At 39.9% G+C, this 114,426-nt stretch carries 111 protein-coding genes, 2 pseudogenes and 1 riboswitch; of the genes and pseudogenes, 86 read left to right on the top strand and 27 right to left on the bottom strand.

What is annotated here, in order from left to right:
* Positions 1-359: 359 nt before the first annotated feature.
* The 9 genes from yycF (at position 360) to BMX26_RS00520 (ending at position 9,493) form a co-directional block, all read left to right on the top strand.
* Positions 360-1,067, top strand: a complete 708-nt coding sequence (yycF, locus tag BMX26_RS00560) for a response regulator YycF (RefSeq protein ID WP_075529533.1) — start codon at positions 360-362, stop codon at positions 1,065-1,067.
* A gap of 19 nt (positions 1,068-1,086) precedes the next feature.
* Entirely contained in the window at positions 1,087-2,967 is a 1,881-nt protein-coding gene (gene walK / locus BMX26_RS00555; RefSeq protein WP_075529633.1) for a cell wall metabolism sensor histidine kinase WalK, read from the top strand.
* Positions 2,957-4,291, top strand: coding sequence for a YycH family regulatory protein (locus BMX26_RS00550; protein ID WP_075529532.1), 1,335 nt, complete (start codon positions 2,957-2,959; stop codon positions 4,289-4,291). The genes walK and BMX26_RS00550 overlap by 11 nt, the downstream gene beginning before the upstream one ends.
* Position 4,292: 1 nt before the next feature.
* The gene (locus tag BMX26_RS00545) at positions 4,293-5,102 is read left to right on the top strand and encodes a two-component system regulatory protein YycI (protein ID WP_075529531.1); all 810 of its coding nucleotides are present in this window, start codon (positions 4,293-4,295) and stop codon (positions 5,100-5,102) included.
* Between the two features lie 11 nt (positions 5,103-5,113).
* The gene (locus tag BMX26_RS00540; protein ID WP_075529530.1) at positions 5,114-5,902 is read left to right on the top strand and encodes an MBL fold metallo-hydrolase; all 789 of its coding nucleotides are present in this window, start codon (positions 5,114-5,116) and stop codon (positions 5,900-5,902) included.
* Positions 5,903-6,012: 110 nt separating this feature from the next.
* Positions 6,013-7,326, top strand: a complete 1,314-nt coding sequence (locus BMX26_RS00535; RefSeq protein WP_180366042.1) for a trypsin-like peptidase domain-containing protein — start codon at positions 6,013-6,015, stop codon at positions 7,324-7,326.
* A gap of 339 nt (positions 7,327-7,665) precedes the next feature.
* On the top strand, positions 7,666-8,145 hold the full coding sequence (rlmH, locus tag BMX26_RS00530) for a 23S rRNA (pseudouridine(1915)-N(3))-methyltransferase RlmH (RefSeq protein ID WP_075529528.1): 480 nt from the start codon (positions 7,666-7,668) through the stop codon (positions 8,143-8,145).
* 5 nt (positions 8,146-8,150) lie between these two features.
* The gene (pepI, locus tag BMX26_RS00525) at positions 8,151-9,041 is read left to right on the top strand and encodes a proline iminopeptidase (protein ID WP_412771382.1); all 891 of its coding nucleotides are present in this window, start codon (positions 8,151-8,153) and stop codon (positions 9,039-9,041) included.
* Positions 9,042-9,103: 62 nt separating this feature from the next.
* The gene (locus BMX26_RS00520) at positions 9,104-9,493 is read left to right on the top strand and encodes a VOC family protein (RefSeq protein WP_075529526.1); all 390 of its coding nucleotides are present in this window, start codon (positions 9,104-9,106) and stop codon (positions 9,491-9,493) included.
* Positions 9,494-9,681: 188 nt separating this feature from the next.
* Here BMX26_RS00520 and BMX26_RS00515 read toward each other — a convergent pair whose 3' ends face one another.
* Entirely contained in the window at positions 9,682-10,158 is a 477-nt protein-coding gene (locus BMX26_RS00515; protein ID WP_075529525.1) for a nucleoside 2-deoxyribosyltransferase, read from the bottom strand.
* A gap of 201 nt (positions 10,159-10,359) precedes the next feature.
* On the opposite strand from BMX26_RS00515, the gene BMX26_RS00510 reads away from it, so the two are divergent.
* Together BMX26_RS00510 and BMX26_RS00505 are read left to right on the top strand one after the other, a co-directional pair.
* A complete protein-coding gene (locus tag BMX26_RS00510; RefSeq protein ID WP_075529524.1) occupies positions 10,360-11,097 on the top strand; it encodes a deoxynucleoside kinase in 738 nt (245 codons plus the stop codon).
* 118 nt (positions 11,098-11,215) lie between these two features.
* Positions 11,216-11,683: a universal stress protein gene (locus tag BMX26_RS00505; protein WP_075529523.1), complete on the top strand. Its 468-nt coding sequence runs from the start codon at positions 11,216-11,218 to the stop codon at positions 11,681-11,683.
* A 61-nt stretch (positions 11,684-11,744) separates the two neighbouring features.
* On the opposite strand, the gene BMX26_RS00500 is transcribed toward BMX26_RS00505, so the two are convergent.
* Complete coding sequence (locus BMX26_RS00500; protein WP_075529522.1) at positions 11,745-12,785, bottom strand: branched-chain amino acid aminotransferase; 1,041 nt, start codon at positions 12,783-12,785, stop codon at positions 11,745-11,747.
* A 661-nt stretch (positions 12,786-13,446) separates the two neighbouring features.
* Here BMX26_RS00500 and BMX26_RS00490 point away from each other — a divergent pair.
* The 6 genes from BMX26_RS00490 (at position 13,447) to BMX26_RS00470 (ending at position 21,213) form a co-directional block, all read left to right on the top strand.
* Positions 13,447-16,449, top strand: a complete 3,003-nt coding sequence (locus tag BMX26_RS00490) for a collagen binding domain-containing protein (protein WP_082272407.1) — start codon at positions 13,447-13,449, stop codon at positions 16,447-16,449.
* The gene (locus tag BMX26_RS09380) at positions 16,415-16,921 is read left to right on the top strand and encodes a prealbumin-like fold domain-containing protein (RefSeq protein WP_082272406.1); all 507 of its coding nucleotides are present in this window, start codon (positions 16,415-16,417) and stop codon (positions 16,919-16,921) included. Before BMX26_RS00490 ends, BMX26_RS09380 begins: the two co-directional genes overlap by 35 nt.
* Before the next feature lie 2 nt (positions 16,922-16,923).
* Complete coding sequence (locus tag BMX26_RS00485; RefSeq protein ID WP_075529520.1) at positions 16,924-18,102, top strand: SpaA isopeptide-forming pilin-related protein; 1,179 nt, start codon at positions 16,924-16,926, stop codon at positions 18,100-18,102.
* A 5-nt stretch (positions 18,103-18,107) separates the two neighbouring features.
* Positions 18,108-19,601: a SpaH/EbpB family LPXTG-anchored major pilin gene (locus BMX26_RS00480; protein ID WP_075529519.1), complete on the top strand. Its 1,494-nt coding sequence runs from the start codon at positions 18,108-18,110 to the stop codon at positions 19,599-19,601.
* 66 nt (positions 19,602-19,667) lie between these two features.
* On the top strand, positions 19,668-20,783 hold the full coding sequence (locus BMX26_RS00475; RefSeq protein WP_075529518.1) for a class C sortase: 1,116 nt from the start codon (positions 19,668-19,670) through the stop codon (positions 20,781-20,783).
* A gap of 247 nt (positions 20,784-21,030) precedes the next feature.
* Positions 21,031-21,213, top strand: a complete 183-nt coding sequence (locus BMX26_RS00470; RefSeq protein ID WP_075529517.1) for a hypothetical protein — start codon at positions 21,031-21,033, stop codon at positions 21,211-21,213.
* A gap of 170 nt (positions 21,214-21,383) precedes the next feature.
* Here BMX26_RS00470 and BMX26_RS00465 read toward each other — a convergent pair whose 3' ends face one another.
* Positions 21,384-22,277, bottom strand: coding sequence for a LysR family transcriptional regulator (locus BMX26_RS00465; protein ID WP_075529516.1), 894 nt, complete (start codon positions 22,275-22,277; stop codon positions 21,384-21,386).
* Positions 22,278-22,395: 118 nt separating this feature from the next.
* Here BMX26_RS00465 and BMX26_RS00460 point away from each other — a divergent pair.
* Positions 22,396-22,805: pseudogene (locus BMX26_RS00460) on the top strand (cupin domain-containing protein).
* Between the two features lie 24 nt (positions 22,806-22,829).
* Here the strand turns inward: BMX26_RS00460 and BMX26_RS00455 are convergent.
* Positions 22,830-23,051, bottom strand: a complete 222-nt coding sequence (locus BMX26_RS00455) for a hypothetical protein (RefSeq protein WP_075529515.1) — start codon at positions 23,049-23,051, stop codon at positions 22,830-22,832.
* Positions 23,052-23,182: 131 nt separating this feature from the next.
* On the opposite strand from BMX26_RS00455, the gene BMX26_RS00450 reads away from it, so the two are divergent.
* On the top strand, positions 23,183-23,950 hold the full coding sequence (locus BMX26_RS00450; protein ID WP_075529514.1) for an epoxyqueuosine reductase QueH: 768 nt from the start codon (positions 23,183-23,185) through the stop codon (positions 23,948-23,950).
* A 32-nt stretch (positions 23,951-23,982) separates the two neighbouring features.
* On the opposite strand, the gene BMX26_RS00445 is transcribed toward BMX26_RS00450, so the two are convergent.
* Positions 23,983-24,819 (bottom strand): helix-turn-helix domain-containing protein, encoded by an 837-nt coding sequence (locus BMX26_RS00445; RefSeq protein ID WP_075529513.1) that lies wholly within the window; start codon positions 24,817-24,819, stop codon positions 23,983-23,985.
* Positions 24,820-25,141: 322 nt separating this feature from the next.
* Here BMX26_RS00445 and BMX26_RS00440 point away from each other — a divergent pair, with 322 nt between their 5' ends.
* The 3 genes from BMX26_RS00440 (at position 25,142) to BMX26_RS00430 (ending at position 28,459) form a co-directional block, all read left to right on the top strand.
* Positions 25,142-26,047, top strand: coding sequence for a ThiF family adenylyltransferase (locus tag BMX26_RS00440; RefSeq protein WP_082272403.1), 906 nt, complete (start codon positions 25,142-25,144; stop codon positions 26,045-26,047).
* Positions 26,048-26,163: 116 nt separating this feature from the next.
* Positions 26,164-27,312 carry a hypothetical protein gene (locus BMX26_RS00435; RefSeq protein WP_143454829.1) on the top strand — a complete coding sequence of 383 codons (1,149 nt, stop codon included), beginning with the start codon at positions 26,164-26,166 and terminating at the stop codon, positions 27,310-27,312.
* Position 27,313: 1 nt separating this feature from the next.
* On the top strand, positions 27,314-28,459 hold the full coding sequence (locus BMX26_RS00430; protein ID WP_075529511.1) for an MFS transporter: 1,146 nt from the start codon (positions 27,314-27,316) through the stop codon (positions 28,457-28,459).
* Between the two features lie 30 nt (positions 28,460-28,489).
* Here BMX26_RS00430 and BMX26_RS09460 read toward each other — a convergent pair whose 3' ends face one another.
* On the bottom strand, positions 28,490-28,660 hold the full coding sequence (locus BMX26_RS09460) for a nucleoside-diphosphate kinase (protein ID WP_143454828.1): 171 nt from the start codon (positions 28,658-28,660) through the stop codon (positions 28,490-28,492).
* Positions 28,661-28,796: 136 nt separating this feature from the next.
* Entirely contained in the window at positions 28,797-29,138 is a 342-nt protein-coding gene (locus BMX26_RS00425; protein ID WP_075529510.1) for a hypothetical protein, read from the bottom strand.
* Positions 29,139-29,253: 115 nt separating this feature from the next.
* Between BMX26_RS00425 and BMX26_RS00420 the strand changes: the two genes are divergently transcribed.
* On the top strand, positions 29,254-30,057 hold the full coding sequence (locus BMX26_RS00420) for an NUDIX hydrolase (protein ID WP_075529509.1): 804 nt from the start codon (positions 29,254-29,256) through the stop codon (positions 30,055-30,057).
* A gap of 88 nt (positions 30,058-30,145) precedes the next feature.
* Positions 30,146-31,585: a nicotinate phosphoribosyltransferase gene (locus tag BMX26_RS00415; RefSeq protein ID WP_075529508.1), complete on the top strand. Its 1,440-nt coding sequence runs from the start codon at positions 30,146-30,148 to the stop codon at positions 31,583-31,585.
* Between the two features lie 128 nt (positions 31,586-31,713).
* Here BMX26_RS00415 and BMX26_RS00410 read toward each other — a convergent pair whose 3' ends face one another.
* The 4 genes from BMX26_RS00410 to BMX26_RS00395 all read right to left on the bottom strand — a co-directional run bounded on the left by BMX26_RS00410 (position 31,714) and on the right by BMX26_RS00395 (position 35,675).
* Positions 31,714-32,910, bottom strand: a complete 1,197-nt coding sequence (locus BMX26_RS00410) for an MFS transporter (protein WP_075529507.1) — start codon at positions 32,908-32,910, stop codon at positions 31,714-31,716.
* Between the two features lie 18 nt (positions 32,911-32,928).
* The gene (locus tag BMX26_RS00405; RefSeq protein ID WP_075529506.1) at positions 32,929-33,816 is read right to left on the bottom strand and encodes an alpha/beta hydrolase; all 888 of its coding nucleotides are present in this window, start codon (positions 33,814-33,816) and stop codon (positions 32,929-32,931) included.
* A 121-nt stretch (positions 33,817-33,937) separates the two neighbouring features.
* Positions 33,938-34,816 (bottom strand): ROK family protein, encoded by an 879-nt coding sequence (locus tag BMX26_RS00400; RefSeq protein WP_075529505.1) that lies wholly within the window; start codon positions 34,814-34,816, stop codon positions 33,938-33,940.
* A 1-nt stretch (position 34,817) separates the two neighbouring features.
* Positions 34,818-35,675, bottom strand: a complete 858-nt coding sequence (locus tag BMX26_RS00395) for an AraC family transcriptional regulator (protein WP_075529504.1) — start codon at positions 35,673-35,675, stop codon at positions 34,818-34,820.
* Positions 35,676-35,917: 242 nt separating this feature from the next.
* On the opposite strand from BMX26_RS00395, the gene BMX26_RS00390 reads away from it, so the two are divergent.
* Together BMX26_RS00390 and BMX26_RS00385 are read left to right on the top strand one after the other, a co-directional pair.
* Entirely contained in the window at positions 35,918-36,187 is a 270-nt protein-coding gene (locus tag BMX26_RS00390) for an ACT domain-containing protein (protein ID WP_075529503.1), read from the top strand.
* 9 nt (positions 36,188-36,196) lie between these two features.
* Positions 36,197-37,540, top strand: a complete 1,344-nt coding sequence (locus tag BMX26_RS00385; RefSeq protein ID WP_075529502.1) for a PFL family protein — start codon at positions 36,197-36,199, stop codon at positions 37,538-37,540.
* Between the two features lie 27 nt (positions 37,541-37,567).
* Here BMX26_RS00385 and budA read toward each other — a convergent pair whose 3' ends face one another.
* From budA to BMX26_RS00365, 4 genes are all read right to left on the bottom strand, one after another.
* Positions 37,568-38,284 carry an acetolactate decarboxylase gene (gene budA / locus BMX26_RS00380; protein WP_075529501.1) on the bottom strand — a complete coding sequence of 239 codons (717 nt, stop codon included), beginning with the start codon at positions 38,282-38,284 and terminating at the stop codon, positions 37,568-37,570.
* 14 nt (positions 38,285-38,298) lie between these two features.
* Positions 38,299-39,981, bottom strand: coding sequence for an acetolactate synthase AlsS (gene alsS / locus BMX26_RS00375; protein WP_075529500.1), 1,683 nt, complete (start codon positions 39,979-39,981; stop codon positions 38,299-38,301).
* A 153-nt stretch (positions 39,982-40,134) separates the two neighbouring features.
* The gene (locus BMX26_RS00370) at positions 40,135-41,547 is read right to left on the bottom strand and encodes an aspartate ammonia-lyase (protein ID WP_075529499.1); all 1,413 of its coding nucleotides are present in this window, start codon (positions 41,545-41,547) and stop codon (positions 40,135-40,137) included.
* Between the two features lie 162 nt (positions 41,548-41,709).
* Positions 41,710-42,156: an Lrp/AsnC family transcriptional regulator gene (locus BMX26_RS00365; protein WP_075529498.1), complete on the bottom strand. Its 447-nt coding sequence runs from the start codon at positions 42,154-42,156 to the stop codon at positions 41,710-41,712.
* 347 nt (positions 42,157-42,503) lie between these two features.
* On the opposite strand from BMX26_RS00365, the gene BMX26_RS00360 reads away from it, so the two are divergent.
* Genes BMX26_RS00360 through BMX26_RS00350 form a run of 3 tightly spaced genes read left to right on the top strand, consistent with a single transcriptional unit; the run spans position 42,504 to position 46,142 of the window.
* A complete protein-coding gene (locus BMX26_RS00360) occupies positions 42,504-43,259 on the top strand; it encodes a DeoR/GlpR family DNA-binding transcription regulator (protein WP_412771377.1) in 756 nt (251 codons plus the stop codon).
* Positions 43,256-44,170: a 1-phosphofructokinase gene (gene pfkB, locus BMX26_RS00355; RefSeq protein WP_075529496.1), complete on the top strand. Its 915-nt coding sequence runs from the start codon at positions 43,256-43,258 to the stop codon at positions 44,168-44,170. The genes BMX26_RS00360 and pfkB overlap by 4 nt, the downstream gene beginning before the upstream one ends.
* 19 nt (positions 44,171-44,189) lie before the next feature.
* Positions 44,190-46,142, top strand: a complete 1,953-nt coding sequence (locus tag BMX26_RS00350; protein WP_075529495.1) for a PTS fructose transporter subunit IIABC — start codon at positions 44,190-44,192, stop codon at positions 46,140-46,142.
* Between the two features lie 127 nt (positions 46,143-46,269).
* On the opposite strand, the gene BMX26_RS00345 is transcribed toward BMX26_RS00350, so the two are convergent.
* A complete protein-coding gene (locus tag BMX26_RS00345) occupies positions 46,270-47,142 on the bottom strand; it encodes a hypothetical protein (protein WP_075529494.1) in 873 nt (290 codons plus the stop codon).
* A 293-nt stretch (positions 47,143-47,435) separates the two neighbouring features.
* Between BMX26_RS00345 and BMX26_RS00340 the strand changes: the two genes are divergently transcribed.
* From BMX26_RS00340 to BMX26_RS00245, 20 genes are all read left to right on the top strand, one after another.
* A complete protein-coding gene (locus BMX26_RS00340) occupies positions 47,436-48,212 on the top strand; it encodes a YveK family protein (RefSeq protein ID WP_075529493.1) in 777 nt (258 codons plus the stop codon).
* A 15-nt stretch (positions 48,213-48,227) separates the two neighbouring features.
* On the top strand, positions 48,228-48,986 hold the full coding sequence (locus BMX26_RS00335) for a CpsD/CapB family tyrosine-protein kinase (protein ID WP_075529492.1): 759 nt from the start codon (positions 48,228-48,230) through the stop codon (positions 48,984-48,986).
* Positions 48,986-49,768, top strand: a complete 783-nt coding sequence (locus BMX26_RS00330; RefSeq protein WP_075529491.1) for a tyrosine-protein phosphatase — start codon at positions 48,986-48,988, stop codon at positions 49,766-49,768. The genes BMX26_RS00335 and BMX26_RS00330 overlap by 1 nt, the downstream gene beginning before the upstream one ends.
* Positions 49,769-49,818: 50 nt before the next feature.
* Positions 49,819-51,690: a polysaccharide biosynthesis protein gene (locus BMX26_RS00325; protein WP_075529490.1), complete on the top strand. Its 1,872-nt coding sequence runs from the start codon at positions 49,819-49,821 to the stop codon at positions 51,688-51,690.
* 12 nt (positions 51,691-51,702) lie between these two features.
* Positions 51,703-52,197 (top strand): hypothetical protein, encoded by a 495-nt coding sequence (locus BMX26_RS00320; RefSeq protein WP_075529489.1) that lies wholly within the window; start codon positions 51,703-51,705, stop codon positions 52,195-52,197.
* A gap of 257 nt (positions 52,198-52,454) precedes the next feature.
* Positions 52,455-53,051: a sugar transferase gene (locus BMX26_RS00315; RefSeq protein ID WP_412771381.1), complete on the top strand. Its 597-nt coding sequence runs from the start codon at positions 52,455-52,457 to the stop codon at positions 53,049-53,051.
* Position 53,052: 1 nt separating this feature from the next.
* Entirely contained in the window at positions 53,053-53,898 is an 846-nt protein-coding gene (locus BMX26_RS00310) for an NAD-dependent epimerase/dehydratase family protein (RefSeq protein ID WP_075529488.1), read from the top strand.
* Positions 53,888-54,853, top strand: coding sequence for a glycosyltransferase (locus tag BMX26_RS00305; protein WP_075529487.1), 966 nt, complete (start codon positions 53,888-53,890; stop codon positions 54,851-54,853). The genes BMX26_RS00310 and BMX26_RS00305 overlap by 11 nt, the downstream gene beginning before the upstream one ends.
* A gap of 264 nt (positions 54,854-55,117) precedes the next feature.
* The gene (locus BMX26_RS00300) at positions 55,118-56,179 is read left to right on the top strand and encodes a glycosyltransferase (RefSeq protein WP_075529486.1); all 1,062 of its coding nucleotides are present in this window, start codon (positions 55,118-55,120) and stop codon (positions 56,177-56,179) included.
* 294 nt (positions 56,180-56,473) lie between these two features.
* Complete coding sequence (locus BMX26_RS00295; RefSeq protein WP_075529485.1) at positions 56,474-57,559, top strand: glycoside hydrolase family 99-like domain-containing protein; 1,086 nt, start codon at positions 56,474-56,476, stop codon at positions 57,557-57,559.
* A 498-nt stretch (positions 57,560-58,057) separates the two neighbouring features.
* A complete protein-coding gene (locus BMX26_RS00290; protein ID WP_075529484.1) occupies positions 58,058-58,612 on the top strand; it encodes a hypothetical protein in 555 nt (184 codons plus the stop codon).
* A 28-nt stretch (positions 58,613-58,640) separates the two neighbouring features.
* The gene (locus tag BMX26_RS00285) at positions 58,641-59,528 is read left to right on the top strand and encodes a glycosyltransferase (protein WP_075529483.1); all 888 of its coding nucleotides are present in this window, start codon (positions 58,641-58,643) and stop codon (positions 59,526-59,528) included.
* A 91-nt stretch (positions 59,529-59,619) separates the two neighbouring features.
* Positions 59,620-60,501 (top strand): glycosyltransferase family 2 protein, encoded by an 882-nt coding sequence (locus BMX26_RS00280; RefSeq protein WP_075529482.1) that lies wholly within the window; start codon positions 59,620-59,622, stop codon positions 60,499-60,501.
* Between the two features lie 57 nt (positions 60,502-60,558).
* A complete protein-coding gene (locus BMX26_RS00275; protein ID WP_075529481.1) occupies positions 60,559-61,770 on the top strand; it encodes a hypothetical protein in 1,212 nt (403 codons plus the stop codon).
* Positions 61,771-61,915: 145 nt separating this feature from the next.
* On the top strand, positions 61,916-62,140 hold the full coding sequence (locus BMX26_RS09375; RefSeq protein ID WP_082272399.1) for a hypothetical protein: 225 nt from the start codon (positions 61,916-61,918) through the stop codon (positions 62,138-62,140).
* Between the two features lie 40 nt (positions 62,141-62,180).
* Positions 62,181-62,531 (top strand): hypothetical protein, encoded by a 351-nt coding sequence (locus BMX26_RS09840; RefSeq protein WP_180366040.1) that lies wholly within the window; start codon positions 62,181-62,183, stop codon positions 62,529-62,531.
* A 242-nt stretch (positions 62,532-62,773) separates the two neighbouring features.
* Positions 62,774-63,328, top strand: coding sequence for a uracil-DNA glycosylase (locus tag BMX26_RS00265; RefSeq protein WP_180366039.1), 555 nt, complete (start codon positions 62,774-62,776; stop codon positions 63,326-63,328).
* Between the two features lie 522 nt (positions 63,329-63,850).
* Positions 63,851-64,195 (top strand): hypothetical protein, encoded by a 345-nt coding sequence (locus BMX26_RS00255; protein WP_143454827.1) that lies wholly within the window; start codon positions 63,851-63,853, stop codon positions 64,193-64,195.
* A 15-nt stretch (positions 64,196-64,210) separates the two neighbouring features.
* Complete coding sequence (locus BMX26_RS00250; RefSeq protein ID WP_075529477.1) at positions 64,211-65,671, top strand: flippase; 1,461 nt, start codon at positions 64,211-64,213, stop codon at positions 65,669-65,671.
* A gap of 57 nt (positions 65,672-65,728) precedes the next feature.
* Positions 65,729-66,790, top strand: coding sequence for an acyltransferase family protein (locus tag BMX26_RS00245; protein ID WP_143454826.1), 1,062 nt, complete (start codon positions 65,729-65,731; stop codon positions 66,788-66,790).
* A 62-nt stretch (positions 66,791-66,852) separates the two neighbouring features.
* On the opposite strand, the gene BMX26_RS00240 is transcribed toward BMX26_RS00245, so the two are convergent.
* A complete protein-coding gene (locus BMX26_RS00240) occupies positions 66,853-68,337 on the bottom strand; it encodes a nucleotide sugar dehydrogenase (RefSeq protein WP_075529475.1) in 1,485 nt (494 codons plus the stop codon).
* A 348-nt stretch (positions 68,338-68,685) separates the two neighbouring features.
* On the opposite strand from BMX26_RS00240, the gene rfbD reads away from it, so the two are divergent.
* The 10 genes from rfbD (at position 68,686) to BMX26_RS00190 (ending at position 77,745) form a co-directional block, all read left to right on the top strand.
* Positions 68,686-69,615 (top strand): dTDP-4-dehydrorhamnose reductase, encoded by a 930-nt coding sequence (gene rfbD / locus BMX26_RS00235; RefSeq protein WP_075529474.1) that lies wholly within the window; start codon positions 68,686-68,688, stop codon positions 69,613-69,615.
* A 19-nt stretch (positions 69,616-69,634) separates the two neighbouring features.
* Positions 69,635-70,507: a glucose-1-phosphate thymidylyltransferase RfbA gene (gene rfbA, locus BMX26_RS00230; RefSeq protein WP_075529473.1), complete on the top strand. Its 873-nt coding sequence runs from the start codon at positions 69,635-69,637 to the stop codon at positions 70,505-70,507.
* Between the two features lie 2 nt (positions 70,508-70,509).
* On the top strand, positions 70,510-71,091 hold the full coding sequence (rfbC, locus tag BMX26_RS00225; RefSeq protein WP_075529472.1) for a dTDP-4-dehydrorhamnose 3,5-epimerase: 582 nt from the start codon (positions 70,510-70,512) through the stop codon (positions 71,089-71,091).
* A gap of 9 nt (positions 71,092-71,100) precedes the next feature.
* On the top strand, positions 71,101-72,138 hold the full coding sequence (gene rfbB / locus BMX26_RS00220) for a dTDP-glucose 4,6-dehydratase (RefSeq protein ID WP_075529471.1): 1,038 nt from the start codon (positions 71,101-71,103) through the stop codon (positions 72,136-72,138).
* A 199-nt stretch (positions 72,139-72,337) separates the two neighbouring features.
* On the top strand, positions 72,338-72,652 hold the full coding sequence (locus tag BMX26_RS09455) for an acyltransferase family protein (RefSeq protein WP_075529470.1): 315 nt from the start codon (positions 72,338-72,340) through the stop codon (positions 72,650-72,652).
* Positions 72,550-73,155, top strand: coding sequence for a hypothetical protein (locus tag BMX26_RS00210; RefSeq protein ID WP_180366038.1), 606 nt, complete (start codon positions 72,550-72,552; stop codon positions 73,153-73,155). The genes BMX26_RS09455 and BMX26_RS00210 overlap by 103 nt, the downstream gene beginning before the upstream one ends.
* Positions 73,156-73,185: 30 nt before the next feature.
* Positions 73,186-73,986: a DUF4422 domain-containing protein gene (locus BMX26_RS00205; RefSeq protein ID WP_075529468.1), complete on the top strand. Its 801-nt coding sequence runs from the start codon at positions 73,186-73,188 to the stop codon at positions 73,984-73,986.
* Positions 73,987-74,108: 122 nt separating this feature from the next.
* On the top strand, positions 74,109-75,257 hold the full coding sequence (locus BMX26_RS00200; RefSeq protein ID WP_075529467.1) for a glycosyltransferase family 4 protein: 1,149 nt from the start codon (positions 74,109-74,111) through the stop codon (positions 75,255-75,257).
* A gap of 20 nt (positions 75,258-75,277) precedes the next feature.
* The gene (locus tag BMX26_RS00195; protein ID WP_075529466.1) at positions 75,278-76,279 is read left to right on the top strand and encodes a Stealth CR1 domain-containing protein; all 1,002 of its coding nucleotides are present in this window, start codon (positions 75,278-75,280) and stop codon (positions 76,277-76,279) included.
* An 86-nt stretch (positions 76,280-76,365) separates the two neighbouring features.
* The gene (locus BMX26_RS00190) at positions 76,366-77,745 is read left to right on the top strand and encodes an amino acid permease (RefSeq protein WP_075529465.1); all 1,380 of its coding nucleotides are present in this window, start codon (positions 76,366-76,368) and stop codon (positions 77,743-77,745) included.
* 25 nt (positions 77,746-77,770) lie between these two features.
* Here BMX26_RS00190 and thrC read toward each other — a convergent pair whose 3' ends face one another.
* Positions 77,771-79,252 carry a threonine synthase gene (thrC, locus tag BMX26_RS00185; RefSeq protein ID WP_075529630.1) on the bottom strand — a complete coding sequence of 494 codons (1,482 nt, stop codon included), beginning with the start codon at positions 79,250-79,252 and terminating at the stop codon, positions 77,771-77,773.
* A 104-nt stretch (positions 79,253-79,356) separates the two neighbouring features.
* Here thrC and BMX26_RS00180 point away from each other — a divergent pair, with 104 nt between their 5' ends.
* Genes BMX26_RS00180 through BMX26_RS00170 form a run of 3 tightly spaced genes read left to right on the top strand, consistent with a single transcriptional unit; the run spans position 79,357 to position 82,114 of the window.
* A complete protein-coding gene (locus tag BMX26_RS00180; RefSeq protein ID WP_075529464.1) occupies positions 79,357-80,586 on the top strand; it encodes a homoserine dehydrogenase in 1,230 nt (409 codons plus the stop codon).
* Positions 80,587-81,453: a homoserine kinase gene (gene thrB, locus BMX26_RS00175; RefSeq protein WP_075529463.1), complete on the top strand. Its 867-nt coding sequence runs from the start codon at positions 80,587-80,589 to the stop codon at positions 81,451-81,453.
* A 10-nt stretch (positions 81,454-81,463) separates the two neighbouring features.
* Complete coding sequence (locus BMX26_RS00170; RefSeq protein ID WP_075529462.1) at positions 81,464-82,114, top strand: DUF1361 domain-containing protein; 651 nt, start codon at positions 81,464-81,466, stop codon at positions 82,112-82,114.
* A gap of 25 nt (positions 82,115-82,139) precedes the next feature.
* Here BMX26_RS00170 and BMX26_RS00165 read toward each other — a convergent pair.
* Positions 82,140-82,373: pseudogene (locus BMX26_RS00165) on the bottom strand (ornithine decarboxylase); the annotation flags it as partial.
* Here BMX26_RS00165 and BMX26_RS00160 point away from each other — a divergent pair.
* The 7 genes from BMX26_RS00160 to BMX26_RS00130 all read left to right on the top strand — a co-directional run bounded on the left by BMX26_RS00160 (position 82,365) and on the right by BMX26_RS00130 (position 90,253).
* Entirely contained in the window at positions 82,365-82,832 is a 468-nt protein-coding gene (locus tag BMX26_RS00160) for an amino acid permease (RefSeq protein ID WP_075529460.1), read from the top strand. The pseudogene BMX26_RS00165 and the gene BMX26_RS00160 overlap by 9 nt on opposite strands.
* 288 nt (positions 82,833-83,120) lie before the next feature.
* Complete coding sequence (locus BMX26_RS00155; protein ID WP_075529459.1) at positions 83,121-84,173, top strand: hypothetical protein; 1,053 nt, start codon at positions 83,121-83,123, stop codon at positions 84,171-84,173.
* A gap of 1 nt (position 84,174) precedes the next feature.
* Entirely contained in the window at positions 84,175-85,692 is a 1,518-nt protein-coding gene (locus tag BMX26_RS00150) for a hypothetical protein (protein WP_075529458.1), read from the top strand.
* On the top strand, positions 85,685-86,647 hold the full coding sequence (locus tag BMX26_RS00145) for a glycosyltransferase family 2 protein (RefSeq protein WP_075529457.1): 963 nt from the start codon (positions 85,685-85,687) through the stop codon (positions 86,645-86,647). The genes BMX26_RS00150 and BMX26_RS00145 overlap by 8 nt, the downstream gene beginning before the upstream one ends.
* A complete protein-coding gene (locus tag BMX26_RS00140; RefSeq protein ID WP_075529456.1) occupies positions 86,647-88,158 on the top strand; it encodes a hypothetical protein in 1,512 nt (503 codons plus the stop codon). The genes BMX26_RS00145 and BMX26_RS00140 overlap by 1 nt, the downstream gene beginning before the upstream one ends.
* 15 nt (positions 88,159-88,173) lie before the next feature.
* Positions 88,174-89,187, top strand: coding sequence for a glycosyltransferase (locus BMX26_RS00135; protein WP_075529455.1), 1,014 nt, complete (start codon positions 88,174-88,176; stop codon positions 89,185-89,187).
* 13 nt (positions 89,188-89,200) lie between these two features.
* A complete protein-coding gene (locus BMX26_RS00130; RefSeq protein WP_075529454.1) occupies positions 89,201-90,253 on the top strand; it encodes an acyltransferase family protein in 1,053 nt (350 codons plus the stop codon).
* A 35-nt stretch (positions 90,254-90,288) separates the two neighbouring features.
* On the opposite strand, the gene BMX26_RS00125 is transcribed toward BMX26_RS00130, so the two are convergent.
* From BMX26_RS00125 to BMX26_RS00110, 4 genes are all read right to left on the bottom strand, one after another.
* The gene (locus BMX26_RS00125; protein WP_075529453.1) at positions 90,289-91,221 is read right to left on the bottom strand and encodes a glycosyltransferase family 2 protein; all 933 of its coding nucleotides are present in this window, start codon (positions 91,219-91,221) and stop codon (positions 90,289-90,291) included.
* A gap of 28 nt (positions 91,222-91,249) precedes the next feature.
* Positions 91,250-92,461 carry a beta 1-4 rhamnosyltransferase Cps2T gene (cps2T, locus tag BMX26_RS00120; RefSeq protein WP_412771376.1) on the bottom strand — a complete coding sequence of 404 codons (1,212 nt, stop codon included), beginning with the start codon at positions 92,459-92,461 and terminating at the stop codon, positions 91,250-91,252.
* A 117-nt stretch (positions 92,462-92,578) separates the two neighbouring features.
* The gene (locus BMX26_RS00115) at positions 92,579-93,763 is read right to left on the bottom strand and encodes a hypothetical protein (protein ID WP_075529451.1); all 1,185 of its coding nucleotides are present in this window, start codon (positions 93,761-93,763) and stop codon (positions 92,579-92,581) included.
* A gap of 2 nt (positions 93,764-93,765) precedes the next feature.
* Positions 93,766-95,208, bottom strand: a complete 1,443-nt coding sequence (locus BMX26_RS00110; protein WP_075529450.1) for a flippase — start codon at positions 95,206-95,208, stop codon at positions 93,766-93,768.
* Between the two features lie 201 nt (positions 95,209-95,409).
* Between BMX26_RS00110 and glf the strand changes: the two genes are divergently transcribed.
* From glf to BMX26_RS00090, 4 genes are all read left to right on the top strand, one after another.
* Positions 95,410-96,525: a UDP-galactopyranose mutase gene (gene glf / locus BMX26_RS00105; protein ID WP_075529449.1), complete on the top strand. Its 1,116-nt coding sequence runs from the start codon at positions 95,410-95,412 to the stop codon at positions 96,523-96,525.
* A 129-nt stretch (positions 96,526-96,654) separates the two neighbouring features.
* Entirely contained in the window at positions 96,655-98,079 is a 1,425-nt protein-coding gene (locus BMX26_RS00100; RefSeq protein WP_075529448.1) for a sugar transferase, read from the top strand.
* A gap of 23 nt (positions 98,080-98,102) precedes the next feature.
* Positions 98,103-98,516 carry a GtrA family protein gene (locus tag BMX26_RS00095; RefSeq protein WP_075529447.1) on the top strand — a complete coding sequence of 138 codons (414 nt, stop codon included), beginning with the start codon at positions 98,103-98,105 and terminating at the stop codon, positions 98,514-98,516.
* A gap of 129 nt (positions 98,517-98,645) precedes the next feature.
* Positions 98,646-99,512, top strand: coding sequence for a DegV family protein (locus tag BMX26_RS00090; RefSeq protein ID WP_075529446.1), 867 nt, complete (start codon positions 98,646-98,648; stop codon positions 99,510-99,512).
* A gap of 89 nt (positions 99,513-99,601) precedes the next feature.
* Here BMX26_RS00090 and BMX26_RS00085 read toward each other — a convergent pair whose 3' ends face one another.
* Positions 99,602-101,407: a heavy metal translocating P-type ATPase gene (locus tag BMX26_RS00085; protein ID WP_075529445.1), complete on the bottom strand. Its 1,806-nt coding sequence runs from the start codon at positions 101,405-101,407 to the stop codon at positions 99,602-99,604.
* 224 nt (positions 101,408-101,631) lie between these two features.
* Between BMX26_RS00085 and BMX26_RS00080 the strand changes: the two genes are divergently transcribed.
* The 12 genes from BMX26_RS00080 to BMX26_RS00025 all read left to right on the top strand — a co-directional run bounded on the left by BMX26_RS00080 (position 101,632) and on the right by BMX26_RS00025 (position 110,965).
* A complete protein-coding gene (locus BMX26_RS00080; RefSeq protein WP_075529444.1) occupies positions 101,632-102,357 on the top strand; it encodes an IspD/TarI family cytidylyltransferase in 726 nt (241 codons plus the stop codon).
* Positions 102,332-103,405, top strand: coding sequence for an NAD-dependent epimerase/dehydratase family protein (locus BMX26_RS00075; RefSeq protein ID WP_225355170.1), 1,074 nt, complete (start codon positions 102,332-102,334; stop codon positions 103,403-103,405). Before BMX26_RS00080 ends, BMX26_RS00075 begins: the two co-directional genes overlap by 26 nt.
* Positions 103,406-103,456: 51 nt before the next feature.
* Complete coding sequence (locus tag BMX26_RS00070; protein WP_075529442.1) at positions 103,457-103,867, top strand: helix-turn-helix domain-containing protein; 411 nt, start codon at positions 103,457-103,459, stop codon at positions 103,865-103,867.
* Positions 103,860-104,696: a YitT family protein gene (locus tag BMX26_RS00065; protein WP_075529441.1), complete on the top strand. Its 837-nt coding sequence runs from the start codon at positions 103,860-103,862 to the stop codon at positions 104,694-104,696. Before BMX26_RS00070 ends, BMX26_RS00065 begins: the two co-directional genes overlap by 8 nt.
* A gap of 85 nt (positions 104,697-104,781) precedes the next feature.
* The gene (locus tag BMX26_RS00060) at positions 104,782-105,510 is read left to right on the top strand and encodes a TerC family protein (RefSeq protein ID WP_075529440.1); all 729 of its coding nucleotides are present in this window, start codon (positions 104,782-104,784) and stop codon (positions 105,508-105,510) included.
* Positions 105,511-105,627: 117 nt separating this feature from the next.
* Complete coding sequence (locus tag BMX26_RS00055) at positions 105,628-107,073, top strand: APC family permease (protein WP_075529439.1); 1,446 nt, start codon at positions 105,628-105,630, stop codon at positions 107,071-107,073.
* 49 nt (positions 107,074-107,122) lie between these two features.
* Positions 107,123-107,650, top strand: a complete 528-nt coding sequence (locus BMX26_RS00050) for a GNAT family N-acetyltransferase (RefSeq protein ID WP_075529438.1) — start codon at positions 107,123-107,125, stop codon at positions 107,648-107,650.
* A gap of 59 nt (positions 107,651-107,709) precedes the next feature.
* Positions 107,710-108,525: a Cof-type HAD-IIB family hydrolase gene (locus tag BMX26_RS00045; RefSeq protein WP_075529437.1), complete on the top strand. Its 816-nt coding sequence runs from the start codon at positions 107,710-107,712 to the stop codon at positions 108,523-108,525.
* Between the two features lie 447 nt (positions 108,526-108,972).
* Positions 108,973-109,311, top strand: a complete 339-nt coding sequence (locus tag BMX26_RS00040) for a thioredoxin family protein (RefSeq protein WP_075529436.1) — start codon at positions 108,973-108,975, stop codon at positions 109,309-109,311.
* 67 nt (positions 109,312-109,378) lie between these two features.
* The gene (locus tag BMX26_RS00035; protein ID WP_075529435.1) at positions 109,379-109,744 is read left to right on the top strand and encodes a fluoride efflux transporter FluC; all 366 of its coding nucleotides are present in this window, start codon (positions 109,379-109,381) and stop codon (positions 109,742-109,744) included.
* Positions 109,741-110,082 (top strand): fluoride efflux transporter FluC, encoded by a 342-nt coding sequence (locus tag BMX26_RS00030; RefSeq protein WP_075529434.1) that lies wholly within the window; start codon positions 109,741-109,743, stop codon positions 110,080-110,082. The genes BMX26_RS00035 and BMX26_RS00030 overlap by 4 nt, the downstream gene beginning before the upstream one ends.
* 28 nt (positions 110,083-110,110) lie before the next feature.
* Complete coding sequence (locus tag BMX26_RS00025; RefSeq protein WP_075529433.1) at positions 110,111-110,965, top strand: DegV family protein; 855 nt, start codon at positions 110,111-110,113, stop codon at positions 110,963-110,965.
* A 34-nt stretch (positions 110,966-110,999) separates the two neighbouring features.
* Here the strand turns inward: BMX26_RS00025 and BMX26_RS00020 are convergent, their stop codons facing one another.
* The 3 genes from BMX26_RS00020 to BMX26_RS00010 are packed head-to-tail and all read right to left on the bottom strand — an operon-like array spanning position 111,000 to position 112,507.
* Complete coding sequence (locus tag BMX26_RS00020; protein ID WP_075529432.1) at positions 111,000-111,761, bottom strand: 3-oxoacyl-ACP reductase; 762 nt, start codon at positions 111,759-111,761, stop codon at positions 111,000-111,002.
* Positions 111,761-111,988, bottom strand: coding sequence for a DUF2829 domain-containing protein (locus BMX26_RS00015; RefSeq protein WP_075529431.1), 228 nt, complete (start codon positions 111,986-111,988; stop codon positions 111,761-111,763). The genes BMX26_RS00020 and BMX26_RS00015 overlap by 1 nt, the downstream gene beginning before the upstream one ends.
* A 33-nt stretch (positions 111,989-112,021) precedes the next feature.
* Entirely contained in the window at positions 112,022-112,507 is a 486-nt protein-coding gene (locus BMX26_RS00010) for a QueT transporter family protein (RefSeq protein ID WP_075529430.1), read from the bottom strand.
* Between the two features lie 11 nt (positions 112,508-112,518).
* Positions 112,519-112,566: riboswitch (PreQ1 riboswitch) on the bottom strand.
* A gap of 172 nt (positions 112,567-112,738) precedes the next feature.
* Here BMX26_RS00010 and BMX26_RS00005 point away from each other — a divergent pair.
* Positions 112,739-114,426, top strand: a 1,688-nt coding sequence (locus BMX26_RS00005; protein WP_075529429.1) for a GH25 family lysozyme, incomplete at its 3' end; no start/stop codon positions are given.

The raw sequence follows: 114,426 nt of genomic DNA, 5'->3' as shown, positions 1-114,426 counted from the left end.
TGGGAGCGGTTATGGGCTGTATGACAAGCTGGACTGCGACGAAGCGGGGCTGTAAGCCCCCGAGGAGTAGTTCCTTGTCACTAAGCCCATGCGATTAAAAGCCCGACTAAAACCAGGGTGCAAAATTGAGCGCTTATGAGCCGTACGCTAAGCTTGGCCTGATGGCGACGCGAGGGGCTTGACCCCTCCTAGCCTTCAGGTCCTTAGCGCTAGGCTCATGCGAAGTTTTGCCGTACTAAACCAGGGTGCAAAACAGAGCGCTTAGGCTTCGTATGACCAGTGGTACACCTGCGAATATCACAGCAGACATCCTGCTATACACGTTATTTATTTGAATTGGAATTGAAAGAGGAAGTATTATGAAGAAGATTTTAGTTGTTGATGATGAAAAGCCAATTTCAGATATCATTAAGTTTAATTTGACCAAGGAAGGCTACGATGTTTATACTGCTTATGACGGTGAAGAAGCCTTAAAACAGGTTGAAGAGATTTCGCCTGATTTGATTATTTTAGACTTGATGCTGCCTAAAATCGACGGCTTAGAGGTAGCCCGTGAAGTTCGTAAAACGCATGATATGCCGATTATCATGGTTACAGCCAAGGATGCTGAAATTGATAAGGTTTTAGGCCTGGAGATGGGGGCAGATGATTATGTCACTAAGCCTTTTTCCAACCGCGAATTAGTTGCCCGTGTAAAAGCCAACCTGCGCCGGCAGGCAACAGTGGCCAATAATCAGGCCGAAACGGAAGAAAATGCTGATATTGAAATTGGTAATTTAACGATTCATCCTGAGGCCTATATGGTTTCTAAAAATGGTGAAAAAATTGAATTGACGCACCGGGAGTTTGAATTATTATACTACTTGGCGCAGCATTTAGGCCAAGTTATGACCCGTGAACACCTGTTGCAGACGGTTTGGGGTTATGACTACTTTGGCGATGTTCGGACGGTCGATGTTACTGTAAGACGCTTAAGAGAAAAGATTGAAGATACGCCGAGCCGGCCGACATGGCTCGTTACCCGCCGTGGTGTCGGTTACTATTTGAGAAATCCAGACGCTGAATAATAGGAATGTAATGGAAAAAATGGAAATCAAAGTAAATAAAAAAATTCGTTTTTTTCAATCAATCCACTTTAAAATAGCCCTCGTATTTGCTTTGTTACTTTTGATAACATTTCAAATTGTCGGGGCTGTTTTTGTGCAGAGGTTGAAAACTGAAAATATCAAAGAATTTAAGCAACGGGTTGAACTATCGACGTATGTGGATAATTATTTAATCAACCGGCTGTCTTCAACAAATACAACGAAAGCTAATAATGAGATCAAGTCCATCTTGGAAGATGCCAATAATGAAAATATTTCCTCGATTCAAGTTGTTGACTCAAAGGGGACTATCCGCGGGGAAGCTAACGTCAATGATGGTTCTACCGTGGGGCAAAAAACAACTAATACAAAAATTAAGCGCGTTTTGTATTCCGGACGATCTTTAACTGAAACTGACTACAATCGAAATGACGGCAACCGCTATTATACCTCGATAACCCCGCTGTTTAGTTCCACGGGGAATACTAATACTATCGTCGGCGTAGTTTATTTAAGAGCTAACATGGAAAGTGTTTATCAGTCAGTTAACAGTGTCACATTGATGTTTGTGACAGCTTCTTTGATGGCGACCGCAATTGGGATGGTGCTTGCCGTGGTAGTTTCCAGTGCGATTACGCGCCCAATTGATGAAATGAAACGGCAAACGGAACGGATTGCTGCTGGAGATTATTCAGGTAAAGTACATGTATATGGCAACGATGAATTAGGTCAGCTGGCCATGGAAGTTAATAATTTGGCAGTGCGGATTGAAGATGCCCAGGAAAGTTCCGATTCGGAAAGACGCCGGTTGGATTCGGTGCTTTCACATATGTCAGACGGAGTTGCTGCTACGGATCGCCGGGGAAATATTACCATCATTAATGAAATGGCCTGTGAATATTTAGATGTCGACAGTGAGGATGTGCTTGGCAAGTCGATTTTAGACGTTTTAAAGATTAGAGATCAGCACACCTTGCGTGATTTATTGGAAAATCAAGAAGATATCCTGGTTGATATGTCAGATGCCGGCCATGATTTGATTTTGAATGCTTACTTCTCCTTGATTCAGCGGGAATCAGGCTTTATTTCAGGTTTGGTCTGCGTTTTGCATGATGTAACCGAACAGCAAAAGGTTGACCGGGAACGCCGGCAATTTGTATCTAATGTATCGCATGAATTGCGGACACCTTTAACCAGTATGAAGAGTTATTTGGAAGCTTTAAATGATGGTGCTTGGCAAAATCCTGAGATTGCGCCGACTTTTTTAAAGGTAACGCAAGATGAAACGGACCGGATGATTCGGATGGTTAACGACCTTTTGAGCTTATCGCGCATGGATTCAGGGACGGTCAAATTGGAATTTGAATTGGTCAATTTAAATGAATTGTTCAATTATATCTTGGACCGTTTTGATATGATGCTTAAAAAAGATAGCAATGATACCAAGGAAACCAAAGGAAAAAATTACACCATTAAGCGTGATTTTACCAAACGGGATTTGTGGGTTGAAATTGATACAGATAAATTCATTCAAGTAGTCGATAATATTATGAATAACGCCATCAAATATTCACCGGATGGCGGTGTCATTACCTGTCGGTTGCTCGAAACACATAATCACGTTATTATGAGCATTACCGATCAAGGCTTAGGGATTCCCCGCAAAGATTTGGGACATATTTTTGACCGCTTCTTTAGAGTTGATAAGGCACGTTCCCGGGCGCAAGGCGGGACAGGGCTTGGTTTAGCTATTTCAAAGGAAGTCATCGAAATGCACCATGGTAAGATTTGGGTTGATAGTATTGAAGGCAAAGGGTCAACCTTCTATATTTCCTTGCCTTATGAAGAATATGAAGGGGAGGATTTGTGGGATGAAGAATAGGCTAAAAGAACTCATATTGCCGCTATGCCTTTTTTTGGCCGTGGCGATTAGCATCGTTTTTACAATTTTAATTTGGACAACCCCTTCGAGTTTTCAACGGTTTACCCAAAATATTAATAAGACTAGTCAAAGCACCAGTAGTGATACGGATGGCGAAGTGACTGAAAAGCAGAAACTGACGGATGTGTATTTGCCCATCAACGCTTCTTATTACGGCCTTGATACGCGTTACCAGCTGATGAGTACAAAGGTGGATATAGTCTCTTTGTTGCGCAAACGGTTAAGCAAAGTTAAAATTCAAAAAATTACGGTTAAAAAATATAAAAATGCGGCTGACTACCTTAACTTTATGAATTATCATCAGTCTTATACTTTAAATTATGCTTCACCGGTAGCTTTTGGTTTATATAAAAGCAAGTTGGGAAAACAGCCGCAAAAATATAATGCTAATACTTTCTCACGGATTTTGATTCCGGTTAAAAAAACAGGCTATGTATACTTTTTGTCTGATCATAATTTCAAGGTTTATCGCGCAAAAGTTAAGTCTTTAGGCGTTGTTGACAAAATTATTGATAACAGTGATATTGAAAAACTGGCGATTGATTATAAGCTGGTGAACAACCATCTTTTTAAAGATTTTACCCAGCCAATCAAAATTGCTTGTGGCAGCTATTTACTGAACCAGGAAAATACCGGTTTATTTGTGACCCGTCTGATGGGCTCAAATACAACGCTGACTACGCGGGAGCAAAAAAAGCAGACGGTTTATAATGATAATGCTGGACAAAGAATGGTCGTAAAAAAAGCTAACGGCTATGTTTCTTATACCAATTACGACCAAACGCGCAGTGATAAAAATGTAACCATATATAATCATTTGAAGCAGTCATTTTACAAGCTGGCCTCGCTAGAAGTATCGCTGGATGATGTACGTTATGCAGAGTATAATTATCAAACCAAGCAGGTTACTTACCGTAGTTATATTAACGGTTTTCCGTTGATTTCCGCAGATGAATATGGGACTTATCATATTATTGCCGGATATCAGGGCAATCAGCGCGTCGACTTTTCCTTGTATATCCTGCAGTTGCCGGTACCGGCAGCTGAAACGGCCGTTACTTTGCCGGCAACAGCTGATGTAATGGCAGCCTTAAAAGCAACTGGTCTAGATATGGGCAAGCTAGAAGATATGCAGGTTGGCTATGCCGTTTCGCAAAATAAGTCTAATACAGATGTTATTGACCTGACCCCGACTTATTTTGTGAAATATAATAACGTCTGGATTAATTATCAAGATTTGCTTAATACTAACAAGGAGGGATAGCATGAATTTTAGACGCATTGAATGGATTTTTTTGCTGGCTTTTATCTTGCTAGACCTTTTTTTGATAATGACTTATTTTAAGCAGGATACAATCGTTGAATCAACGACGAATAATTATGGACAGAGTACGATTTCTTCGGTAATGAAGAGTATGAAAAATGATCAAATTACCTATCCAACATTATCTAATACGGAGCAAACAGGTTATTATCTAGCATCTCCTAAAAATAACATTTTGCGGACGAAGGCTAATCAGCTGGAATATGTGACATGGATTTATGCCAACCATAAGCTGACAGCGACCTTTATCACGGCTATTAAGCTTAATACCCAAAATCCGCGTGCTACATTAGATACGGTGGTTAAAGATCCTAAAGAAGTGATTTATGGCAAAGCGTACACATATTCTAAAGAACTTTCCAACAAAAATACCATCGTATATACGCAAAATCTGTATGGCAAACCGCTTTATTCCAGTGAGGGGCAAATTAAAATCACCGTTAAGGATGGGTATGCGGTTGGTTATACCCAGACATATGCCAGCCGCATTCAGACGCTGCGCGAAAAGAAGAACACCATCAGCCAAAAGAAAGCTTTGATGTGGCTGTACCAATACAATAAATTGCCGCAAAATACGACAGTTGTGTGGTGTAAATTAGGCTATACCAAGCTGTTAGATGTTAATAACAGCACAGTTTATATCCCCAGCTGGATTTTTTACCTTAAGTCAAAAACCACGGATGCCACACAATACCGACGGATTAATGCCTTTACCGGGTCGGTCATGGATGAAAAAACAAGTCTTAATTAAGGAAGGATTTTATGAAAATCAGTGTGCTCGCCAGCGGAAGTTCTGGTAATGCAACGTATGTTGAAACAAATAAGCGCCATATTTTAATTGATGCGGGACTTTCTGGCAAAAAAATCGAGGCTTTGATGAATTCCATCGGTAAAAGCCTAAAAGACGTTGATAGTCTCTTGATTACCCATGAACACACCGATCACTGCAAAGGGGCTGGGGTGTTAGCCCGCCGGTATGGGATGGATTTATATGCCAACGAAGGCACTTGGAAAGCCATGGAAAACAAATTAGGCAAGATTCCCTTGGAACAAAAGCATGTTTTTAAGGAAGGTCAGGTCTTAACCCTGGATGACTTGGATATTGAGAGTTTTGGTGTTTCACATGATGCGAGACAGCCGCAATTTTATGAAATGCATCATGATGGCAAATCTTTTGCGATTGTCACGGATACCGGTTACGTTTCACCGCGGGTTGAGGGAATTATTAAAGATGCCGATGCTTATTTATTCGAATGCAATCATGATGTGGAAATGCTTAGGATGGGGATGTATCCATGGCCGCTAAAGCAAAGAATTTTGAGCGATACCGGCCACTTGTCTAATGAAGATGGTGCCAACGCCTTGATGGATGTCATCGGCAACCATACTAAAAAGATTTATTTGGGTCATTTAAGCCGTGAAAATAACGTCAAAGAATTAGCACATCTGACGGTCGACCATATTATGCGCGCCCATGATTTGGCCGTAGATCACGATTTTTATCTATATGATACTGACCCTGAACAGGCCACATCCTTAGCCGAATTATAAAAGATTGGTAAATTTCTTTGGTTTAACGTTAAGTTTTAGCAAAATAAGCGACAACCAGGGCATTTTATAATATATTAAAGGTATAGAAAAAGATGGAAGGGGTCGAGCGTATGTTTGACGGTGAATTTGATGAAATTGAACCAAATCAAAATCCCAATGATAATGGTCCCAAGAAAAATAATTGGGTGAAAATCTTCTTGATTGCTTTAGCTGCCGGTATTTTAGGCGGCGGTATTGTAATAGGGGGCTATGTCTTCTATCAAAACCATAGTTCTTCAGCTCAAGAAACCACTGAAAATGCTAAGGGAACGACATCAACTTCTAATGTGAAAGTAAATGTCAGCACTCAAGCCAGCAAGGCTTTTAAGAAGATTAAAGGTGCAGTGGTATCAGTTGAAGCTTACAGCGAATCAACTTCAAGTAGTTCGACGCTAGAAGATTTGTTTGGCGATTTTGACAGCGATAGCGATACAACGTCGTCAACGTCCACCAGCGAAGGCTCTGGGGTTATCTATAAGAAGAGCGGCAATGTGGCCTTTATTGTAACCAACAACCACGTTATTTCAGGTGCCAGCAAGGTTGAAGTTTTGCTGAGCAGCGGTAAAAAGGTTAAGGCCAGCGTTGTTGGCCACGACTCCGTGTCTGACTTGGCTGTTTTGAAGATTGACGCGACAAATGTGACTCAAGTTGCTACCTTTGGTGACTCTGATAATATCGAAGTTGGGGAAACGGCCTTGGCTATTGGTTCTCCGCTCGGTTCGGAATATGCAACTTCTTTGACACAAGGCATTATTTCAGCTAAGAAGCGGACAATTGATGTTACTGACTCCAACGGTACCGCAACCGGCCAAGCCACGGTTATCCAAACCGATGCAGCAATTAACCCTGGTAATTCGGGCGGCCCTTTGATTAATTTAGCCGGTCAAGTTATCGGGATTAACTCCATGAAGCTTTCCAGTACAGGGACCAGCTCCAGCTCATCATCGACTTCAGTTGAAGGGATGGGCTTTGCCATTCCATCAAATGAAGTGGTCAACATCATTAATCAATTGGTGAAGAATGGTAAAGTTGTGCGTCCTGCTTTAGGGATTTCCCTGGTCAATGTCAGTGATGTTACTACTACTGCACAAAGTCAAACCTTGAAGTTGCCAAGCAGTGTAACTAGCGGGATTGTAGTCTTGAAGATTAATTCTGGTTCGCCATTGAAGAATTCCGGCATTTCCAAATACGATGTCATCGTTTCTTTAGGCGGCAAGAAGGTTTCAGACATTTCTTCATTACGGACAGCTTTGTATAAGCATAGTTTGAATGACAGTGTTCAAATTAAGTACTACCATGACGGCAAGCTGAAGACGACAACGGTTAAGTTGACGTTAGAAGCTAACGATAGCAATACAACTACAGCTTCAAACAGCGCTGAATAGTGCTTTTAGGCAGGAAAATAATTAATCTTTTAACAGTTATAGGGGCTAAGATTAGCCTCTATTTTTTTGGGGTTAATTTGGTATAATGGAGTTGTAAATGTTCGTGTTTAGTTGTCCACATTTTGCTCAATCCTGTGGATAACTCGAAAATATACATTTTAAAAAATAGCTATAAATGCTGATATAACGGTGTTTTGAGCCTGTTAGAAAATGTGTTCGCTAAAAAATGTGTATAGTGGATAACTAGGCGGATAAACCATAAATATAGGGGGTCTTGCTGAGAACCTAACAAGATATTGTGGTTTAACCGGTATTCAGCGTCAAAGATAGGAGTAAAAAATGAATATTAAGATTGTTTGTGTCGGCAAATTAAAAGAAAAATACTGGAAGCAGGGGATTGCCGAGTATGCCAAAAGATTAAGCAAATTTTGCAAATTTGAAATTGTAGAAGTGCCTGATGAAAGAGCACCGGAAAAATTAAGCGCCGCCCAGATGGAAAATGTCAAAGAAGTTGAAGGCCAGCGGATTTTGGCTAAAATCAAAGACCGCGAATATGTTTATGCGTTGGCGATTTTAGGGCAAGAGAGGACCTCAGAGGCTTTTGCTAAGGAAATCAATGATTTAACAACATATGGCCACAGTGACTTGACCTTTGTTATCGGCGGATCGCTGGGCTTAGCACCGGCAGTGCTTAAAAGAGCTGATACGCAAATCTCGTTTGGAAAGTTTACGATGCCGCATCAGTTGATGCGCTTGGTGTTAACGGAACAAATTTACCGTGCCTTCATGATTAATGCAGGCAGTCCTTATCATAAATAGAGGTGATTTTAATGCTTAAAAGCGGTTATGTGCCTTTTGGTCCTTATCAAACCTATTACCGAATTGCCGGGGCAGAATATTTAGCACAAAAAGTGCCGTTGGTTTTATTACACGGCGGGCCAGGTTCCACCCATAATTATTTTGAAGTTTTAGATGATTTAGCTCAGGCAGATCAAAGGGCTTTGGTTATGTATGATCAATTGGGCTGTGGTCAGTCCAGCATGCCCGATAAAACGCCTGATGTTTATAATCAGCAAAATTGGCTGGCTGAGTTGGTGAACCTTAGGCAGGCATTGGGTTTAAAGGAAATCCATCTTTTAGGTCAATCTTTTGGCGGGATGCTTACTTTGATGTATATGCTAACCAAACCAAAAGGTGTCAAAAGTATTATTTTGGCCAGTACCTTATCGTCGGCTAAATTATGGGCTGATGAATTGCACCGACTGATTAAGTTTATGCCGGAAGCGGAGCAAGAAGCTATTTTAACGGCTGAAAAACAGCATGATTTTCAAAATCCGGCGTATGTGGCAGCTAATGAGCATTTTATGCGGCTGCACAGTGCTGACATGACCAGGCCGTCTTTGCCAAAGGCGGTGACTAGACCTAAAAAAACAGGTACGGTAGCTTATCTGACGGGTTGGGGGCCAAATGAATATAATCCTGAAGGCAATTTGAGCGGATATGAAGTAACTTCGCGTTTAGCTGAAATTACGACACCGGCCTTGATTACGAGCGGGACTGATGATTTATGCACGCCGTTAGTAGCTAAGACCATGTATGATCATTTGCCAAAGGCACGGTGGGAGTTATTTGCCGGCTGTCGGCATATGTCCTTTGTACAGGAGCATGATGCATATGTTACCCTGCTTAAGGAATGGTTAAACCAAAATGATTAAGGGGATAAATTTTCGCTAAATGGATGTTTTTGCGGTAAAATAGGCCTAAAGAGGTGGTATCGATGCAAATTGAACGCATGGTTTTACTAGTGGCGGAGTTGAATAAGACCAAATCTTTTTATCAAAAGTATTTTAGAGCACAAGTAGCGCAAGAATTTTATGATGAAGAAGCCGGCTCGCAAGGCTGCCTGCTTAAATTCAGTAATCAAATCAACCTAGAATTATTGCAGGTATCCGGCCGGCATTTTACGCCAGGCGATACGAATCGGCACAGTGGTTATATTAGGCTGGCAATTAGCGTTGGCAGCGGAGAAATGGTTGAAAGCTTAACCAAGGCGATGGTTAACGATGGTTTTGAATGTGTGCTTGACCCCAAACCTGATTTTGCAGATAAAACGCATGCAATTGTGTTAGATCCCGATGGAAACGAGGTAGAGCTTTTAGCTGAATAAAATCAGGGTGCTTTGGCGAGCGGTCATACGTCGGTAGACTAAGCTCGTGGTAGCGCGGGAATCGGTACGATTCCAAGCGGACACAGCTTAGACGTAGGCGTATGCGAGTCAAAGCCCAACTACACAGGGTGCAATCGTGATGCATCCTTTGAAGAAAGAAAAAAAGTCTGGTTTTAAAACCAGACTTTTTAAATAACCGGCCGGTGGGCATATTGCGGCATCAATGTTTGGAAATCATAGTCAGCCAAGTCTTTGAGGCCGTCTTTTGAAGCATCAAAATAAGCTGTCAACGCTTGGGCCACCATCATATTGAGTTCTTTTTTGGGATCGAATTGGACGACAGCAATCGGTTTATTTAAGCCGTAAGCAAAGCCGATTTCAAAGGCAGTGCCGGAATCAGCTTCATTTTCCTTGGTTTCCTCCATTTTGTAATCGATAATGGCAACGACCAAGTCGCTATTTTGGATTTGACTGGTATCCAGTTGAAATGTGGCTTTTTGCCATTCAAACGAGCCCATGGGCTGAGCTTCATACATATATTCATGCGGAATAAAAATTCGAGTTGAATCGATAGTTTTATTTTGTTCTAAAGCAGCTTTTACTTGAGCAATACGGTCTTTTTGCTGAGGACTAAAAAAAGGTGCAGCTAAATAAACTGATTTCATAATGACCTCCAATAATTTTTAGCCCTAGTGTAACAGGCAAAAATGCTGATTGCAAGGCTTAAATAAAGACTTTGCAAGATGTAGTATGTTAATTTTTTTAAGCCACAAGATATGCCTTTATTTTTAAACTAAATCAGTGTATTATTGAATATGCACGTTACGATACAATGAACCATTTAGAGAAAGGATGCTTCAATCATTTTGATTACATTATCAGGGATTATCGGTTCAGGCAAATCTAGTTTAACCAAGATTTTAGCTGATGAACTCGGTACAAAAGCATATTATGAACCAGTTAAAGACAATCCAGTTTTGCCTATCTTCTACAAAGGTAATGAAATTGCAGCTAAGAAAAGAGCTCAAGGAGATAAGGAAGCAACAAATCCTTACGCCTACTTGTTGCAAACTTATTTTTTAAACCGCCGTTTTGCAATGATTAAAAAGGCGATGCAAGAAGACAACAATATCTTGGACCGGTCGATTTATGAAGACGAAATTTTCATGAAGATGAACACTGAAATGGGTAACGCAACTGAGGTTGAGTATGATATTTACCGGAGTCTGCTCCATAATATGATGGAAGAATTACCTTATGCTGCTCATAAAAAATCACCTGATTTGATGGTAACCATCAAAGTTTCATATGATACCATGATTGAGCGCATTATCAAGCGGGGACGAGAATATGAACAAGTCGATCAAGATCCGTCTTTGGTTGATTATTACCACCGCTTGCTTAAACAATATGATGTTTGGATGCAAAAATACGATGCTTCACCGTTATTGATTATTGATGGCGACAAATATGATTTTGTGGCCAATAAAGAAGATCGGGTGTCTGTTTTAGAAACAATTGAATCCAAATTATTAGAGCTTGGCAACTTAACTAAAGCACAATATGAGCAGTTGCAACAGGCACATTTAGATTTATTAAAATAAATATGAAAGAATCAAGATATCTTGGTTCTTTTTTTGTGGTGATAAATGTAAAGGCTTGCAAAAAATCACAAAAAAGGCTATTATAAATATAAAGTTATATGAAAGGCTGGGTGGTTTTATGTCATTCGAATATAAAAAGATTTTGGTTGCAATTGATGGCTCCAAAGGCGGTGAAAAAGCTTTAGATGAAGCAATTGAAATTGCCAAGCAAAGCGAAGCACACCTCGATATTTTGCAAGTGATCGATTTAAATTCATTAGAATATGGCGGCGCCGGCATCTCACTTGATGGTGAACAAATCTACGAAATTGAACATCAAAATGAAGATTACCTCCTTGACTTGCGCAAAGATTTAATCGAACATGATGACTTCAAAGAAGATCAAGTTCGGGTGCACTTGCGCTTTGGCAATCCTAAATTGGTTATTGTCGAAGACTTCCAGCCTGAATATCACAATGATTTAATCATTGTGGGGGCAACTGGTAAAAACTTTATCCAACGGATGATGGTCGGTTCAGTTGCTTCATACGTAACCAGAGCAGCTAAGTGTGATGTCTTAATTGCCAAAACACCAGCTAAAAAATAAACCGTCTTGTGTGGGTGACGGGTTTAAAAAAAGCGTACTTTTAAAAGTACGCTTTTTTTTGTTAGTCGTCTAAATCGACTTTTAAAATCCAGCCTTTAGGTGCTGGTTTATCACCAAATTGAATACCGGTTAATTCGTCATACAATTTGCGGGTTACAGGGCCGACTTCGGTTTCGCTGTAGAAGACATGGAAATCATCACCCACTTGGAAGCCGCCAATTGGGGAGATGACTGCCGCCGTTCCGCAAGCGCCGGCTTCGACTAAGTTATCTAATTGATCAATATAGATATCGGTTTCCGCTGTTTCCATTCCTAAGTTGTGCTTAGCCAAATAGAGGAGGGAGTACTTCGTGACACTTGGCAAAATAGAAGGTGATTTAGGGGTGACAAATTTACCGTCGCGGGTAATCCCAAAGAAGTTGGCAGAACCGACTTCTTCGATCTTGCGGTGTTCAATAGGATCAAGGTAGATACAATCGGAAAAGCCGCGTTCATGCGCCAAATTACCTGGCAAGAGGCTGGAAGCGTAGTTGCCGCCAACCTTGCTTTGGCCGGTACCCTTGTGGGCTGCCCGGTCATAATCGGCTGCCAGGAAGTTTGTAGGTGTCAAGCCGCCTTTGAAGTAGTTTCCTACTGGAGTAGCGAAGACGGAGAAGATATATTCTTTAGCAGGCTTGACCCCGACATTTTCGCCAATACCGATAATAAAAGGCCGCAAGTAAAGGGTTGCTCCTGTACCATAAGGAGGGATATAAGCTTGGTTGGCCTTGACGACTTCTTGTAAGGCGCTAATAAACATTTCAGTCGGCACTTCGGGCATCAATAGGCGTTTGCAGCTGTTTTGCATCCGCTTAGCATTTTGATCAGGTCGAAACAAGTTGACGGAACCATCCTTGCAGCGATAAGCCTTTAAACCTTCAAAGGCTCCCTGACCGTAATGAAAAATCGGTGATCCTTCATTAATGGTGATATTGGCATCTTCAGTTAAGCCTTGTTGGCACCACTGGCCGTCTTTAAAGTAGGCCCGGTAACGGTAAGGCAGTTTATGGTAGGAAAAACCGAGGTTTTCCCAGTCAAGATTGACTTGTTCAGTGTTAGGCATAGCAAATTCCTCCTTATATGTAATTCAATTGTATTTTATAACAAGCTTTAGGTTAAATACAATATAACCACTGCAATCATGTTATATTTTAAGTGGAAACAGGCAAAATGTTTGTAAAATAAAGTCTTTTTAATTGATAAAGAAAAGCCTGTAGGAAAAATTGAGTTAATTTCGAACGATACCAATAAAAAGTACATTAAAATTAAGCTATTGCTGATAATGTTTCCGCATTTTAGCTGAAAATATGGCAAAAAAGACAACTTTTCTATGTAATCCTTTTAAATTGGTATAGTTGAATTAATAAGATAAAAATCATTTTAGCTTAATCTAAAAATATTCAAAAATATAGTCTTGGATAAAACGATTCGCTTTGAACAATAGTGTGAAAAAAGGCCTAATTGGTTAACATAAGGCCGGAAAACGGATTGACAAAAAAACAGTTTCCTTTTTGTCATTTTTGACAAAAATATTCAAAATATTAGAAATAAATAGAGCTGAAATTAAACAATTAATGTGTTTTTTGGGCAAAAATGACTAAAATGTGAAGAAAAAATTGAAAAACAATAAAGGCTATACTATAATTAAATACGAACAATAGTTATTAGGATAAAATATACGTGATTGGTATATGTGACAATTAAAAAGGGATTTGAAAGTTATTATGACCAGGTTTAAATTGCAAAAAACATTTTGGTTACTGCTAGGTGCATTGGCACTTTTAGTAGTCATTTTTTTACAGTTGAGACCGATTGCTGCTGCCAGCGAATTGAATAGTCAGGGAAATTTTATTTCAAAAGCAACAATTACTGTCTCCAATTCAAAAAAGAATACTGAACAAACCTTGGCAAACGATAGTGATTATGTCGTGCAAAACGGCGATAAGATGTCTTTAGTTTACACCTTATCTTTCCCGGATGATTTGAAGATTGCTAAGGGGGACACCTATACGATTTACGTGTCGCAGGTTTTCAAAGTTTACAACGATTGCAACGGAACCTTGAAAACAAGTGATGGCCGCACAATGGGAACATGGACTTTAGCGCAGGATTACAATGACGCTAAGGGAGGTTATCCATTAAAAATCACTTTTAGTGATGGCTTAAATGATTTGCAGGGGCGTCGTGGCACCATTACCTTAAATTCATCTTTTGATATGACTGTTTTAGAAAAAGAAAATGTGCATAAATTGACCATTCCTTTTAAAGATGGCCAAAAATATACGGTCACAATTAAGCAGCATACTAATGAAGAATATGGTGATATTGCTAAATCAGGTGAATTAGATAAAGACTTTAAGCCGACTAAAATTCACTACACTTTAGACTTTAATAAGAGCTTAAGTGAAATTAGTAATCCTGTGATTAAAGATACCAGCGAAGTTGACCAATATAATCCTGTCAGCCAAAAATTAGATCAAAGCTCCATTAAAGTGTACCAAGTTTCGCTGGATAGCGATGGTAAAGTCAATAAAAAAAGCCGTGTTGAGGTTAACGCTTCAGAATACACAATCAAAGAAGTTACTTCAGATCAAGTCACCACAGCTAATGGCAAAAAAGCTGATACATTTGGTTTTACTGTCCAATTTAACCACAAAATTGACCATGCTTATCAAATTGAATATGATGCCAGCCTGGCTTTGCCTGATTCCAGCCAAAACGGGGGCAATATTGAAAATAAGGCCAGCTTCTATGATGGCTATAATCAATTGAGCCAAGCCAGTTTTAAACAATGGGGCAATTGGTATGATAATCAGCCTTTAGTCAAGGAAGGCAAGCAATCAAGCAGCGATGCTTCTAAAATTGATTGGACAATTTATTATAATTTGGCAAATAAAAATTTCGGAAACGCTGATTTGACAGATGCTGTTTCCACCGGTGACATTGATTTAAGTACACTTAAAGTCTACCAAGTCAAGGTTAAGGATGGTAATTCCTACAATCGGTCGGAATCAAACCTTGAACTAACCGCTTTGGACAAAAATGACTATACGGTCACTAAGTCCACAAATGCTAATGGACAAAGCACCTTTGAATTGAAAATTAAAAATTCTAGTAAGAAAGGCTATAAGATTACCTATCAAACATCGATTCCAAGCGGAACCAAGGATGGAGCACAGATTACCAATAATGTTATTGATAATAACCATGATAGTAATCACGGCCAAGCCAGCGTCACTAAGGACGGTGTCAAACCGCAAGTGCAAAAAGACGCCAGCCAAATTTTAGATAATAAGATTACTTGGCAAGTTTATTTTGATATGGCTACGGATAGTGCACCGGATAAATTCCAAACCATCACCGGCCAAACTTTAACCGACCATTTCAGTACGAAAAATGGTGATGAATTGACTTTAGATAAAGATTCTATTGCCTTATATCAAAGTTCCGGTGCCGGTGATTGGAATGCACAAACCAAGGTTGATCCAAGCAGTTATACCATCACAACTGACAATAAGTCCGGCTCTTATAAGGGTTTCAAATTGACCTTTAAGAAAAAAGCGGCTGCTTGCCGGTACCGTTTGGTTTATACGACCACGAGAAATAAAGATGTCGACGCTGTTAATGAAGCTCAATTTGGCGACAATAGCTTGACTGAGAAGACGTCTTACACAGTGCCGGCCCAAGGCCAAGTCAACCAAGCTAAAGTTAACTTGACCAAGGGTAGTCAAGGCCTTGATAAGACAACCGGCCTGCTAACATGGGTAGTCAATGTTGACAATACCAGCCGGCAGGATTTGACGAACTATACCATTAAAGACACCATCCCCGGTGATCAAACGATTGATATGGATACGGTCAAAGTTAAAGATACCACCACCAATCAAGATGTCACCAAGAATTGCCAAATCGGTTTAGTTGATACGACATCGACTTACAAGGAAAATTATTATCCTGGCACTACGAAGACGGCCAAGGCTAAGAAATTGATTATCGCTTTACCTAATAACCAGCCTGACAGTTACCAGGTAACTTACCAGGTCGCTTTAGGCCCGGTAGGTTACAATCCAAACGAAAATGACTATAGCAACTACGTCAACTTGTATCAAAATGATGTCCAAATTTTCAGCGAAGACGTCAAAGCTGACTATTGGCGTGACAGCTCTAATTTGAAGAAAGATGGCGCTGTTGATGAAAATGACAATAGTTTAGTCAACTGGAAGCTATGGGTCAACCCAAGTTTGATTTCTTATGATGATGCTAAGATTACGGACGTCTTGGATGGCAAACAGGTCTTTAACGAAGATTCAATCAAGGTTTACCGGATTAAAGCCAAGGATCAATATAATTTTGATGACGATCATCCCGTATTATTAGATAAGTCAGCTTACAATGTGGCTGTTGAACCATATACGGTTGACGGAGTGACGACGCAAAGAATGGTCATTACTTTCAACAAGGATGCATCTAATCCGCGTGAAACGACGGGTGGTATTCACAATTACTACTATGTCACTTACCAAACTAAACTTTTGACAGCTGGGAAAGACCGCGTGGCTAATGATGCTGCTATCGAAGGTGAAATTGAACAAACCATTTTTGATAAAACGACGAAAGATAAAGAAGTTGAGCATACATCAGGTGATGCTACCATCACAGGCTATAATGTTGACTTTGATGTCTTAAAACGTGATGGGGGCGCTTTCCAGTCAGCCGGTCTTAAGTGATGTACATTTTGACTTATATCGTTTAGTTGATGGTAAATGGATTGCTTATGCCAAGAATTTGGCTACCGGTTCTAATGGACGGATTTCTTATCGGGGAATGTTTACCGGCCGATATAAATTAGTCGAAACCAAGGCTAAAGAAGGCTATGATACTGCCAAACCAATCTACTTTACTTTAGGGAAAAAAGATATCAATGATGACAGCAGTAAAGAAGCTACGATTACTTTGACTGATGAAGACGGTATTGCGGTAACAAAACTGCAAAATGTTTCAGTCAAAGAGGCTGTGGCTAAAAAGAATAAGCCTGTCACCCTCCAAGTGCTGGATTATCCGCATGCCGGCATTTTACCGCATACTGGTGGCAGCGGGACGCTTATTTTCAAAGTTATCGGGACTGTGGTTATTTTAGCTGCTTGTATCGGGCTTGAAATCGAAATTTTCTTGCGCCTGAAGCATTCAAAGGAGGTGTAAGGATGAAAAAGATTTTAAAGTTTATCTTACTAACCTTTGCTTCTTTGATGTTTGTGCTGCATTGTAACAATTTAGCACGGGCTTCAACGAGTGATGAAGTTCATCTCACAATGGGCTTTTCCAATCTGGACAGTACGAGTCAGCTTGCTGACCAAAAGCTTACCTTGCCGCGATACCAAATCTATGGACTGAATCAGGCTTCGTTGAAGCGTTTTGACCAGGCTGACAGCGATGAAAAGCTCTGTCAAACGGCTTTGAAGGCAATTAAAGAAGATAAGATAACCGTGCTGGCCAGTTTAAAACCGCAATCCTTATCGGAAACGATGGATTTGATTGTGCCTAAATATGCCGGTTATCTAGTGATTGCAGCCGATAATGACGGCAATCCAACGACCAGCACTGATGCCAATACCACCAGCGTGCCTTCGGTTATTAGTACTGATGACAGTTCCGAGACCGACAGTAGCGGGTTAACTCACTATCAGGTTTATGCAAAATACAGCGTAACAACTAGGAAACCGTATTTTTTCAAGTATGGGAAAAATGCAGCCGGAACCTTGCCTTTAGAAGGAGCTAAATTTGTTATTTATCGGTTGAATAATGCTGGTGAAGAACTTTATTTGAACAAGGAAGGCGAGTTTGTCAAAAGTATTTCGGCGCTGGAAAATTCGGATATTGTGAAATTCACGTCCAATTCCGCCGGATTGGTGTTGTATGATGGAGCAACGCTGGCCAATGGAACTTATTATTTCAAAGAAGTTCAAGCTCCAAGCGGATATACGATTTCAAAAGCCGCTCAAAAAATTAAGATTGAAATCACTGATAGTCAAATCAAGGTTAATGATACAGTTTTAGATCAGCTGTATGATGGTAGCCTAACGGATGCGACCGTCAAAAAGGCGTTGCCGCGTGTCTACAATGAAAAAAAGCCGACAACGCCTAAGACACCGAGCAAGGTGATTAGGACCATCTTGGGTATGCTGCCGCATACAGGATCGAGTGTGGAGAAAAAGATTGCGGATGCTTCACCTGATGAAGATATAGGGAATCTTTGGGGTATGCTTCCGCAAACAGGTGAAGCCAAAAGCTTTGCATTTTGGCTTGGCCTGGGAATTGTTATTATTTGTTTAATTAGGTTATTTATAATATTTAAAAAGAAAAGAAAACACGAGGAGAGATAAAAAAGATGTTTACGTTCAAGAAAGTCAAAACGGGCTTGTTAGCTTTAATGTTAGCTTTGCCATTAGGGGTGTCAGGATTGGCCAACCAAAGTGTGAAGGCTGATTCAGCTAAGGTTGATACAGTTAATGTTACCCTGCACAAATATGTTTTCAGTGATAAATTGCCATCAACTACAGTTCAAAACACTGATTCAACCAATGATGAAGATTTCACCAAGCTTGGTGGTAAGACTTTAGATGGTGTTACTTTCACTGCTTACGATGTTACAAGCGAATATCAAAAAGCATACAAGAATAGCCAAGATGCTCAAGAAGCCAGTGAAACAGTCGCTAAAAAAGACACTGATTTGCAAAAAACAGCTACTAAAGTCGCTGAAGCAACAACAGCTAACGGCGGTTTGGCTAACTTCAAAGATTTAGCTTTGCGTGATAGCGACGGCAACTATAAGGCATACCTTTTTGTTGAAACAAACTCACCAGCCAATGTAACACAAAAGTCAGCTTCTTTTGTTTTGGCAATGCCTATCTACAAGGGTGATGGCTCAAGCAAGGAAATTCAAACTAATGTTAACGTTTGGCCAAAGTCTGTGAAGATGGAAGATTCTAAGCACATGACTGCTTCCCACAATGATTTCACAGCCGGTGAAAGCATTCCTTATGTCATCAATACTGTTATTCCTTGGAATATTGCCCAAAAGACAACTTATACAATCACTGATACACCTGACAAAGGTTTAGTGATGGATACAGATTCAATTGCTATCGAAGGTTTGAACAAGTCTGATTACACTGTAACTAAGAACAGCGATAATGGCTTTACCATTGAAATTGCTGCTAACAAATTAGCTTCTTTTGCAGGTCAAACATTAAAGACAACTGTTAACGGTCATTTAAGTATCAATGATTTGACTTTGATTGACACTAACATCTACAACGGTGCTCAAGCTAAAGTTGATAATGAATTCCACACACAAGTTAAGTCAGAAGAAGTTTATACTGGCGGCAAGAAGTTCGTGAAGGTTGACAGTGCCAACTCCGACAAAAAGCTTTCTGGTGCTCATTTCCAATTAGTAATTGTTGATTCTAACAACAATATTGTTTCTTATGCGCATGGCGATGAAAAGTCAGGCTATACTTTTGACAGCAAGAACGAAAACGTGGCTGAAAAGACCAGTGATGATAAGGGTGCCTTTGAATTTGCCGGCTTGAAGTACTCAACTGAACTTGCAAGTGGCCAATCTTATGCCGTTGTTGAAACTAAAGCTCCAGAAGGCTACGAATTGCCAACTGGTACGAAAGCTATCACAACATTCAAGGTTGCAAAAGACAGCTACAAGACAACTTCACAAATTCAAACAATCACTAACGTTAAGGGTGGCGGCTTCTTGCCACACACGGGTGGTATGGGTATTGTAGCCTTTATCGCTTGTGGTTTAGTTGTGATGGGCTTAGCTTTGGCAGTTATGTTTGCTCGCAAGAACCGTCAAGATAACATCTAATTTTATTTAAAAAGAAAAGAGACTGGGTGTTGGCTCAGCCTCTTTATCTTTATTTATGGTGGTAACATGAAAAAACAAGGCGCAAACAGCTTTATCATTCAAGTAGCGCTGGTAGTGGTCTTTTTTATCGGATTGATGATTATGCTTTATCCTTTTTATGTGGAAGCAGTCAATAATTTTATTGATGAAGTGCGCATTAATCAGGCTAAGCAATTTGACCAAAAAAAGAACCGCGCCCAACTGGCCAAACTCAAAAAAGAAAATGAAGCAGCAGCTCAAAAAGCCGCTAAAGACCCCTTTAAGGGTACGGGCAAGATGACGGCCAAAAAGCTCAAAAAACACCTTTTGGGTCGGGTAGTGATTCCTAAAATCAAGGTGAATGTGCCTTTGTTCAACCTCACAACGTCTGATACGCTGGAATACGGCGCGGCGGTCTTACAGGGGAGCTCTTTTCCTGAAGGGGGCAAGGGCAAAAGAACGATTATCGCAGCCCATCGCGGGCTTCCTGAAAGAAAATTATTTACGGATTTGAACCGGATAAAAAAAGGTGATATTTTTGTCATCAATGTCTTTGGCAAAAATCTAGCTTATCGTGTCATCAATATCAAGGTGGTTAAGCCAAAAGAAATCAACGCCATCAGACCGGTCGCGGAGATGGATTTAGCAACCTTGATGACCTGTACGCCGTATATGATTAATACCCACCGCATGCTGGTAACGGGTTACCGGGTACCTTATACGAAAAAAATTGCCCAAGAAGTCAACCAAGCGGCCCTAATGAATCGTTTAATACAAGCAGCTGTGATTTTAGGCTGTGTTTTAGCGGTCGTAGGCTTTGTGAGCCTGGTTTACCGGATTATTCATCAAGGCCTGCTCAAGCAAAAGCGGATTGATATTGTCTTTAATGTGCCCAAAGCTGGAAGTTATCAGCTTTTGGGCAAAAATGGGCGGCATAAGCTCTACCGTCAGGGGGAGCTCTTTGTGGTCCAGGCCAAAGATCATCAGGTGACATTCGCGGATATTCCTGGGTGCATTTATACAGTCAAAGCCTTGGATGGCAGCTTTAAAGTCCGCTTTGGCATCAAAAAGTTAAAGCAGCAAAAGGCCCGACCATATCTGACAAGAAAACAGCAAAAGGCCCAACTGTTCCGCAAAGAAGCAGGTCAGTGGCTGTTAAAATAAGGCTGAACCTTTTTACAAAAAAAGTTGTAAAAAGGCTTGCTTTTAACAAAGAAAGCGTTTACAATAATGATGTAGGGAATGATAGCTTTGAAAAGATAGTTGCGACACTATCAATGTTATTTCCACAAAAATGAGAAAAGAGGTCAGAGCTGATTGTATTCCTTATCGAAAACGGCTAGACTCAAAGCAAGATATTAACTTGACGTATCGAGGGTAGGGTATCTTTGATGCAACACGTCAAAATATCATGATTGCCGTTAGCAGTCTAGCTGTTTATTTTGTCAGATCTCTTTTTTCGACTCCCGTTAAATCACAAAGTTCACTGGCTGGTGAACTGAAGCGCCAGCCAGATGAATTTGTTGAATTTGTTAGCTATCAGGGAGAAGTTGCCTATAATGGGGATTATAAAGCAGCGCTAATCAGTGGTTAGCGCTGTTTTTTTGTAAGCTGAATATGGTATAGTTTTAGTATCTTACACAGAAAAGGTAATTAGATGACGATTAAAGATTTTTATGGGATTAAAGCAGATGGAACGGTCGTGCCTGTATTCCGCAATGGTGATTGGGCCTAAAATAAAAGCGTCCTCAATTGAGGACGCTTTTATTTAGGATAAAGCATGGTCTTAGCTTGGACAAATTCAATAAAACGTTTGGCAGCAGGAGTTAAAGCAACATTTTTGCGCCAGACCATCACATGCTTGGAATATAGGGCCGGTTCTAATGGGATGAATTTAATGCCTGTCTGCAAATGTAATTTATAGGACCCTTCGACAGCGATTACGCCTAAGTTAGAATTTGGAATTAAATTAGTCAGGTTAGAGCTTAAATTGTGAGTGCCGATAATATTTAAGCTGGCTGGATTTAAATTAAGCTGTTCCATTAAGTCATCTTGGACAATGCTGCGTGTAGGAATGATGAGATCTAAAGTTTGCAATTGATCAGCTTGGGTAATGGCCGAACAATCTTTAAGTTTGCCGTTTTTATCGACCAAAACCCCCCAGCGGTCTTTGGTATCTAACGTATAATAATGATATTTGGCAGCTTCAACCGGTTTTAACAAAAAACCCAGGTCGATGAGATTTTTATCCAAATGCTCTTTAATGTCATCGCCATAAGCGTCATACATAGAAAATTTAAGATCAGGGTGCAATTGGCGAAATTCTAGCAGCCAGCGGGAAACCAAAGGCGAAAGGGATGTTTCGACACAGCCGACAGCTAGTGTTCCGGCTAAATCATTATGATTTTCCTTGAGGGTGGCTTTGGCATCATCGATAATTTTGAGGGTTTCACGGGCGTATTGTTCAAAAAGCACACCGGAACTGGTCAAAGTGACCTGCCTTTTGCCCCGTTCAAAGAGTTTGGTGTTAAATTCTTCTTCTAAATCTTTCATTTGACGGGATAAAGTTGGCTGAGTGATATGTAATTTATTAGCAGCCTTGGTAATATTTCCAGCTTGGACGATGGCTAAAAAATAGCGCATTAAACGGGTTTCCATAAAAATCACCTCTCAACTTATTATACATTTTAAACATAATAAGTTACAAAAAATAGGTGTTTTACATTATGAACGAGGCTTCGTAAAATATAGATAAAAGCAAGATGGAGTCATTTTTATGAGTAAATACGAAAATGAAGTAAAAAATGGCTTATTTGGTTTTGGCGAAGAAAATACTGCTTTTGCCAAATATTTCATTAATAAAAGCTATCTCAACGGTCTTATTCCGGCCGATGACAACATTGACGTAATGTGGCTAATGTTAATTTTGAACCGGGATGCCGCAATAACTGGCATATTCACCATCAAGGCTACCAATTATTGCTGGTAACTGCCGGTGAAGGCTGGTATCAAGAAGAAGGCAAGCCGGCCCAAAGTTTGAAGGCTGGGGATGTCGTAGCTATCCATGAAGGTGTTAAGCATTGGCATGGTGCTAAAAAAGACAGCTGATTCTCGCATGTTGCAATTACTAAAGGAACCAGCAAATGGTTAGAACCTGTCACTGATCAGGCTTACAACCAATTATAGAAAATAGGATGCTTAAAAGGCATCCTATTTTTTCTTTTGTTTGATTCTTTTAAATAAGGCAATGGCAACGATGGTCAAAATGGTAATCATGGTGCTGACGGCAAAAAAGAGGCCTAACAGCAGAATTAATTGAAGACTTTTGGCGTAAGGCGTTATGAAGGCTTGCCAAGTTAAGATTGCTAAAAATAGGGATAAAGCCAAGGAAAGCAAAAAAATGCCGCCTAAAATTAAGGTATATTTGCGCATCAAAAATCCTCCTTTTTTCTAAATTATAAAAGGAAAAGCAGTCCCTGACAAGTTGTGTTTCACATGAAACATTGGCAAAAAAAGCCGGATAAGCTATAATAAGATAAAAAATGAGAAGGGCGGATGCAGCAGTGATTGATGTAGATGAAATTTTAGCTAAAATGAATTTGAACCAAAAAATCAACTACGACAAAGTTATGATGAAAATGGTTCAAAAATGGCAGGCGGAGGGTATCCGTCCCAAAATTTTGCTGCATGCCTGCTGCGCTCCTTGCAGTACAACTACGTTAGAGCGGATGACAGAGTTTGCCGACGTGACGATTTATTATGCTAATTCCAATATTCATCCGCGTGCTGAATATCAACGACGGGAATATGTACAGCAAAAATTTATCCATGATTTCAATGAAAAAACGCACAACCAGGTACAATTTATCACAGCTCCTTACCGGCCGCAAGAATATTTTGAAGCTGTCCGCGGGTTGGAAAAAGAACCTGAAGGCGGTAAAAGATGTGAAGCATGCTTTGATTACCGGTTGGATACAGTGGCAAAAAAAGCTGTTGAACTTGGTTTTGATTATTTCGGCAGTACGCTGACCATCAGCCCCCACAAAAATTCTCAACTGATTAATACTGTGGGCATTGAAGTCCAACACTTTTATGATGTACACTACCTGCCCAGCGATTTTAAGAAAAATAATGGCTATTTAAGATCAGTTCAGATGTGCAAAGAATATGATGTCTATCGGCAATGTTATTGCGGTTGTATGTTTGCGGCCAAAGCGCAAGGGGTGGACTTGTCCAAAATCAGACGCGAAGCTTTAGCTTTCATGGAAGGAAAAGACGGGCAAAAAGAATTTCCGGAAATCCGCTTTTCAATTAATGGTGAAACAGTTTAAAAAAAGCAGGGCTCAACTGAGTCCTGCTTTTTTTAAGCATGATGTTGTAAGTGCGATAGTATCTCTAGATTCATATGTTTAGCTAATTTGGAATTATCAATCAAGTCAAGAGTGTTAACATCGGCAAAGGCCTTAGTATATTGTTTATTTAAGATTGACAATCTAATTCGATTTACTAATAAGTAATCATAGCATGATAACATGCGGCAAAGCTTTAAACATAGTTGAAGTTCCTTTTGAGCTGCCTTTGACTGAGATTGCCTTAAAAGTAATTTAGCTTGCTTCATATGCAAAAGTAATGCTAATTTTTTTAGGTGGGCATATTTTTTATTTAAAATGTAAATGGAGGAATCAAGGATAATTTTTTGCTGATCATCATTCAGATAGTCTACGATTCCGTTTATAAGATATAAATCTAATTTAGTCCAAAAATCTTTTTTAGAGATATATTTCCAAATAGTTAACGCTTTAATGCTTTTTTCTGTTTTTGAATATTTAAAAATATTTAGTTTCATGTTGATTATAGCGAAAATAAAGTTAATATTTTGATCATATTGTGTATTTAGAAATTTAGCTGAGTTTTGATATATATTTTCAAACAGTTTCATATTGTGAGTTTCTGTTGCAGTTATAAAGGTAGTTGCAATTCTACTTTTAGGAGATAGCGACCAATTATTATCTATATATTTGAATTCATCTGGAGATATGTCTAGTTTATCCATAATAAAAAAGGCCATATCAACAGAGGGATGTTGTTTTTCATTCTCAATTTTAGAAATAGATGTACGTGAAATACTATTTGTACATAATGTATTTTGTGATATATGTTGTGATCTTCTTAGTAATTTAGCTGTTTTACCGAATGACATAATAAATCTCCCCTTATAACTTAAAAACATTAATGTTGAAAATACATTAAATTTTCCAGACTAAAAAAGGTAATAGGCATATATAGTAGGCCCATTAGAATATTTTAGTGAATATTGTTAACATAAATGAATTTAAATTAACACTAGTATTAAAATATACTTGTTAAAATTTTAACGCAATTGACATTTTTAGTCAAAGGAGGTTTTAATCATGGATGTTGATGAAAAAGATGTACGCGAAATTCACCATCGTTGTCTTAGAATGAATTAATTGCGGGACAGGTGCTCTAATTGAACGCCTGTCTTTTGTTATGGGGGAAATATGAAATTAAAAGAAAATACAACGTATCATTACGATGATGATAGCGAATGTCTCACTATTATCAATGGAACTAAAATGTACAGCATAAAAGATACTAATCAAAAATATCATTGGATGTTGCAGCACAATTTGTTTTCTGACGAAATGAAGGCTTTTTTATTGAAAAACAATCTTATTGATAATCTTAGTGATGATATGACGGTGAATTCGAGATCGTGGTTTTATTTTAGAGATCGATTGTTATCTACGGTTAAGAGCGCTAGGCCTATTAAAAACATTTTAAAGAATCAATGCTTTATTATTATTGGTTGTGGTGGTATAGGAACTGTCGTATTAGATAATTTGATAAGAATGGGATTTGAAAATTTTACTATAGTTGATGGTGATATAGTTGAAAAAAGTAACCTTAATCGACAACTATTTTATACATGTTATGATGTTGGACAAAGTAAGGTTAAAATTTTAAAGGACCGATTGCAACAGTATAGCTTTAATGATATTAAAATTCATTCTTGCAAAAAATATATCAAAAATAGTACTGATTTAGCTTCGATAGCTTATGATGAGTCAGAAAAGAAAGTTTTAGTCGTTAACTGTGCAGATACACCTTTTGATTTAGTTAATGTTATTGGCAATTTTTGTATGCAAAAGAAATATACTTTTGTTTATGCCGGCGTTGGTATTGAAACTGGAACAATTAGTCCAATATATGATGGTAAAAATCCATATAAAGTTATTGATGTTTCAAAAGAGCGGACATTAACGGGATCTATTTCTTCTAATAATATGATTACTGGTGCTATGTTAAGTCAAAAAATTATGGATTACTTATTTAAACAGTATTTTGTGTTAAATAAAGAAATATATAAAGAAAATATCATTACGTTCGATAAATTTGGTAATTAAAATGAAAAATACAATTTTTTATTTAGATGATATGCCGGATTTCTTTATGCCAATAGACGGATATGATCACAACTTAATTTTTATATATAGTTATGATACATAAAACAATTTTTAATATGAAACAAAACCAATTTGTATCAGATGTTGTTGATGATTTATCGCTAAATGGTCAACTAAAGTTAAAATTTAAAAATAATAAGTACGGAATTGAAGCAAAAGATGTTTATGCAACTCTAATTTATATTATAGAGCATAATAGCCTCTATGCCTCTTATTTATCTTTTATAGTAGGTGTTAAAGCGTTTTTGCGTGGAAATGCCCCTTTATCAAGGGTTCAATTATGTTATCAAGATAACGTATTGGAGGCAAAAATGTATGATGATTATGAATATAAATATGTATTATCTTCGATACATTTTGCACCATTAAAATTTCAAAAAAAACAACCTCTATTTGGTAAAGGATTTGGGCAATACGTATTGGTACAATATAACGCTGACCAACTAACATTAGTTAATAAAATAAATGGAAATAAGATTTATTTCTTGAAAGAAAGAGATGTAACTAAACAGTTAGCGGCGTTAAACCAAAGCCGCTGTTTAATTTACACCGGTTGTACATCGTTATCCCAGAAAATGATTATAGATAAAAAGGCTACTAAAATTAAGTCTAACATGGAAATGCGGTTAAATATTAGTAGTGAAATTATGATGCAATATCCACAGATAAAGCCGTTGTTATCTCAATGGATTAATAAATATATAAAATTATATCCGTTAGTTAATGTTAAGTCATGCAAGCAACAAAAAATAATAGTCAAAAAAATTAATTTTCAAGAGATAACAATATTGTATGCTTGCTATTATCCAAATAATATTATTATTGAGCAAATAAAAGCATTTTTTGAAGCATACGATGTGAAAGTTAAGGTAGTTAGTTGCAATTTTAAAAATTTTTTAAGAGCAGACAAAGAAAAATATGATTTAGTTTTTGACATTGTAGAGCCAATTACGTTAAGTAAATTTGATTTTTATCTTCAAGAAATGAATTATTTAGTGCGTCAAAAGAAGCAATATATTACGACCTTAAATAGATGGATACAATCAAATCACGATGTAAAATATGAAACCAAATTACAAGAATTATTGAATGAATATTCAAGTAGTTTATGTATAGGTAGATATAATATGTTCTATTTAAAATCGGATAATGCTCCGTATTTACAAGTAGACGATTATGGACAATTATTAAATTTAGGGGGATAAAATGAAACGTATTTTGCTATATAACAGTCTATCCAATATCATGCTTGAAGTGGTAGTTTGGATGATTTATTTAAAAGCTCAAGGGTGGAGTGTTGCCCAAATTGCTTTTTTAGAGGGGACTTTTACCATTTGCCAAGCACTATTTGAAGTGCCGTCGGGAATTATTTCTGATTGGATTGGGCATAAAAGAGCGTTAGTTTTAGGGGAGGTATTATGTGCTCTTTATTTGCTAACCTATTTTATGCCTAAGCAGCATCTTGTTTTATTTGCTGGGTTTGTAATTTTTGCCGTGGGGCTTGCACTAATTTCCGGAACAGATGTTTCTCTTTTATATGAAAACATTCCGGAAACTCAAAAAAAGGCGTATTTAAAATATGCAGGCTTATTTAACGGGTGTATTACCCTGGCTGTAGCTTTGGGAAATTTTTCTGGTGGCTGGCTCGCCAAAATTTCGTGGAATGTTTTATTCATAAGTGCTATTATTGTACGGTTAGCTGCTTTACTTACCTGCCTTAGTATTAGTGAGCAAAAGATGACAGATGAAGATGACCCCATTACTTTTAAGTTATTATTTTCTGAATTAAAAGATTTCACCTTGCATGAGCGGGCTTTTTGGCCGGTAACTTTTGCCACCTGTTTTGCTTCCGGTGCGATTACCATTAGCTACCAATATGGGACTTTACTTTTAGAGCAGCTTAAAATGCCTACAGAAATGATTTCGACGGTTTTTGGAATCATTTCTCTTTTGGGCGCGGTGAGTGTGTTATCGTATAAATTTATTCAATATTGGTCAGATAAAAGCTTAATTATTTTTTTACAGGCTTTAGCGGTGGTCTGCTCAATTTTGTTGGCGTTTAGAAATGTTTTTTGGCTCTTGCTTGGTTTAATTGTGATGAATGCTGTGTTTGAGATATGGAATGTTCTGCTAGAAAATCGCATTCAAACTATTTCATATGGGCATATTAGGGCCACAGTATTTTCGGTAGTAAATATTTTTGAGTCGGGCTTAATGACCTTGGGCTCGATACTAATTGGTTTATTGACTAAGCAGTTATCATTAAATACGACTGTCGCTTTGCTGTGTGTGACTCTTTTAGGAGTGGCTGTTTTATGTAGTTTGAAATTGGAAAAAACAAAATTAGTTTAAAAAAAGCAGGGCTCAACTGAGTCCTGCTTTTTAGTCGTCTAAATCAACGACAGATTGGTTATGAGATCTGACACTGGTGTAGATGCGTTCGAAAATGGGCGCATCAACTTGATAGGCCAAGGAATCGGTCGTTTGTTCAGCCACCGTGACAGGGACGTTCTTAAAGCTGATACCTGCTAATTTCAGGTTTACTTTGAGCATGAGTAAATCTTTTTGCTCAAACGCCGGCGAGCGTTTAAGAGTTACCTTTCTAATAAGCTATTCTTCTTTCTTCTCTAAAAATATCTTACATTTTAGCACGTTTTTGACAGAATGCAAGTCAAGTTAAATTAATATATTAATCGTGACCGACGACTTTTTGAACTTGGGTAGCTAAATTACGCCAAAAAAGGATGTCATTATTTTCCAGGTCGGCGTAAAAATCAGCATATTCCGGACGGGGGGTGATAACTTCGATTACATCACCCATGGGTCCAAAAACATTAAGTTTTTTGCCTTCCTCGAGCCAGCGCATGGTATAATAAGGACCTTCCAAAGCCGTATCAAACATGTCTTGAGTGCCATCTTTGACCATGTCGTTAATTACATCATTTTTCGTTTTGTCAGGATAGCCGTTGGCATTGAGCCAAGCTAATTTTTCCATGACTTGGGTTAAATTATCAGGAATCATATTAAACATAATTTGTGCTCCTTTAGTTAATTTAGTGAATACATTTGTTTTAGTACACAGTACTGTTTTTTTAAGCTATAATTCTAGTATAAACAAAAAAACAAAATAAGAAAGGGTGGACATTTTGAGCGACCAAACGAATCTTTTAGAACGGCCATATATCAATATCGTCAACATTATTTGGAGCTATGATCGGTTGGCTGATGAGGTTAATATGCTTTTGGTCAGACGGGCAAACGACCCTGAAAAAGGTGCTTGGGCGATGCCTGAAACTTACTTAAGAGCCGAAGAAAGTGCCGATGCAGCAGCTTTGCGGCTGGTTAGAGAAAAGATTGGTTTAGAGTTGGAAGAGATAAATACCGAACAGCTGGCGACTTTTACTAATCCAGGCCGCATTGGTCGTGGCAATGACCGGATTTTGTCATTGACATATATGACCTTCTTACCTGAAATGCCGCCTTTAAAACCCGGCTACGGTGCTTCAGATGCCCGCTGGTTTTCTTTTGGTTTTAAAAATAAAAATTATTGTCTTAGCAATGGCGACTTGTATTTTGAAGCCAGCAAGGCTAAAAACCAAAAAGATTACTACAAGCACGCCAAATATGACCCCGAAAGGCACTTAGCTTTTGACTATGACTGGATTTTTAAAGTTGCTTGCGAACGGATTCGCAATAAGTTAAACTATCAGCCCAATATTTTACTGGTGCTAGGCGACAAATTCACAATCAGAGAAGCCCGTTGCGTATATGCGCCTTTTTTGAAGACTAAAGTCAATTTGATCGATAATTCGAATTTTAGAAAAACGCATATGCCGCTCTTAAAAGAATTAGGTACGGAAATCACGCAGCGTCGCCCGGGACGTCCTGCTAAACTATATGCTTTGCGCAAGGATGTCTTAAGCCGAGGCTTGCAAAAAATTTTAAAGTAGTGTAAGATAAGTTCGATTAAATAGGTTGAACTTACCTTTTTTTAGCACTTATAAAAGTATTTTAGACTTAAATCAGGAGGAATCCTTTATGGATGCAGATAATTGGGCATTAGTTACCGATTTGTATGAATTGACAATGGCAAACGGCTTTCAAAAGAAGCTGGGTGAAGAAGTAGGTATCTTTGATATCTTCTTTAGAAAAATGCCCGATGATGGCAGTTTTGTCGTTTTAGCTGGGATGGAACAAGCTTTAAACGAGTTGAAGAACTTCCATTTTGAACCAGAAGACATTGAATATTTGAAGGGGCTTAAGTTATTTACCCCTGACTTTATTGATTATTTAGCCGATTTTAAATTTGCCTGCAAGGTGTGGGCTGTTAGAGAAGGAACACCGATTTTTCCGCGGGAACCAGTGATGACCATTGAGGGCCCCCTCATCCAGGCACAATTATTTGAAACCTTGCTGCTCAGTATTATTAACCATGAAACTTTAATTGCCACCAAGGCGCGCAGAATTACTGCTGCTGCCAAGGGTAGAGGCGTCATGGAATTTGGGGCACGGCGGGCACAAGGCCCATCCAGTGCGACTTATGGGGCTAGAGCTGCCGTAATTGGCGGGGCTACCTCAACCTCCAATCTCTTGGCAGCTAAGAAATTTAACATTCCGGCTGCCGGTACCATGGCGCATAGCTGGATTGAAGCCTTTGATAGTGAATATGATGCCTTTAGAGCTTGGGCTGATATTTATCCTGACAACTGCGCACTTTTAGCTGATACTTATGATGTCTTAGAATCAGGGGTGCCGAATGCGATTCGGATTTTTAAAGAATTAAAAGCCCAAGGGCACAGTCACTTTGGCATTCGGATTGATTCTGGCGATGTGACTGAATTAGCTAAGGCAGCACGGGAAATGTTGGATGAAGCCGGCTTTAGCGATGCCAAGATAACCATCTCCAACGCCTTGGATGAATATATTATTACTTCTTTACTTGAACAAGAAGCGCCTATCGATAACTTTGGGGTAGGCGAAAAGATGATTACCAGCTCTTCTTCGCCTGTTTTGAGTGGGGTTTACAAGTTAGCCGGAGTAATCAAAGATGGACAATTGATTCCTAAGATTAAGGTTTCCGAAAGTAAAGGAAAGTTGACTTTGCCTGGCATCAAGCAAACCTACCGTTTGATTGACAAGAAGACCAACAAGGCTTTTGCCGACTTGATTGCTTTAAGAGATGAAGACATTCCAAGCGAATTGGTTGCTTTAAAAGCCGATCCTTTGGCAACGAAGCAAAAGCGGCGGCTGCACGACTTTATGGCAGTACCTTTGCAAAAATTAGCGATGGATCAAGGTGAAATCACCATGGAACAGCCCGATGTCTTTGCGATTCAAAAATTCAGTCAAGCCCAATTGGCTCTGCTTCCTTTGGCAACGAAGCGTTTACTCAATGCCGATGAATATCCGGTCTTTATCACACCGAAATTGTATCAGGTCCAACAAGAGCTGGTGGAAAAATACACTGAGAAAGAATAGGGTGCAAAACTGAGCGCTTAGGCTTCGTATGACAAGACTGACTACTCCAGGCTGCAAGAGCCGTACTAACCATTTGAAAATAGCTTTAATAGCAAAAAATAGCGGTGAAATCTTTCACCGCTATTTTTTTAATTTTTAGCAGTTGAAGTCTTGTGAACTCCAAGGTAGTGCACGATTGCATAAACGGCAATAATTACAAAAGCAATGGTACTTAAAAGCATAATGCCGCGTGGGGTGGTCATGCCTAAAACAGAACCGATAGCATTGACGATGGTTGGTGAAAGGGCACAGCCGACATTGACTAAAACCAAAACGATTGTGGTAGCCAAGTTGACAGATCCTTCAGGGCAGGCCCAATCAAGCCAGTTGTACATGTATGGTACCCCAAGACCGAAGCCAAACCCTAAGACAATGACCCCGATAAATAAGACAACAATGTTTGGTGCTAAAGCAACCATGAGCAAGCCTAAAGCAACCAGACAAAAGCCGGCAGGGAAGATTAAATCATGCAGACGCTTAAAGAAGAAGCCGAATGAAGCGCCAATTGGAATCCCAAACAAGGTGGAAACCCCGGCAATTAAGGCAGAGGTGCTGGCTGTTCCCATCTTTTCAGCCACGATCAAAGAAGGCAATTCATAAGACATTGGCATGTAAAAAGCAAAGATGGCAAAAATCAAGCAGGCAATTAAGATGACTTTGCCGTTGATATGTTGAGCGGGTTGTTTAGCTTGAGTATCGTTGGCCTTAACCGAAGCATTTTTCTTTGGCAGCGGCACAAAGATTGTAAAAGCAATCAAAGATGGAATAATCAAGAAATAAATAGCAAAAGCTGCATGCCAGCTGATAGTAACCAGGTAGCTAACCAAGAAGGAGGAAATAGCGCCCCCAACAGAACCCATCACATTTTGATAGCCAATCATTGAAGCCAATTCTTCTTCATCGCCGCTGTAAAATTGCGGAATCAAGCTGACCGCCATGGAGTTGAATAAGCCAATCCCAAAACCAATTAAAAAGCGGGAAATAAGAATCGGGGTATAAGCGGTAGCGTACATTGGGAAGGTTCCTGACAATAAGGCCACAATCAAACCGGTTAGAATCACAGGTTTTTGGCCCCATAAACGGACTAAAATAGGACTAATCATTAAGCCTAACACAATCCCGAAGTTGGGTACGGTCGACAGCATTTGCACCCCGGCAGCATTGACACCTGGAAACGCTTTGTACATCAGCGGCAAGGCTGATGAAATTTGCGGCGCCATCATTAAAAAGATTGAAATTGAAAGCAGCGATGCTTTAAAAGAAAGTTTATCTTTGGTTTCATGCATAATAAAATACCTCCTAATTTAAATCATGTGTGCTCTAAAGAAGGCCATTTCTTCATCATTAGCCTGCTTAGCTAAAGTATCTTTTTGATTCATCAAGAAAACGTGTGGTTCGGGATGATCTGCATCACCGAATGACTTGCAAATATGTTCCACGCCTAAAGCCGTCAAGAAGCCGTCAAATTTAATGGTCTGGTCGTGGATGAAGTCTTCATTGGCGGTAGTTAAGTAGCAAGGCAGGAAATCTTTGGTAATATATTTTTCCGTTTGCAGCATATCCTGCTTTTGGGCTCTAACTTCAGGTGTGAAATAGCCTTCAACAGCGCCGGAAATCATGCCGAGATCGCCGATAAAGAAGGCGGCGCTGTTTAAAGCTGCTGCTCTAAAATGCAGATCAGTTAAGTCATAACCGAAAAGTTCACGATACTTAGGGTTGGTTAAAATAGTGATATATTGTTCGGCCATTTGACCACCAGCGCTATCACCGGTTAAAAAGACATTGTTTTTGTCGAGGTTGTATTCGTCGGCGTAGTCAGCCACCCAGTGAATGTAAGTATTGACTTCATCTAATTCGCCCGGAAAGACGTTGTCCGGTGCTAAGGTGTAATTAGGGTTGACAAAGGCAAAGCCGCCTTTGGCGAGGTTCAAACCATAAAATTGGTAGGTTTCTTTAGTGCCATAACACCAACCGCCGCCATGAATATTAATAATAACCGGGATTTTGCCTGACACATTTTTAGGCAGATATAAATCTAAAAGATTCCATTTTGGATCAGGCCCGTAAGCTAAATCATTAATTCTTAAAACTTCAGGCGGGTTAGCATCTAAACCGGCGTCACGAGCATCATCGCCTTTTTTAAAAGCGGTGCGCATGGCCATAATTGCTTCTTTAATTTCATCTGTGGTCACAAAGTTCATTCCCTTCGTTTTTTTGTTTACGCTTACATCTTAAATAAAAACGCCCCCTTTTGGTAATAATATTTTTAACCAAAAAGTGGCGTCGATTGACTATTTTTCAAAAATTTTTGCTTTATTTACTCAGTATCAGTAAATGGTATAAAGCACCATAAAGGTTGGCATCAGCTTGGAATTTGGCTTGAACCAGTTTAGGTTTGGTAAAGGTTAATTTAATGAGCGGATTGTTTGCATAAATATCTTCGTAGGCCTGCTTTAGTCCGCTTAAAACGAGAGGTTGAGCGGAAATGCCGCCGCCAATAGCAAAAGCGTCTAAATCAGCGACAGACTGGATATTCATGATTAAGCAGGCTAACCGGTGGCAGTAAGCGGCAAAGATGGCTTTTGCCTGTTGATTACCGGCTTTTAAAGCGTCAAAGGCTTTAAATCCGTCTTTTTCATCAGGATTGCCGACGGCGTTGTTGATGTGAATAATCATTTGCACGGCGGATAGGGAAGAGCCGGCATAGCCGCCAAAGTCTTCAGCCTTGGTATCAAGGCACATAAAGCTCAGTTCGCCGGCTTGGAAGTGGGCACCGTTTAAGAGCGTATTATTTAGAATAATACCGCCGCCAACACCAGTACCTAAGATGATGGCGGCACAATTTTGTGAATCCTTTAAAGCACCCAGCCAGTGTTCAGCCAGCACAGCAGCCTTGCCGTCGTTAATCACAGCGACGCGGTCAGCACGATAAATAGCAGCGAAATCAATACCATCTAAGAAAGGCAAAGCCCCGCCGAAATGGATGGTGGTGTCGGCAATTTTACCAGGAGCGCAGATAGCAATCCCTTGCCGGTCAGGGTGCTTTTTAACAATAGTATCAATGGCTGTTAAAAAATCATTTTTGTTTTGCGGTGTGTGAACCTTATCTTTTGTTAAAATGGTTCCTTTTTCATCAATGGTAGCGAATTTGATATCGGTCCCGCCGATATCGATAACTAAGTAATTTTGCATGTTATTTTTTCCTTTCTTTGATTAAAGCTGAAGCAGTTTTACCATAAAGGTTGGCAACGGCGCGGTTTAAAGCGCGAATACCGGAAAAACCGTTGTCCAAGGCTGTTTGGGTAAGATTTTTGCCCTTTAACAGATCACTGTGAGCATGCTGGGCGCGGACATTATTAAGATATTGGCCCACGGTAATTTCCATATATTTTTTGAAGAATCGTGCTAGATATTCCTTGGAAACATTCACATGCTGAGCGATTTCGTCCAGCGTTAAGGATCTTTGGTAGTTGTCACTGATAAATTTGATAACATCCTGCAGGCGGCCGATAGCGTAGACTTTTTGCGGTGAATTTTCCTTAGTTGCTTTGGGTACGGCAAAATAGCGCAAGATCATTTCTAAACTTTGCGTGATTAAAGTCATTAGTTTTAAAAGACGAAAATCAGAATCAACTTGGGTCAGCAGGGTAATTTGCAGCATCATGCCCTGTAAAGCAGCATAGGCTTCTTTTTGCTGCGGCGAAAAAGTCTCCGGATGATTTAAGTCAAGAAAGACAGTACTTATTTTAGGGTAGAGTCCTTTGATATAGCTATACGGAAAAATCAACGATAAAGCTAAAGAAGCCTGATTCGTGGCTAAGGTTTTAATGCTGTGGATTTCACGCGTATTGACGATTAAAAGCTGGCGGGGTACGGTTTTAAAATGTTCGCCGGAAATGGTGAAATCATCAATTGAACCGTCAAGCGTAAAAGAAACTTCAATACCTTGATGCCAGTGTGGGGCAATAAAGGCTACCGGATTATTATGATGTACATAAAGCCATACGGGTAAAGGATCGGTCGGCAAGACGATTTCGTGGGTGGTATCCATTTTCTCCCTCCTTTTTTGCAATCGTTTTCCCTTATACCATAACATGCCTATTTACGGCCGACAAGACATAAATTGACCATAAATTGGCGGATATTGACCTGAAAAAAGAGCCTGCCGGAGCTGTTTATGAAAATTAAATAGGCTTTTTTTTAAGCCGGCAGAAAAATTTCACTTGGACTGAACCTTTTCAGGATAAATACTGGTATACTTTGAAGTAAGATAAAATTAAAGAGGTGCATAAAATGAAAGCTGTTTTAACGACTGTTGGTCAAGACCAGGTTGGGATTATTGCAGGTGTCAGCCAATATTTAGCCGAAAATAAGGTGAATATTTTAGACTTGTCGCAAACGATTATGGATGGGTATTTCACCATGATGATGATGGTTGAAGTGCCAGATGAAGGCAAAGAATTCAGCCAAATTGCCCAAGACTTAACGGCTCTAGGCACTAAATTAGGGGTTGAAATAAGAATCCGCAATGCGGAAATTTATCAAGCAATGCATCAATTATAGAGGTGGCTTATGGAAAGTGAAAAAATTTTAGAAACGGTGCGGATGATTGCCGATGAAAATTTGGATGTTCGCACCATTACCATGGGGATTTCTTTACTGGACTGCATTGATTCAGACAGCACCCGTGCCTGTCAAAAGATTTATGAAAAAATCACCACAAAAGCCAAAAATTTGGTGAAGGTCGGAGAACAGATTCAAGAAGAATACGGGATTCCGATTATCAATAAACGGGTAACGGTCACGCCTATTTCTTTGATTGCGGCAGCTTCCAGCGACCAAGATTACCTTAAATATGCCAAAACTTTGGATAAGGCTGCCAAAGCTTGCGGCATCAACTTTATTGGCGGTTTTTCAGCTTTAGTACAAAACGGCTACCAAAAAGGCGACCGTATTTTAATCAAATCACTGCCGCAGGCCTTAGCGCAAACCAATCTTGTTTGTGCCTCAGTTAACGTTGGTTCTACCAAGAGTGGGATTAACATGGACGCTGTTAAGGAAATGGGACAGGTTGTCAAAGATGCCTCCAAGCTTGATGTGATGACGAATGCCAAAATGGTTATTTTCTGCAATGCGGTGGAAGATAATCCCTTTATGGCCGGTGGTTTTTGCGGAGTTTCTGAACCGGATACGGTCATTAATGTAGGTGTTTCCGGACCTGGTGTGGTTAAAGCGGCTTTGGAAAAAGTTAAGGGCCAATCCATGGATGTGGTGGCTGAAACCATCAAAAAGACGGCCTTTAAAGTGACCCGAATGGGCCAAATGGTCGGAAGTATTGCTTCAAAACGGTTGGGAGTTCCTTTTGGGATTGTCGACCTTTCTTTGGCGCCAACACCGGCGGTTGGAGATTCGGTAGCCCAAATCTTAGAGGAGATCGGCTTGGAACAAGTCGGCACCCATGGAACAACAGCTGCTTTAGCTATGTTAAATGATGCGGTCAAAAAGGGCGGCATCATGGCTTGCAGCCACGTGGGCGGCTTGTCGGGTGCTTTTATTCCTGTGTCGGAAGATGCCGGAATGATTGATGCCGTAGAAGCTGGAACGCTTAATTTGTCAAAACTCGAAGCCATGACAGCGGTCTGCTCCGTCGGGTTAGATATGATTGCCATTCCAGGCGATACGCCCGCTGCAACCATCAGTGCGATGATTGCAGACGAAGCTGCTATTGGGATGATTAACAATAAGACGACGGCTGTGCGGGTTATTCCAGTCCCTGGCAAAGATGTCGGCGACCATGTTGAATTTGGCGGTTTATTAGGACATGCTCCGATAATGCCCGTTAACCAAGCTAGTTCAGCGGCTATGATTCAAAGAGGCGGGATAATTCCAGCACCAATTCATTCATTTAAGAACTAAAAAAAGCCAGCTTTAAGCTGGCTTTTTTTATTCTTCTGCCTGGTGAATTTGCGCTGACATTGAATCAAGATCGAGGTTTTCGTGTAAGAAAGTTGCATTTTCAAGCGGAAAGTGCTGGTTGACATTGGTAAAAGGCTGGATGGATACTTCAGCTTTTTTAATGGTAAAGCCCAGCAAATGTCCGCCCATGGTGCGGTCGTCATTTAGATAATGCAGGTGAAAACCAGCGGCGGCCATGCCTTGGAATAATTTAGGCGCAAAATAGCCCACAATCGTTCCTTGACTATCAGCTTCAGCAAAAACGGCCTGTTTTTCGGCCACTTCCACCAGGGTCGGGTAAGGCTTTTTTTGACCTTGGACAGCTCTTGTTTTGACGTGGGCAAAAGTGCCCTTGATGTTGACGGCAAAGAAGATATTTTGATAAGGATACTTTTGTAAAATGGTCTCTTTGACTTGGGCATCGGTCTTATTTTCCAAAGTAAAACCGGCAAGCTTTGGGTCATGGTAGTGAACGGTCGCAAAAGGAACCTTAACGTCACCGGCCAGGTGGATAATTTGACCGGAACTTTTAACCAGGTAGGAAACCCCGTCTAAAACGACCATTTCGCCGTCTAAGCCTGTGGCTGTGCCAATACCTGTGTTACCATGTTTTAAGAGGTCTGAAACGGGGAGCGTTCCTTCAAAAAGGCCGGGCACCAGCATCCCTAAAGTACCGTGCTGATACAGTGTTTGATAATCTTTCATGAAAATCCTTCCTTTTAGCGCATTTGATCATCCAGCATTTGCTTAGCTAATTCTTTGTTGAAGCTGTAATCGACCGGAATATCGACGACAACGGGATCGTCTTGGTTGAAGGCTTCATCTAAGACTTGTTCTAATTCGCTGGCTTGTTCTACTCTAAGTCCTTTAGCTCCGAAACTTTCGGCGTATTTGACAAAATCAACGGCACCAAAATTAGTGGCAGCTGAAGCACCATATTTAACTTCTTCTTGGAACTTAACCATGTCATAAGCACCATCATTCCAAATGATGTGCACGATTGGCAAATGCAAGCGGACAGCTGTTTCCAAGTCTTGGGAAGAAAAGAGGAAGCCGCCATCTCCTGACATAGAAACAATCTTTGTATTGGGCCGTACTAAAGCAGCCGCAATTGCCCATGGCAAGGCAACACCTAATGTTTGCATCCCGTTTGAGAAGAGCAGGTGGCGTGGCTGGTAGCTTCTGAAGTGACGAGCCATCCAAATGTAAAAGCTGCCCACGTCCACTGTGACGGTCATCTCATCTGTGACCCGTTTTTGAACAGCTTTGATGATGCTTAAGGGATGGTTTAAAATTTGGCCTTCTTTTAAAGCAGGCGGTTCATCTCTTAAAGCGACTTTTTGGCGGACCTTATCTAAGAAAGACAAGGATTCAGCCGGCAGCTTATAGCCCTTCATGTATGGCAATAAGAAGTCCAAAGTTTGTGAAATATCGCCGACAAGTTCGCAGCTGGGTTGGAAGTGTTTGTCGATTTCCGATGGCATGGAGTCGATGACGACAATATCGGCATTTTTTTCATTATTCCAGTTACGGGGTTCATATTCGATTGGATCATAGCCGATGGCGATAACCAGGTCAGCCTGCTTCAATAATTTGTCTCCTGGCTGGTTGCGGAATAAGCCTACGCGGCCAAAGAAGTCACTTTCCAGTTCATGCGACAAAATCCCGGCCCCTTGGAAGGTTTCAACGACGGGCAGGTGGGTGGTGGAAACCAGGTTTCTGATGGAAGCCGTTGTTTCAGGGTCAGACGCCCGCATGCCAAGCAGCAGGACCGGCAATTTAGCTGCTTTGATTCTTTGTGCCAGTAAGGTGGATTCGATTGGGCTGGCAGGGCCTAATTTAGCCGGAATCAAAGGATTGATGACATCAGTTGTCAATTCGCCGTCTGTGACATCTTGCGGTACGGAGACAAAACTTGCGCCCTGCTTGGATGAAACAGCGCTGCGGTAAGCGTTGGCAATAACTTCAGAGATGTTGTCCGGATCCTGCACTTCGGCACTGTATTTTGTGATCGGTGAAAACAAGGCCGCATTATCCATACTTTGGTGGGTTAAGCGCAACAAATCGGTTCGCTGCACCTGACCAGAGATTGCTAAAACAGGATCACCTTCGGCTGTGGCTGTGACCAATCCGGTGGCGAGGTTGGAAGCCCCAGGACCGGATGTGGTGATGACCACCCCTGGCTGTCCGGTAATCCGGCCGATGCCGGCGGCCATAAAAGCAGCATTTTGTTCATGACGGGTGACGATAAGTTGAGGTAAATTCTCCTTGTCAGAGTGTTCTAACAGTTCAAAGACGCGGTCAATTTTTGCGCCGGGAATACCAAAAACATATTTAACATCATGATTAATGAGACTTTCGACGATAGCGTCGGCGCCGTAGCGTTTATTTGTTTCTCCCATAATATATGTAACCTTTCTTAAGTTGCTATAGGTATCTTAGCATACTTTTACCGCTTACAAAAATGAAAGGCTTGTAAATTACTTCACTAAAAAAGACCGCCCTTAAGGCGGCCTTATTTCTTTTAAGACCCACACAACTTAAAAGAATTAGGATTAGCGCAAGTTTACCTTTTGTGCTTTATCATAGGCTCCTGGATTAATCAGCTTTTCAGGTTTTAGGATGTCTTGTAAAATATCAGCTGAAATCTGACCTGAAAGCAGCTTTTCAATGGTTTTTCCCGTTGCCACGGCTTCCTTAGCCAAAACAGCTGCTTTTTGGTAGCCGATGTAGGGTGCAAGGGCTGTAGCTAAACCAGCCGAATGGGCGGCCATTTGCTGGCAGCGTTCTTCATTAACTTTGAGACCTTCTAAGCAGTTAACTCTAAGTGTCGCTAAAGCTTCGGTCATCATCAAAGCACCATTGAAAAGATCATCAAACATCACCGGCTCAAAGGCATTGAGTTCCAGCTGGCCTGAAGCGCTGGCCAGAGAAATCGCCGCGTCATGACCGATAACTTGAAAGGATACTTGAGCAACAACTTCAGGAATGACCGGATTGACCTTGCCGGGCATGATGGAGGAACCGGCTTGAACCTTGGGCAAATCCAGTTCGTGCAGGCCAGCTTGCGGGCCGCTTCCCAGTAAGCGCAAATCATTTGTAATTTTGATTAAATCACAGGCTAAAGTTTTATAAGCAGCGGATAAATTGACGTAACTATCAGTATTTTGAACCGCATCGCTCAAATCATCCGCTTGAATGAGCGGCATACCGCTGAGATGGCGCAATTCTTTGACGACCAAAGCACAGTATTCAGGGGTCGCACAGATGCTGGTCCCGATGGCTGTCCCCCCTAAAGGTACAGTCAAAAGGGCATTGGCAGCCTGCTCAATCCGGCGGTAATCACGCATTAATAGATGGTAATAGGCGCCAAATTCCTTGCCGAAAGTCGTTGGGACAGCGTCTTCAAGCTGGGTGCGGCCCATTTTAATGGTGTAACGGTGTTTGTCAGCCAATTTAAGGAAACTCGCAGCTGTTTTGGCCACAGCTGCCAGCAAATCAGAGGTACGGTTAATCAAAGTCATATGACCTGCTGTCGGATACACATCATTAGTTGATTGAGCCATATTGACATCATCATTAGGATGAATCAGCTGATACGAGCCTTTTTTAGCACCGCCGATTTCTAAAGCCAGGTTAGCGATAACTTCATTGACATTCATGTTAGTGCTGGTTCCTGCGCCCCCTTGGATGGCTGGGGTTGACAGGTCTGAAGCAAAATTGTCAAATTCATTAAGCAATCTTTCGCAGGCCTGCTTAATCAGAGCGTGTTTTTTAGCTGATAAGCGACCGGTTTTGGCATTGGCATTCGCGCAAGCCTGCTTGACTAAAATTAGATTTTGAACCAGTAAAAAATCCACGTGACGGTCGGTAACCGGGAAATTTTCCCGCGCCCTTTGAGTATGGATGCCATAGTAGGCGCTACTTTCAACCGCCTTAGTCCCTAATGAGTCGCTTTCAATCCGCATGCATAAAACCTGCCTTTCAAATGTTTAAAATCAATTTACGTGTTATATCTTATAACATAAAATTCGAAAATGCGATAGTTTAAGTCCTGTTACGTGTTAAATAAGGTTGAAAGCATTTTTAACTTAAGAAAAGAAAATAAACAGGGAGGTTAACTTTCTTTTTTAAAGCTGAGTTAAATTAGGGTCAAGCGGGCGTGGTTCGACACTGGTTGAAAAGACAATTTGAGTGTATGTTTCCCCAAAGCGCTGCAGATCATTGATGAATTCATCAAGCTCAGTCGTGGTTTTAAAGCGGCATGTCAGGATTTGCGAGAATTTACCGGTGACACAATCACACCCAAGGACGTTGGGGCAGGATTTAACAAAAGGATAAAAGCTTTGCTTGTCTTTAGGCTCTAAACAAAGGCTGATAAAAGCTTTGATAGGATAGCCGAGTTTTGCGGCGTCAAGTTGAGCTTGAAAACCTGTAAGATAGCCGGCTTCTTTGAGGTGGGAAATCCGCGTGCTGACAGCCGGAGCGGAGATGAAGCAGTGGTTACTGATGTCTTTAAGGGACATGCGGGCGTCTTTTGCCAGGCAGGCTAAGATAACAGAATCGATTTTATCCATAATAATCCTCCAAAAAGTGTAGTATATGTAATTAAATATAACATCAACAGCTGAATGAAACAACTTGGCAGAATGTGACTGTTTTTGAACGATTGTGCTAAACGTTTTCAGAAATCGGTCACAAAATTGATAAGGCCTAGCTTAAAAGCATTATAAGTCGTCAAAAATCCGTAAATATAACGATGCTAGCACAGATAAGAAAACGCATTCAATGAGATTAATATGCTTGATAAAACAAAGGTTCAGCCACAAATAAGCACAACTCCGCAAAAAAATGATTTTTTTTGGCGTTTTGTGATTGATTTTTGACATAGTGAGTGGTAATATAATTCAGGAAGGTGATGAAAGTGCTTGCAGAAGAGAGACAACAACTTATTTTGCAGATGTTGAGAGAGAATAATGTCGTCAAGATCCAAGATATTTGTGAAAAATCTGGATGTTCTGAATCCTCCGCACGTCGTGACCTTCAACTGTTGGAAGAAAATAATTTGCTTGTTAGGATTCACGGGGGTGCGAAAGTCAAATATTCGCTCTCAAGTGAACCGGATATGACAGGGAAAGCCCGGCAAAATACTACCGAGAAAAATGCAATTGCCAAGGCTGCTGCTGCAAGGCTGCGGGAAGGTGATGTGGTCTATCTAGATGCAGGTACGTCAACATTAGCTTTAATTCAGTATTTGGAACCTAGTGCACATTTGACGGTAGTGACAAATGGGGTTGTTCATGCTTCGATGCTGGCTGATAAAGGTGTGCGCACCATTTTAGTCGGCGGTGAATTAAAGAACACAACCAAAGCGATTGTCGGTGTGGAAGCAGTCAATTCGCTGAAACAATACCGCTTTAACAAGGTCTTTATGGGCATTAACGGAATTCATCCTCAATATGGATATACCACGCCCGACCCGGATGAAGCGGCTGTGAAGCAAGTGGCAATGGAACAAAGCGAGCAATGTTTTATTTTAGCTGATCACACCAAGTTCGATGAGGTCTCATTTGTCAAAGTCGCAGATGTCGCGCAAGCCTCAGTCATTACAACGAAGCTGCCAGCCAAGGTTAGCAGCCAGTATAATAAGCAAACAACGATTCAGGAGGTAGAACAATGATTTACACGGTGACAGTCAACCCATCCATTGATTACATCGTTCAACTTAAACAGTTAACTTTAGGCGAAGTTAACCGCATGGATTACGATAACAAGTTGCCTGGCGGTAAGGGAATTAACGTTTCCCGTATCTTGAAGGAACTTGGGCTCGAAAGCTGTGCACTCGGCTTTTTAGGCGGATTTACCGGCAAATTTGTCGAAGATGCATTAAACGGTGTCGGACTCAGCACTCATTTTACTCATATTCAAGAAGACACCCGTATCAACGTCAAGATTAAAGCTGAAGATGAAACTGAAATTAATGGACGCGGGCCTAAGATTTCTGACAGCGAATTGAGCGAATTTAAAGCACAATTCGATCAATTGAAAAAAGGTGACGTCGTAATCTTTGCCGGAAGTTTAACACCTGGTTTGGGTGATGACTTCTACGCTGATTTGATTGACATTATTAAGTCTAAAGGTGCTGACTTTGTGATTGATACGACTGGTGAAAGCCTGATGAAGACTTTGGAAAAGAAGCCTTTATTGGTTAAGCCAAACAACCACGAATTAGCTGAACTTTTCGGTGTTGAACTGAACTCAATGGAAGACATTGCAAAATATGGTAAGAAGTTGCTTGAACTTGGCGCACAGCATGTTTTGATTTCTATGGCCGGCGATGGCGGTATGATGGTGACTAAAGACAAGGTTTACCGGTCATACGCACCTAAAGGCACGGTTATCAACTCAGTTGGTGCCGGCGATTCCATGATTGGCGGGTTCACTGGTACTTTTGCCAAGACTGGCGATGCACTTGAAGCTTTCCGTTATGGCCTTGCTTGCGGCTCTGCGACAGCCTTCTCTGAAGACTTGGCAGACAAAAAGAAGATCGACGAAATTTTGCCAATGATTAAAATTGAAGAATTTAAATAATTAGGAAGGAGAAAAGTTTATGGATATTCGTGAACTTTTAAGAACTGACTTGATGATTATGAATCTCAAGGCAGCTACTAAAGCTGATGTTATTGATGAAATGGTCCACAATCTTTTTGAAAAAGGCGTTATCAATGATGAAGAAGCTTACAAAAAAGACATTTTAAAACGTGAACAAGAAGGCTCAACCGGGATGGGTGATGGTATTGCTATTCCTCACGCCCACAATACAGCTGTTAATGAAGCAGCCGTAATGTTTGCTAAGAGTGAACAAGGTGTTGATTATGATTCACTTGATGGCCAACCAGCACATCTCTTCTTCATGATTGCTGCTCCAGAAGGCGGCGACAACACGCACTTGCAAGCTTTAGCTGCTTTGTCACAAGTGTTGATGAACCCAGACGTTGTAGCTTCATTGAAGAATGCCGATACACCAGAAAAAGTTCAAGCTATCTTTGCTGACGCTGTAGCTAAGAAAGAAGCTGAAAACAAGGCGCAAGAAGAAGCTGAAAAGAAAGCTGCTGTTGCCAGCGACCGCCCATACATTGTCGCTGTTACAGCCTGCCCTAACGGTATTGCCCACACTTACATGGCTGAAGAAAACTTGAAGAAGGCAGCTGCTAAGATGGGTGTTGATATCAAAGTTGAAACAAACGGTTCTGAAGGGGTTAAGCACCTGCTCTCCGACAGCGAAATTGCCCGTGCTAAAGGGGTTGTGATTGCTGCTGATAAGAAAGTCAAGATGGCTCGTTTCAACGGTAAGCACCTTGTTAACCAACCTGTTACCAGTGCGATTAAAGATCCAGAAAGCTTAATCAACCAAATCTTGAACGAAACAGCTCCTGTTTATCAAGCATCTGGTGAAGAAGCTACTGCATCTCAAGAAAGCTCAAACGGTTCTGTTTGGAGCAACATTTATAAGCAACTCATGAACGGTATTTCCCACATGTTGCCATTCGTTATCGGCGGTGGTATCTTGATGGCGATTTCCTTCATCTTCGAAAGCTACACTGCTTCCGGTGCTAAGAACCCAGCCTTCATCTTCTTGAACAGTGCTGGTAATTTGGCTTTTGCCTTCATGGTACCTGTTTTAGCTGCTTACATTGCTGAATCAATCGGCGATCAACCAGCTTTGATGCCTGGCTTTGTCGGTGGCTTCATGGCATCTATTGCCAACTCTTCTTTAGGTGGTTCTTACCATGTTAACTTCATGACTAACTCTACTTCACCAGCCGGCTTCTTAGGCGGTCTTGCTGCCGGTTTCATCGCTGGTTACTTAGTTCTTGGCTTGAAGAAGTTATGCAAAGGCTTGCCACAATCTGTTGCTGGTATGAAGTCCATGCTCATCTACCCAATCTTTGGCTTGTTGCTTATGGCTCTTATCATGTATTATATTGTTAACCCAATCTTCTCTGCAATTAACTTGGGTATCACCAGTTTCCTTAATGGCATGGGTACTGGTAACCTTGTCTTGCTAACTTTAGTTTTGGCTGGTATGATGTCTATCGATATGGGTGGTCCTTTCAACAAGGCTGCTTATGTCTTTGCTTCTGGTGCTTTTGCCAACGATCCTAAGTCAGCTACAGCTGCTATCTTGATGGCTTCTGTTATGGTTGGCGGTATGGTTCCTCCATTTGCTACAGCTTTGGCAACAGTGCTCTTCCCTAAGAAGTTTACTGCCCAAGAACGTCAAGCTGGTGTGACAAACTGGATCTTAGGCTTCTCCTTCATTACTGAAGGTGCTATTCCATTTGCTACAGCCGATCCAGGCCGTGTTATTCCTTCATGTATCATTGGTTCAGCCGTATCCGGTGCTATCGTTGGTTTGATGAAGGTCGGCGTTCCTGCTCCTCACGGCGGTTTCTGGGTAACACCGCTTGCTACTAACATCCCAGGCTACATCATTGCTGTTGTTGCCGGTACAGTTGTAACAGCTGTTATCTTGGGCTTCTGGCGCAAGGATGCTGAATAAATTTGTTTACTACTTTATAATAAAATAATTGCTAAAAAGGCCCCTAAGGTTAACTTAGGGGCTTTTTAGTTTCTTATCTTTGACCAAAGATAAAACCGCCCCGGCAGATTTGCTGGGCGGCTTTGCTTTATTTAATGGATTCGGCCATGATGATGCCAGTGTAAGCACTGTGGGCCTTTAGAGTATAGACAACATTATCTTTTTGCCAAGTCAAGGTTTGGCCGAGCGTTTGGGTAGTAGGATTTGCTTCAAAATAACCAGTCCCAATACTTTGGGGAGCGGGCAGGTAGTGATTTTCCAATAAGCCGGCAATTGTTTGGGCTGGTGTCAAAGGATCTTCGCCGTTAACGACCGAAGCGTGGACGGTCATGGACCAATTGCCTTCGTTCCAATGGAGGTATCTTTGGCCGGCGCCGGAATTGAGGTAACCTTTGATATTGTTGGTCAGCGTGACACTTGGTAGGCCTTGATCATTGGAAGCTTCGCGATAGTTATTAAGGGCGTTTTGGGCTTCTTGGCTCGTATTATAGGTTTTCTTGGAGAATTCCGCATAGGGAATTTGCTTGGTTAAGCCTGAATCGTTTAAGTTATGCGGTGTATAGCTAACGATATATTTGACCGTGAAATTGGCGGTATTTCCTTGATAGGAAACGTTTAGATACCCGGGATCCCCAGTTAAACCGGTCAAACGGGGTAAAAGGACATTGCCGAGTTTAGCGGTTAATTGCTGGTTAAAAGCTTGGAGCCGGGCGTTGTTTGAAGCAAGCGAAGAACTGTCAGTATTACTTGAAGTGCTAGCTGAGCTTGAAGAGGCACTCGAAGAACTGGCACTGGTCGTTTGGTTGCTGACGGAGCTAGCTTTTTTAACAGCCTTTTTTTGAACTTTAGCGGTCTTAGTACTGCTTGAATTAGCAGTTTGATTCTGGCTTTGGCTTTGGCAGCCGACGAGAAGTAAACTGGCCCCTAATAACAAGCCGGAAAGCAATGCGGTTTTTTTCATAAATACCAACCCCTTATAAATAAATGCATAAGCGTTTTCTTTCTTACTAGTATAGCGAAAAAGATTGAATAAATTAGTATGAATTAATGATAAAAAAGCTGGCCTAAAATGGATTAAAGAATAACTTTTTTGAAAACAAATGTGATTTTAGTCCAGAAAAAGGTTGCATTACTTAGGAGCTTTGCTATACTAAAATAGTGAATAATTTTTAAAAAAATTAAAAAAATCCATTAAAAAAGTCCAACTATGCTACAATAAGGGGAGTAACGCTACTTTATTTAAGGAGAATCGTAATGAACGAAAATGCTAGTGGAGAAACAGTAATTGATTTGTCCAGTTTACTGATGGCTTTGAAAAAGAGCTGGGTAAGTATTATTGTTTGGGGAATTGTCGGGTTGTTAGCTTCCTTGGTCGTGTCATTTGTTATTATGACACCTAAGTATAGTTCAACCATTGATATTTTGGTTAACCAAAAGGCTGATAATACGCAGATGCAATATACAGCACAACAGGCTGACTTGCAAGCGATTAATACATATCAAGACGTCTTGAAAAAATCGGTTATCTTAGCCCCCGTCGTCAAAGAAGTGCGGCAAAAAGATAACTATCAGGGTACCGTTGCTTCCTTGCAAGACAATATGACTATCAGCAACCAAACTAATTCACAAGTTATCTCAGTGACCGTCACAGATACGAATGCTTATACAGCCGCTGATTTGGCTAATACCATTGGGGAAGTCTTCTCCCGCAAGATTAAGAAAATGATGAAGGTCGATAACGTGACGGTTGTTACGAAGGCTAAGGCTAATACGAATGCTGTTTCACCTAAAAAGGGTTTGAATGCTTTAATCGGTTTAGCTGTTGGACTTCTGGTCGGGATGGCTTTGGCAATTATCAAGGAAATCACTGATACCACGGTGAAGGATACTGATTTCATTACCAAAGACTTGGGCTTAACGAGTTTAGGAGCCGTTTACCATATCCATTCTAATGAAGATGATTTCGGCCTGGTTAAAGTTATCGATAAGAATGCACAAAACGTCGCCCCGGAAAAACGCCGCCGCGTCTAGGAAGGAGAATGAAGTATGCCATTATTTAGAAAAAAGAAAAAGCATCTTGATACAACTTCAATGGATAAAGGGGTGCGTTTGGTTACTGTTTCCAGGGCTGGTTCAGTTAACACCGAACAATTCAACACCATTCGGACAAATATTGAATTTTCCAGTGCCGATGAGCAATTCAAGTCAATCATGGTAGTGTCATCAATGGCTTCTGAAGGTAAATCAACGATTTCAGCCAACTTAGCCGTCGCTTTTGCCCGTCAAGGCAAAAAGACCCTGCTGGTTGACGCTGACCTGAGACGTCCGACGATTAACGCGACCTTCGGTATTACTGATCCCAGAGGGTTGACGAACTTTTTAACCGAACACGACTTGCCGGCCACAGACATTATTTATCAAACGACAGTGAAAAACTTAAGCGTTATGCCTAGCGGTCCGGTACCGCCTAACCCTTCAGAATTAATCGGTTCCAGAAGAATGGCCGGGTTGATGGCGGGCCTTAGTCAAAGTTATGATATGGTTATCTATGATGCTCCGCCGGTACTTTCTGTAACTGATGCCCAATTGGTAGCCAACCGCGTTGATGGAACGGTGTTGGTTGTGCGTGCCGGCCATACGGAAAAAGAAGCTTTGCGCCAAGCTGTCGGTTTGCTCGAACACAGTAATGCTAAAATCATCGGGACGGTCTTGAATGATGTTAAGCAGGATAACGCGGGCGGTTATTACGGTTACTATGGTTACTATGGTTATTACGGCTACTATGGAAAAGAGGATAAGAAGTAATGCATTTTGACAAGCTGGTTGACTTGCACTGTCATATCTTGCCGGGAATCGACGATGGTTCCGAAAGTCTCGAAAAATCGCTGGCCTTGGCACAAGCGGCTATTGCTGATGGTGTGACGCATATTTTAGCCACGCCGCACCATTTGGACAATCAATACGTTAATCATAAAGCTGATGTCATCAAGCTGTGTGATCAATTTCAGGCAGAACTTGACCGGCAAAAACTTCCGCTGAGCGTATTTGCAGGGCAAGAAGTTCACATTAACGGTGATTTAATTGAGAAATATGATGACTTATTGGGTATTGACGAAGATAAGCATTATATGCTTTTGGAATTTCCGCATGGAGAAGTTCCGGCTTATGCCAAGCGCATGATTTTTGATTTACGTAAAAAAGGCACCACGCCTGTCATTTGTCACCCTGAACGCAACCATGAAATTCAGGAAAATTTAGATTTGCTCTATGAATTCATTGAAAATGGCGCTTTGGCTCAGTTAACGGCAACAAGTTATATCGGCGGCTTTGGCGAGCATGTAGCTGAATTATCACACAAAATGGTGGAACATAACCTGGTCCAGATTATTGCATCGGATGCACATAATCTGCCGGGCCGGAAATTTGTTTTAAGCGAGGCTTTAAATCAGGTTGCCCAAGATTTTGACGCAGCTAAAGCCCAAGCTTTTGAAGCAAATGCAGAAAAATTAATCAATGGCGACTATGTAGCTGCCCATGATTATTCGCCGATTCCGATGAAAAAGAAAAAGAAATTCTTTTTCTTTTAAACAAATAAAGCAGGTCAAGCCTGCTAATACATATTTTTAGAGGGGACACAATGAATTCTTTACAGCGTTACTTACCGCAAGATAAGAAAAAAAGAACTTTAAGTTTACTTATATTTGATATTATTATCAGCTGTCTAGCCAGTTTAGGGGCTGTTTATGTACGTTTTGACATGCGATATGATGTTGTTCCAGATCATTTCTTCATGCATGCCTTGCAATATTTGCCAATCTACATCATATCAGTGGTGCTCATTTTTAAATTTTTTAAACTGTATGATATTTATTGGGGCAGTGCCACAGCTAAAAACTTGCTGACGATTATGGGGGCTACAGCAGTAGTGACGCTGGTGCAATTTTTTGTCATGAGTATTGCACACTTGGATATGCCTTATGGTTATTTTGTGTTGTCCTTTGCCTTTTTGACGGGGGCAGAATGGCTTTTGCGCTTTTCTTTGCGGATTATTAAAGCTTTTTCGGATACCACCGCAAAAGATGATCCGACAATTGTCTTGTATGGTGCTGGTGAAGCAGGCAGTGCTATTTTGCATGAGTTAAAGCACAGCAACCTCACTGAAGGCCGGGTTGTTGCGATTTTAGATGATGACCGTAATAAATGGGGACGATATATCGACGGCATTAAAGTCGAAGGCGGATGCGGCAGCTTAAAGAAAGTACTGCATCAAGTTAAACCGCAATATATCTATTTAGCCATGCCTTCGGCGACACCGACTCAGCGCAAGCAGTTGATTGAAGCAATTCAAGCAACCGAAGCTAAGGTTAAAATTAAAGTTTTGCCTGGGATGTATCAGTTAATCAATGGGGAAATTTCGGTTTCGAAAATGCGCGATGTCGATATCACCGACCTTCTAGGCCGTGAACCAATCAAGGTCAACTTGGATGAAGTGGTCGGCTACTTAAAAGACAAGGTCGTCTTGGTAACCGGCGGGGGCGGATCTATCGGATCAGAACTCTGCCGGCAAATCGCCAACCACCACCCAAAGAAGCTGATTGTTTTTGATATCTATGAAAATAATGTTTATGACCTTCAGCAAGAGCTCAAACGGACTAACCCGGATGTCGATATCGAATACCTGATTGGTTCAGTCAGAAACACCCACCGGGTCGAAGAAATCTTCGCAGATTACCGTCCGCAAATCGTCTTCCACGCCGCAGCCCACAAGCATGTGCCATTGATGGAAGATTCACCAAATGAAGCTATCAAAAATAACGTCTTTGGGACTTATAAGGTAGCGAAAGCCGCCGACAAGTACGCAGCTGAACGTTTTGTTTTAATCTCAACCGATAAGGCGGTCAACCCCACCAACGTCATGGGTGCTTCCAAGCGGATGTGTGAAATGATTGTCCAAATGATGTCCCGCCGCTCTAAGCACACCAACTTCGTGGCGGTCCGCTTCGGTAACGTTTTGGGTTCAAATGGTTCGGTTATCCCGCTCTTCAAAAAGCAGATTGCGCATGGCGGTCCCGTAACAGTTACCCACCCGGATATTATCCGTTACTTCATGACCATTCCAGAAGCAGTATCTTTGGTGCTTCAAGCAGGCGCTTATGCCCGCGGCGGAGAAATCTTCGTCTTAAACATGGGTGATCCGGTTAAGATTCTTGATTTAGCCAAGAACTTAATCCGTTTATCAGGCTTTGAACCAGATGTCGACATCCCAATCAAGTTCACAGGTCTTCGTCCAGGTGAAAAACTCTACGAAGAAATGCTGATGGAAGAAGAAGGTATGAAAGACACACCAAACAAGCTGATTCATATTGGTTCGCCGATTGTCTTTGATGACGACCACTTTGAAAATGAACTCAAAGAGCTTAATGAAGTAAGTCAAGCAGACACCCCAGATATTCGCCGGTACATCAAGAAGATTGTCCCAACCTACGTGATGCCTGAGGAAAGAAAATAAGCGAGGATATCAATGAAAAGTTTACTAATTATCGGTGCCGGTGGTCACGGCAAGGTGGCAGCTGAAATCGCCAAGAATTTACAGTATACTAAGATTGATTTTCTAGATGATGGTAGCTCCGAAGCTATTGGCACGTTCTCGGAGCTGCCATTGTTTGTACCAAAATATGACGCATGCTTTTGCGGAATTGGAAATAATAAATTTCGTAAGCAAATTTTAGGGCAGGTAAAAGCAGCGGGTGGAAAGCTAGCAACCCTAATCCATCCGACAGCCTATGTCAGCCCCTCAGCGGTTATTGGCGAGGGTACGGTCGTTGAACCGAAAGCTGTTGTGAATACCCATAGCCAAGTAGGCAAGGGCTCAATCATAAGTGTCGGCGCAATCGTTGACCACGATACAGTGCTTGGCGATTGCTGCCACATCAATGCCGGGGCAATCGTCAAGGCCGGCGGTCAGGTAGAAGAGTGTAAAAAAGTTGATGCCGGCGAAGTGGTTTTAGGTTTTTAGAAAGATAGGAAGAGGATATGGTAGGAAAAGTAATTCTTGGCATAATAGTCCTAATCTTCTTGATTTTAGCGGTGATTGCCGGAATCAAGAAGGGAGACTCGGTTTATGCCAACCAAAAAGACCAGCAAAACCCGCTTGAAGGGAAGAAAGTAAAGTTTGTTAAAGACGATAACGATAAAGAAAACGCCGACGGTGTCAGGGGACACCTGGAAGCTATCGGGGATTCAGACTATAAGCAAGGCTTTTACGGAAGATACATTAAGCGTTTAGTAGATATCATCGTATCATTTTGCGGTTTGGTAATCTTGTCTCCGGTATTCTTAATCTTAACGATTGCGATTAAGGTTGAAGATCCGGGTCCAGTGTTATTCACTCAAAAAAGAATGGGTAAGGGCAAGCAATACTTCAAACTTCACAAGTTTAGAAGTATGAAGGTTGATACCCCCCACGATACACCAACCCACATGCTGTCCAACCCAGACCAATACATCACCAAGGTAGGTAAGTTCATCCGGGCTCACAGTTTAGATGAACTTCCTCAAATTTGGGATATCTTCATCGGCAACATGGCAATCATCGGACCTCGTCCAGGTCTTTGGAATCAAGATATCCTGACAGCAGAACGCGACAAGTATAACGCTAACGATATCAAGCCAGGCCTGACAGGCTGGGCCCAAATCAACGGCCGTGATGAACTGGAAATCCCCGTCAAAGCAAAGCTGGATGGTGACTACGTCAAGAAGCAAAGCTTCGGCATGGATGTCCGCTGTTTTGTCGGCACCATCAGCAAGGTCGGCCGTGACGACAGTGTCGTAGAAGGCGGAACGGGTACTATGAAATCAAAGGAGAAATAGCATGTTTAAAAAATTAGATAATGCATGTCTCCTGTTTGAAGGAAAAGCAATTAATACCGTTAAAAAAGAAAAATATAAAGTTTTAATTACTGGCAAGAATAGTTTTGTAGGAAAAAATCTGAAAAATTATTTAGAAAAGTATGGTTATGAGGCGGATTTAATTGGAGTTCGTGATGATGCGTGGAAAAAAGCCGATTTTTCTATGTATGATGTCATTTATCATGTAGCGGCCATTGTTCATAAGGGAAACAAGGTAGATGAAGATACATATTATCGTGTGAATACTAATTTAACGATTGAACTCGCTAAAAAAGCAAAGAACCAAGGTGTAAGACATTTCATTTTCATTAGTACTATGAATGTCTACGGACTTACTATCTCAAATGACTCTATTGATTTAGACACACCAGTTAATCCTTTGTCTCCTTACGGAAAAAGCAAATTTCTTGCAGAAGAAAAATTGAGAAAATTACAAGATGCTAATTTTATGATTACTTTTGTGCGCCCCCCAATGATTTATGGTGAAGATGCTCCAGGTAATTTAGGTAAATTAATTAGGTTAGTATCTAAGGTACATATTTTTCCGGCATATAGTAATGAAAGAAGTGCTATTAATATTGAGGGATTGTGTCAAGTAGCTAAATATATTTTAGATGATAATGTAACTGGTGTTGTGCTTTGTCAGGATAACGAATATATGTGTACTTATAAAGTTATTAAAAAATATTGCGACGAACGGAAAATTAAAGTACATTATACGAGAATTTTTAATCAGATTATCAAGTTATTAGTTGGTAAAATAACCGTTTTTTCAAAGGTATTTGGTGATTTGAAGTATGGAAAATAATAATGCAAATAGAGAGCATAAAAAAGTAGCCATCTTAATGTCTACCTACAATGGTGAAAAATATCTAGAGCGACAGATTGATAGTATTTTGAGCCAAAATATTGCATATGATATTGATTTAATAATTAGAGATGATGGGTCTAGTGATGAAACTGTAGATATTTTAAAAAAATATCAAGAAGAAAATAATAATATATACCTGATTTTAGATAAAAATATAGGTGTGGTTAAAAGCTTTTTTGCTTTGCTTGAATATGCGTATAAGAATAATTATGAATACTATTCTTTTAGTGATCAAGATGATTATTGGTTACCAAATAAGGTATCAATAGCGATTAATACGTTAATGGAGTATGACAATGATTATCCGTTACTTTATGGAAATTGTTCGAAATTAGTAGATCAAAATTTGAATGATTTAGGCAGTGTTACACAAACTCAAAGAAGAGAAATAACATTTTATAATACAGCAATTCAGAATTTTTGTCCGGGACATGCACAAGTTATTAATAAGAAATTAGCAGGAATTATATTAGATAGGACTAAGTCTTATGAACAAATATATGTGCATGATTTATGGGTAACGGCATCGGCATCTGTTTGTGGAAAAATAATTTTCGACAATGAACCGCATACGCTATATACAATGCATCAAGATAATGAGCTTGGTTTTGGTAAAAGTAGGATTGATTGGATTAAGCAGCATATTCAGCGTATGCAGAAAAATGAGGCTAAAAAGATGGCTATTCAGTTACAATACTTTGCTGAATGTTATAGTGATGATTTGGATGGAGAAGCCAAGAAGGAGATTGCAAATTTTATTGACTCCCAGAAATCCTTTATGAGAAGAGTAATATATGCTTTAACTACGAAGTTTTATCGGCAAAAGTCAAAGGAAACTTTTATGTTCAAGGTTTTATATGTTCTGGGAAAGTATAATGTAGTGAAAAACTAAAAAGAGGCATAGGATAAGTTTAGTGGCTGCAGTCTTAATAAGTTGAGGTAATGTACTATTTTCTGCCTCTTGCACTTTCCATGATTTGAGATTTGTATACTGAGATAAGCTTTCATTAAAGAAGATTACAGTTAAAGACTCCCATTTATTAACGCATTTTCCTTTATAATATAATGGATTTCAAATTATGGAGGGTTCAAGGGATAGAAAAAGTACGACAATATTTTAATAGGCATTGACAAAACTCGAAGGGTGAGTAGGATTATGACAGACAGATTAATAATTGTTGTTAATGATGTTGCAGCTGCACCGAATGCTGGTGGTGTATTTTCTATTTTGGAAGATTTCTATAAAGATGTGGTTAAAAGCGATACAAAGAATCAATGGTTTTTTTTACTATCAGGTAGATATTTTGAAGAAACAGAAAATGTCAAGATTATTGTAAAAAATGATTTAAAGAAAAGTCGTGTAAAGAAATTTCTATATGAAAGTCTGTACGGTAAAAATGAGATTAATAAACTTAATCCAGATGTGTATATTTCTTTACAGAATATTTCGACAATCGGTGTGAAAGCAAAAAAGAAGATTACATATGTACATACACCAGTTCCTTTTCAAAGAATGAAAAATTATTCGCCATTTAAATCGGGAGAAAGGTCTTTATGGATGTATCAGGATGTTGTTGGTGGGCTAATAAAAAAATCTTTGAAAAAAGAGAGACCAACAATAATTGTACAAACACAATGGATGAAAGAGGAATTATTAAAAAGAAATATAGCTCTAGAAAAAGATGTGATAGTATCCTGGCCCATGGTTCCTAAAACTAATGGTGAGAAGTTTGAGGGAGAAGGTACTGAGTTTTTCTATCCTACTAGCCAGTATCAGTACAAGAATTACCAGCTTATATATGATGCTGTGAACATTCTTCACAACGAAGGAATTAATAATTTTAATGTGGAATTAACATTACCAGAGAATTCGAATGAAAAATTACAGGGAATAACTTTTATTGGACATATAAAACGTGAAGAAGTCTATAAAAAATATACGAAGAAAATCCTTATTTTTCCATCATACATGGAGACTTTTGGATTGCCATTAATTGAAGCTGCAATAAGAGGGGATATTATATATGCAGCAGATACTCCTTTTGGCCATGAGTTGTTAGACGGATATAATAATGTTTACTATTTTAAGTACAATGATGCCAGCACTCTTGCGGATTTAATGAGAAGCTCTATTAATGGAAAAATTGTTTCGGATGGAACTGTGAAAAAACAATCGGATAGTTCTTCAGTTTATAAGTTAATAATGAACTTGATATAAAATGGTTAAGGATTATTTTCTTGACGATTCCCTATATACATATTTTCAAAAAGTGTTATAGATTGCAGAATATTAACATTTTTATATATTGTATAGCATCTTATGATTTTTTAATGTGTATACAAGATATTTATATTTAAGGTAATGTTACAGAAAGTTGTTATTTTTCCGCACAAAATTTTTGATAATCTATTTTCAATATTTATCTGTAATCTCTTCTCCATGTTTTGTTTAAAGTCATAATCGTGTTAATATTGAAAGAGTTATTAGTCAATACGGAAGGAAATAATATACATGAAAAAGAATAATAAAAAAGTACTAGCAGTTCATTTGCCGGCATTTCACGAAATTCCGGAAAATAATGAATGGTGGGGAGATGGTTTTACAGAATGGACAAATGTAAAATCAGGAAAGCCTTTGTATAATGGACACTATCAACCAATTGTACCTATGAATAATAATTATTATGATTTATCAAAAATTAACGATTTAAAGAAGCAAGCAGATATGGCTAGAGCATATGGTGTATATGGCTTTGTATTTTATCATTATTGGTTTGGAAACGGTAGAATGCTTTTTCAAAAACCGGCAGAGATGATTTTAGAAAATATGGATATTAATACTCACTTTTGTTTTGCTTGGGCAAATGGTACATGGTACACAACGTGGCATGGTTTAGATCCCAAGACATTGTTAGAACAAAAATATCCGGGTAAAAGTGATTGGAAAAAACACTTTGAGTATTTTAAAAAGTTCTTTTTGGATGATAGGTATATAAAAGTTGATAATAAGCCAATGTTATATATATATATTGCTAAAAATATCCCAGATTACGATGAGATGATTTCTTATTTTGGAAAACGTTGCCAAGAAATTGGGTTTGATGGTATCTATACCGTTGAGTACATCCATCCTGGAAATAAAGAACTATATTCTGAAAAAAGTGATGCGGTTTATGAATTTGAGCCAAGATATTCCTTGTTTTTTGATGTTTCAAAGCTTCACCTTTTGAAAAGATTTATCACTAAGAAGCGTGAAGAAACAGAATTTGAATCATATGATGGAGTATGGAAAGCAATTCTGAGTAGGGATAGAACATATAAATCAAAGACAATTATTTCAGGTTGCTTTAGTGGTTGGGACAATACTGCTAGAAAGGGTAAAAAAGGATTAATTGTTGAAGGTAAATCTGTGGAAAAATTCAAAAAATATTTTGAACAATTCTATACATCCAAACGTAAAGATATCAGTGATGAATTTTGCGTAATTAATGCTTGGAATGAATGGAGCGAAGGTGCCTACCTTGAACCTGACGATAAAGACGGATACGGTTATCTAGAAGTTATTAGGGATGTAGTTAATAAATACGAAGAAAACTGATATTATGTGTGATGGACGTTTAAAGGAAAAGTTTTGGAAAGGAAATAAGTTCTGGTAAGATGAGTTCCCCCAAAAACATAAATTTCTGTTATGTTTGAGTAAATTTATTGATTATATAATTTTGTTAATGTATCCAGGACTTTTTTATACTGGGAGTACATGCACACCATCTTTTTGGACTCTGTATGCATTATTTGTTGCTATAGGTTATTATTTGGTGGAGAGTGGTTTTGGAGAAGACAGTATATAGCAATTAATTGTCTCAACTATATTTATTATCAAATTATATTTGGAAGTATATTTTGATGTTAAATGTACATCCGATATATTTGGATTAAAAAGTAATATACCAATAATTCCGAGTGTGTTGTTAATAATTTTTGTGAATGCTTTGTGGATGTGCATAATTTTTAAGCTAAAAATAGCAATGTTTGCCTGTTTAATAACAGGTTTGGTAATTTTTATAAGTAGTGCAGGGATAAAAGAATCATTCATAAATTGGACATTAATGCTCTTATATTAGCAACAATTATGCCACAATTAATAAGTAAAGATACGATTTCAGTTGCAAATAATGGTGATTTTGCAAATTTTGAGAACAGAACGATAGAAGAAGTAATAACTTTAACGAGAATTAAACTGTATCTATATATTCCTTATATGTATGTTTATGTTGCTTTGCTGATGTCGGACTATGTGTTGCAAAACAAAGAGTTTATAAGTTTTATGAATATCATATTTGTGACAGAATATAAAAAGCTTGAGTCTTTTCCATATACAATGAGATGCTTCAGTAGGGCTTTTGTAGTAGGTATTTTATGGCCTTATGCATCAGTATTATATATGGCTACTAGAAACTTTTCAGTGAATGAATTGCTAAAATTTATTACGAATGATTTAAAAGGAAAAATAAGTGATGAGACATTGGAAAGCATAGAAAATATAAAATTAACCACTGATGTGGAAAATGTATTTTTTAGAAAGCTTGCAATTGTGATAACTATACTAATAATTATTTTGATTTTAACCATATTAAAAATAGTACAATCTTGAATTAAAGGATAGAAAAGGAATTATTTATATGAAGAAAGTGCAAGTCCTTTTATCAACATATAATGCTGAAAAATATTTAAGAAAACAGCTGGATACGGTATATGCTCAAGAAGGTGTAGAAGTGGAGTTGTTGGTGCGTGATGATGGTTCTTCCGATAGTACCTTAGAAATTTTAAACGAATATCAAAAAGAGAATGCGCTTAAAATTCTTGATGGACCTAATTTAGGTTTTGCCAAAAGTTTTTGGACACTTGTGCAGAATGCTGGTGGTGCTGATTATTACGCGTTCTGTGATCAAGACGATTTGTGGGATAGAGATAAATTGAGTGAGGCAATTTCATCAATTGAAAAGAAACAGCCCTTGATGATTATTCCAATGCTATATACAAGTAACGCTATTGCTGTTAATGATAATTTGGAAGTTATTAAAGAAAACTGTTTTGATTTTAGCGGAGTTCTGTCATATGCAGACTGTTTACAACACTCTGTTTTACCAGGATGTACTTTTGTCTTTAATGATGCTTTGCGTGAGATAGCTAAGCAATACAATGGCAGAATTGTTGCACATGATTTTATAATGTATCAACTTGCTGAAACATTTGGAGAAGTTGTTTATGATGAAAAAGCGCACATTCGATATCGGATACATTCAGGGAATACTATTGGAATAAACTCTCCATTAAAGGAATTTTTTGATAAGGTTAAACGACAGTTTGCAAGAAAAAAATGGCCGAAACGATCAGAAATTGCTAAAGACATTTTGGATACATATGGTGAAAAAATTCCTATTGAAAAAAGAGAAGTTTTGGAGCTTTTTTCTCAAGCAAATCGTGTAAAAAATTGGACAAAAATTCTTAGTTTTAGTGAATATAGAAATGTAGATTTTATTTTGATGATGCTTTTAGGACGAATTTAAGTAACAAGGTAATAATAGATAAATTTATATAATATAAAAAGCTATTGAGTAAATAAATTATAAAATCGCTTTATAGATTGGAGAGTAAAGATTGGATCCATTAATTACAGTAATAATACCGTCGTACAACCGTGCAGAAAAAATTCTTGCTTCAGCTAAGAGTGTATTAAATCAAACATACTCTAATCTAGAACTTATCATTGTTGATGACGGATCAACCGATAACACGGAAGAAGTTTTGAGTCAAATTAATGATTCTAGGTTGCGATATATTTGGCAAGAAAATAGTGGGGCATGTGCTGCAAGAAATAATGGTATTAGACACGCTAATGGTGAATATATTGCATTCAATGATAGTGATGACACTTGGAAAGAAAACAAGTTGGAAAGGCAATTAGAAACTATTCAGAAGACAGGTGCAGATATTGTTTTTTGTAAGTTATCTATACCACAAGCGGATGGTTCTGTAGTTTTACAACCTGCAAAGATTAGAGAAGGTTTTGTAGATTATTCTTCCACAGACTTAGTAGGAATTGGGACACAAACACTTTTTTTTAAAAAAAAAGTATTAATGGATTTTAAATTTGAAGAACGTATACCAAGATTACAAGATTTAGAACTACTGATTAATATTATGAATTCTAAAAAGTACAATTTATATTGTATGAATGAAGGATTACTGGATAATTATGTCATGAGTGATGATTCAATAAGTGTGAATCCCAAGAAGTTATTAGTGGCGCTTGATATTATTGAAAAAAAGTATCCAGATATAAAAGAAGATAGTCCCGTACTTGCAAATGGGTTGGCAGATTTAGTTAAAATCGTTGTTATTGATGAGCTCAAAAAAGGTAATTATGCAACGGCATTACAATATGAAAAGAAATCATTGGGATATATAACTAAGGTTAAAATTTTATATCCAATAGTGTTTTTAGTTGATTGGCTAAAAATTATAAAACGAATGAAGTAATTTATTAAATTTTATTAGCAAATAAACTATATGAAACAGAAGTTGGGAGGTTTTTGTTTGCTAAATCCTTATTATTGGTATGGTATTATTTGGACAGCCGTTATAGTTTTATATGAACTCAAATTTTCAGATTATAATGCAAATTTGAATAGAGGATTATCATTATTTTTTGCCGGAAGCATAATTTTTTCTATAATTTTAGGCTTTATATTTAGAAATTTGTTTAAATACAAAAGTATCAACAGAGATAGAGTAGACGAAATTATTAAAATAAGTCATAGAGTGACAATGCTTTTTGTTGGTATAGGCATATTAGATATGGTGTATAGTAGACAAATTCCACTATTTTCTATTTCATTAGGACAAAGTGCATATGGTGATTTTGATGGTATACCTATACTACATGTTCCTTTTATAAATGGATCGATTTTTATATTGATATATTTATTTTATATATATATTGAGACAAAGAAGCAAATAGTGCTAAGAGATTTAATATCTTTATCAGCTATACTGTTGTTGATGTTTTTGAAGGGTAGTATTATAATGGCACTTTTTGGTATGGCTAATTTATGGTATGCACGAGAAAGAACAATAAAATCTAGTGGAAAAAAAATCTTATCAAATAAGATAAGAAATATATTTTTAATAATAGTAGCGCTGTCATTGGTGATATATTTGAATGGAGTATTAGCAAATATAAGAACCGGTGTTTCATGGAATAATCAAACTCTTATATCTAGTATGGGCCACTTTAACAATAGATGGCCTGCATGGATTCCTAAGCAATTTGGGTGGGCATATCTATACGTAACTAACCCTCTTGCGAATTTAAACCTAATGACAACGTATACGAGTACATTAGTATCGTGGGCAGGAATTATAATTGCAATACTGCCTACAACAGTAAGTAAGAATTTGCTTCCAACATACGTAAATAATACGGGTGGAAATATGCGACTATACTCAGAATCATTAAATGCAAGTACTGGATTTGTTGGACTGGTTAATAATGGTGGAATCAATGGTATGTGGATATTTTTCTTATTAGCAATGTGTATACTTACGCTATGTGTAATGGTAATTAAATTAAAAAACAGTGCATATACGAGTGCAATGAATGCTACATTAAGTATGTTAGTTACTTTCCTTTTTTTCTATGATACTTTCTCTACAGTTATTTGCTCGTGGATATGGTACATAATTATTTTTACATGTTATATAGAAAATACAAAAATAGTGAGCGGTGATTTAAGAATTAAAATATAAAAAATTATATGTACGCATGCGATAAAATCAATGTTGATTAAATTTGGTACTTTTCATCATTGATTATGTGGACAACCGCTTCGGTTCTTTTTAAGGCCGTATTTGTATAGTAAAATTAAGAGACAATCTACAAAGGATGTATTAAATGATAAAAAGATGGATAAAAGAAGTTAGTATAGCAAGAAATTGGCGTAAAAAGAATAATCATAATAAAACTAGAGCTAAATCATTTTTTGATACTAATTCTGTAGAGGTTGGCAAAAATACATATGGTGATTTAAATATTCTTCAATACGATCAAAATGCAACGTTAAAAATTGGCTCTAATGTAAGTATTGCGGGGGGGGGTACAATTTCTTTTAGGTGGTGAACACGATTATGAACGGCTCTCTACTTGGCCTTATCAATCTTTGGTTTACCAGAAAAAAGGGAAATGGACCAGTTATGATACTGTTGTTGAAGATGAAGTATGGATTGGATACGGAAGTACCATTTTAACAGGTGTTACTATTGGTAAAGGAAGTATCATTGGTGCTCGTTCAGTTGTCGCCAAAGATGTTCCGCCATTTTCAGTTTATGTTGGAAATAAGGTTATCAAGCAGCGTTTCAGTCCTGAAATTATTGAAAAGCTGAATAAAATTGACTTCAGTAAGATTGACCATACCAAAGGTGATGCATATGAAAAGTTCTGCATGACTAAGCTTACTGAAGATAATGTTGATGAAGTTATCCAGGCTTTCGTTGGTGATGATCAGGGTTAAAGTAATATGAGAGAAAAGTTTCTACCTAGTCTGATAAGTTATATTGGATTGGTGGAAACTTTGTGTTTATTAGGGAGGTGTAAATTCTATGGTTGTGAATTTTCCAAAAAGCTTGGGATATTCCGTTAGTTGATCAAAAAAATCTTCTTGCAAATATAGATGAAATTATTCAATAAGATTACAATAATCCAAAGTTGCGAGTATTTCCGGTTAAGCAGAAAGACATTTTTAAAGTTTTAGATTTGACTAAATTTCAAGATGTCACGGCAGTTATCTTGGGACAAGACCCCTATCCGAACAATAAAGCATGTGGATTGGCATTTTCATGTGCGATAGGTTCTGCTAAGTCTGTTAAGAGGATTATTGAAAACAGAAATATACGTATACCAAAAAAAGGGACTTCTGTTGACTTGAGCCCTTGGGCATGGCGGGAAGGAATATTACTATTGAATACCAAATTGACTTTCTGTAAAAAAGACGATGATGGAAACAACCAACACGCTGATATTGGTTGGGATAAAATTACCGATGAAATCAGCAGACAGGTTTGCAAGTGCGATAAGCCAGTAGTGTTTCTGCTTTGGGGCGGGGAAGCTCGCAAGAAAATCAGTATTATCCAAGAAGAAATCAATAAAAAACACATCCAACAAGATAAAGCAAAAATAATTCTTTCTGCATACCCAGCTTGGGATGGAAAGTTGTCAACCATGCCGCTATTTATGACCACAGATTCTTTTAATGATACCAATAGCTTTTACGGTTGCACAATTTGCATCCGAATTGACTGGTCAATTTGATGAATGAAGAGGAGTTAGATTTACTATGAGCGAAATACTTGCTGTAATAGTTGCTGCTGTGCTGGCATTTTACATCGCACAACGTTATAGTCTTGATGACAGCTTGGATATCAAATCTGGCTGGCGCAAGTAAATCTATGATATTGCTTCAAAAGATGATATTAATCGGGACGATGTTTACCGGATTCGTGCATCCTTTCGCTATGCAACGCATTCTAAGGAGAAAATCAAAATTTTGTCTTTTCGCTGGATGAGTAATACTTTTATCAAGTTGTGTGACGATTACTTCAGTAAAACGTGGTATTTAACGGACGAAGATAAGGAACTTTTGCGGATTATGTGTCGATATCTGTTAAAGGTTCACTGGGAAGAAAGACAGATATTTTCCATTTTTCGTGGAAGCAGAGACTTAAGGAATGATGATGGTACGATGAAGGAAGAGGCAATTCGTACTGTATTGTTAATCATTGAACAGGAGAAAGATATGAGCAGTAATAGCAAAAGAAAGCAATTGAAAAGATTTTGGAAGATGATATTGAAAGTGTTAATACTCAGCAAAGCAAGTATGTCAAAATTAGAAATGCAGTAAAAATTATGCTGTCTACATCATTGACTATCTTATTACTTATTTTGGGGTACATGTTACGCAAGATTAAAAGTATAAATAGCAGTTTGATTGAATTTAATGATGGTCATTGGGCGTTTGTACTATTGATTTTGATTGTATTAGTTGCTGTTGTAGTGGTATACATCATAGTAAAATCAAATGACAATAAGATAGCTAGTTTGGAAAGTCAAACTAATAATCTCCAAAATAAATGTGATGATTTGTTTGAAAAGATGGAGAAGAACAGCTCTGATTCTTAAGGAAGGCAAAACAAAATGCAAAAACAAAAATCTCTCGGTCTCAATGCACTGTTAAACAGTCTGCAGAGCCTCTTAAACTTAATATTTCCGCTGATAACCTTTCCCTATATCTCGCGGACCCTGTCTGTTGATGGGGTGGGGAAGTATAACTTTGCCAATTCCATCGTGAGTTACTTTTTGCTGATTGCTGCGTTGGGAATTTCTACCTTTGCCGTCAGAGAAGGTTCCAAGTATCGCGATGATAGGAAGCAGATTTCCCGCTTTGCCAGCCAGGTTTTCACCATTAACCTGGTCGCAACTGCGGCGGCTTACCTGCTCTTGTTCATTACCATGATTGCTGTGCCCATCCTGCATAACTATACGGCTGCCATCCTGATTTTCAGTGTGCAGATTTTCTTTACCACACTTGGGACCGATTGGGTGTACACCATTTTTGAAGAGTATGGCTATATCACTGTGAGAAATCTCATCTTTAAGGTTATCTCCATCATCCTTCTCTTTATCTTTGTGCGGCAAAAAGATGACTACCTTAACTATGTCATTATCACCGTTATTGCCTCAACCGGGTCGTACATCCTTAATTTCCTGCATGCCAGAAAGTTTTGCGACATCAAGCTGACTCTCGACATTCCGTGGAAAGCTTACCTGTTGCCGATTTTCACAATCTTCGGCTCTACGGTTGCTATCAAGATTTATGTCGGTGCGGACACGACCATGCTTGGGTTCATGAAATCAGATTATGAAGTCGGAATCTATTCGACATCCACCAAGATTTATAGTATTGCCGGCCAGATGCTGATGGCTATGCTTGCGGTCACTATCCCGAGATTGGCAATGCTGATGGGACAAAAGCGCATGGAAGAATACAACAAGCTGCTCAAACAGCTGATTAACACCGTGCTCTTCATCGTCCTGCCCGGTATCATTGGTCTTTTTGCGGTCAGCCATGACGTGATTATCCTTATCGCCGGGGTAAAGTACCTGCGTGCCGTTGTGGCGCTGAGGATTTCCTGCTTTGCCATTCTGGGGTCGGCCATGTCGACAATCTTTAATCAGTGTGCTTTGATGCCGGCTAAGCGGGAGAAGAAGACATTAATTTCTTCAACAACTTCGGCTTGCTTAAACATCGGTCTCAACTTAATCTTGATTCCACTGATGGCAGAAAGAGGAGCCGCTTTGACAACTTTGCTGGCAGAGTTTACCATGATGTCGATGAACTACTATTTCAGTCGCGACATCACAGGTTTTGTTTTCAAGGATAAGAAGACCTGGGAAAATATCGCCACAGTCCTCATTGGCTGTGCAGGTGTTGCTGTGGTATGTTTACTGTGCTCGATTGCATTCAAGCAGATGTTTGTAAGATTAGCAATTTCCGTCATAGGATCGGCTGCAGTCTATGCCGGTATTCTGTTAGGATTAAAGAATAGCGTGATGTATTCATTCCTGGAACAGGCAAAAGCTAAAATGAAACGTTAAATTTAAATTACGGAGGAGAAAGTTTCACTGTTGATAGTGAAGAAAAATAAATCTATTATGAACAGAACAGAACAGAACAGAACAGAAAGAAACTCTTGGCTGGAATTACTGAGAATTATCTCCATGCTTTTCATCGTGATGAACCACTATTCAGGTGAAGAGCCTTGGAAGTTTGATACTGCCGCAATATTGGGGCAGCTTGTTTCCTACCAGATTTACCGTCCTCTAGGGCAAGTCGGTGTTGACATCTTTGTTTTAATTACCGGCTACTTTATGGCGGGGAAGATTGATGTGACTTACGGGGCTAGCGTAAAGCGGGCTTTGAAAGTTTGGCTGGAAGTCTGGGTTTACTCAGTGCTTCTCTTTGTTGTGGGGAGTCTGTGTTTCGGTACCTTTTCTCTGAGTGGAGCGCTTAAAGGATTTTTCCCTGTTATTTTCAATAACTACTGGTTTGTGACAGCCTACATCATGCTGGTGCTGCTGATTCCATTTATTAATCGGATTTTAACTCAAATTAACCAGAAGCAGTATGTTGTGTTACTGGTTTTGAGTATTTTCTTTGCTGAGTGTCTGCCGGTTGTCAACAACACTATCTTTTCTTGGGATAAAGGTTTTGGCGACTTGCTGGCGGTTTATCTTTTAGGCGGCTACATTAAGAAGTATGGTTTGCGGATTAAGCAGGGATACTTGGTTCTGATTTTCCTTGTAACCTATACTTTGATGCTGTCATCTATTGTTGTTTTGGGGCTGGTCTTAGGCACTGATGGGAACATAACTCGTCTGGCTTATGGTTTCTTGCCATACGTTGCAGCTGCGGCAATCTTCTTGATTTTTGAGAGTCTGCCGGCTTTTTCCAATAAGTTTATAAACTATGTGGCAGGTTCTGTCTTTGCTTCATATTTGCTGACTGAAAACTCCAATGTGGTTGCGACTATCTGGAAAGTCTTTGACATGACAGGTGTGTCTAATCTGTTTGTTGTGGTAGTTGCTGGAATTTTCATCTCTCTGCTGCTGATTGTCATTACGGTTATCATTGATAAGATTAGGATTGCCGTCTTCAACCTTCTTAAAGTTAAACAAAGGGTATTTGCCTTGGTTGATAAATTTTCTGCAAAATAAAAAGCAAAGGTCAAGTTCGGATTGAACTTGTTCCTTGCTTTTTGGTACATATTGAAATCGTTTTAGTCGCGCTTGAAGATGTCTCTGGTGTAAACCTTGTCCTGAACGTCATCCAAGATTTCGTTGTAACGGTTGGCGATGATGGCGTTTGATTGGGACTTGAATTCGTCCATGTCGTTTACGACTTTTGAGCCGAAGAAGGTTGTGCCGTTTTCCAAGGTTGGTTCGTAGATGATTACTTGGGCACCCTTGGCCTTGATGCGTTTCATGACACCTTGGATTGAGGATTGGCGGAAATTATCTGAGTTGGACTTCATTGTCAGACGGTAGACACCGACTGTGACTGGGGCCTCTTCTTTAGGGTTGTAGTCGTTGTCATCTGAGTAGGAGTAGTAGCCTGCCTTTTGAAGGACTTGGTCTGCGATGAAGTCTTTTCTGGTGCTGTTTGACTTCACGATTGCTTCAATTAGGTCTTCTGGGACGTCTTGGTAGTTGGCCAGAAGCTGCTTGGTGTCCTTTGGCAGGCAGTAGCCGCCATAGCCGAAGGATGGGTTGTTGTAGTGCTGGCCGATTCTTGGGTCCAGGCAGACACCATTGATGATTTCTTGGGTGTTTAAGCCCTTGGATTCTGCGTAGGTGTCCAGTTCGTTGAAGTAAGAGACTCTCAGTGCCAGGTAGGTGTTGGCGAAGAGCTTAACGGCTTCTGCTTCTGTGAAGCCCATGAAGAGGGTGTCGATGTTTTCCTTGATGGCTCCTTCTTGGAGGAGGGCAGCGAACTTGTGGGAAGCTTGGACCAGTCTGTCATTTTCAGGGTCGGTTGACACAATGATTCTGCTTGGGTAGAGGTTGTCGTAAAGCGCCTTTGATTCGCGGAGGAATTCTGGTGAGAAGATGATGTTTTCTGTCTGGTACTTCTTTCTTACTGAGTCAGTGTAGCCGACCGGGATTGTGGACTTGATGACCATGATAGCATTGGGGTTGACGGATAAGACCAGTTCGATTACTGCTTCTACGGCTGAGGTATCGAAGTAGTTCTTCTTGCTATCGTAGTTGGTAGGAGCTGCGATGACCACGAAGTCTGCATCCTTGTAGGCAGCTGCTCCGTCCAGGGTGGCTGTCAGGTCTAAGTCTTTTTCTGCTAAGTATTTTTCGATGTAGTCGTCTTGGATAGGGGACTTCTTATTGTTGATTAATTCAACCTTTTCAGGGATGATGTCTACTGCTGTAACGTGGTTATGCTGGGCTAAGAGGGTGGCGATTGAAAGGCCTACATAGCCGGTACCGGCCACGGCGATGTTTAATGGGGATACCGTTTGGAATTGGTTATCCTTTTGGTTATCTGTGAAGAGGTCTGTGATGTCAAAGTTTAAGGTATCAGCCAAGGCTTCTAATTGAGGGATAGAAGGGGTGTAGTCTCTTGCTTCCAGTCTTGACAGCATTGACCGGTTGATGCCGGTCTTATCAGCGAGTTCCTGCTGGGTCATGTTTTGTGCGGCCCGGCCGTCAGTCACCAGGCTAGCCAGCTTTTTGAGTGATAGTTTTTTCATTTTGCTCTCCTTTGTTATTTTTAGCAACGTTAATTTTCTTTTTTACTACATTATTAGTATACATCTAGGCTTTTAGATGTTCAACTTCCTATGTTATGTTGTTTTAAGCAACTACGATTTGGGCTGAGCAGTTGTGAAAAATTTTTTTCTTTGCTATACCGGAAGAATACCCGTTGTAAATTTTATGCTATACGTCGTTGCATGAAAAAATTTTGAGAAGCTTTGTAAGCAGATGCTAAGTGCTGTTTGGAAAATATTAATTCAATAAAGCTCTTAAATTAAAGTTTTACAAATACTATCTTTTCAACTACAATATTAACAGTAAATAAGATAAAGGAAGTTTAAGCCATGAAATTTTTTGTGACCGGCGTTGCAGGCCAATTGGGTCATGACGTCATGAATGAATTACATAAACGCGGATATACTGGTGTCGGCACTGACCTGGCACCGGAATATGCCGGTATTAAAGATGGAAGCTACGTAACGGAAGCTGAATATGTCTCTATGGACATCACCGACAAGGACGCCGTAGAAAAAACCATTGCTGAAGTTAAGCCGGATGTCATTGTGCACTGTGCGGCTTGGACAGCGGTTGATTTGGCTGAAGACGAAGATAAAAAAGCTAAAGTTCATGCCATCAACGTTGATGGTACGCAAAATATTGCCGACGCTGCTAAGGCAGTGGATGCCAAGATGATTTATCTATCCACCGATTATGTCTTTGATGGTCAAGGCACCACACCTTGGGATCCTGATTGCAAGGACTATAAGCCTTTAAATGTTTATGGTCAAACTAAGCTTGAAGGGGAATTGGCTGTTGCCAACACTTTAGATAAGTACTTTATCGTCCGGATTGCTTGGGTCTTTGGGGTTAATGGCAAAAACTTCATCAAGACCATGCTTAAATTAGCTGAAAATCATGATACATTGACCGTGGTTTCCGACCAAATCGGGACTCCAACCTACACTTATGACTTGGCGCGTCTTTTGGTTGATATGGCTGAAACCGACAAGTATGGCTATTATCACGCAACTAATGAAGGCGGCTATATTTCCTGGGCCGATTTTGCCAAGGAAATCTTCAAGCAAGCCGGTAAAAAGGTAACGGTTAAGCCGGTTACAACTGCTGAATATGGTGTCTCTAAGGCAGCGCGTCCATTTAACAGCCGTCTTGACAAGTCTAAGCTGGTTAAAAACGGCTTTAAGCCTTTGCCAACCTGGCAGGATGCTTTAAAGCGCTACTTGGAAATTTTGGCTGCTCAAAAAGCAGCTGACTAATCAAAAAGAGGGTATTTACATGAAAGGTATTATCTTAGCCGGCGGGTCTGGGACCCGTCTTTATCCGATTACTAAAGGTATCTCAAAACAACTCATTCCTGTATACGACAAGCCGATGATTTATTATCCCTTGTCTACGTTGATGTTAGCGGGAATCCGAGATATCTTAGTGATTTCAACCCCGGAATACACACCGTTATTTGAACAATTATTGGGTGACGGTTCTGATTTTGGCATTCATTTGTCCTACAAAGTTCAAGAACATCCTAATGGCTTGGCGGAAGCCTTTATCTTAGGCGCTGATTTTATCGGTGACGATTCCGTGTGTCTTATCTTAGGGGATAACATCTATTATGGCGGCGGCCTTTCTGAACAGTTGCAGCAAGCAGCTAAAAAGACTGATGGAGCTACTGTCTTTGGCTACCATGTCAATGATCCTGAACGGTTTGGTGTGGTTGAATTCGATAAAGACATGCATGCTTTGTCCATCGAAGAAAAACCAGAACATCCAAAGTCAAACTATGCGGTAACCGGTCTTTACTTCTATGACAATGATGTCGTCGGTATTGCCAAGAACTTAAAGCCTTCAGCCCGTGGAGAACTTGAAATTACCGACATTAACAAAGAATACCTGCAACGCGGCAAACTTGACGTTAAGCTCATGGGTCGCGGCTATGCCTGGCTTGATACTGGTACACATGATTCAATGCTTGAAGCTGCCAGCTTTATCGCAACCATTCAAAAGCGCCAAAACTTAAAAGTGGCCTGTTTAGAAGAAATCGCCTACCGCATGGGCTGGATTTCGCGTGACCGCTTGGTTGAATTAGCACAACCACTAAAGAAAAATGACTATGGTCAATACTTATTACGCTTAGCTGAGGAGGAAAAATAATAATGGGTAAATTATTAGTACAAGAAACAAACCTGCAAGACGTTAAATTAATCACACCAGCCGTTTACGGCGACAACCGTGGCTTTTTTACGGAAAGTTATTCTGACCGCGACTTCAAAGAAGCCGGCATTGACTTTGACTTCATCCAAGACAACCACTCTTTGTCAACGCAAGCCGGTGTTTTAAGAGGCCTTCACTTCCAAAGAGGCGATAAGGCGCAAACCAAGCTCATCCGCGTAGCAACCGGGGCTGTTTTGGACGTTATTGTTGACCTTAGGTTGGGTTCACCTACATACAAGAAGTGGGAAGGCTATATCTTGTCTGAAAGCAACCACCGTCAACTCCTCGTACCAAAGGGCTTTGCGCATGGTTTCGTAACTTTGACCGATAATGTCAACTTCTTGTACAAGTGTGACAACTACTACGCTCCAGAAGCTGATGGCGGCATCTCATTTAAGACACCGGAACTTAACATCAACTGGCCTATTGATCTTGATAAGGCTATTACATCTGAAAAAGATGCTAAGCAGCCTACTTTGACTGAATTCGAAAAAGATAACCCATTTGTTTACGGTGAAATCTAGGAGGACTCAATGACTGAATATAAAAACATTATCGTAACAGGCGGTTGCGGCTTTATCGGCTCCAACTTCGTCCACTATGTGGTAAATAACCACCCTGAAGTACATGTTACGGTCTTAGACAAATTAACCTATGCTGGTAACAAGGAAAATATCGCGGGACTTCCCGAAGACCGGGTAAAACTGGTTGTGGGCGACATCTGCGACAAAGAACTTGTTGACCGCCTTGTTAAAGACGCCGATGCAGTGGTTCATTATGCGGCTGAAAGCCACAACGACAACTCTTTAGTTGATCCAACACCATTTATCCAAACCAATATTGTGGGGACTTCCGTTTTGATTACAGCTTGTGTCAAATACGGTGTTCGTTACCACCATATTTCAACCGACGAAGTTTATGGCGATCTTCCTTTGCGCGAAGACCTGCCGGGCCATGGTGAAGGCCCTGGTGAAAAATTCACCCCTGAATCACCATATAAGCCATCCAGTCCATATTCTTCATCAAAGGCATCCTCTGACTTGTTGGTTAGAGCCTGGGTTCGTTCATTTGGTCTTAAAGCCACGATTTCCAACTGCTCCAACAACTATGGTCCATACCAGCACATCGAAAAATTCATCCCACGTCAAATCACCAATATCTTGGCTGGTATCCGACCAAAACTCTATGGTACTGGCAAGAACGTGCGTGACTGGATCCACACCAACGACCACTCCAGCGCTGTATGGAAGATTTTGACAGAAGGCCGCTTGGGGGAAACATACTTAATCGGTGCTGACGGCGAAAAGAACAACAAAGAAGTTTTGGAAATGATCTTAGAAATGATGGGTCAGCCAAAAGATGCCTATGATCAAGTTAAGGATCGTCCCGGTCATGACTTGCGCTATGCCATTGACGCTACCAAATTGCGCACTGAATTAGGCTGGGAACCAGAATTTACCGACTTTAGTGATGGACTTAAGCACACCATTGAATGGTATACTAAAAACCAAGACTGGTGGAAAGATCAAAAAGCTGCCGTTGAAGCTAAATATGCTAAAAATGGCCAATAATTATCTTTATGAAAACGACAACTAAATTGTCATGGGGGCTTTTGAGCAGGTATCGCAACCAGCTCTTTGGCCTATCCATTATCAGCATTATGCTCTTTCATCTGTGCGAAGATGCTAGTAATAAGGGGTACGGTTCGTTTGGCTGTATGCTGGTATTATCCATTCTATAGGGGTTGACGTTTTTGTCTTTCTCTCTGGAATGGGCCTGTACTTTTCCTGGACGCAAAATGCAAATCGAAGCCGTTTTTACTACAAGCGTTGTGTTAGGATTCTGCCCACATATTTTTTGACTGCCATTATTACCCTAGTAATGGTCGATGTCCTTTTTAGCGGTAAAGGGTGGACTGCGCTTGCTTACGATTTGTTTTTTGTGAGTCTAATTAAAGACGGCATGGTATTATACTGGTTTATTTGCTTTATTTTGGTGATGTACAGCGTCTTTCCGTTTATTTCCGAGATTTTAAGGCGTCTGAAAACGAGGCTTTTAAACTACTGTTATTCAGTTTTGCCTTAATGATTGTTAGCGAACGACTTGTGCCTGCATTTTATGCCCATAACTATCTTGGCTTAAGCAGGGTCCAGCTTTTTATTGTCGGCAGCTATTATGGCGCCAAGATTTATCAAGATGAGCCGTTTTCTTTGTTTAATAAGCTATTTGTTTTGGCAGGAGCAGTATTGTTTGTTGCCAATATTTGGACTGTGGCAAGCGGTAGGGGTGAATTGCATCCAGCACTTATCAAACTTTTCACACCGATACCGTTGATGGTTGCAGCTGCTTGGATTTTAGGCTGCTTTAAGTTTGATGGGAAAGTGAATAGCTTTTTGAAGAAGGCAGGTGCGCTTTCGTTGGAATTATACGTTGTCCATGTGTCATTGCGGGCTCTTTTCAGTGCGGTTGGGATTGGCACAAGCAGCTTATTAACGTATGGTGGCATGATTGTTCTGGTGGTGCTTTTGAGTATGTGCATGAATAACTTTCTTACGCCGCAAATAAACAAAATGTTGGCGTTAATTTGAAATAGAAAGAGAATGAATAGGAGTTTTTAGATGACAATCTATGTAATGAGTCATAAAAAATATGACTATCCCACCCCGCCTGACTATAAAACTGTGCTGGTGGGCGCAGTCAAAAATGGGCACGTCCAAGGTTATCTCAGCGATGATACCGGCGACAATATTTCAGCTAAAAATCCCAACTATTGTGAACTTACCGGTCTTTACTGGGTGTGGAAAAATGTTAAAAATGACGATAATGTCGGCTTAGTCCACTACCGACGCTATTTTTCAAAATACAGCAACCTGGGGATGCATTGGCGCTATGCCTTGGGTAGAAAAATCGAATTATTAACGGATCAGACAGCTTCTGAAATGCTTAAAGACCACGATTGGATTGTGGCCACGAGAAGAAGGCTGATTGCCGTTGACGGAAGCTACAGCAAAAGCATTTATGACCAGTATAAATATGGCCACAATGAACATGATTTGCTGACGGTTAAGCAGGTTATAGCTGAAAAATACCCTGAATATTTGACCGCCTTTGATGAAATCATGCAGGGCGAAACAATCAGTTCATATAACATGTTCTACACGTCTAGAAAGAATTTTGATGCTTATTGTGCTTGGTTATTTGATATCTTATTTGAAGTGGAAAAAAGAATTGATATTTCGGACTATGATACTTATCAAGCCCGTGTTTTCGGCTTTTTATCCGAAAGACTGTTAAGTGTCTATTTGAAGCATAATAATTGCCGTGTCAAAGAACTGGGGATTTTAAGTGTTGATTACATGAGCCGTAAACATTCGCTTAAAGAAGCAGCTTTGATTATGTTAGGCAAAGAATTTAATTAAGCAAAAGCCTCACAGAAATGTGGGGTTTTTTGGTGCGATTGAAAAATAAAGCTATAAATAGTATGCTAAAATAAGTAGATTAGGGCTTTATTGTAATTGAGCCGATATTTTGAGGTAAAGTAATGAAAAATATATTGTATTTGCATGCCGGTGCAGAAATGTATGGTGCAGATAAAATTTTGCTGGAATTAGTCAGCGGCTTAGATAAAACAAAATTTCACCCGATTGTGGTCTTGCCAAATGATGGTGTTTTAAGAGAAAAGATGGAAGAAAACGGTATTGAAGTGCATGTCGTGGCTTATCCGATTTTACGGCGGAAATTCTTTAATCCTAAGGGCATCATTGAATATGGAGCAACTTATTTCAAGGGCTCTAAGGCGATTATGAGGCTGTTAAAGGGTCGTAAGATTGATATTATTCATGTTAACACCACGGCCGTTTTAGAAGGCATTTATCTAAAAAAGAAGCTTAAGAGTAAACTGGTCTGGCATGTGCATGAAATTATCCTGCATCCCAAAGTTGTTTACAAGTTTATCAGCTTTTTAATCGGCCACTATGCTGACAAATGTGTGGCGGTCTCTAAGGCTGTCAAACAGCACCTGGTCGATTCAGGTTATGTCAAAGAGGACCTGGTCGAAGTTATTTATAATGGGGTTGATTCAAACCGCTTTAACCCCAAGGTGGATAACCGTTACTTATATGAAGAATGGAATGTTCCTCAAGATGCCATTAAGGTCGGAATGATTGGCCGGGTTAACGCCTGGAAAGGCCAAGGAGATTTTTTAGAAGCTACTAAAGACTTGTTAGCAAAATATCCCAACCTTTATTTGTTTATTATTGGGAGTGCTTTTGCCGGTGAAGAATGGCGGGTCGCTGAATTAAAGCAAAAAATTGCGGCAATTAAAAATCATGACCGGATTATTTTTTCCGAATTCAGAACGGATACGCCGGCTATTCACAGCTTCTATGATATCTTAATCATGCCAAGTACCAATCCCGACCCCCTGCCGACGGTCGTATTGGAAGCGATGAGCAGTGGGACACCGGTGATTGGCTACAAGCATGGCGGGGTAACCGAAATGACCGTCGATGGGCAAACAGGATTGTTAGCGGAAGTCAATAATCCTAAAGCTTTGGAAGCAAAGATTGATCAAATGTTGACTGATAAAAGCTATGTTCAGTTTGGCCAAAATGCGCGCAAGCGGATTTTAGAGCATTTCTCGGAAGATAGCTTTATCAATAATTTTTCACACATTTACACACAAATTTAAACGAGATTGAGGTAGATAAGATGGATTTTCCAATCGATTTTGTGGTGACTTGGGTGGATGGCTCTGATCCCAAGTGGACAGCTAAGAAAAATAAATATATGCCTGAAGCGGGTACGAAGAAAAAGAGTATGAATTCTGTCAAAGCCTACCGTGAATGGGGAACATTCAAGTACTGGTTTAGAGGAGTTGAAAAATTTGCTCCTTGGGTTAACAAGGTCTATTTGGTGACAGACCAGCAGATACCAAGCTTTTTAGATCTTAATTGTGCTAAAATTCAGGTCGTTGACCACACTGATTTTTTAGAAGCGGAAAATTTGCCGGTTTTTAATGTCAATCCGATTGAAACCAACCTCCACCGGATTAAAGGCTTATCAGAACATTTTGTCTTCTTTAACGATGACATGTATTTGACCAGCCCGGTTGAACCAACGGATTTCTTCAGTGAAGACGGCAAACCCAAAAGCCGGACGGCAATTATGCCGATTTTGCCGGAACGCTATGGGGCAGCGCATTTTCAAGTCAATGCCTTAGAAATTGTAACCGATTATTTTAGTAAGCAGGAAATTATCAAAAATGCGCAATTGTTATCGCCGAAGCAAGGCTTAAAGAACCTTTTGCGGACCTGGCTTTATAAAAATGACAAATATTTTTGGGGCTTTTTAGAAAACCACCTGCCTTATGCTTTATGTAAGTCAACTTACGAAGAATTATGGGCTAAAGAACCGGCTGTTTTACAAAAGACAGCTAAAAGCAAGTTTAGAAGTAAAGACGACGTGACCGTGTGGCTGTTTAAATACTGGCAATTTGCTTCGGGCAATTGTGCCGTCAATGACTCCCCCTTGGGTAAACTTTTTACTTTAGATGATGCAGGTCAAGACTTGTGGAATTTGATTTTATCCCATAAATATAAAATAATGTGCATCAATGATGGCTTTGATATCCAAGATGAAGATCAGGTAATGACTGATTTTATCAAAACCATGGATACCCTGCTGCCGCAAAAGAGCCAATTTGAAAAATAAGAAAAGGCGGGTTTTCCCGTCTTTTTTTGTACAATTATTTTGAAAGAGTATAATAGTTATTATTAAGGTTTAAAAGGGAGAAAAATATGCCAGAAGATAATAAAAAAATTCATTTAGACCGCACACTGACATCCGGTCAGATGCAAATGATTGCCTTAGGCGGCACGATTGGGGTTGGGCTGTTTATGGGGTCGACGTCGACCATTAAATGGACCGGACCTTCCGTTTTGTTAGCCTATGCTTTAGTAGGCATGCTGTTATATGTGGTTATGCGGGCTTTGGGCGAGATGATTTATTTAAAGCCCGGAACCGGTTCTTTTGCCGACTACGCCACAACTTATATCCATCCAGTTGCAGGCTATTTAACGAAGTGGAGTAACATCTTCCAATTTATTGTAGTGGGAATTAGTGAAGTAATTGCGGTGACCGAGTATTTGAAATATTGGTGGCCCACGCTGCCCGGTTGGAGTGCTGGCCTGGCAGTCATTATTATTTTGACACTGGCCAACCTGGCTTCAGCCAAAGCTTATGGCAGTTTGGAATTTTGGTTTGCCATGATTAAAGTTGTGACGATTATTGTGATGATTATTTTAGGCTTTGGCGTGATTTTACTGGGAATTGGCAACGGGGGACATCCGGTTGGCTTTAGCAATTTATGGCAACATGGCGGTTTTTTCCCAGGTGGTGTAAAAGGCTTTTTCTTTTCCATGTCAATTATTGTCGGCTCTTATCAAGGCATCGAATTGCTGGGAATTACAGCTGGTGAAGCGGCCAACCCTAAAGAAGCCATTGTGTCTTCCGTCAAGGATATTATTTGGCGGATTTTGATTTTTTATGTGGGAGCCATTTTTGTGATTGTGACCATCTATCCTTGGAATCAATTGGCTAATGTCGGGTCGCCTTTTGTGGAAACTTTTGAAAAAGTCGGGATTACGGGAGCTGCCGGCATTATTAATTTTGTGGTCTTAACCGCGGCGATGTCAGGGGCCAATTCGGGTATTTACAGCGCCAGCCGGATGTTATTTAAGTTATCCATTGACCACGAAGCCCCGCAATTTTTCAGCCGGCTCTCTAAAAAAGTTGTGCCTAATGTGGCCATTTTGGCGATTTCAGTGGGAATTTTACTGGGTTTTGTGTTAAATGTTATCCTGTCTTTGGCTAATAAATCAGCGGAGAACTTATTTGTGATTGTTTACAGCTCCAGCGTCCTGCCCGGCATGGTGCCTTGGATTGTGATTTTAATCTCGGAACTGAAATTCAGACGGGAAAATCAAGACCTGCTTAAAGACCACCCCTTTAAATTGCCGCTGTTTCCATTATCGAATTATGTTGTTTTAGCTGCTTTAGCTGTTATTGTGGTCTTTATGTTCATCAACCCTGATACGCGGATTTCCGTAACGGTTGGTTTAGTGGTCTTAATTCTCATTGCCTTATCCTATCCTTTAACTCAGCGTAAAAAAGCTTAAAAAAACTGGGGCGACCCAGTTTTTTTTAAGCTCTTAAACTTGCTAAAATAGTTTCTTTCATTTGCATTGGTGAAATGACTTGGTGGTGCAAAAGCGGCTTTTGAAAGAGGCCGTCAATGGCAGCGGGTACAGGGATGCCGGTGAAATCTGCCAATTTGGTTAAAGCAGTTAGATCATCGCTGGTAACTCCCAAAGCATTGAGAACAGTTTGAGGGAATTTAAAAGGACTGGCCGTTGCTAAAATGACCGTTGGCCTTTTATCGCCGGTCTTTTCTTGGTAAACCTGGTAAGCTTTAGAAGCGACCGCCGTATGCGGGTCAATTAAATAATTAAATTCATGATAGACGCGCTTGATTTCTGCTAGCGTTTGTTTTTCATCGGCAAAGTCGGCAAAAAAGTCTCTTAATTGGGCCTGCATGTTTTCAGTAATCGTATAAGCGCCTTTTTTTTGCAGGTCACTTAGCAAACGTTGGGTTAAGTCGGCATCTTTTCCCGAAATATAGTATAAGAGCCGTTCCAGGTTGCTGGAGACTAAAATATCCATGGAAGGCGAATTAGTTACATAAAAAGGCCTCTTTTTATCATAGGTGCCTTGGTTAAAGAAATCATATAAGACATTATTTTGATTAGAGGCACAAATCAGCTTATGGATAGGCAGACCGAGGTTTTTAGCAAACCAGCCCGCCAAGATATCGCCAAAATTGCCGGTTGGCACACTGAAGTTAACTTGATTTCCGGCTTTGATTACGCCTTTTTCAAGCAGCCTGCCATAAGCGAAGAAATAATAGACAACCTGTGGGAAAAGGCGGCCGATATTGATGGAATTCGCCGAAGAAAAGCGTTGATGGCGGCTCAACAAGGTTGCCGTTAAATCAGGATCATTAAAGAGCCGTTTGACTTCATTTTGGGCGTCGTCAAAATTGCCTAGCAACCCCAGCACGTGGGTATTTTGACCGGTTTGGGTCAGCATTTGGCGTTCTTGAATGACACTGACACCGTCTTTAGGGTAAAAAACGATAATTTGTGTATGAGAAACATCGCTGAAACCGGCCATGGCCGCTTTACCTGTGTCACCGGAAGTTGCCGTTAAGATGACAATCTCATTTTGGTCATGGTTTAATTCATTAGCGCTTAACATGAGGTGCGGCAACAGCTGCAAGGCAACATCTTTAAAAGCCAAGGTTGGTCCGTGGAAAAGCTCCAGGTAATTAACTTGACCAAAACTTTTAAGCGGGGTAATTTCAGGGGTGTCCCATTGCGTTTGGTAGGCTTTTTGAATGTTTTCCCTGAGGATTTCAGTGGGGTAGTCGTTAAAAAAGGGCTGTAAGATTTTAAAAGCCAGTTCCTGGTAAGAAAGATGAGGCAGCTGCGTTAAAGTAAGATCTAATTTAGGCAATTTGTCAGGAACAAAGAGTCCGCCATCATGGCTCAGACCGCTGAGGATGGCCTTAGTTGGGGTAATTTTGGTTTGGTTGAGGTCACGGGTGCTTTGATATTTAAGTGCCATCATTTCACTTCCTTTACATAATTTTGCCTAAATTATACACATTTCATCAGCTTTTTACCAGTAACTATGTGGTAAAATGTAACACAAAAAAGGAAGTGAAGGCTATGGAAAAAGTCACTATTGCCCTTTTAGGTTTAGGTACGGTTGGCAGCGGGGTGGTCGATATTTTAAAGACCCAAAGAGAAAAGCTTAAAAAAACGACCGGCAAAGAATTTGTCATCAAAAAAATCCTGGTTAATAACCTGCATAAAAAACGCCGGGTTGATTTAACGGGAATCAGTCTGACAAATCAAGCCCAAGATATTTTAAAAGACCGAAAGATTGATGTCGTCATTGAGGTCATGGGGACGGTAGATGTAGCCAAAGCATACCTCAAAGAAGCCTTAGTTAACCATAAAGATGTTATTACTGCTAATAAAGATCTTATTGCCCAGGCGGGGCCTGAATTAGAGTTGTTAGCTCAAAAAACGGGGCAAAAATTATATTATGAAGCGGCTGTTGCTGGGGGGATTCCCATTTTAAGGACGTTAAAAACGGCTTATCTAGCGGATGAAATTACACGGATTGATGGGATTGTTAATGGTACCAGCAATTTTATCTTAACTGCCATGCAAGCAGACCGGTTAAGCTATCAAGCAGCCCTTAATAAGGCCCAAGAGCTTGGTTTTGCTGAAAGCAATCCGGTTAATGATGTCGCAGGCTTTGATGCAGCTTATAAGATGGTAATTTTAACAAATCAGGCTTTTGGTACGCAGCTTAAAGCAACCGATGTCTTTACCCAAGGTATCAGTCAAGTCGATTTAGAGGATATTTTATTTGCTGAAAGAATGGGGCTGAAACTGAAACTTATCGGCACAACACAAAAGCTTGGTTCTCAGGTAGCCGTGGCAGTTATGCCCGCCTTTTTGGCAGCTGACACCCGCTTAGCGCAGGTTGATAATGAAAATAACGGCCTAGGGATTGTCAGCCGCAATCTGGGACATATGTTTTTTTATGGACCAGGCGCCGGCAGCCTGCCAACAGCTAACAGCGTGGTTTCTGATTTAGTGGATATAGCCACCAACAAAAACGGCTTAGCAAAAGTCCAGACACCACTTGCTAAAATGGCTGACAATGAAATTGAACAAAAATATTACTTACGCCTCAGTTCAAAAAATTTAGCCGACATTTTAGCCTGGCTCGAAAAAACAGTGCCTTTTAAAGTTGTCAGTCAAACTGAAAAAAGACTGGTTGTTATAGGGACTTGGAAGCAAAATGAAGTTAAAGTACTAACGCAGACCCTAGGTACTAAGTCAAACTATTTTTTGGCACGCTTTTTAACGGAGGAAAAATAAATGAGAATTATTATTCCAGCAACGACCGCCAATCTTGGCCCCGGTTTTGATTCCCTGGGGTTAGCCTTAGACCGGTATTTGACGGTTTCGATTGGTGAAAAAATCGAAAATTGGTATGTTGACCACCGGATGGGGTATTTTATTCCGCATGATCAAAGAAATATGCTGGTCCAAACAGCCTTAAAAGTCAATCCCAATTTAACTCCGCACCGTTTAAGAGTTAAAAGTGAAATTCCGATTGCCCATGGCTTAGGAAGCTCATCGACGGCAATTGTGGCCGGAATTGTGCTTGCTAATATTTTAGGTGAGATGCATTTAAGTGACGATGATATTTTACAACTAGCAGCCCAAATGGAAGGCCACCCGGATAATGTGGCGCCGGCTATCTTGGGAGATTTGACGGTATCGGCTATGGACCAGACAAAAGTCGCCACGGTTAAACTGACTTTTCCAGATGTTTCCTTGGTAGCCTATATTCCTAAGTATAATTTAGCTACGATTGAGGCTAGAAAGGTCCTGCCGCAAAATTTAACGTATTCCAAGGCAGTTTTAGCCGGCAGTATCGGGAATGCTTTAGTGGCAGCGCTGGCTTTAGGTGACATCAAAAAAGCAGGGCAGCTAATGGAACAAGACCAGTATCATGAACCATATCGTGAAAAATTAGTTCCGCATTTAACAACTTTGCGCCAAATTGGCCACCAAATAGGGGCTTATGCGACGTATTTGAGTGGTGCCGGCCCCACGGTGATGACCGTTTTGGCTCAAGATAAGGTCAAAGCATTTATTGAAGCAGGCCGCAAGCAGGGCTTAACCGATGATTATCAGGTGTTAAAAGTCGACCGCCAAGGATATCAAATTTTGAAATAGGGGTGATTTTATGCAAACTAAATTAAAATGGATGGTTAGAGGCTGTTATTATTTCTTTGTTATCTATGCTTATTTTATTTTACGTAAATCACCCTGGCAGTGGTTTTATGTGAATACTTTTTTAGCGTACCTTTCAACCGAAGCCGCTTTTCATCTGAAAGCGAAACAGAATAATTTAATTTATTGGCCTATCTTTTTGGTGTGGTTAGCATTTTATCCCAATGCGCCATATACGTTGACGGATTTATTCCACTTGACGAGCGTTTATCCTTTTGACGCCTCCGGTTTGATGGTGTTTAACCTGCATATGTGGTTTTACTTTGCCAACCTGGTGGCCTATGCTTTTATATGTGCGACGATGGGGATTTGGAGTGCTGATTATGTGGCTAAAACAATCGTCAAAAAACTCCATAAAGCCGGCTATTTTTGGCAGACATTAGTTGTTTCCATCTTGCTTTTTCTAGGTGCCGTTGGGATTTATATTGGCCGTTTTTTGCGGCTAAATACGACTAATTTAATCACGAGTCCTAAATACAGCCTAAAGCTTATCTTAGGTATGTGGAATGTTAAAGTCATAGCCTTTATTACCCTGATGTTTTTATTACAATTGGCGCTGTGGTTTAGTTTAACTTTTTATCGTCACACCAATAATGCAGACTAAAAAAAGCTGGTTTAACCAGCTTTTTTTATGCTTTTAAAACTTCGGCTAATACTTGACTATTTTCTTGGTAGACACCTTGGATTTCGGGCTCAAAGCCGGGGAACTTGTCAGCTAAGGCAAGTAAGACCTTGAAGTAGTCAATATCAAGCTTACGCCATTTTTCACCGGGAGCGACGATAAAGACCCCTGGTGGATATGGCAAAGCCCCTTCTAAGGCAATCCGTCCGGGCAGTTGGTCCAGTTCAACATCATGATTATTTGGTCTTTAACACATGGCGGACATATTGCCGCAAAGCTGACTTGGACCAATATCAAACCCCACTTAAGCCTGCATTACTTCTCCAGTGCAAGTATGCTGATTTTTGCGATGTCAGGGGCTGAATTAGCTGCGCCATATATTTCCCGTTTAAAAAAGCCTAATAAAGACTTTCCTAAAACCATGTGGCTTTTGTTCTTTATGTCGGCTTTCATGGTAATCTTTGAAACTTTAGGCTTGGCCGTTTTATTTGACACCAAACATGTTCCTAATGACTTTAAAATGAACGATAACTACTATGCCTTCCAATTACTGGGACAGGAAGCAGGCATGGGCAATACTTTGATGTATGCTTATTCAATTGTTTGTTTAGTCACATTATTGGTTGAAATTGCGGCTTTAATTGATGCTGCCAGCCGCTTTTTGGCTGCCGATACGACCGTTCAATATATGCCAAGCTAGCTGCTTAAGAAAAATAAGAATGGCCGCCCAATTAACAGTTATATTTTTACAGCTGCCACAACCCTGGTTTAAGCAATTGTGGATTAATATTGTCGTAGTGCTCTTCTTATTTGGCACGGGCCTTATTTTACCATTGCTGCGCAAACTGGAGCGTAGAAAGCAAAAATAGCTTTAATGAGCCCTGCTATCATAGCAGGGCTTTTTTATGTTATTGAGCTTCGGGCGTTTTTTTACTATAATCAAAATGATAACTAAAATTATGGTTAAGAAAAATAATAGGAGATAAAAATGAACTATTTTATTGGTGAACCCAAGAAAAGTGATATTCGGACAGCGACCTCAAAACCTAGGACAGATGTGACCGAAGTCTTAGAAAAACTGGGCTTTGTCCGTCTTGAAGTGCCTAAAGCTTGGACAACACCTGAAGGTAACACACTGACCAGAGGGCTGGGGCTATACTTGCAGTTAAATGAAAAGATTAAAATGTTAAAGCCCGGCGATAAATTATTTTTCCAATTTCCGACGCCAAATTCTCTTTTTTTGAAGCGTATTTTAAAAAAATTGCACAAAAAGCAGGTTGAGGCCCTCGTTTTAGTGCATGATTTGCAATATATCCGCTATAAAGATGATCCTTCTTTCAGCAAATTTGCCAAATTGAAGTTTAAAATGAAAGAAAGCACGCTTTTAAACGAATATAATAAAATTATTGTCCATAATGAAGCTATGAAAAAAGAGATGATTTCCTGGGGGATTTCTAAAGATAAGCTTATTTCATTAGGCCTTTTTGATTATTTGACCTCCAGTCCGGTGGCGCAAAGCGATACCGAAAATAGTATCATCATTGCGGGCAATTTGGCTGAAAATAAAGCGGGCTACGCTTATAAGCTTCCCAAAAGCCCTAAATATCGCCTATATGGGGTTAACTATGCTGAAAATAACGCTAAAAATGCCGCTAATGTTACTTACCATGGCTCTTTTAAAGCAGAAGATGTTTCTACGATGAAGGGACGCTTCGGACTTGTGTGGGATGGCACGTCAGTTGATACCTGTGCCGGCAATTTTGGTAACTATCTGCGCTATAATAATCCTTTTAAATTTTCTATGTATATGGCTGCTGAACTGCCGGTGATTGTTTGGTCCAAGAGTGCCTTAGCCGCTTTTGTGGAGGAACATAAGGTGGGCTTAGCCGTTGACAGCTTAAATGATGTGCCAGCTCTTTTAGCTAAGATGACAGATGCTGATTATCAGCAAATCAAAGCCAATGTCAAAGTAATTTCCCAAAAGGTCCGCCAGGGCAGTTTTACTGAAGAGGCGGTTTTAAAAGCAATTAAAGGGGCATAATATGTTAAAAAAAAATATCTACAGTTTAATTAACTTTATTTTTGCAGTAGCAATTTTATTTGGAGTCTTAGGTGCGATGGCGCAGCTGAATTATAACTATTTAAAATCCGGCGACGGAATTATTAAATTATTTGATATTTGCCTGATTTTCGCTGTGGTTGTGCTTTTGTGCCATGTTAATCACATCTCATCTCCAGGCTTAAAAGCTAAATTAGCTGGGCTTAAGCACTTTAAAAAGGCTTTTTTAATCGGCTTAGGGATTTTAACCGTCATGTGGCAGCTGTATTTAATTTGGCAATTAACGGGTGTCAGCAACTGGGATCCGGTTACTTTGCTCAGACAGGCTGCGGGTAAAAAGATTGCTGATCCAGATTATTTTTCGGTTTATCCGAATAATCTAGCTTTACTTTATTTTGAGCATTTTGTGTATTTGCTGGCAGGCAAACCGTCGTTAGCTGAATTGACTTATCTGATGAATTATCTCAACCTTATTTTGTTGGATGGCGGGGTTTTATTAGTTTTTTATGCTTTAAAGAATTATCTTCAGCCCCAAGCTGCCTATTTTGCCGGCTTTTTTGGTTGGGTTTTAATGTGCCTAACACCTTGGTGCAGTTTGCCTTACAGTGATCAATATGCTTTTTTCTTTGGCTCACTAAATGTTTTTGGCTTTTTATACTTAGGTAAGCATTTATCCAAAATGAATGTTAAAAGCTACCTGGTATTGGGCTTATTAGGTGTTTTGCTTTATGTGCAATATACCCTTAAGCCATCCACGATTATTTTCTTTATTGCTTTAGCATTGATGCTTTTGTTTAACCTTAGTAAAGCAAATCTTGGACATTTGAAAACTAACTATAAACAGTTTTTGAAATTTGCAGCCGTTTTTTTAGTGCCCTTATTCATTTATGCGGGGGTTTTTAACAGTTATAAAAATCACAATAACGTGGTTAAGATTGATAGCAGCCGGGCTTTTTCATTTGCACATTTTATGGCGATGGGTGTTCATGGCAATGGGTATTATTATTATCCTGATGTTGTTCGGGGGTACCAGATTAAAGACCCTAAAGAACGGACTAAGGCCGATTTGAAAGTTTTTAAACACCGCTTAAAAACCAGAGGTATTTGGAATTACCAACACTTTGCTATTAAAAAGCACATGGCAACGATTAGCAACGGCGGTCTTTCTTGGGGCTGGAGCAAGCAATTTTTAGCTCCTTACCATAAGGCGAATAAATTTAGCAAATACTTCTTTAAGCCAAGATCAGCTACTTATACGATGAATTTTAAGTTTATCATCCAATTATTTTGGACTTTGATGCTTTTGGGCATTTTATTTAGCTTAGGTGATTTTAGTTCATTTTCCATCTTAATTAAGCTGACGGCTTTTGGTATGATGTTATTTTTGGTTCTTTTTGAAGGCGGGGCAGCACGGTATGCCATTCAAATTTTGCCTTATTTATTGGTTTTATCCGGTCTTGGGTACGCTAACTTAAGTGAAAGATGGAGAGAAAATGAGTAATAAATTAACGATAATTGTTCCTTGTTATAATGAAGAAGAAGTTTTACCCGAAACAGTCCAAGCATTGGGGCTGATTTTGACCAACCTGATTAAGCAAGGTCAAATTGATAATGATAGCAAAATTTTATTTGTTAATGATGGTTCACAAGATAGAACCTGGGATTTGATCAAAAAATATGAAGATGAATATCCTTATGTAACCGGCCTGAAGTTTGCCCGCAATTATGGCCACCAAAATGCCCTTTTAGCGGGGATGACGACGGCAGTGAAAGATTCAGATCTGCTGATTACAATTGATGCTGACCTGCAAGATGATGTCAATGCGATTTATGAAATGGTGGCTAAGTATCATGAAGGCTATGAGGTTATTTATGGGGTTAGAAGCAGTCGTGAAACCGATACTTTCTTTAAACGCAATACAGCTTTGGCCTATTATGGACTCATGAAGAAATTAGGGGTTGAGCTGGTTTCTAATTCAGCTGATTTTCGCTTATTAAGTCAAAGGGCTACACAGGGTCTGCTTGAGTTCAAGGAAAGAAATCTCTTTTTAAGAGCGATGGTGCCAATGGTGGGTTACAAGTCAACCAAGGTTTATTATGCCAGAAAAGAACGCTTTGCCGGCGAATCAAAGTATCCTTTGCGCAAGATGCTTAAATTTGCGGTAGATGGCATTACCTCTTTTTCAACGGCCCCCATCAAAATGGTGATGAACCTGGGCTTTATGATTACCATTATCGGCATTATCCTATTCATCTATGCGATTATTCAAAAAATAAGCGGCCACACCGTTGACGGCTGGGCTTCACTAATGATATCAATCTGGGTTTTAGGCGGAGTGCAGCTCATTAGTATCGGTGTTATTGGTGAATACGTTGGTAAAGCTTTTATGGAAGTTAAAAGACGTCCCCGCTTTAGAATTGAAGAAGATGATTATTCCAAAAAGGAGAATAAATAATGGTGGGAAAGAAGATATTTCAGGGTGGACACTACCTGCTTTTAGGGTTGTTCAGCCTTTTGATTTTAGGATCTTTGATTGCAGCGGTCAGGTCATCAAACCTATTATTAACCATGACGACAGCTAAAATCTTTTTAGTTCCGCTTGGAATAGGTCTTGTGTTGATTGGGGGATATTTTTTCAAAAAAACAGCTTACAGGTATCAACTGCTCATTAGTTTATTATTCTTTGTGCTGGCGGTCCTTTTTCAAGTGAGCTTAGTGTATGCGACCCATCCGCCGGTTGGTTTTGATGTGATGCATTTTTACAACTATATCCATAATCACAATCCTGGTGAAAATGCATATTACAGTATGTATCCCAATAACCTGTTTTCCCTAATAATATTTAATGCTTTTTTCAAGCTGGCAGGGACGGCGCACTATTGGTTGAAAGCTGATTTATTAAATACTTTGATGGTGGATTTAGCCTTAGTTATTAACTGTGTGACTGTTTTAAGCTATCAAAAAAAATATTTATTGAAAGCTGTTTGGACACAAATTTTACTGATGTTTATTTTTCCGATGATTATCATTCCCTATACGGATACATTGGTGATGCCATTTGCAGCAGGGATGATTTTATGTTTGGCTGTCATTAATAAAACTGACAAATTAACGGTTAAACTTGGGGCGACTTTACTTTTAGGCTTTTTGACAATTGTAGGCTATTTTATCAAACCAACGGCTATTATTTTGATAATTGCTTTTGTTTTGTGGACCATATTTTCCTTGTTTAATGAATTCAACTTCAAAAAAATTATTCCGGTAGTCATCTTGTTTTTGACGATGGGCGGAAGTTACCTGGTTATTTCACACCAAGTCAAACACCAAACCCTGCTTAAAATTGATCAGAGCAGGGCTTTTCCGGCTATTCATTATGTTGATATGGGGATGTATGGGACAGGAGGTTTTTCGGCTAAACTTTACCAAGAAAATCATGACGCCAAAACGAAACAAGAAAGAATTGATATTTCCAAGGCTAATATTAAAATGACGCTTAAAAAACGCGGCTTTTTAGGCTATCTCAAATTTTTAATGGTTAAGCAGGGCTTAAATACGGCTGATGGAACTTTTGGCTGGCTTAAAGAAGGGCAGTTTATCTTGGCTAATTCAAAGGATACCTATACCTTAGTCAGTGCCCAAGTTAAGCCTAATATTTTTAAAGAATACCTGTATCCTGATGGAAAATATCTCCATGATTTTTATTTTGTGGCGCAGCTGGTCTGGTGTTTAGCCTTGCTATTTTTACTGCTGGGCTATGACAAGACCGATTTATTTTTAGATACGTTAAGGTTAGGTGTGATTGGCGGGATGATTTTCCTGTTATTATTTGAAGGCGGAAGATCTAGATATTTAATTCAATTTTTGCCCACCATCTTAGTGCTTTTAAGTCTCACATTTGAAAGCAGCTTAAATAGGCTAAGATTAGTGAAAGCTGCTTTGATGAACCGTCAGGATACCACAGCTTAAGTTGGAGGAAATTAAATGAAGAACCTTTTAATTATTGACAGGTTGGATTATCAAAAGCGGCAAGCTGAATTTTTGAACTTGATGAATGAAACTTTAGGCGGAGATAATCATATCGTTTATACAGCCTATGAAGATGATACCATTCGTAAAGTCAGAAATTATAAGCTGGTCGGATCTTTACTGCAGCATATTTTGTATTGGAAGAAATCCTATGACTATGCCAAGCAAATTTTAAAAGATGACTACGATAATATCTATTGCATTAATCCCATTGTGGGGATTTTTTTGGGGTTGAAAAACAAAAAAGCTAAAATTAATTTGGGCGGCTTTTTATTTGAGCCTAAAAAGAATAAATTGTATTACAAGTTAAGAATTTTATTTACCCAAAAATCCTTAAAAGGAATCAGCAAGGCCATTGTTTATGGTAAGAGGGAAGTTGGATATTACGCCAAAATTTTTGGTATAAATAAATTTAAATTTATCAAATACGGCATTGATTACGATAATGCTACACCCTATACCAAGCAAAAATTGCCTGAAAAATATATCTTTTCCGGCGGTGGCAGTAATCGCGATTATCCAACCTTAGTTCAGGCTTATAATAATTGTACCAATTCCTACCCCTTAGTAATTGCGACCCAGCCTTGGCGGTTGAATGATTTAGACACTGATAAAATTAAAGTCTTGTCTGATGTTGTTGTCGAAAACTTTGGTAATGTGATGGGAAGATCCCAAGTCTTAGTGCTTTCCTTGCGCGATGATGAAATTTCAGCCGGACATATGGTAATGTTCCAAGCGATGAGCAATAGGGTTCCGATTTTGGTTAATGATATTCCTGCCATCAGAGATTATGTCTCTGAAAATGAGGTTTGCTTTTATGAATCGGAAAATATTGCTGATTTGACAGCTAAATTAGAAGCTATTAAGGCCAATGAAGCTAAATATCAGCAGTTAGCCGCAAATGCCTATGCAAAGTATCAGCAGGAATTGACTTTTAAGGCATTCTTAAAGCGGTTTATGCAGGCTTAGGAAAGGGAAAAACATGAAAAAGAGAATTGAATGGATTGATTTAGTCCGTGCTGTAGGCATGCTGCTGATTGTCGTGGGGCATAGTCTGGGACAATATACAGGAACTTATTTAGGTAAAGTGATTTTTGCCGTCCATGTGCCTTTATTTTTCGTAGTGTCAGGATACCTATATAAGCAGCAGGCGACCAAAGTAGTGGTTAAAAAAGGCTTCTTTAATTTGCTGTTGCCTTATATGGCAACTTCAATCTTACTATATATCGCTTATTTTAACTGGCACATCTTCCCCCATGGGTTTAGCCAGTTAACGCTAAGCAACCGGCAATTTTTATTGGAAGTAGCAGCCGGCTTAGGAACATCGACCAATTATGGGCATTTATTTGTACCGTCAATCGGGGCCATTTGGTTTTTATTAGCCATGTTTACCGCAGATATTATCTTTAATTTTATTGTTAAAGTGCAAAGACAGGTTAAAATGCGGTATTTAGATGTATTGTTGACGCTGATTTGCTGTGTAATTGGTTTTTGGACAGCCAAATATATTAGTTTGCCCTGGGCTTTTAATGCGACTTTAATCAGTCAACCTTTTTATTTATTTGGCAAGTATTTGCGGCAAAACGACTTGCTTGAACAAGGTAAAGCGGCTTGGATGTTCTTAGGTATTTTGTTATGGCTTTTTTCAGCCTATAAAGGCTTTTTCTTCATTAATATCGGTTATGCAGCCAATCCTCTTTGGGCAATGCTGGGTGCGATGGGCGGTTCATATGCGCTGATGTATTTGGCCATGGTAGTGACAAGAAGCGGATTTAAAGTAAAATGGCTTAACCTGTATGGGGCATTTTCGATAATTGCCTTGTGTTTCCACTTAATTGATATCAAAGCCATTACGCTTAGCAGCGTAATTTTCAATAATCTTAATGCTCATTATGGACCTGTACTCGCTACAGTCGGTATGTCAACGTATCGTATTTTGTTAACCTTTGCAGCCTTGCTGGTTGTACCCAAAGTGCCTTTTATCCGGTCATTTTATTTACACCGCAAATATCCCTTTAAAAAAATAATTAGTTAAAAAGAGCGCGATTTTTAAATCGCGCTCTTTTTGAATTATTTTTTTTCTTTGATAATATAGATTGGCCTTTTTTTAACTTCGGTAAAAATTTTGCCGATGTATTTACCAATGATACCTAAAAACATGAGCTGGATTCCGCTGATAAATAAAATGACGCAAATCGTTGAAGTCCATCCTGTCGTAGGATCGCCGCCATGGATGATGTAGCGGACAATGATAAAGATAATGGCAATCCCCGAAAGAAAGGCTGAAATAAAGCCGGCAAAAGTGGCTAAATCAAGCGGAAATTGGGAGAAGTTAATAATGCCATCAATTGAATAGGTGAAGAGCTTCCAAAAACTCCAGCTGGTTTGACCGGCAGCCCGTTCACGATTGGGGTATTTCAGATATTTGGTGTTAAAACCGACCCACGAAAAAATCCCCTTGGAAAAACGGTTATATTCTGACATCTCTAAAACGGCATCCACCATTTGCCGGGTCATTAACCGAAAATCACGTGCGCCGTCAACCATTTTGGTATCAGAAATTTTATTAATCAGCTTGTAAAAAAGCTTGGCGAAAAAAGATCTGATGGGCGGTTCGCCACTGCGGGTTGTCCGACGGGTTCCCACACAATCGTAGCCTTGGGCAAGATATTTAAACATTTCCGGCAGCATATCAGGTGGATCTTGCAAGTCTGCATCCATCACGGTGACATAATCGCCGGTGGCATTTTTAAGGCCGCAATAAAGGGCGGCTTCTTTGCCAAAGTTACGGGAAAAAGAAGCATAGTGAACGTGAACCGGGTCTTTCTGGTTCAATTTTTTCATGGCTGTTAAGGTGCCATCGGTTGAGCCGTCATTGATAAACCAATATTCCAGTTCAATATCAGTCAATTGGGGCTTGATTTTTTCAACAGCTTGATAAAACAAGGGAATCGTTTCTTCTTCAAAATAGCAAGGAACAATGATTGATAATTTTTTAGTCAAACTATTAATCTCCTTTCACAAGTTATGATTATTTAAAAATTGCTTGATAGCGGTCAGCGATAAATTGCCAACTGTAAGCATCTTTAATCCGCTGTTTAGCTTTTTGACCAAATTCATCAATTTGGGCGGGGCTCATTTGATCGGCCTGGTCAATTAAATGGGCCAAAGAGCCTGCTTCTTTGCTCCAGTAAAGTGCAGCATCTTGGCCAACTTCTTCGTTAAAACCAACGTTTAATAATAAGTTTAATTTGGTTGAACCTAAAGCTTCCAGTAAGGAAGGGTTAGTTCCGCCAACAGAATGGCCATGGAAGTAGCCATAGGCATTTTCACGGATTTTCTTGAGCAATTCCTGGTTATAGACGGTGCCCACAAATTTAATCCGGTGGTCTTGTTTGAAATGCAGTTTTTCATCTAATTCAGCCAAAAACTTATCATCTTGGGTTGTGATAATAGCCAAATCTTTTTGGCTGTGCGATTTCATGAATTCACGAATCATGGTTTCAAAATTGTTTTCCGGAACAAAACGCCCAACGACGAGATAGTAGTTAAAAGGTGTAAGACCTTTTTGGCTGAGCCAGGAAGTAAAAATTTCATCGTCATCTTTAAATTTAGAAGGATAAATATCAGAACCGTAGGCAATAAAGGTTGTGTTAGGATGATATTTAGCATATTCTGTTTGGATATATTTTTCAATGTTAACAGAGTCGCAAACCAAGAGGTCAGCATGCTTAACCATGCCGGCTTCGGAAATTTTCCAATATTTGCGGACGGGTTTAGACCATTTGGCCCGCATCCATTCATGACCATCAGGGTTAACCAAAAGTTTACCGCCTAATTGGTGAACTTGTTTAACATAAGGCCCGATAAAAGGTCCGATACGGCAGGCTAAAACGTAGATGATTGGATTTTTAATATGATTTTCTTTGCATTGTCTGATGCATTCTTTTAAGGAAGCTAAATCATAATAGATAGCTTGAGCTGAACCTAATTTTTCGGGAACATTAATTTTGAAACAGTCGGCATTATAGTAGGTAAAGTGGTCTTCATCAAGCGTTACTGCCTTTGGCAGCTTACTTTCGTCCATGAAGCCCTTGCCGTTTTTTTTGCAGGCAATATGGTATTTAATCTGCTGGTTGTTTTGGTGGTATTCCAAAAGTTTTTCCAAAAAGGTTTCGTAACCGCCGTAGTTGCCGATACCTTTGGCACCAATAATATAAACGTGTTGTATCTTTTCTTCCAAAATTATAAATCCTTCCGTTGTTAATTTAAACTAAGTACTCTAAAAAATTTACCTGTTATATTTTAGCATATGATAAACGAAAAAAAAAACACACCATAAAGGTGCATTTTGGAAATATTAATAATAGTGACTGTCTTTAGCGTAATCAAGGTTGGCTAAAGCAGCCAATAAAATAATATTAAATGAAACATCATAAAGATGTTGATCGATTAAAGAACTGATTGCCACTAAGATTAAGACAATTTCAAAAGCATATAATCTTTGCTGCATAAATTTTTGGGATAAATAAACCAATAGGCCGATAAAAATCAAAAAAGTAACGGCGCCAAACATCATTAAAATTCTCAGATAAGAGCTGTCAATGTAGAAATAATCAGCCAATTTCTCAGTACTGCTGCCACCAAAGCCCTGTTGCGGAATAGGCTGGCCCAACAAGGTAACGTTATATTCTTTGAAAGCTCTGTTTCCTAGGGAAAGACGGTTGGAGAAAATTTTGTTGGCAAGCGTAAAGAGGGTACTGTGATCACGATAAAGGTAAGAAGCACCTACTAAAACGGCTACCAAAGCTCCTAAAAGCACCGTAATGCCTTTATTGGTAACTTTTTCCAAAATGAAGGCTACCTGCTTATAAAAGATAATTGCTAAAAGTAAAAGCGCCATCACCAGTAAATCAACCCGGGTGTGTGTAACCGTATAAGTTAAGACAATTACAGCTAAAAAGCTGATTTTTTCGGGTAAGGACAAGGCAAAGTTTTTGAATAGAGCATAAGCGGCTAAAAGATAAAAAAATCTAGCGGCTAAATCGGTAGGGTAATTCATTCCCAAAGCAAAGGTACCGTTGGCCTTGGTAAATGAAAGGTTAGGAATGATACCGAATTTAGCTAAACTAAAGACAAGAAGCAAAGCAACCGTTGTGGTGGCAAAAAAACTGGCGGCGATATATTTAAAGTTGACATTTTTAGCGGCAATAAGCAATAAGAAGTAGTAGAAAATATCATATCCTAAAGCTAAGGTCGCACTTTGCCACAGCAAAACGCCGACAAAAATCGTTAAGAGCCATCCGCTAATGCTTTTGTCATCAAATAGAAGGACTTTTAAGACGGCCAAGATACCAGCGATAATTTGGACTTTACCCACAACAACGCTAGAAATTTGATGGTTATAAAGCATTGTTCCTTGAATAAAATTAGTTAAAACAATTAATTCAAAGGACACAAAGAAGATAGCATCAGCCAGCCAGGGAAATTTGGCTAAAATCCGCTGACCAAAGGGTATTTGATAAGTTTGATTCATGATATCCATGATTATTTCCTCCTAATTTTAGCTAAGATGAGTTTAGCTTTACCTAAAATAGTTGGTTTTAACAGCAAAATAAGCAGGCCGTAAATTAAAGCCCCGACTAAAACTTCACATCCAAGGGCTAAAATCATGAAGAAGGTATTTGCAAAAGTAAGCTTGAGTGATATGCCTAAAACCACGACAAACATGATGAAACCTGCTAAAAGATATTTAGGCGTATTCAAGAATAGTTGGTGCATCTCAAGCTGCTTTCTGACATGCCATAATTGATAAACAGTAACCACCAACTCTGAAAGGACGGTCGAAAGAATCGCCCCATTTAAACCCAATAGATAGATTAAGGGAAGGTTTAAAATAAGGTTCGTTACAGCACCTGAAACGACGGAATGGGTGTAAATCTTGATTTGATTTGTCGGCAGCAGATACTGCAAACCTAAGACATTACTCCAGCCAATCAGCAAAATAATCACCGCTTCGATGCAAACCGCCAGACCGACTGGTTTAAACTCAGGACCATAAAAGAGGGGAGCCAGGTTTTTGCCCACCGCAGCCAGGCCAAAAAACATCGGAATTGCGATAAAGGAGACAAAGTCAAATGATTCAGCCGTCATTTGTTTAACCGCGGCTTTGTTACCATCGTGAAAAGCATTGGCTACGTGAGGCAGCATAACAGTGCCGGTCGCCGTGACGATGGTTAAAACCAGTTTGACTAAGTTGTCTGACCGATCATAAAAGCCGGCCACATCACTGCTAACCATACCCCAAAGCATCGTTTTATTCAAAATTTGATAAACCTGCGTGGCAATTTGCGGGATAAATAAAGCAACGGTTGGCTTGAAATGGTTGAAAGGTCTTAATTTTTTCCATTCAACTTTACCTAGAGTCTTTTTCAAATAAGGCCACAAGGTTAAATTACCGCCTAAAGTAGATCCGGCCATAACTAGGATATAAAGCCAAGTATCACTGGCTTGGTGGATAAAAATAAAAATTAAGGCAACTGAGGTTAATTTAACCAGGGTATTACGCAAAACGGTCTTTTTGAAATCTTCCAAGCCCATATACAGCCACGAAATATCAAAGGCAGCTGCAACCAGATTGATAGACTGAATCCACATATATTCGCGATAAGTCGGCATCAGCGTCAAGTAGATAATAAAACTGCCGTAAGCTAAGGTGACCATGATCATTTTTAAAATTTGGATTTCCCAAAAGACCTGGGTCATTTTAGTCTTGTCATCTCTGACGTAGGCAATTTCACGGTTGCCATACATGCCAATCCCAATCGATCCCAAAAGAATGAAATATTGGATGGTAGAATAGGTGGCGGTGTAAATACCAATACCGTGTGCACCGATTACCCGTGAAATATACGGTGCGGTAATCAGCGGCAGGATGACGGCCAGCAATTGATAGCCGGCATTGTAAAAATAATTTTTGATAACTTTCATTGAAACACTTACCTAAATAGTTGATTGAATTTGACAGTCTTATAAAAAGCTAATTGCTAAGTAAGACAGCCAGTAATATAATAGATACGATTGTGTTAAAATGGTTTAAAACCACTAATAACATATTATACACTATCTTGGCTTAGGTTTTAATATTAGAATAAAAAAAGCCATTGAAATTAATGTGTGGAGGAATTTAAAATGACCAAGTATTTAGTAGTCGGTGCCGGCCTTTTTGGCGCCACATTTGCCCATGAAGCAGCCAAACGCGGCCACCAAGTAAAAGTAATCGAAAAAAGAGACCATTTAGCTGGTAACATCTATACCAAAGAAGTTTACGGTATTCAAGTTCACCAATATGGCGCCCACATTTTCCATACTTCAAATAAGGAAGTCTGGGACTATGTGCAACAATTCGCTGAATTTAACCGCTACACTAATTCACCAGTAGCCAACTTCAACGGTGAAATCTACAACATGCCATTTAACATGAACACCTTCAATAAGATGTGGGGTGTGGTTACACCAAAGGAAGCCATGGCTAAAATTAACGAACAACGCCAAGAAATGGCTGGCAAGGAACCACAAAATTTGGAAGAACAGGCTATTTCTTTAATTGGCCGCGATATTTACGAAAAACTCGTTAAAGGCTACACTGAAAAGCAATGGGGCCGAAAAGCCACAGAACTGCCGGCCTTCATCATCAAACGTTTGCCAGTGCGGTTGACTTATGACAACAATTACTTCAACGACTTGTACCAAGGTATTCCAATGGGCGGCTACACCCAAATCGTTGAAAAGATGTTGGACAACGAAAACATTGCAGTTGAAACCGGAGTCGACTTCTTTGACAAGAAAGACCAATACTTAAAAGACTTTGACAAGGTTGTCTTCACCGGGATGATTGATCAGTTCTTCGACTACAAGTTAGGCGAACTTGAATATCGTTCTTTACGCTTTGAAACGGAAGTCTTAGACGAAGATAACCACCAAGGTAACGCTGTGGTTAACTACACAGATGCTAAAACACCATACACGCGGATCATCGAACATAAGCATTTTGAATTTGGTAAGGGCGACCAGGATAAGACGGTTATTACCCGTGAATATCCAGCTGACTGGAAGCGTGGCGACGAACCATATTACCCAGTTAACAACAAACGTAACAATGACATGTATCAAGCTTATAAAGAATACGCCCAAAAGAACGCGGCAAATGTCATCTTTGGCGGACGTCTGGGCCAATATAAGTACTACAACATGGATCAAGTGATTGCAGCAGCTTTGGAAACTGTTAAGAGCGAATTTAAGGACTAATTTGTCTTTAAAGTGTAACTGGAGTTTTCAGCCAGCTTTTGATAGACTAGGAAAAGATAGATTAAACTACGGAATCTGACTGGAATTGAGGGTGAATAAGACTTGTATAGTAATCGAAGTAATCGTTGGATGAAACACTTGGATTTTACGATACTGGATATGCTGGTTATGCAGCTGGTATACGTCATTTCCTTTATTGTTCGACATGGTTTGTTAAACCCATATGCAAGACCTGTCTATCATAATGGGGCTTTAATTATGGCGGTAGCAGGCTTTGTTTTCTCGGTGTTATCGGAAAATTATCGCAATATCTTAAAAAGAGATAGTATTAAAGAATTAAAAGAAACCGTTAAATACGTTTTAGCCATGGTAATGCTACTAGCTTTGTATCTTTTGATGACACAAACAACTTACTGGTATTCGCGAACCGTCTTTGTGCTGCTGATTATTATTGGCATTCCGGCAATTTACGTGGAGCGGTCACTTTGGAAAAAAATCATCTTAAGACAGCGCCGCAAAAATGGATATGCTAAAAGAAGAATGATTTTAGTCACAACCACGGACTGGGCTAAAGACACCAAGGAACGGCTGGAACAAAAGTCGTTAGGTGATATTAGCGTCTCAGGTTTGGTTTTAACAGATGGCGCTTATCAAACAGGTGACTTATTTAACGGTGTTAAAATTGTCGGTAGTATTGCTGATTTTACCGATAATATTGTCAATGACTTAGTTGATGAGGTTATGTTTGTCTTGCCTAAGGGGCAGACAGCACCGGAAAATGTGTTAGATGATTTGCTGAACATGGGGATTACGGCCCACATTTCGATTGCTGAACTGTACCATAGTGAACGCGGAATGCAGACGGTGGAAAAAATCAGTGGTTATACGGTTATTACCCAAACCATCAAAATCGCTTCCAGCTTCCAGCTGGCCTTAAAGCGCCTGATGGATATCGTGGGTGCGCTGGTTGGCTTAGTTTTCACCGGTATATTAGTGATTATTATCGGCCCGATTATTTACTTCTCTGATCCCGGTCCTATCTTTTTCTCACAAAAAAGAGTTGGTAAAAATGGACGTCTCTTTAAGATTTACAAGTTTAGAAGCATGTATCAGGATGCTGAGGAACGTAAAAAAGAGCTCATGAGTATGAATACCGTTGATAGCGTTTTGATGTTCAAAGCAGATAATGATCCGCGAATTATCGGTTCAGGCAAAGACGGCTCCAAGCATGGAATCGGCTGGTTTATCCGCAAGACATCCTTGGATGAATTTCCGCAATTTTGGAATGTTTTGCGCGGGGAAATGAGTCTGGTGGGAACACGGCCGCCTTTGGTTGACGAATGGAAAAATTATGAAAAACACCACCGGGCCCGCCTGGCTGTTCGTCCTGGGATTACGGGAATGTGGCAGGTCAGCGGCCGGTCTGATATTACCGATTTCGAGGAAGTTATCAAACTTGATATGAAATATATCGATGAATGGTCTATTTTTGAAGATATCAAAATTCTCTTTTTGACAGTCAAAGAAGTCTTTAGCGGTGAAGGATCCAAATAGGATTAAGGACCAGGGTATAAGATATGAACAAATTAAAGCAGTTTTTTGATATTACGATGTTAAAATTTATCCTGGTTGGGATTGTGAATACTGCAGTCGGGATGGGGGTTATGTTTTTATTTTATAACCTCTTTCATTTCAACTACTGGATTTCTTCAGCCTCCAACTATATTGTTGGCAGTATTGTGAGTTATTTTTTGAATAAGTATTTTACTTTCCAAAATAAGTCCAAGGATGCTAAAGTCATCGTAAAATTCATTATCAACATTACAGTGTGCTACTTGGTCGCTTACGGCGTTGCTAAACCTGTAGTCGTTTACCTCTTTAGCTCCTTTAGCCAAAGTGTCCAAGATAATGCGGCTATGTTGGCCGGTTCCATTTTCTTTGTAGGATTGAACTATATCGGACAAAGATTTTGGGCCTTTAAACAAGATTAAAAGTAAAGCCAAATCAAATGAATTGATTTGGCTTTTTTGTATCTAGACTTCCAGTCCTGCTTTATTGGAATGTCGGTATGCTTTGCGTTATAATTAAAGCATTAAAATAAGTGAAGGAGAGACATTTAGATGGCACATATTAATATTGTCACCGATTCATCAGCCCAACTGACTGCTCAAGAAATTAAAGATAATCATATTTTTATCGTTCCGCTATCGGTTGAACTTGATGGCATTAACCATGTGGATGGTGAAACGATTACGCGACCCGAATTAGTTGAAGCCTTGCGCAAAGGGATTATTCCTAAGACAAGTCAGCCACCGATGGGCCGGTTTATTGATGTCTTTGAAAAAGCCGGCGCTGACGGCAGCGAAGTTTTGGCGATTATGATGTCTGATGTTTTAAGCGGCACTTATCAAACCGCTTGTGCAGCTGCCGAAATGGTAGACGCTTCAGTAACAGTCATCAATAGTAAAGAAACGGATCGGGCTTTGTCTTTCCAAGTCTTGGCAGCTGTTGAAGATGCAGCTAAAGGCAAGTCCATTGCAGAAATCAAGGAGCATTTGTGGGATATCCACTTGCGGTCTACCACTGATGTTTTAGTGGATAACCTTGACTGTTTGGTTGCTGGCGGACGTGTCAGCAAGATGGCCGGTCTTTTAACCAAAATGATTAATCTCAAAGTTGTGGTCAGACTTAGGGAAAATAGTCTGGATGTGGTGTATAAAGGCCGCAGCCGCAAAGCTTTTGTCAAATATTGCCAAAGCCTTGAAAAATACCATACGGATAACCCAATTGAGGAACTATCCTTATCAAATGTCGGCACCGATCCAGAATTTATCGAGCGTATCAAGGATCGTATGCTTCCTGAAGGCAGTAAAGATGCTCGTTATATTTCAGAATTGACCAGTCCGATTATTATGACTCATACCGGTTTAAACGCTATCGGGGTTATTACTTTAACTAAGAAGCCCGAACCAGAAGAAAATCGCTAAAAAAAGACACTAGCTTGGTTAAGCTAGTGTCTTTTTTATTTGACAAGGTTGATTTTTGAACTTACTTTCGACTGATTTTTTTAGGTAGGCTAGCTTTTTTCTTTGGGAAAGCGAGCTTTTAAGCCCCACAAGATCGAAACCGTATCGACCAATTCCTGGCATAAGGCTCCTACTAAAGCCGGCAAGACGCCTGTTGTAGCAATAAGCATTAAGACAAGGCAGATAAAAATACCTAATAAGACGGCTTGTTTAGTGATTTTCATAGTATCTTGGGAAATTATGACCGCCTTGGCGACCTTGCTTAAATCATCCTTCAAAATAACGACATCGGCCGATTCACTGGCAGCACTAGCTCCATTTGCGCCCATCGCAATGCCTACATCAGCGCAGGCTAAGGCGGGAGCATCGTTGACACCGTCGCCAACCATGATGACAGGACGCAATTCTGGCGGGATATCGTTTAAAGCTTGAATTTTGTCTTGGGGAAGCAGTTCCGCTTTTACTTCATCAAGTTCGGCTTCTTGGGCTATTTTACGGGCGATTTTTAATTTGTCGCCGGTCAGCATCAAGCTTTTTTGGATACCGTGAGCTTTTAAAGCAGCGATTGTTTGGCTGGCTTCCGGCCGAATTTGATCAAGGAAGGTAATGTATCCCAAAAGTTTTTGATTATTAGCGACATAGATAGCGGTTTGATTAGGACTTTCGTCAAGGTTTTCGGGGGCAACATAGCTTTTTTTGCCAACGGTGATTTTAGCCTGATCAATCCAAGCTGTTACCCCATGGCCGGTATCTTCTTTTAGCTTATCCGGAGCCAAAAGCGGAATTTTTTGTGCTTTAGTGTAGGCCACTAAGGATTTAGCCAAGATATGATTAGATGATTGTTCCGCGCTGGCAGCTAATTGCAACAGCTTTTCAGCGGAAACGCCCGGCTTTGTTTTGACATCATGGACAGTTAAAGCGCCCTTGGTGATAGTGCCTGTTTTATCAAAGGCTGCCGTTTTAGCAACGGCTAATTTTTCTAAAACATCACCTGTTTTAATGATAATCCCGTTGCGAGAAGCACGGCTCATTCCTGAAACCATTGCTACTGGGGCTGCCAAAATTAAGGGGCAAGGAGAAGCAACCACCAGGACTTCAGCGAACCGGACAGGGTCTTTGGAGAAAAACCAAGCCAAGCCGGCAATGACAAAGGCAGCTAACGTGAAAGGCAAGGCGTAGCGGTCAGCCATTCTGACAAAATGACTCGGTGATTTATCGGCTTCTTGGACTAATCTGACCAGCTGCTGATATTTGCTGTCTTTGGCAGTCGCGGATACGAGCATGGTCAAGGCTTGATCGCCATTAATGGAACCTGAATAAATCAGGTCTTTTGGCCCTTTAAAAACGGCCAAAGATTCGCCTGTCAGAGATGATTCATCCAGGAAGCTTTGGCCGACTAAAACCTGACCGTCAAGCGGGACGACCTCACCAGGGCGGACGAGAATTTTTTGGCCGACTTGAACCTGGGCGACATCTGAGTCTATCGTTTTGCCGTGATCAAGGACATGGGCTATTTTGGGTGAATGGTCGAGTAGACTTTTTAGTTCAGTATGAGCTTTTTTTGAAGCGTAATCTTCCAGCGAATCGCCGCCAATCAGCATAATTAAAATAATCATAGCGGCAAAATATTGGCCGACGCTTAAGGTTGAGATAATGGCGGTGATAGCTAAAAGGTCTACGCCATAGTCGCCATTTTTAAGAGATTTAATCATTTCGCTGAGCATTGATAAAGAAACAGCAATGCCGGCGATAGTAATTAAAATTTGGGCAGCTAAGGGCTGGTGTAGGATAAATTCTAAAATAAGGGCAATAACGCTAATCGATAAGGTAATGATTAATTTAGTTGTATGTTTCATTTTTAAGCACCTCCGCGGCTTCGACTATTAAGGTAACACTTTTTACTCCCAAAGTAAACTAAAATGATTCTAAATGAGAACAGTTATCAATTGCTGTTAAATGGTTTTTGTTTGCATTGAAATAAGGTGATGATACCAAAGAAAGGTAAATATGTTATTATTAGTTGTACACAAAAAGCCGCTTAATTTAAGCGCTAAATTTACGGTCACTGGAGGCAAACTGAATGAATATTGCAGTTATTTTTGCTGGCGGAGTTGGTATGCGGATGCGCAGCAAGGACCGACCAAAACAATTTTTAAATATGCATGGCAAACCGATTATTGTGCATACCCTTGAGTTATTTGAAAATCATCCTGACATCGATGCGGTTGTAGTTGCTTGTATTGAAGATTGGATTCCACATTTGCAAAAGCTGTTAACTAGATACAACCTCAAAAAAGTTAAAGAAGTTGTGCCTGGCGGAAAAACGGGGCAGGCCTCAATCTATAACGGCTTATGTGCAGCTGAACGCGTAGCTGATGGCAAAGAGGCAATCGTTTTAATCCATGATGGGGTACGTCCTTTGATTAGAGAACAAACGATTACGGATAATATCAATTCAGTGAAGGCACACGGCAGTGCCATCACGAGTGTTCCCGTTAAAGAAACGGTGTTAACGGTTGGTGAAGATAATAAAATTGTGGCGATTCCTGACCGCTCCATGTCACGTTTAGCGCGCGCACCGCAAAGCTTTTGGCTTAAAGATATTTTAGGCGCGCACCGCCAAGCTTTAGCTGAAAAGAAGGGCGACTTTATTGATTCATGTTCTATGATGCAATATTATGGACACCAGCTTTATTTAATTGAAGGGCCACAGGAAAACATCAAGATTACTACGCCGGATGATTTCTATACGATGCGCGCTTTGCTTGATGCCAGGGAGGATGAACAAATTTATGGCCTCGACTAGTGTGTTAACAGAAGATTTTGAGAACCTGCTTAATTCTGAGCTTGATATAAGCCGTTTAAAAAATAAAAGTCTGGTGATCACCGGGGCGACTGGTTTAATCGGTTCCTTGCTGGTAAGGTTTTTATTGTATGCCAACCGCAAACGAAAGCTTAATTTGACAGTCTATGCGTTAGTCAGAAATGAGGCTAAGGCGCACAACTTATATGGGTCTTTGCTTAATGACGAAAGTTTGCAGTTGGTGGTGCACGATTTAAAGACAGCCGCGGCCGTAAATATCGAAGACAGGGTCGATTTTATTATCCATGCGGCCGCAGTTACGGCTTCGAAAGTTATGGTGCAAGACCCTGTGGGTACTTTTGAAGTGGCGCTTAAAGGCACCAAGAAAATGCTTGAATTAGCCCGGCAAAAAAAGGCGCGGATGGTGTATATTTCTTCCATGGAAATTTACGGTCAGCCTAAAAATACTACTAATACCACGGAAGAGGATCTGGGCTTTATTGATTTAACCAACCCCCGCAGCTGTTATCCTGAAGGTAAAAGAGCCTGCGAGTGTTTATGCACAGGCTACAGTGCGCAGTATCAAGTGGAGGTTGTTTCAGCCCGCTTGGCGCAAACGTTTGGTGCCGGTGTTTTGCCGAGTGAAAACCGGGTTTTTGCACAATTTGCCCGCAGTGCTTTAAAGCATGAAGATTTAATCTTGCATACGCAGGGGTTATCGGAAGGTAATTATGTCTATACGGCTGATGCTGTTAAGGCCATTTTGATGCTGCTGTACTTGGGACAGCCGGGTCAAGCTTACAATGTGGCTAATGAGCACAGCCATTTGACCATTAAAGCTATGGCAGAACTTGTGGCGCAAGTGTTATCTGAGGGCCAGTCCCAAGTTGTGATTGATGTGCCGCAGAATAGTGCCAGTCTAGGCTATGCCCCTGATGTCAAAATGAAGCTGAATTCTAAAAAGCTCCAGTGCCTCGGCTGGAAGCCGACAGTGGCTTTACCTGAAGCCTACCTGAAGCTGGCGCAGTGGTTTGAAGAAATAAAAGCTTAAAAGCAGTAAATTATTTACTGCTTTTTCTATTAAGCAGAAAGGTCAGATAAGATGTTTCCAGAAAGAATGCGGGCTTTGCGCCTAGGAAAAAAATTAACGCTAAATGAATTGGCACAGGGCTTAAATCAGATGCAGGCCAGGTACATTAAGAAGGCAAAAACAGCGACGCAGTTGAGTAAATGGGAGTGCGGCATTAATACGCCGTCTTACCTTGATGTGAGACAACTGGCTGAATTTTTTGGAGTATCCGCTGATTATTTACTGGGACGCGGGTATGAAAATTTTGATTTAGCTGAAATTTTAGCATCCAATGCTGAAGTTGAATTTGCGGCTAAAAAATTGACGGCAAGTGAAAAAAGTGAATTGTATGCCTTGATTAAGGGCTTTTTGTATGGCCGCGAAGAGCAGGCTAAGCCTAAAAAAACGGCAATTCAGCTTGAATTAGGGGATTTAGATGAGTAAAAAAATTGTTTATAATCTTTGTTTGAATGCCATGGGGGCTTTGTTGTATGCGGTGGCGATTAACGGCTTTTTAATTGCCAACCACTTAGGTGAAGGAGGGGTGACCGGTTTGATGACCTTGGGATATTACCTTTTTCACATTGCGCCGGGATTGACTAATTTATTGTTAAACGGCTGTTTGCTGCTTTTAGGCTGGAAATTGTTAAGTAAGCAGACTGTGTTTTATACGGTATATACGATTGCTCTTATTTCTTTATTTTTAAAAATCACCGTCACGCTTAAGTTTAATTTACAAGAGCCTCTGATTGCGGCTTTAATCGGCGGAGCTTTAATGGGGGTAGCCATGGCTTTCATTATGAAAGGTGAAGGCACTTTAGCCGGATCGACCATTTTAGCCAAGATTGTCAATAAATTCTTTGGAATCAAAACAGGGTCTGCCATGTTGTGTTTTGATTTGATGGTAGCGATCCCATCTTTTGTAGTCATCGGCTTTGAAAATATGCTGCTGACTATTATCGAGTTATATCTGTCGGCCGTACTATTAAACCAATTCTTGGATAATTTTGTCGCTAAAAAGCAGCTGATGATTGTGTCGGATAAAACCAATCTTTTAGCGCAGCACTTATCTTTGATTACAGGGACTGGGGTTACTTTGGTTAAAGGCAAAGGGTACATCAGTCAGCAGGAAAAAGAGCTTTTGTATTTGGTGTGTGAGGCCAAAGATTTAGTGAAGGTAATGGGTGCTATCAAAAAAGTTGACGAAGTTGCTTTTGTAGTGGTTGAGGACGTCAAAAGCGCTTATGGGCGTGATTTGTTAAGGATTTTGTAGTTGTCTGTAAATTATTTGTAAAGATGCATAATGCAGCTGGCAGATATGGTATGATGTGGATAACTTATTAAAAGGAGGGTCATTGTTGTCGATACTAACTAAGTTGTATGGACCATTTTTTGACTTAAATAATTGGAAAACAGTTGTTGAATCGGGCTCAGATTGGATGATTATCCTCTCTTTGGTTTTGATTGAATGTTTGCTGTCAGTGGATAACGCTATTGTTTTAGCTGCGCAGACACAAAAATTGCCTGATAAAGTTCAACAAGAAAAGTCGTTATTTTATGGCTTATGGGGCGCCTATATTTTCCGCTTCATTTTGATTGGCTTAGGCTCTTATTTGATTAATTTTTGGGAAATTAAGGTTTTGGGGGCAGCTTACTTGATGTACCTGTCTTTGAACCACTTCTATAAAATGCGTCATCCCGAAAAAGTTCATCATAAGGAGCACAAAGAAAAGAAAAGAAGGTTGCCGCTGTTTTGGTCGGTGGTGATTTCCATTGAAATGATGGATGTCGTCTTTTCAATGGATTCCATTTTAGCTTCATTGGCGATTTCCTCTAATCCAGTTATCGTCTTAATTGGTGGGATGATTGGTATCCTGTGTATGCGGGGAATTGCCGAAGTTGTCATGAAGTTAATGGAAATTATTCCTGAACTGGAAGTGACGGCCTATGGGTTGATTGCGCTGATTGCCATTAAACTCTTCTTGACCATTCCAACCATCGATATTGAAATTCCAGCTGCTTTATTCGGCGGCTTGGTTCTTTTAGCCTTAGTGCTGACGGCTGTAGTACACAAAGTAAAAAATTAAGATTAAAAGCTATCTTGTTTGAGATAGCTTTTTTAATATATTGACAAAAACTTATCTATTCATTAAAATTTTTCAGTATGCTTTACAAAAATTTATAAAAAGGTAGAGGCGTTTTTCATGGAAAATGAAACAAATAAAAGCTATATCAGCTGGCCGGTCTTAGCTATGATCGGTTTTGTGACAATTATTGGTTTTGATGATATTTTATATCCTTTGCAAAATCAAGGCTTGTCGGTGGTCTTTTCTTGGATTTTCATGGTCTTTTTCTTTGTTGTTCCATATGAAATGTCCGTAGCGCATTTGGGGTCTGTTTTTAATGGTCATCAAGAAGGCGGTCTGGCTTCGTGGGTCAGACACAGTACCCACAGTGATGCTTTAGGTTATTGGACAGCTTGGATGTATTGGGCTGCTTGCCTGCCATATATTGTTGACGTGGCTAACTCAACGATTGTTTCTTACAGTTGGCTGCTTTTAGGCGATAATAGTTTAAGCAGCCGGATGTCAAGTGTGTGGTTTGGGATTTGGACTTTTGTTATTATTTTGATTTTTATCTTATTGGAAAACTTTTTCAAAAAATCACTGCAGGTTATGGCCACAATTGGTGGGGTGTCAATGTTTGTCATGACTATTTTATTTGTAGTGATGACCGCATGGACTTTGCTTAATGGCGGCCACATTGCGACCCAACCCTTTAACCTTAAGGCATTTATCCCTAAATTTACGCCGGGGTATTTTTCAACAACTGGTTTATTGATGTTTGCGGTTTGCGGGGCTGAACTGGTGGCGCCTTACTTGACCAGAATGAAAAATCCTAACCGTGATTTCAAAAAATCAATGATTTTGATTGCTTCGATGACAGCTTTTTTGACGGTTTTTGGAACTTTTTCACTAGCAATTTTCTTTGATGCCAATAATTTGCCGCATGACCTCAAAATGAATGGTTCATATTATGCCTTCCAATTATTGGGTGAACGCATGGGCCTGGGTGATACCCTGATGTATGTTTTTGCAGTAGTACAGGCGGTTTATATGATGGCGCAATTAGCGGTTTTTTTGGATTCAACCAGCTGGGTTTTAGCAGCTGATACGGCAGCTAACTTTATGCCAAAATGGATGCTGAAGCGAAACCGTAATGGCCGTCCAATTCACTCTTATGTGTTGACGACCGGTTTATGCCTGTTTTTACTTTTACTTTCAGGAACTTTGCCTGATATTAATGCGGTCTTTAACTGGTTGCTTAATTTGAATGGAATTGTCTTTCCTTTCAAAAACTGCTGGTTGTTTTTGGCCTTTATCTGCGTGCGTTTGCATCAAGAACAGTTTCCTTCGCAATTTGTTTATATTAAAAATCAAAAGGGTGCAATCGCAATGGGGACTTGGTGCTTTGTCTTTTCACTGATTTGTGCTATCATGAGTTTCTTACCTCAAGATGTAACCTTTGGTACGGGCGCTTGGAACCATCAATTAATTTTGAATTTCTTGTCAGTCGGTGTTTTGTTCGGCGCAGGCTGCTTGATGCCATTTTTAGCATGGCTAGAAAAAAGACAGGCGCCAGAAGCCTAATTTAGAAGAGCTGAGGTTATTCTCAGCTCTTTTTTTAAGGAGGAATTTGATGCTGATTTCACGGTTAGCTTTTTTATTGCCTTATGAAGTTAAAATGTTGCAAGCAAGCGATGCGGAAGCAATTTTAATTTTGCAAAAGGGTCATCCTAATTATCATACTTACTTGCTGGACCATCCAGTCACCAAGGCTGATATTTTAACTGATTTAACTAGTTTGCCGGACCGTAGCAGGGCCGCTGATAAATTTTATTTAGGTTTTTATCAGGACAAAAAATTAATCGCATTGGTTGATATAGTGCTATCTTTTCCTGACAATTTATCTGCTTGGCTGGGGCTGATTATGGTGGACCAGGCCCTAGTTAAGCAAGGAATAGGTCAAACGATTATTAAAGCTTTAAAGCACGCTTTAAAGCGCGAAGGGTTTAAGCAATTGTTAGCAGCACCTTTTTTAGATGAAGCGATGCAAAATTTTTTTGCCCAAGCTGGTTTTGAAGTGCAGGGCAAGATTTTATTGGGCAATAAGGCAGACGGAACCCCGGTAGTCGGCCTTTTGCAGCAAACCAGCCTCACTGATTGATTTGTTGGTACAAATAAGTTATATTATGAGTATGAAAACGTTTAAGAGAGGTTATTAAAATGTATAAAATGTTAGTATGCGACTTGGACGAAACGCTGCTTTGCGATGATAAAACCATCGGGACTCATACGGTTGAAATGATTAAAAAAGCAGTTCACAGCGGATTGAAATTTGTACCGAACACGGGCCGAAGTTTTATGTCAGTCCAAGATAACTTGCGGGAGTTAGGCTTAAGCGGTCAAGCCGGCCAATACGTCATTTCCTATAATGGAGCCACCATCGTTGAAAATAAGGCTAACCGAGTTGTGCAAACAGCACCGTTAGCTTTTGAAATGATGCAAAAACTCTTTGAACTCGGCTATCTCAAAGGCCTATGCGTACATGTTTATACGGTTGACGAACTTTATATTTGGAATATGAACCAAGCTGAAACAGATTATTTGACGGGACGGGTGCCGTCTTGGCAAGAAATGGAAGATCCAAATTTGGATTTTTTGGAAAATCAGACAATCACGAAGATTATTTTTCATGTTCCCGCTGAAGCAGACCGGATTGCATTTCGAAAAGAAGCACAAGCTTTGCTCACAGAGCCGCTTAACATTGCTTTTTCATCCGATCGCTATGTGGAATTTAATGATTTAAAGGCTGACAAAGGGCAGGCTGCTTTAGCTTTAGGTGCCAAATTAGGCATTAAGCCTGATGAAATTATTGCCGTGGGCGACAATGGTAATGATTTGCCAATGATTAAAGCGTGCGGTTTAGGTGTTTGTGTGGCCAATGGGCGCCAATTTGTAAAAGACGTCGCTGATTATACGACGGAAAATGATAATAACCACGATGCTGTCGCTGAAGTGATTGAAAAATTTGTGCTATAGTAGTAAGGGTGCAATCGTGAGCGCTTATAAGGCGTAAGCTAAGCTTAAAACGGCGACGTGGGGCTGTAAGCCCCCAAGCTGTTTGTGCTTAGATTTAGCCTTATGCGAACGATTGCCCGACTAAGAAAAGCCCGACTAAACCAGGGTGCTTTGGCGAGCGGTTATGGGCTGTATGACAAGCGGACTGCGACGAAGCGGGGCTGTCAAGCCCCCGAGGAGTAGTTCCTTGTCACTAAGCCCATGCGACCAAAAGCCCGACTAAACCAGGGTGTTTTGGCGAGCGGTCATACGCCTGTAGACTAAGCTCGTGGTAGCGCGGGAATCGGTACGATTCCAAGCGGACACAGCTTAGACGTAGGCGTATGCGAGCCAAATCCTGACTAAACCAGGGTGCAATCGTGATTTGCACCTTTTGCGGTAATAGAAAATAATTTAAGAGGTAACAAGATGGCTAAAAAAAGTACAGCCCAAACTTTTGCTGATGATGTTCAAAAAGCGCCGCTGGTAGTGGCCGATTTTTGGGCTGAGTGGTGTGCTCCCTGCAAAATGATGGAACCTGTGTTGCAACAATTAGAACAAGCCTTTCAACCAGAAATTGCAGCTGGACAAATCAAGTTTTTAAAAGTTGATGTGGAACACAATCAAGAGTTAGCTTTAAAGCAAAATATTATGAATATTCCAGCCCTATTGATTTTTAAACATGGTCTTGCTAAAGAAAAGGTCACGGGATACCGGAAATATAGTGATATGCAAGCATATTTAAAGCAAAAATTGACTGAGATTTAACAAGGACGAAGTTTTTTCGCCCTTGTTTTTATTTGCTAGGCGTGTATATTGGTATAGGAGTGATTTTATGAAGATTAAAGAAAATGCTAGTGTTTTTATCTTTGCTATGCTAGGTGGCATTTTAAGATATGTCATCAGCAGCCGCTTGTTAGCCTGGGGAACGCTGCTGGTTAATCTGGCAGGCTGCTTTATGCTGGCGTTTTTAACGTATTACCTGCTGCAAAAATCGAACTTTCCTGCTTGGCTGCAAACGGGCTTAGGTACCGGGATGATTGGTGCTTTAACCACTTTTTCCACCTTCGCCTTTGAAACGAGCCAATTTATGCAAGCTGGCCAGCTTATGCTAGGTCTTATTTACTGGCTGTTAAATAGTCTTGGCGGGTTGCTTTTAGCTTGGTTGGGATATTTGACAGCAAAGAAGGTGGCAGTATGATGATGGTAGCTTTTGGCGCTGGTTTGGGCGCTTTAGTGCGGTATAATTTGACAAATATTTACAAAAAGCATGCACATACGGTTTTTCCATGGATAACGCTAATCATTAATTTGAGCGGGGCCTTTTTATTAGGACTTGTTAAAACCACTGATGCAGCCCTTTTTTTAGGAACAGGCTTTTTAGGCGGGTATACGACTTTTTCAACTTATAATACCGAGCTTTTGGCCTTAATCCAAGATAAATATTACCGCCAAGCCGGCATATATTTTGTTATTAGTGCCTTTTTAGGACCATTATGTGCTTTTTTAGGCTGGTATTTGGCGGGTATGCTAAAATAGAAGCAGATTAAGTTAAAGGATGTTAAATATGAAAATTGCGGTATTAACGGATAGTTCCGCTGCCATTAGTAAAAAAGAAGCGCAGGCTTTAAAGGTTACAGTGTTGCATTTACCGCTGAGCGTTGGCGGTAAAATATATCATGAAGGCTTGGATATTTCGGATGATCTGCTGATAAAGCAAGCCCGTTTAACGGCAAGTGTGTTAAGTCTAGGTCAGAATTCTTTAGCAGAGATTGATGCAGTAATCAATAAGTTGGCGCAAGCGGGCTATGATGCTTGCTTAGCTATCCATTTAGCATCAGGGTTATCAGCTTTAGGGGACAGCTTGCAAACTTATGCGCAAAAGAAAAACTGTCCCATAAAATTAGCGGTTTTTGATGCTAGAACAAGCGGTTTACCCCTGAAAAGGCAAGTCGAATATGCTAGCCAGCTGGTGCAGGCCGGTGAAAAATTAGATGATATTTTATTGCAATTAGCCGTTTTTCGCAAAAAACAGGCGACTTATTTGCTCATAAATGATATGAAACCTTTGTTGCAAAAAGGCTCTTTGGCAGGCCATGTTCCCGGTGTCATCCCCAATAAGGCTTTAATGACCTTTGATCAGCAGGGAAAATTACTTTTGGTTGATCATCTTGTGCGAGTAAAACCATTTTATGCGGCAATTATGGCTGATTTTAAGCGACAGCTGGCAGCTGGCGGCCAGAAACCTTTAGTTGATGTGATGTTTGAGCCGCAAGCGAGAAAAACGGCCCAAAAATGGGTGCAAATCATTAAAACTGATTTGCCCACAGCTGATATTAAATTAGCCAAAATGCGGCCGTCATTGGTCTCTTATAGTGGTCCACAAAGTATTTTATTTGCCTTATCTGTTAACGATATATAAAAAGCCCGTTAGCTTTTTAGCTAACGGGCTTTTTTTATTTTTCAATCCAGCCACCATCAATCGGAACGGTAGCACCGTGGATATAATCTGCAGCTGAGCTGGCCAAAAAAAGCGTTAGATCAGCTACTTCTTTGGGAGACGCCCATCTTTTTGCTGGGGTCAAAGAAGCAACTTCTTTTGCCATTTTAGCATCTCCTTCAAAATCTTTTTTATTCATCGGGGTATTGATGGCACCAGGTGCAATTGCGCAGGCTCTGATACCCTGAGCTGCATAATCTAAATCCAGCTGCTTGGTGTAGCCGATGATGGCGTGCTTTGATGCAGTGTAGGCTGCACCGCCTCCGCCAGCTACTAAGCCGGCAATGGAGGCCATATTAATCACAACCCCATGTCCGTTTTCAAGCATTTTAGGCAAGAGCAGATTTGTTAAGCGGAAAATGCTTTTTAAATTAGTATTGAAGACTTTATCCCATAAGGCTTCACTTGTCTCTAAGGTGGGCGTATAAGCGTCTAAGATGCCTGCCGTATTAAGTAAGATATTACAAAATCCCATTTTAGCAGCGACCAAGTCGGCTAAATTTTGAATGCCGGCCAGGCTAGCCAAATCCCCTTGGGTAAAGTAAAAAGTTTGCGGGTATTGATGTTGAAGCTGGCTGACAGCGTTATTTTGTTGAATATCGCTGGCGCAGACGACGGCACCGGCGGCTAAAAAAGCTTGCGCCTGTGCTAAACCAATACCTGAGGCAACGCCTGTAATAACCACCTTTTGAGCTTGATAATCAAAATATTTCTCCATTAATTTACAAACTCCCAATCGTCCGCCAAAACGTCACAGGACGTAGGCATAAATTGAGATAAGGCTGGTTGTTCTTTGGTTCTAATCATCAAATAAGGGTTGATAAGTTCACCATTTAAAGTATCCCCAGAGACAACAAAAATATATTCTTCACTATCTCCCCAGCCTTGGGTGCGCACTGCTTTTTTGCCGGCTTTAAGTCCAGGCAAAACTTTTTCAAATGTCATAAAACCCCTCCTAATGATTAATTGAATTGGTTATTAGTCAGTTAAATCAAGTTTAGAACTCAAAATGTAAGTAATCACAGCACCGATAGCTGTAGCAATGAATTCACCGATGCCAACGGTTAAATAAGTCATCCAAAATGGTGCTTGGCTGACGATGTGCAATTCTAAAGCAACACTCCATGACATCAGGGTGCAAACAGCAACACAGATAGCTAACTTAGCCGGTACGGATGAAACTCTTTTAGATAAGAAATAACTTAAACTAGTCATAACTACTGTTCCCAAAGTCCCGAAGACGATATCAACGATACCTAAAGGAGACCATAAGTTAGCGATAAAACAACCTAAAGTAACGGCTGCGATATAGCGCTTATTGAAAACCGTGAAATTGTTGAAAATTTCTGAAAAACGGCATTGGATAGCTCCATAACTTGGGCTAACAAAAGTTAAAGCGACATACAACGCTGCTACTAAGGCAACTTTAGCGAGTTCAGAAACTCGTGATTTAGTGTTTGACATAAAAATAAAACCTCTTCCTAGTTTTTTATTACGGTGGGATGGTTACGAACCACCGTGTGCTAAAGCACGAAAACAAGTATAGCGGTAAAACAGGACTTTGGCAAGTAAACTTATAGAAAAACATTAAGTTTAGTTTAAAAAAATTCAAAAAATGTTCAAAAGTGTTACGTAGCATAGTTACTATATTATGGATTATTATTTTATCAATTAGAAAAATGAAGGGGGATTGACGTGAAAAATAATCATTTTAAATTAGGATTTGCCACAGGTGCCTTATTGTTTGCTTTAGGTGTGAATACGAGCCTAGTTCAAGCGGATAGCCAGCCTAATTTAACGACTCCTGAAGTACAGGAAGTTAATTTACATAAAAATAACGCCTTAAAAAAGACGACGATTAGGTCAATTTTAAGCGCTTGTGATTCATTTTCAATCGGCAATTCCAAGTATACTCGCGGGGATGCTGTTGACGTTTCGTCATATCAAAGTAAATTGACGTTGACTCATTATAAAGTTATGAAGAATTCCGGTGTTAAGACCATTATCGTGAAAGTTTCAGAAGGAACTTACTATAAGAACCCTTATGCCAAAACCCAAATTGCTAATGCTAAGGCTGCTGGGTTGAAAGTAGCTGTATATCATTATGCTACTTTTGGCAATTCATCAGCAGGGGCTTCCGAAGGCCGCTACTTGGCCAGTGCCATGAAGAGTTTAGGCCTTGCTAAAAATACCTTGGTCTTTGCCGATATGGAAGATTCTACGACCATGAAATCACAGGTTAAAAACGGCCTTAATTCTTTTTGGTCAGCATTAAACAGCAACGGTTATACTAACCATGGGGTTTATGTTTACCAATCCTATCCTTACCGCGATGCCGTCATTTCAACGGTAGGTAAGGCGCGCACTTGGCTTGCACAATATCCATATTCACCAACAAGAGGCGGATATTATGAAACGCAATGGAAAAATCAAGGCTACGGCGCTTGGCAATTTTCATCTACGGCCCATGTTTATGGTTATTGGAATTTAGGCAATCTTGATTTGTCAACTGATTTTAATGGTTTATTGACCAACGGTTCGTCTACTACCACTACTAATGGTTGGGTTGGCAATAAATACTACAAAAACGGCAAAGCTGTTACCGGCCAGCAATACATCAGTGGCAAGTGGTATTTATTCGATAGCAACGGCAATAAGTTAACCGGCTTCCAATATATTGCCAGTCAAAAGAAGACCTGCTACTACAATAGCCAGGGTCAAATGCTTTACGGTCAGCAATATATCAATAAGCACTGGTATTTATTCGATAAAATAACAGGTGCGATGAAGACCGGCTTCCAAAACTTATCTGCCTATGGTCAAAATAAAATCTGCTACTACAATAGCCAAGGTCAAATGCTTTATGGCCGCCAATATATCAATGGCAGTTATTATTATTTCAACCCTACCACTGGGGCAGAGTTGAAGAATGGTTTCGTCACTATCAATAATAAGACTTATTATTTTGGCAGTGATGGCAAAGAAATCTTCGGCAAGCTCGTTTTAGGGGCAAAGACCTATGTTTTTGATGCCAAAACCGGTGCTTTGACCAGCAGTAGTAACAATAGCCGTGTTACCGGCTGGCAAACAATCAGTGGTAAGACTTATTACTATCAAAATGGTAAGGCTGTAACGGGAGTTCAAACAATCAGCGGCAAGACTTACCTGTTTGATGCTCAGGGCGGTTTACAAAAAAATGGGTTAAAGACTTGGAATAAAAAGACTTATTATGCAGGTGCTGACGGCGTTTTACAGTCAGGACAAAAACTTATAAATGGTAAATGGTATCTCTTTAGTAAAACAGACTATACCATGCAAACCGGCTTCCAAAACTTATCAGCTTATGGCCAAAATAAGATTTGCTATTACAACTGGCAAGGCCA

It is taken from the genome of Ligilactobacillus sp. WC1T17, assembly GCA_900110005.1.
GTDB classification, from domain to species: Bacteria; Bacillota; Bacilli; order Lactobacillales; family Lactobacillaceae; genus Ligilactobacillus; species Ligilactobacillus ruminis_A.
The sequence above is the reverse complement of the archived record's forward strand: the minus strand, read 5'-3'. Positions and strand labels throughout refer to the sequence as shown.

What these genes read in the sequence shown, in the direction of transcription:
- yycF (WP_075529533.1), top strand. Translation starts at nt 360, where the DNA reads ATGAAGAAGATTTTAGTTGTTGATGATGAAAAGCCAATTTCAGATATC.
- walK (WP_075529633.1), top strand. Translation starts at nt 1,087, where the DNA reads ATGGAAATCAAAGTAAATAAAAAAATTCGTTTTTTTCAATCAATCCAC.
- BMX26_RS00550 (WP_075529532.1), top strand. Translation starts at nt 2,957, where the DNA reads ATGAAGAATAGGCTAAAAGAACTCATATTGCCGCTATGCCTTTTTTTG.
- BMX26_RS00545 (WP_075529531.1), top strand. Translation starts at nt 4,293, where the DNA reads ATGAATTTTAGACGCATTGAATGGATTTTTTTGCTGGCTTTTATCTTG.
- BMX26_RS00540 (WP_075529530.1), top strand. Translation starts at nt 5,114, where the DNA reads ATGAAAATCAGTGTGCTCGCCAGCGGAAGTTCTGGTAATGCAACGTAT.
- BMX26_RS00535 (WP_180366042.1), top strand. Translation starts at nt 6,013, where the DNA reads ATGTTTGACGGTGAATTTGATGAAATTGAACCAAATCAAAATCCCAAT.
- rlmH (WP_075529528.1), top strand. Translation starts at nt 7,666, where the DNA reads ATGAATATTAAGATTGTTTGTGTCGGCAAATTAAAAGAAAAATACTGG.
- BMX26_RS00520 (WP_075529526.1), top strand. Translation starts at nt 9,104, where the DNA reads ATGCAAATTGAACGCATGGTTTTACTAGTGGCGGAGTTGAATAAGACC.
- BMX26_RS00515 (WP_075529525.1), bottom strand. Translation starts at nt 10,158, where the DNA reads ATGAAATCAGTTTATTTAGCTGCACCTTTTTTTAGTCCTCAGCAAAAA.
- BMX26_RS00505 (WP_075529523.1), top strand. Translation starts at nt 11,216, where the DNA reads ATGTCATTCGAATATAAAAAGATTTTGGTTGCAATTGATGGCTCCAAA.
- BMX26_RS00500 (WP_075529522.1), bottom strand. Translation starts at nt 12,785, where the DNA reads ATGCCTAACACTGAACAAGTCAATCTTGACTGGGAAAACCTCGGTTTT.
- BMX26_RS00490 (WP_082272407.1), top strand. Translation starts at nt 13,447, where the DNA reads ATGACCAGGTTTAAATTGCAAAAAACATTTTGGTTACTGCTAGGTGCA.
- BMX26_RS09380 (WP_082272406.1), top strand. Translation starts at nt 16,415, where the DNA reads ATGGGGGCGCTTTCCAGTCAGCCGGTCTTAAGTGATGTACATTTTGAC.
- BMX26_RS00485 (WP_075529520.1), top strand. Translation starts at nt 16,924, where the DNA reads ATGAAAAAGATTTTAAAGTTTATCTTACTAACCTTTGCTTCTTTGATG.
- BMX26_RS00480 (WP_075529519.1), top strand. Translation starts at nt 18,108, where the DNA reads ATGTTTACGTTCAAGAAAGTCAAAACGGGCTTGTTAGCTTTAATGTTA.
- BMX26_RS00475 (WP_075529518.1), top strand. Translation starts at nt 19,668, where the DNA reads ATGAAAAAACAAGGCGCAAACAGCTTTATCATTCAAGTAGCGCTGGTA.
- BMX26_RS00470 (WP_075529517.1), top strand. Translation starts at nt 21,031, where the DNA reads ATGATTGCCGTTAGCAGTCTAGCTGTTTATTTTGTCAGATCTCTTTTT.
- BMX26_RS00465 (WP_075529516.1), bottom strand. Translation starts at nt 22,277, where the DNA reads ATGGAAACCCGTTTAATGCGCTATTTTTTAGCCATCGTCCAAGCTGGA.
- BMX26_RS00455 (WP_075529515.1), bottom strand. Translation starts at nt 23,051, where the DNA reads ATGCGCAAATATACCTTAATTTTAGGCGGCATTTTTTTGCTTTCCTTG.
- BMX26_RS00445 (WP_075529513.1), bottom strand. Translation starts at nt 24,819, where the DNA reads ATGTCATTCGGTAAAACAGCTAAATTACTAAGAAGATCACAACATATA.
- BMX26_RS00440 (WP_082272403.1), top strand. Translation starts at nt 25,142, where the DNA reads ATGAAATTAAAAGAAAATACAACGTATCATTACGATGATGATAGCGAA.
- BMX26_RS00435 (WP_143454829.1), top strand. Translation starts at nt 26,164, where the DNA reads ATGAAACAAAACCAATTTGTATCAGATGTTGTTGATGATTTATCGCTA.
- BMX26_RS00430 (WP_075529511.1), top strand. Translation starts at nt 27,314, where the DNA reads ATGAAACGTATTTTGCTATATAACAGTCTATCCAATATCATGCTTGAA.
- BMX26_RS09460 (WP_143454828.1), bottom strand. Translation starts at nt 28,660, where the DNA reads ATGCTCAAAGTAAACCTGAAATTAGCAGGTATCAGCTTTAAGAACGTC.
- BMX26_RS00425 (WP_075529510.1), bottom strand. Translation starts at nt 29,138, where the DNA reads ATGTTTAATATGATTCCTGATAATTTAACCCAAGTCATGGAAAAATTA.
- BMX26_RS00415 (WP_075529508.1), top strand. Translation starts at nt 30,146, where the DNA reads ATGGATGCAGATAATTGGGCATTAGTTACCGATTTGTATGAATTGACA.
- BMX26_RS00410 (WP_075529507.1), bottom strand. Translation starts at nt 32,910, where the DNA reads ATGCATGAAACCAAAGATAAACTTTCTTTTAAAGCATCGCTGCTTTCA.
- BMX26_RS00400 (WP_075529505.1), bottom strand. Translation starts at nt 34,816, where the DNA reads ATGCAAAATTACTTAGTTATCGATATCGGCGGGACCGATATCAAATTC.
- BMX26_RS00395 (WP_075529504.1), bottom strand. Translation starts at nt 35,675, where the DNA reads ATGGATACCACCCACGAAATCGTCTTGCCGACCGATCCTTTACCCGTA.
- BMX26_RS00390 (WP_075529503.1), top strand. Translation starts at nt 35,918, where the DNA reads ATGAAAGCTGTTTTAACGACTGTTGGTCAAGACCAGGTTGGGATTATT.
- BMX26_RS00385 (WP_075529502.1), top strand. Translation starts at nt 36,197, where the DNA reads ATGGAAAGTGAAAAAATTTTAGAAACGGTGCGGATGATTGCCGATGAA.
- budA (WP_075529501.1), bottom strand. Translation starts at nt 38,284, where the DNA reads ATGAAAGATTATCAAACACTGTATCAGCACGGTACTTTAGGGATGCTG.
- alsS (WP_075529500.1), bottom strand. Translation starts at nt 39,981, where the DNA reads ATGGGAGAAACAAATAAACGCTACGGCGCCGACGCTATCGTCGAAAGT.
- BMX26_RS00370 (WP_075529499.1), bottom strand. Translation starts at nt 41,547, where the DNA reads ATGCGGATTGAAAGCGACTCATTAGGGACTAAGGCGGTTGAAAGTAGC.
- BMX26_RS00365 (WP_075529498.1), bottom strand. Translation starts at nt 42,156, where the DNA reads ATGGATAAAATCGATTCTGTTATCTTAGCCTGCCTGGCAAAAGACGCC.
- pfkB (WP_075529496.1), top strand. Translation starts at nt 43,256, where the DNA reads ATGATTTACACGGTGACAGTCAACCCATCCATTGATTACATCGTTCAA.
- BMX26_RS00350 (WP_075529495.1), top strand. Translation starts at nt 44,190, where the DNA reads ATGGATATTCGTGAACTTTTAAGAACTGACTTGATGATTATGAATCTC.
- BMX26_RS00345 (WP_075529494.1), bottom strand. Translation starts at nt 47,142, where the DNA reads ATGAAAAAAACCGCATTGCTTTCCGGCTTGTTATTAGGGGCCAGTTTA.
- BMX26_RS00340 (WP_075529493.1), top strand. Translation starts at nt 47,436, where the DNA reads ATGAACGAAAATGCTAGTGGAGAAACAGTAATTGATTTGTCCAGTTTA.
- BMX26_RS00335 (WP_075529492.1), top strand. Translation starts at nt 48,228, where the DNA reads ATGCCATTATTTAGAAAAAAGAAAAAGCATCTTGATACAACTTCAATG.
- BMX26_RS00330 (WP_075529491.1), top strand. Translation starts at nt 48,986, where the DNA reads ATGCATTTTGACAAGCTGGTTGACTTGCACTGTCATATCTTGCCGGGA.
- BMX26_RS00325 (WP_075529490.1), top strand. Translation starts at nt 49,819, where the DNA reads ATGAATTCTTTACAGCGTTACTTACCGCAAGATAAGAAAAAAAGAACT.
- BMX26_RS00320 (WP_075529489.1), top strand. Translation starts at nt 51,703, where the DNA reads ATGAAAAGTTTACTAATTATCGGTGCCGGTGGTCACGGCAAGGTGGCA.
- BMX26_RS00310 (WP_075529488.1), top strand. Translation starts at nt 53,053, where the DNA reads ATGTTTAAAAAATTAGATAATGCATGTCTCCTGTTTGAAGGAAAAGCA.
- BMX26_RS00305 (WP_075529487.1), top strand. Translation starts at nt 53,888, where the DNA reads ATGGAAAATAATAATGCAAATAGAGAGCATAAAAAAGTAGCCATCTTA.
- BMX26_RS00300 (WP_075529486.1), top strand. Translation starts at nt 55,118, where the DNA reads ATGACAGACAGATTAATAATTGTTGTTAATGATGTTGCAGCTGCACCG.
- BMX26_RS00295 (WP_075529485.1), top strand. Translation starts at nt 56,474, where the DNA reads ATGAAAAAGAATAATAAAAAAGTACTAGCAGTTCATTTGCCGGCATTT.
- BMX26_RS00285 (WP_075529483.1), top strand. Translation starts at nt 58,641, where the DNA reads ATGAAGAAAGTGCAAGTCCTTTTATCAACATATAATGCTGAAAAATAT.
- BMX26_RS09375 (WP_082272399.1), top strand. Translation starts at nt 61,916, where the DNA reads ATGATAAAAAGATGGATAAAAGAAGTTAGTATAGCAAGAAATTGGCGT.
- BMX26_RS00250 (WP_075529477.1), top strand. Translation starts at nt 64,211, where the DNA reads ATGCAAAAACAAAAATCTCTCGGTCTCAATGCACTGTTAAACAGTCTG.
- BMX26_RS00245 (WP_143454826.1), top strand. Translation starts at nt 65,729, where the DNA reads ATGAACAGAACAGAACAGAACAGAACAGAAAGAAACTCTTGGCTGGAA.
- BMX26_RS00240 (WP_075529475.1), bottom strand. Translation starts at nt 68,337, where the DNA reads ATGAAAAAACTATCACTCAAAAAGCTGGCTAGCCTGGTGACTGACGGC.
- rfbD (WP_075529474.1), top strand. Translation starts at nt 68,686, where the DNA reads ATGAAATTTTTTGTGACCGGCGTTGCAGGCCAATTGGGTCATGACGTC.
- rfbA (WP_075529473.1), top strand. Translation starts at nt 69,635, where the DNA reads ATGAAAGGTATTATCTTAGCCGGCGGGTCTGGGACCCGTCTTTATCCG.
- rfbC (WP_075529472.1), top strand. Translation starts at nt 70,510, where the DNA reads ATGGGTAAATTATTAGTACAAGAAACAAACCTGCAAGACGTTAAATTA.
- rfbB (WP_075529471.1), top strand. Translation starts at nt 71,101, where the DNA reads ATGACTGAATATAAAAACATTATCGTAACAGGCGGTTGCGGCTTTATC.
- BMX26_RS09455 (WP_075529470.1), top strand. Translation starts at nt 72,338, where the DNA reads ATGGGCCTGTACTTTTCCTGGACGCAAAATGCAAATCGAAGCCGTTTT.
- BMX26_RS00205 (WP_075529468.1), top strand. Translation starts at nt 73,186, where the DNA reads ATGACAATCTATGTAATGAGTCATAAAAAATATGACTATCCCACCCCG.
- BMX26_RS00200 (WP_075529467.1), top strand. Translation starts at nt 74,109, where the DNA reads ATGAAAAATATATTGTATTTGCATGCCGGTGCAGAAATGTATGGTGCA.
- BMX26_RS00195 (WP_075529466.1), top strand. Translation starts at nt 75,278, where the DNA reads ATGGATTTTCCAATCGATTTTGTGGTGACTTGGGTGGATGGCTCTGAT.
- BMX26_RS00190 (WP_075529465.1), top strand. Translation starts at nt 76,366, where the DNA reads ATGCCAGAAGATAATAAAAAAATTCATTTAGACCGCACACTGACATCC.
- thrC (WP_075529630.1), bottom strand. Translation starts at nt 79,252, where the DNA reads ATGGCACTTAAATATCAAAGCACCCGTGACCTCAACCAAACCAAAATT.
- BMX26_RS00180 (WP_075529464.1), top strand. Translation starts at nt 79,357, where the DNA reads ATGGAAAAAGTCACTATTGCCCTTTTAGGTTTAGGTACGGTTGGCAGC.
- thrB (WP_075529463.1), top strand. Translation starts at nt 80,587, where the DNA reads ATGAGAATTATTATTCCAGCAACGACCGCCAATCTTGGCCCCGGTTTT.
- BMX26_RS00170 (WP_075529462.1), top strand. Translation starts at nt 81,464, where the DNA reads ATGCAAACTAAATTAAAATGGATGGTTAGAGGCTGTTATTATTTCTTT.
- BMX26_RS00160 (WP_075529460.1), top strand. Translation starts at nt 82,365, where the DNA reads ATGATTATTTGGTCTTTAACACATGGCGGACATATTGCCGCAAAGCTG.
- BMX26_RS00155 (WP_075529459.1), top strand. Translation starts at nt 83,121, where the DNA reads ATGAACTATTTTATTGGTGAACCCAAGAAAAGTGATATTCGGACAGCG.
- BMX26_RS00150 (WP_075529458.1), top strand. Translation starts at nt 84,175, where the DNA reads ATGTTAAAAAAAAATATCTACAGTTTAATTAACTTTATTTTTGCAGTA.
- BMX26_RS00145 (WP_075529457.1), top strand. Translation starts at nt 85,685, where the DNA reads ATGAGTAATAAATTAACGATAATTGTTCCTTGTTATAATGAAGAAGAA.
- BMX26_RS00140 (WP_075529456.1), top strand. Translation starts at nt 86,647, where the DNA reads ATGGTGGGAAAGAAGATATTTCAGGGTGGACACTACCTGCTTTTAGGG.
- BMX26_RS00135 (WP_075529455.1), top strand. Translation starts at nt 88,174, where the DNA reads ATGAAGAACCTTTTAATTATTGACAGGTTGGATTATCAAAAGCGGCAA.
- BMX26_RS00130 (WP_075529454.1), top strand. Translation starts at nt 89,201, where the DNA reads ATGAAAAAGAGAATTGAATGGATTGATTTAGTCCGTGCTGTAGGCATG.
- BMX26_RS00115 (WP_075529451.1), bottom strand. Translation starts at nt 93,763, where the DNA reads ATGGATATCATGAATCAAACTTATCAAATACCCTTTGGTCAGCGGATT.
- BMX26_RS00110 (WP_075529450.1), bottom strand. Translation starts at nt 95,208, where the DNA reads ATGAAAGTTATCAAAAATTATTTTTACAATGCCGGCTATCAATTGCTG.
- glf (WP_075529449.1), top strand. Translation starts at nt 95,410, where the DNA reads ATGACCAAGTATTTAGTAGTCGGTGCCGGCCTTTTTGGCGCCACATTT.
- BMX26_RS00100 (WP_075529448.1), top strand. Translation starts at nt 96,655, where the DNA reads ATGAAACACTTGGATTTTACGATACTGGATATGCTGGTTATGCAGCTG.
- BMX26_RS00095 (WP_075529447.1), top strand. Translation starts at nt 98,103, where the DNA reads ATGAACAAATTAAAGCAGTTTTTTGATATTACGATGTTAAAATTTATC.
- BMX26_RS00090 (WP_075529446.1), top strand. Translation starts at nt 98,646, where the DNA reads ATGGCACATATTAATATTGTCACCGATTCATCAGCCCAACTGACTGCT.
- BMX26_RS00085 (WP_075529445.1), bottom strand. Translation starts at nt 101,407, where the DNA reads ATGAAACATACAACTAAATTAATCATTACCTTATCGATTAGCGTTATT.
- BMX26_RS00080 (WP_075529444.1), top strand. Translation starts at nt 101,632, where the DNA reads ATGAATATTGCAGTTATTTTTGCTGGCGGAGTTGGTATGCGGATGCGC.
- BMX26_RS00075 (WP_225355170.1), top strand. Translation starts at nt 102,332, where the DNA reads ATGAACAAATTTATGGCCTCGACTAGTGTGTTAACAGAAGATTTTGAG.
- BMX26_RS00070 (WP_075529442.1), top strand. Translation starts at nt 103,457, where the DNA reads ATGTTTCCAGAAAGAATGCGGGCTTTGCGCCTAGGAAAAAAATTAACG.
- BMX26_RS00065 (WP_075529441.1), top strand. Translation starts at nt 103,860, where the DNA reads ATGAGTAAAAAAATTGTTTATAATCTTTGTTTGAATGCCATGGGGGCT.
- BMX26_RS00055 (WP_075529439.1), top strand. Translation starts at nt 105,628, where the DNA reads ATGGAAAATGAAACAAATAAAAGCTATATCAGCTGGCCGGTCTTAGCT.
- BMX26_RS00050 (WP_075529438.1), top strand. Translation starts at nt 107,123, where the DNA reads ATGCTGATTTCACGGTTAGCTTTTTTATTGCCTTATGAAGTTAAAATG.
- BMX26_RS00045 (WP_075529437.1), top strand. Translation starts at nt 107,710, where the DNA reads ATGTATAAAATGTTAGTATGCGACTTGGACGAAACGCTGCTTTGCGAT.
- BMX26_RS00040 (WP_075529436.1), top strand. Translation starts at nt 108,973, where the DNA reads ATGGCTAAAAAAAGTACAGCCCAAACTTTTGCTGATGATGTTCAAAAA.
- BMX26_RS00035 (WP_075529435.1), top strand. Translation starts at nt 109,379, where the DNA reads ATGAAGATTAAAGAAAATGCTAGTGTTTTTATCTTTGCTATGCTAGGT.
- BMX26_RS00030 (WP_075529434.1), top strand. Translation starts at nt 109,741, where the DNA reads ATGATGATGGTAGCTTTTGGCGCTGGTTTGGGCGCTTTAGTGCGGTAT.
- BMX26_RS00025 (WP_075529433.1), top strand. Translation starts at nt 110,111, where the DNA reads ATGAAAATTGCGGTATTAACGGATAGTTCCGCTGCCATTAGTAAAAAA.
- BMX26_RS00020 (WP_075529432.1), bottom strand. Translation starts at nt 111,761, where the DNA reads ATGGAGAAATATTTTGATTATCAAGCTCAAAAGGTGGTTATTACAGGC.
- BMX26_RS00015 (WP_075529431.1), bottom strand. Translation starts at nt 111,988, where the DNA reads ATGACATTTGAAAAAGTTTTGCCTGGACTTAAAGCCGGCAAAAAAGCA.
- BMX26_RS00010 (WP_075529430.1), bottom strand. Translation starts at nt 112,507, where the DNA reads ATGTCAAACACTAAATCACGAGTTTCTGAACTCGCTAAAGTTGCCTTA.